Source organism: Mesorhizobium sp. M1C.F.Ca.ET.210.01.1.1 (genome assembly GCF_004791585.1).
Taxonomy (GTDB): domain Bacteria; phylum Pseudomonadota; class Alphaproteobacteria; order Rhizobiales; family Rhizobiaceae; genus Mesorhizobium.
In genome coordinates, this window is record NZ_SRUU01000025.1 from 1 (window position 1) to 97640 (window position 97640).

96 protein-coding genes, 1 tRNA gene and 5 pseudogenes are annotated in these 97640 nt (G+C 65.0%); 59 read left to right on the forward strand and 43 right to left on the reverse strand.

Annotated features, from left to right (window positions below; translation table 11 throughout):
* Positions 1-318 precede the first annotated feature (318 nt).
* Complete coding sequence (locus EN853_RS23885; RefSeq protein ID WP_127859560.1) at positions 319-2316, reverse strand: PhoX family phosphatase; 1998 nt, start codon at positions 2314-2316, stop codon at positions 319-321.
* Between the two features lie 357 nt (positions 2317-2673).
* Here EN853_RS23885 and EN853_RS23890 point away from each other — a divergent pair, with 357 nt between their 5' ends.
* From EN853_RS23890 to EN853_RS23900, 3 genes are all read left to right on the forward strand, one after another.
* Positions 2674-3012, forward strand: a complete 339-nt coding sequence (locus EN853_RS23890; RefSeq protein WP_127859561.1) for a hypothetical protein — start codon at positions 2674-2676, stop codon at positions 3010-3012.
* A 19-nt stretch (positions 3013-3031) separates the two neighbouring features.
* Positions 3032-3733: a phosphatase PAP2 family protein gene (locus tag EN853_RS23895; protein ID WP_127859562.1), complete on the forward strand. Its 702-nt coding sequence runs from the start codon at positions 3032-3034 to the stop codon at positions 3731-3733.
* Between the two features lie 81 nt (positions 3734-3814).
* Entirely contained in the window at positions 3815-4084 is a 270-nt protein-coding gene (locus tag EN853_RS23900; protein WP_127859563.1) for a helix-turn-helix transcriptional regulator, read from the forward strand.
* Between the two features lie 110 nt (positions 4085-4194).
* On the opposite strand, the gene EN853_RS23905 is transcribed toward EN853_RS23900, so the two are convergent.
* Both EN853_RS23905 and EN853_RS23910 read right to left on the reverse strand, forming a co-directional pair.
* Positions 4195-5121, reverse strand: coding sequence for a DMT family transporter (locus tag EN853_RS23905; protein ID WP_127859564.1), 927 nt, complete (start codon positions 5119-5121; stop codon positions 4195-4197).
* Positions 5122-5257: 136 nt separating this feature from the next.
* Positions 5258-6118, reverse strand: coding sequence for an ATP/GTP-binding protein (locus EN853_RS23910; RefSeq protein WP_127859565.1), 861 nt, complete (start codon positions 6116-6118; stop codon positions 5258-5260).
* A gap of 112 nt (positions 6119-6230) precedes the next feature.
* Between EN853_RS23910 and EN853_RS23915 the strand changes: the two genes are divergently transcribed.
* Entirely contained in the window at positions 6231-7016 is a 786-nt protein-coding gene (locus EN853_RS23915) for a helix-turn-helix transcriptional regulator (RefSeq protein WP_127859566.1), read from the forward strand.
* 30 nt (positions 7017-7046) lie between these two features.
* Here the strand turns inward: EN853_RS23915 and EN853_RS23920 are convergent, their stop codons facing one another.
* Genes EN853_RS23920 through EN853_RS23930 form a run of 3 tightly spaced genes read right to left on the reverse strand, consistent with a single transcriptional unit; the run spans position 7047 to position 9297 of the window.
* Positions 7047-7853 (reverse strand): lipo-like protein, encoded by an 807-nt coding sequence (locus tag EN853_RS23920; RefSeq protein ID WP_127859567.1) that lies wholly within the window; start codon positions 7851-7853, stop codon positions 7047-7049.
* A 41-nt stretch (positions 7854-7894) separates the two neighbouring features.
* Positions 7895-8827, reverse strand: a complete 933-nt coding sequence (locus EN853_RS23925; RefSeq protein WP_127859568.1) for a CHAD domain-containing protein — start codon at positions 8825-8827, stop codon at positions 7895-7897.
* Positions 8824-9297, reverse strand: a complete 474-nt coding sequence (locus tag EN853_RS23930) for a CYTH domain-containing protein (protein WP_127859569.1) — start codon at positions 9295-9297, stop codon at positions 8824-8826. The genes EN853_RS23925 and EN853_RS23930 overlap by 4 nt, the downstream gene beginning before the upstream one ends.
* Before the next feature lie 90 nt (positions 9298-9387).
* On the opposite strand from EN853_RS23930, the gene EN853_RS23935 reads away from it, so the two are divergent.
* Genes EN853_RS23935 through EN853_RS23950 form a run of 4 tightly spaced genes read left to right on the forward strand, consistent with a single transcriptional unit; the run spans position 9388 to position 13116 of the window.
* Complete coding sequence (locus EN853_RS23935) at positions 9388-10092, forward strand: DUF1956 domain-containing protein (protein ID WP_127859570.1); 705 nt, start codon at positions 9388-9390, stop codon at positions 10090-10092.
* Positions 10089-11054, forward strand: a complete 966-nt coding sequence (locus tag EN853_RS23940; protein WP_127859571.1) for an HlyD family efflux transporter periplasmic adaptor subunit — start codon at positions 10089-10091, stop codon at positions 11052-11054. The genes EN853_RS23935 and EN853_RS23940 overlap by 4 nt, the downstream gene beginning before the upstream one ends.
* Entirely contained in the window at positions 11051-11971 is a 921-nt protein-coding gene (locus EN853_RS23945) for an ABC transporter ATP-binding protein (protein WP_127859572.1), read from the forward strand. The genes EN853_RS23940 and EN853_RS23945 overlap by 4 nt, the downstream gene beginning before the upstream one ends.
* Positions 11968-13116 carry an ABC transporter permease gene (locus EN853_RS23950; protein ID WP_348631604.1) on the forward strand — a complete coding sequence of 383 codons (1149 nt, stop codon included), beginning with the start codon at positions 11968-11970 and terminating at the stop codon, positions 13114-13116. The genes EN853_RS23945 and EN853_RS23950 overlap by 4 nt, the downstream gene beginning before the upstream one ends.
* A gap of 87 nt (positions 13117-13203) precedes the next feature.
* Here the strand turns inward: EN853_RS23950 and EN853_RS23955 are convergent.
* Positions 13204-14179, reverse strand: a pseudogene (locus EN853_RS23955) (threonine/serine dehydratase).
* Positions 14180-14363: 184 nt separating this feature from the next.
* Positions 14364-14687, reverse strand: coding sequence for a hypothetical protein (locus EN853_RS23960; protein WP_127859573.1), 324 nt, complete (start codon positions 14685-14687; stop codon positions 14364-14366).
* Positions 14688-14856: 169 nt separating this feature from the next.
* Between EN853_RS23960 and mbfA the strand changes: the two genes are divergently transcribed.
* Positions 14857-15840: an iron exporter MbfA gene (mbfA, locus tag EN853_RS23965; protein ID WP_127859574.1), complete on the forward strand. Its 984-nt coding sequence runs from the start codon at positions 14857-14859 to the stop codon at positions 15838-15840.
* Here the strand turns inward: mbfA and EN853_RS23970 are convergent, their stop codons facing one another.
* From EN853_RS23970 to EN853_RS23980, 3 genes are all read right to left on the reverse strand, one after another.
* On the reverse strand, positions 15841-16266 hold the full coding sequence (locus tag EN853_RS23970) for an ankyrin repeat domain-containing protein (protein ID WP_127859575.1): 426 nt from the start codon (positions 16264-16266) through the stop codon (positions 15841-15843).
* A gap of 72 nt (positions 16267-16338) precedes the next feature.
* On the reverse strand, positions 16339-16683 hold the full coding sequence (locus tag EN853_RS23975) for an antibiotic biosynthesis monooxygenase (protein ID WP_127859576.1): 345 nt from the start codon (positions 16681-16683) through the stop codon (positions 16339-16341).
* Entirely contained in the window at positions 16680-17048 is a 369-nt protein-coding gene (locus EN853_RS23980; protein ID WP_127859577.1) for an NIPSNAP family protein, read from the reverse strand. Before EN853_RS23980 ends, EN853_RS23975 begins: the two co-directional genes overlap by 4 nt.
* A gap of 171 nt (positions 17049-17219) precedes the next feature.
* Here EN853_RS23980 and EN853_RS23985 point away from each other — a divergent pair, with 171 nt between their 5' ends.
* Complete coding sequence (locus EN853_RS23985; protein ID WP_127859578.1) at positions 17220-17894, forward strand: winged helix-turn-helix domain-containing protein; 675 nt, start codon at positions 17220-17222, stop codon at positions 17892-17894.
* Between the two features lie 61 nt (positions 17895-17955).
* Here EN853_RS23985 and ligD read toward each other — a convergent pair whose 3' ends face one another.
* Both ligD and EN853_RS23995 read right to left on the reverse strand, forming a co-directional pair.
* Positions 17956-20472: a DNA ligase D gene (gene ligD, locus EN853_RS23990; protein ID WP_127859579.1), complete on the reverse strand. Its 2517-nt coding sequence runs from the start codon at positions 20470-20472 to the stop codon at positions 17956-17958.
* A gap of 12 nt (positions 20473-20484) precedes the next feature.
* Positions 20485-21366 (reverse strand): Ku protein, encoded by an 882-nt coding sequence (locus tag EN853_RS23995; RefSeq protein ID WP_127859580.1) that lies wholly within the window; start codon positions 21364-21366, stop codon positions 20485-20487.
* Between the two features lie 344 nt (positions 21367-21710).
* Here EN853_RS23995 and EN853_RS24000 point away from each other — a divergent pair, with 344 nt between their 5' ends.
* Positions 21711-21857 carry a hypothetical protein gene (locus EN853_RS24000; RefSeq protein WP_127859581.1) on the forward strand — a complete coding sequence of 49 codons (147 nt, stop codon included), beginning with the start codon at positions 21711-21713 and terminating at the stop codon, positions 21855-21857.
* A 180-nt stretch (positions 21858-22037) separates the two neighbouring features.
* Positions 22038-22490, forward strand: a complete 453-nt coding sequence (locus tag EN853_RS24005) for a DCC1-like thiol-disulfide oxidoreductase family protein (protein ID WP_127859582.1) — start codon at positions 22038-22040, stop codon at positions 22488-22490.
* Positions 22491-22505: 15 nt separating this feature from the next.
* Here the strand turns inward: EN853_RS24005 and EN853_RS24010 are convergent, their stop codons facing one another.
* The 3 genes from EN853_RS24010 to EN853_RS24020 form a co-directional block, all read right to left on the reverse strand.
* Positions 22506-22883, reverse strand: a complete 378-nt coding sequence (locus EN853_RS24010) for a DUF1850 domain-containing protein (RefSeq protein WP_127859583.1) — start codon at positions 22881-22883, stop codon at positions 22506-22508.
* Positions 22880-25003 carry a TRAP transporter permease gene (locus tag EN853_RS24015; RefSeq protein WP_127859584.1) on the reverse strand — a complete coding sequence of 708 codons (2124 nt, stop codon included), beginning with the start codon at positions 25001-25003 and terminating at the stop codon, positions 22880-22882. The genes EN853_RS24010 and EN853_RS24015 overlap by 4 nt, the downstream gene beginning before the upstream one ends.
* A 77-nt stretch (positions 25004-25080) precedes the next feature.
* Positions 25081-26040 carry a TAXI family TRAP transporter solute-binding subunit gene (locus EN853_RS24020; RefSeq protein WP_127859585.1) on the reverse strand — a complete coding sequence of 320 codons (960 nt, stop codon included), beginning with the start codon at positions 26038-26040 and terminating at the stop codon, positions 25081-25083.
* 258 nt (positions 26041-26298) lie between these two features.
* On the opposite strand from EN853_RS24020, the gene EN853_RS24025 reads away from it, so the two are divergent.
* Positions 26299-26661: a YciI family protein gene (locus tag EN853_RS24025; RefSeq protein WP_059188961.1), complete on the forward strand. Its 363-nt coding sequence runs from the start codon at positions 26299-26301 to the stop codon at positions 26659-26661.
* A 4-nt stretch (positions 26662-26665) separates the two neighbouring features.
* Positions 26666-27913 carry an RNA polymerase sigma factor gene (locus EN853_RS24030; protein ID WP_127859586.1) on the forward strand — a complete coding sequence of 416 codons (1248 nt, stop codon included), beginning with the start codon at positions 26666-26668 and terminating at the stop codon, positions 27911-27913.
* A gap of 76 nt (positions 27914-27989) precedes the next feature.
* Here the strand turns inward: EN853_RS24030 and EN853_RS24035 are convergent.
* The 6 genes and pseudogenes from EN853_RS24035 to hrcA form a co-directional block, all read right to left on the reverse strand.
* A pseudogene (locus tag EN853_RS24035) lies at positions 27990-28618 on the reverse strand (glutathione S-transferase family protein).
* A 172-nt stretch (positions 28619-28790) separates the two neighbouring features.
* Positions 28791-29771 (reverse strand): cysteine synthase A, encoded by a 981-nt coding sequence (gene cysK / locus EN853_RS24040; protein WP_127859587.1) that lies wholly within the window; start codon positions 29769-29771, stop codon positions 28791-28793.
* Between the two features lie 190 nt (positions 29772-29961).
* Positions 29962-30579: a LysE family translocator gene (locus EN853_RS24045; protein ID WP_127859588.1), complete on the reverse strand. Its 618-nt coding sequence runs from the start codon at positions 30577-30579 to the stop codon at positions 29962-29964.
* A 127-nt stretch (positions 30580-30706) separates the two neighbouring features.
* A pseudogene (locus EN853_RS24050) lies at positions 30707-32057 on the reverse strand (sorbosone dehydrogenase family protein).
* Between the two features lie 109 nt (positions 32058-32166).
* Positions 32167-32364: a hypothetical protein gene (locus tag EN853_RS24055; protein WP_127859589.1), complete on the reverse strand. Its 198-nt coding sequence runs from the start codon at positions 32362-32364 to the stop codon at positions 32167-32169.
* Positions 32365-32399: 35 nt separating this feature from the next.
* Entirely contained in the window at positions 32400-33476 is a 1077-nt protein-coding gene (hrcA, locus tag EN853_RS24060; RefSeq protein ID WP_127859590.1) for a heat-inducible transcriptional repressor HrcA, read from the reverse strand.
* 170 nt (positions 33477-33646) lie between these two features.
* On the opposite strand from hrcA, the gene rph reads away from it, so the two are divergent.
* From rph to EN853_RS24085, 5 genes and pseudogenes are all read left to right on the forward strand, one after another.
* The gene (gene rph / locus EN853_RS24065) at positions 33647-34363 is read left to right on the forward strand and encodes a ribonuclease PH (protein WP_040970279.1); all 717 of its coding nucleotides are present in this window, start codon (positions 33647-33649) and stop codon (positions 34361-34363) included.
* A 91-nt stretch (positions 34364-34454) separates the two neighbouring features.
* Positions 34455-34865 (forward strand): VOC family protein, encoded by a 411-nt coding sequence (locus EN853_RS24070; protein ID WP_127859591.1) that lies wholly within the window; start codon positions 34455-34457, stop codon positions 34863-34865.
* Entirely contained in the window at positions 34865-35542 is a 678-nt protein-coding gene (gene rdgB / locus EN853_RS24075; protein WP_127859592.1) for an RdgB/HAM1 family non-canonical purine NTP pyrophosphatase, read from the forward strand. Before EN853_RS24070 ends, rdgB begins: the two co-directional genes overlap by 1 nt.
* A complete protein-coding gene (hemW, locus tag EN853_RS24080; RefSeq protein ID WP_127859593.1) occupies positions 35539-36717 on the forward strand; it encodes a radical SAM family heme chaperone HemW in 1179 nt (392 codons plus the stop codon). The genes rdgB and hemW overlap by 4 nt, the downstream gene beginning before the upstream one ends.
* Positions 36718-36721: 4 nt before the next feature.
* A pseudogene (locus tag EN853_RS24085) lies at positions 36722-37041 on the forward strand (low molecular weight protein tyrosine phosphatase family protein).
* 213 nt (positions 37042-37254) lie between these two features.
* Here the strand turns inward: EN853_RS24085 and EN853_RS24090 are convergent.
* Positions 37255-37443, reverse strand: a complete 189-nt coding sequence (locus tag EN853_RS24090; RefSeq protein ID WP_127859594.1) for a hypothetical protein — start codon at positions 37441-37443, stop codon at positions 37255-37257.
* A gap of 213 nt (positions 37444-37656) precedes the next feature.
* Between EN853_RS24090 and rsmI the strand changes: the two genes are divergently transcribed.
* Together rsmI and EN853_RS24100 are read left to right on the forward strand one after the other, a co-directional pair.
* Positions 37657-38553 (forward strand): 16S rRNA (cytidine(1402)-2'-O)-methyltransferase, encoded by an 897-nt coding sequence (gene rsmI / locus EN853_RS24095; protein WP_167524576.1) that lies wholly within the window; start codon positions 37657-37659, stop codon positions 38551-38553.
* Positions 38546-38923 carry a YraN family protein gene (locus tag EN853_RS24100; RefSeq protein WP_127859596.1) on the forward strand — a complete coding sequence of 126 codons (378 nt, stop codon included), beginning with the start codon at positions 38546-38548 and terminating at the stop codon, positions 38921-38923. The genes rsmI and EN853_RS24100 overlap by 8 nt, the downstream gene beginning before the upstream one ends.
* A 141-nt stretch (positions 38924-39064) precedes the next feature.
* Here EN853_RS24100 and EN853_RS24105 read toward each other — a convergent pair whose 3' ends face one another.
* Positions 39065-39871 (reverse strand): undecaprenyl-diphosphate phosphatase, encoded by an 807-nt coding sequence (locus EN853_RS24105; RefSeq protein ID WP_127859597.1) that lies wholly within the window; start codon positions 39869-39871, stop codon positions 39065-39067.
* Between the two features lie 160 nt (positions 39872-40031).
* On the opposite strand from EN853_RS24105, the gene EN853_RS24110 reads away from it, so the two are divergent.
* The 11 genes from EN853_RS24110 to EN853_RS24160 all read left to right on the forward strand — a co-directional run bounded on the left by EN853_RS24110 (position 40032) and on the right by EN853_RS24160 (position 50931).
* A complete protein-coding gene (locus EN853_RS24110; protein WP_127859598.1) occupies positions 40032-40724 on the forward strand; it encodes a glutathione S-transferase family protein in 693 nt (230 codons plus the stop codon).
* Positions 40705-41862, forward strand: a complete 1158-nt coding sequence (queG, locus tag EN853_RS24115; protein ID WP_127859599.1) for a tRNA epoxyqueuosine(34) reductase QueG — start codon at positions 40705-40707, stop codon at positions 41860-41862. Before EN853_RS24110 ends, queG begins: the two co-directional genes overlap by 20 nt.
* Positions 41862-42767: an SDR family oxidoreductase gene (locus tag EN853_RS24120; protein WP_127859600.1), complete on the forward strand. Its 906-nt coding sequence runs from the start codon at positions 41862-41864 to the stop codon at positions 42765-42767. The genes queG and EN853_RS24120 overlap by 1 nt, the downstream gene beginning before the upstream one ends.
* Before the next feature lie 88 nt (positions 42768-42855).
* A complete protein-coding gene (mepA, locus tag EN853_RS24125; RefSeq protein WP_127859601.1) occupies positions 42856-43938 on the forward strand; it encodes a penicillin-insensitive murein endopeptidase in 1083 nt (360 codons plus the stop codon).
* Positions 43939-44119: 181 nt separating this feature from the next.
* A complete protein-coding gene (locus EN853_RS24130) occupies positions 44120-45139 on the forward strand; it encodes a glucokinase (protein WP_127859602.1) in 1020 nt (339 codons plus the stop codon).
* A gap of 122 nt (positions 45140-45261) precedes the next feature.
* Positions 45262-47118, forward strand: a complete 1857-nt coding sequence (locus EN853_RS24135) for an ABC transporter ATP-binding protein (protein ID WP_127859603.1) — start codon at positions 45262-45264, stop codon at positions 47116-47118.
* Positions 47115-47936, forward strand: a complete 822-nt coding sequence (gene dapB / locus EN853_RS24140) for a 4-hydroxy-tetrahydrodipicolinate reductase (protein ID WP_127859604.1) — start codon at positions 47115-47117, stop codon at positions 47934-47936. Before EN853_RS24135 ends, dapB begins: the two co-directional genes overlap by 4 nt.
* An 86-nt stretch (positions 47937-48022) precedes the next feature.
* Entirely contained in the window at positions 48023-48643 is a 621-nt protein-coding gene (locus EN853_RS24145; protein ID WP_127859605.1) for a 2,3-bisphosphoglycerate-dependent phosphoglycerate mutase, read from the forward strand.
* Between the two features lie 80 nt (positions 48644-48723).
* Positions 48724-48808, forward strand: a tRNA-Leu gene (locus tag EN853_RS24150).
* A 129-nt stretch (positions 48809-48937) separates the two neighbouring features.
* A complete protein-coding gene (locus EN853_RS24155; RefSeq protein ID WP_127859606.1) occupies positions 48938-50626 on the forward strand; it encodes a cyclic nucleotide-binding domain-containing thioredoxin-disulfide reductase in 1689 nt (562 codons plus the stop codon).
* Positions 50623-50931 (forward strand): UBP-type zinc finger domain-containing protein, encoded by a 309-nt coding sequence (locus EN853_RS24160; RefSeq protein ID WP_167524577.1) that lies wholly within the window; start codon positions 50623-50625, stop codon positions 50929-50931. Before EN853_RS24155 ends, EN853_RS24160 begins: the two co-directional genes overlap by 4 nt.
* Before the next feature lie 160 nt (positions 50932-51091).
* Here EN853_RS24160 and EN853_RS24165 read toward each other — a convergent pair whose 3' ends face one another.
* Positions 51092-51265: a hypothetical protein gene (locus EN853_RS24165; protein ID WP_127859608.1), complete on the reverse strand. Its 174-nt coding sequence runs from the start codon at positions 51263-51265 to the stop codon at positions 51092-51094.
* A gap of 452 nt (positions 51266-51717) precedes the next feature.
* Between EN853_RS24165 and EN853_RS24170 the strand changes: the two genes are divergently transcribed.
* Entirely contained in the window at positions 51718-52560 is an 843-nt protein-coding gene (locus tag EN853_RS24170; protein WP_127859609.1) for a glycosyltransferase family 2 protein, read from the forward strand.
* Between the two features lie 27 nt (positions 52561-52587).
* On the opposite strand, the gene EN853_RS24175 is transcribed toward EN853_RS24170, so the two are convergent.
* The 4 genes from EN853_RS24175 to EN853_RS24190 form a co-directional block, all read right to left on the reverse strand.
* Positions 52588-53409, reverse strand: a complete 822-nt coding sequence (locus tag EN853_RS24175) for an Asp/Glu racemase (RefSeq protein WP_127859610.1) — start codon at positions 53407-53409, stop codon at positions 52588-52590.
* Positions 53410-53461: 52 nt separating this feature from the next.
* Entirely contained in the window at positions 53462-54703 is a 1242-nt protein-coding gene (locus EN853_RS24180) for a D-amino acid dehydrogenase (protein WP_127859611.1), read from the reverse strand.
* Between the two features lie 210 nt (positions 54704-54913).
* On the reverse strand, positions 54914-56083 hold the full coding sequence (locus EN853_RS24185) for a PLP-dependent aspartate aminotransferase family protein (protein WP_127859612.1): 1170 nt from the start codon (positions 56081-56083) through the stop codon (positions 54914-54916).
* Complete coding sequence (locus EN853_RS24190) at positions 56080-57516, reverse strand: pyridoxal-phosphate dependent enzyme (RefSeq protein WP_127859613.1); 1437 nt, start codon at positions 57514-57516, stop codon at positions 56080-56082. Before EN853_RS24190 ends, EN853_RS24185 begins: the two co-directional genes overlap by 4 nt.
* Positions 57517-57847: 331 nt before the next feature.
* On the opposite strand from EN853_RS24190, the gene EN853_RS24195 reads away from it, so the two are divergent.
* Complete coding sequence (locus EN853_RS24195; RefSeq protein WP_127859614.1) at positions 57848-58177, forward strand: hypothetical protein; 330 nt, start codon at positions 57848-57850, stop codon at positions 58175-58177.
* Positions 58174-58821 (forward strand): cysteine hydrolase, encoded by a 648-nt coding sequence (locus tag EN853_RS24200; RefSeq protein WP_127859615.1) that lies wholly within the window; start codon positions 58174-58176, stop codon positions 58819-58821. The genes EN853_RS24195 and EN853_RS24200 overlap by 4 nt, the downstream gene beginning before the upstream one ends.
* A gap of 7 nt (positions 58822-58828) precedes the next feature.
* Here EN853_RS24200 and EN853_RS24205 read toward each other — a convergent pair whose 3' ends face one another.
* Positions 58829-59182 carry a helix-turn-helix domain-containing protein gene (locus EN853_RS24205; protein ID WP_127859616.1) on the reverse strand — a complete coding sequence of 118 codons (354 nt, stop codon included), beginning with the start codon at positions 59180-59182 and terminating at the stop codon, positions 58829-58831.
* Between the two features lie 149 nt (positions 59183-59331).
* Between EN853_RS24205 and EN853_RS24210 the strand changes: the two genes are divergently transcribed.
* Positions 59332-60054, forward strand: coding sequence for a type 1 glutamine amidotransferase domain-containing protein (locus tag EN853_RS24210; protein ID WP_127859617.1), 723 nt, complete (start codon positions 59332-59334; stop codon positions 60052-60054).
* 15 nt (positions 60055-60069) lie between these two features.
* Here EN853_RS24210 and EN853_RS24215 read toward each other — a convergent pair whose 3' ends face one another.
* On the reverse strand, positions 60070-61410 hold the full coding sequence (locus EN853_RS24215) for an FAD/NAD(P)-binding protein (protein ID WP_127859618.1): 1341 nt from the start codon (positions 61408-61410) through the stop codon (positions 60070-60072).
* Positions 61411-62126: 716 nt separating this feature from the next.
* Here EN853_RS24215 and tauA point away from each other — a divergent pair.
* The 5 genes and pseudogenes from tauA to EN853_RS24245 all read left to right on the forward strand — a co-directional run bounded on the left by tauA (position 62127) and on the right by EN853_RS24245 (position 66113).
* Positions 62127-63140, forward strand: coding sequence for a taurine ABC transporter substrate-binding protein (tauA, locus tag EN853_RS24225; RefSeq protein ID WP_127859620.1), 1014 nt, complete (start codon positions 62127-62129; stop codon positions 63138-63140).
* A 157-nt stretch (positions 63141-63297) separates the two neighbouring features.
* Positions 63298-64071 (forward strand): taurine ABC transporter ATP-binding protein, encoded by a 774-nt coding sequence (locus EN853_RS24230; protein WP_127859621.1) that lies wholly within the window; start codon positions 63298-63300, stop codon positions 64069-64071.
* Positions 64068-64928, forward strand: coding sequence for an ABC transporter permease subunit (locus tag EN853_RS24235; protein ID WP_127859622.1), 861 nt, complete (start codon positions 64068-64070; stop codon positions 64926-64928). Before EN853_RS24230 ends, EN853_RS24235 begins: the two co-directional genes overlap by 4 nt.
* Before the next feature lie 21 nt (positions 64929-64949).
* Complete coding sequence (locus EN853_RS24240; RefSeq protein WP_127859623.1) at positions 64950-65135, forward strand: hypothetical protein; 186 nt, start codon at positions 64950-64952, stop codon at positions 65133-65135.
* A 49-nt stretch (positions 65136-65184) separates the two neighbouring features.
* Positions 65185-66113, forward strand: a pseudogene (locus tag EN853_RS24245) (TauD/TfdA family dioxygenase).
* A gap of 57 nt (positions 66114-66170) precedes the next feature.
* On the opposite strand, the gene EN853_RS34130 reads toward EN853_RS24245, so the two are convergent.
* On the reverse strand, positions 66171-66356 hold the full coding sequence (locus EN853_RS34130) for a hypothetical protein (RefSeq protein ID WP_167524578.1): 186 nt from the start codon (positions 66354-66356) through the stop codon (positions 66171-66173).
* Between the two features lie 308 nt (positions 66357-66664).
* Between EN853_RS34130 and EN853_RS24255 the strand changes: the two genes are divergently transcribed.
* From EN853_RS24255 to EN853_RS24265, 3 genes are all read left to right on the forward strand, one after another.
* The gene (locus EN853_RS24255) at positions 66665-67027 is read left to right on the forward strand and encodes a septal ring lytic transglycosylase RlpA family protein (protein ID WP_126086735.1); all 363 of its coding nucleotides are present in this window, start codon (positions 66665-66667) and stop codon (positions 67025-67027) included.
* 235 nt (positions 67028-67262) lie between these two features.
* On the forward strand, positions 67263-68540 hold the full coding sequence (locus EN853_RS24260; RefSeq protein ID WP_127859624.1) for a polyhydroxyalkanoate depolymerase: 1278 nt from the start codon (positions 67263-67265) through the stop codon (positions 68538-68540).
* A gap of 263 nt (positions 68541-68803) precedes the next feature.
* Positions 68804-69421, forward strand: coding sequence for a transglutaminase-like cysteine peptidase (locus EN853_RS24265; RefSeq protein ID WP_127859625.1), 618 nt, complete (start codon positions 68804-68806; stop codon positions 69419-69421).
* Positions 69422-69730: 309 nt separating this feature from the next.
* On the opposite strand, the gene EN853_RS24270 is transcribed toward EN853_RS24265, so the two are convergent.
* The 4 genes from EN853_RS24270 to EN853_RS24285 all read right to left on the reverse strand — a co-directional run bounded on the left by EN853_RS24270 (position 69731) and on the right by EN853_RS24285 (position 72600).
* Positions 69731-70093: a helix-turn-helix transcriptional regulator gene (locus tag EN853_RS24270; RefSeq protein ID WP_127859782.1), complete on the reverse strand. Its 363-nt coding sequence runs from the start codon at positions 70091-70093 to the stop codon at positions 69731-69733.
* A gap of 25 nt (positions 70094-70118) precedes the next feature.
* Positions 70119-70643 carry a Smr/MutS family protein gene (locus tag EN853_RS24275; RefSeq protein WP_127859626.1) on the reverse strand — a complete coding sequence of 175 codons (525 nt, stop codon included), beginning with the start codon at positions 70641-70643 and terminating at the stop codon, positions 70119-70121.
* Positions 70640-71761 carry a murein transglycosylase A gene (locus EN853_RS24280; protein WP_127859627.1) on the reverse strand — a complete coding sequence of 374 codons (1122 nt, stop codon included), beginning with the start codon at positions 71759-71761 and terminating at the stop codon, positions 70640-70642. The genes EN853_RS24275 and EN853_RS24280 overlap by 4 nt, the downstream gene beginning before the upstream one ends.
* A gap of 131 nt (positions 71762-71892) precedes the next feature.
* Positions 71893-72600, reverse strand: a complete 708-nt coding sequence (locus EN853_RS24285; RefSeq protein WP_127859628.1) for a Tim44/TimA family putative adaptor protein — start codon at positions 72598-72600, stop codon at positions 71893-71895.
* Positions 72601-72804: 204 nt separating this feature from the next.
* Between EN853_RS24285 and EN853_RS24290 the strand changes: the two genes are divergently transcribed.
* From EN853_RS24290 to secB, 3 genes are all read left to right on the forward strand, one after another.
* Entirely contained in the window at positions 72805-73299 is a 495-nt protein-coding gene (locus EN853_RS24290; RefSeq protein WP_127859629.1) for an FxsA family protein, read from the forward strand.
* Between the two features lie 219 nt (positions 73300-73518).
* A complete protein-coding gene (locus tag EN853_RS24295) occupies positions 73519-73929 on the forward strand; it encodes a RidA family protein (protein WP_127859630.1) in 411 nt (136 codons plus the stop codon).
* A 157-nt stretch (positions 73930-74086) separates the two neighbouring features.
* Positions 74087-74587: a protein-export chaperone SecB gene (secB, locus tag EN853_RS24300; RefSeq protein ID WP_126086743.1), complete on the forward strand. Its 501-nt coding sequence runs from the start codon at positions 74087-74089 to the stop codon at positions 74585-74587.
* Between the two features lie 229 nt (positions 74588-74816).
* Here the strand turns inward: secB and dnaQ are convergent, their stop codons facing one another.
* The 5 genes from dnaQ to EN853_RS24325 form a co-directional block, all read right to left on the reverse strand.
* On the reverse strand, positions 74817-75521 hold the full coding sequence (gene dnaQ / locus EN853_RS24305; protein WP_127859631.1) for a DNA polymerase III subunit epsilon: 705 nt from the start codon (positions 75519-75521) through the stop codon (positions 74817-74819).
* Between the two features lie 180 nt (positions 75522-75701).
* The gene (gene coaE / locus EN853_RS24310; protein ID WP_127859783.1) at positions 75702-76307 is read right to left on the reverse strand and encodes a dephospho-CoA kinase; all 606 of its coding nucleotides are present in this window, start codon (positions 76305-76307) and stop codon (positions 75702-75704) included.
* 16 nt (positions 76308-76323) lie between these two features.
* Complete coding sequence (locus tag EN853_RS24315; protein ID WP_127859632.1) at positions 76324-77157, reverse strand: shikimate dehydrogenase; 834 nt, start codon at positions 77155-77157, stop codon at positions 76324-76326.
* On the reverse strand, positions 77150-77749 hold the full coding sequence (locus tag EN853_RS24320) for a Maf-like protein (RefSeq protein ID WP_127859633.1): 600 nt from the start codon (positions 77747-77749) through the stop codon (positions 77150-77152). Before EN853_RS24320 ends, EN853_RS24315 begins: the two co-directional genes overlap by 8 nt.
* Positions 77750-77918: 169 nt before the next feature.
* Positions 77919-78740, reverse strand: coding sequence for a pyruvate, water dikinase regulatory protein (locus tag EN853_RS24325; protein WP_127859634.1), 822 nt, complete (start codon positions 78738-78740; stop codon positions 77919-77921).
* Between the two features lie 495 nt (positions 78741-79235).
* Between EN853_RS24325 and hemE the strand changes: the two genes are divergently transcribed.
* The 3 genes from hemE to rho all read left to right on the forward strand — a co-directional run bounded on the left by hemE (position 79236) and on the right by rho (position 82243).
* Positions 79236-80264, forward strand: a complete 1029-nt coding sequence (hemE, locus tag EN853_RS24330) for a uroporphyrinogen decarboxylase (RefSeq protein ID WP_127859635.1) — start codon at positions 79236-79238, stop codon at positions 80262-80264.
* Positions 80261-80797: a protoporphyrinogen oxidase HemJ gene (hemJ, locus tag EN853_RS24335; protein WP_127859636.1), complete on the forward strand. Its 537-nt coding sequence runs from the start codon at positions 80261-80263 to the stop codon at positions 80795-80797. The genes hemE and hemJ overlap by 4 nt, the downstream gene beginning before the upstream one ends.
* Positions 80798-80977: 180 nt before the next feature.
* Complete coding sequence (rho, locus tag EN853_RS24340) at positions 80978-82243, forward strand: transcription termination factor Rho (protein WP_127859637.1); 1266 nt, start codon at positions 80978-80980, stop codon at positions 82241-82243.
* 188 nt (positions 82244-82431) lie between these two features.
* Here the strand turns inward: rho and EN853_RS24345 are convergent, their stop codons facing one another.
* Positions 82432-84450 carry a thioredoxin domain-containing protein gene (locus tag EN853_RS24345; RefSeq protein ID WP_127859638.1) on the reverse strand — a complete coding sequence of 673 codons (2019 nt, stop codon included), beginning with the start codon at positions 84448-84450 and terminating at the stop codon, positions 82432-82434.
* Between the two features lie 76 nt (positions 84451-84526).
* Here EN853_RS24345 and mnmE point away from each other — a divergent pair, with 76 nt between their 5' ends.
* The 5 genes from mnmE to EN853_RS24370 all read left to right on the forward strand — a co-directional run bounded on the left by mnmE (position 84527) and on the right by EN853_RS24370 (position 90302).
* Positions 84527-85834, forward strand: a complete 1308-nt coding sequence (gene mnmE, locus EN853_RS24350; protein ID WP_127859639.1) for a tRNA uridine-5-carboxymethylaminomethyl(34) synthesis GTPase MnmE — start codon at positions 84527-84529, stop codon at positions 85832-85834.
* A 167-nt stretch (positions 85835-86001) separates the two neighbouring features.
* Entirely contained in the window at positions 86002-87876 is a 1875-nt protein-coding gene (mnmG, locus tag EN853_RS24355) for a tRNA uridine-5-carboxymethylaminomethyl(34) synthesis enzyme MnmG (RefSeq protein ID WP_127859640.1), read from the forward strand.
* A gap of 11 nt (positions 87877-87887) precedes the next feature.
* The gene (gene rsmG, locus EN853_RS24360; RefSeq protein ID WP_127859784.1) at positions 87888-88541 is read left to right on the forward strand and encodes a 16S rRNA (guanine(527)-N(7))-methyltransferase RsmG; all 654 of its coding nucleotides are present in this window, start codon (positions 87888-87890) and stop codon (positions 88539-88541) included.
* A 4-nt stretch (positions 88542-88545) separates the two neighbouring features.
* The gene (locus tag EN853_RS24365) at positions 88546-89343 is read left to right on the forward strand and encodes a ParA family protein (RefSeq protein WP_127859641.1); all 798 of its coding nucleotides are present in this window, start codon (positions 88546-88548) and stop codon (positions 89341-89343) included.
* A gap of 68 nt (positions 89344-89411) precedes the next feature.
* The gene (locus tag EN853_RS24370) at positions 89412-90302 is read left to right on the forward strand and encodes a ParB/RepB/Spo0J family partition protein (RefSeq protein ID WP_127859642.1); all 891 of its coding nucleotides are present in this window, start codon (positions 89412-89414) and stop codon (positions 90300-90302) included.
* Between the two features lie 404 nt (positions 90303-90706).
* Here EN853_RS24370 and holA read toward each other — a convergent pair whose 3' ends face one another.
* Positions 90707-91750 (reverse strand): DNA polymerase III subunit delta, encoded by a 1044-nt coding sequence (gene holA / locus EN853_RS24375; RefSeq protein ID WP_127859643.1) that lies wholly within the window; start codon positions 91748-91750, stop codon positions 90707-90709.
* Positions 91751-92176: 426 nt separating this feature from the next.
* Here holA and EN853_RS24380 point away from each other — a divergent pair, with 426 nt between their 5' ends.
* From EN853_RS24380 to lpdA, 4 genes are all read left to right on the forward strand, one after another.
* Complete coding sequence (locus EN853_RS24380; RefSeq protein ID WP_127859644.1) at positions 92177-93409, forward strand: 3-methyl-2-oxobutanoate dehydrogenase (2-methylpropanoyl-transferring) subunit alpha; 1233 nt, start codon at positions 92177-92179, stop codon at positions 93407-93409.
* Between the two features lie 2 nt (positions 93410-93411).
* Positions 93412-94425 (forward strand): alpha-ketoacid dehydrogenase subunit beta, encoded by a 1014-nt coding sequence (locus EN853_RS24385; RefSeq protein ID WP_127859645.1) that lies wholly within the window; start codon positions 93412-93414, stop codon positions 94423-94425.
* Positions 94426-94444: 19 nt separating this feature from the next.
* Entirely contained in the window at positions 94445-95767 is a 1323-nt protein-coding gene (locus tag EN853_RS24390) for a dihydrolipoamide acetyltransferase family protein (protein WP_127859646.1), read from the forward strand.
* A 224-nt stretch (positions 95768-95991) separates the two neighbouring features.
* Positions 95992-97389 carry a dihydrolipoyl dehydrogenase gene (lpdA, locus tag EN853_RS24395; RefSeq protein ID WP_127859647.1) on the forward strand — a complete coding sequence of 466 codons (1398 nt, stop codon included), beginning with the start codon at positions 95992-95994 and terminating at the stop codon, positions 97387-97389.
* The last annotated feature ends 251 nt before the right edge of the window (positions 97390-97640 follow it).

The following is a 97640-nucleotide window of genomic DNA, read 5'->3' on the forward strand; positions in this document are numbered from 1 at the left end:
ACCGACCTTGCGGCCCGCTCCGGCTCCAAGAAACTCGCCATCATCGCCGTCGCAAGGAAGCTCCTGGTCGTCCTCAACGCCATCATTCGAGATAAAACAGCTTTCGCATGAACACAGTTGCCATGCCGTAACCTCGGCCGAACGATGCGATGGTGCAGAATTCTGCTCCGCTGCATCTTTCGTTTGAGGTTACGGCATGGATCCCAGGGTCTCCGCGACGGAGCTGCGCTCCTGCTTCGCCCTGGGATGACGACGAGGGGAGGTTCTTGCCAATTCCCGACGTCTGCGACGGTGCCCTTGCCGCAGAGACCAGGCCCGTCAGACCCCGATTTTGCCGCCGCCCTGCCTGGTGATGGCGACGACCGACGGCCGCACCGGCATATCCGGCTTGAAGTCCGGCCAGCGGGTCGACGGGTCCTCGTAATAGGACGGACGGCCGAAGCCCTCCCAGTCCTCGCCGCCGTCGCCCGGATGCTGGACCGAGACGAAAGCGGTCTGGTCGTCCGGCGCAAACAGCGGGCCGCACATCTCGGCGCCGATCGGCACGCGGAAGAACAGCTTTGACGTCGCCCGGGCGGAGCCTTCTGTGTCGACCGCCCACAGGCCGTCGGTGCGGCCGGTGGCCTTCGGGCCCTGGCCGTCGGTGGCGACCCACAGCCGGCCGGCCGAATCGACGGCGCAATTGTCCGGCATGCCGAACCAGCCATTGGCGGTGGTGGCTGTCGAGAAGGTTGCGCCGACATCGGCGACCGAGGGATCGCCGCATTTCAACAGCACTTCCCACTTGCCCTTGGCAGCGGCGAAGTCGCCGCCATCCTCGACGATCTCGATGATGTGGCCGAAAGCGTTCGCGGCGCGCGGGTTGGCGGCGTCGACCTGGTCAGCCTTGCGCTTGGAATTGTTGGTCAGCATGACATAGACCTTGCCGTTGCCGGCATTGGGCTGGATGTCCTCCGGCCGGTCCATCTTGGTGGCACCGAGCAGGTCGGCGGCGCGGCGCGTCTCGATCAGCACGTCGGCCTGGCCGGCAAAGCCGTTTTCCGCCGTCAGCGGGCCTTGACCAAACACGATTGGCATCCATTCGACCGAGCCGTCCTCGGCGAACTTCGCCACATGCAGCGTGCCGTCGTCGAGCAGGTTCATGTTGGCGGTTCGGTCGTTCGGATTGAACTTGCCGCTGGTGACGAATTTGTAGACATAGTCGAAGCGCTCGTCGTCGCCGAGATAGAAGACGACGCGGCCATCCTTGGCGACGATCGATTCGGCGCCCTCATGCTTGAAGCGGCCCATGGCGGTGCGCTTGCGGGGCACGGAGGTCGGATCGTTGACGTCGACCTCGACGATCCAGCCGAAGCGATTTGGTTCGTTCGGCTCCTTGGCGAGGTTGAAGCGGTCGTCATGCGCGCCCCATTCATAGGCGCCTTCCGGAATGCCGAGGCGCTTGTAGTTGGCTGCTTCCTTGTGGCCTTCCGGCAATTCGCCCGAGAAATAGCCGTGGATGTTCTCCTCGGCCATCACATAGGTGCCCCAGGGGGTGACGCCGCCGGCGCAGTTGTTGACGGTGCCGATGACCTTGGTGCCGGACGGATCGGCATTGGTCTTGACGCGATCGTGGCCGGCGACCGGACCGGAAAGCACCATCTCGGTGTTGGAGGTGATGCGACGGTTGAGCTTGCCGTCGCGCACGACCTGCCATTTGCGGCCGTCCTTACGGATCTCGACGATGGTGCCGCCATGCGCCGCCATCTCGACATCGACCTGCTCCTTGCTGAGCGGCGCCACCTCGGCTGCCTTCTTGCCGTCCTTCTCGACGATCTTGACGATGCCGGGGAACATCAGATGCGGGTTGGTGTATTCGTGGTTGACGACCAGCAGGCCATGTTCGGCCGAGCCGTCGATCGGGATGTAGCCGATATAGTCGTTGTTGTAGCCGAACTGTCTTGCCTGGGCCGCGGCCGATTGTTTGGTCGGGTCGAAGTCCGGCGAATCGGCAAACAGCGGGTCGCCCCAGCGCAACAGCACATCGGCATCGTAGCCCGGCGCGACATGATGCTTGTCGTCGATGCCGGCTTCGAGCTCATCGAATTTGAAAGCAGACCCTTCGGCGGCGCGCGCATCGTCGGCGGCAACGAGCGCCAGCGGGCTGACGGTGGCGGCGATGGCCGAGACGGCCAGCGAACCCTTCAGGAAACCGCGGCGCGAGAAGCGCGCGGCGATGATCTCGCCCATGGTGCGGTTGTCGGTGGGATTGACGGGCGGCCCGTCATTTTCCTCGAGCAGGCTGGTGCGGAAGCGGGTCTCAGGGGATTGGGTCATAAGCTGTCCTCTGGCTCATGAAGTGGCTGGAACGTGTGACCTGTCGATCCCTATAGCCGGCCGATCACATTTTCGTGACACCGGCAGCCTAAACAAGGCTGATTTGCCGACTGATGACTTTTCGTCTCCGGCCGCGCACGCACCAGCGCCGATTACCGGCACAACGACCGGGCGGGCAGGTCCCGAGCGGCCTCGGCGCAAGGCGCCAGCCAAGGTTGCGGGGCGTATTTTGCGACATCCGGCTTCTATCCCGTAGCAGCGCGCCTTGCCCGACGCGATCAGCTTGACGGCTTCGCGCGCTTCGGAAACAAGGGCGGCGACGGGCGCGGCGAAGGCCGCTTCAGGAGGGGCGAAAACGTGAGTTTCTGGGGCTTGGCGCAGCTTGGCGTCTCGACGGTGATCTTCCTGCTGGCGGCGATGGCGGCCAAACAATGGGGGCTGGCGCCGAGCCTGGCCAAGATCCTCTTGACGCTGGCACTCTATTCGGCCGGCAATCTGATCATGCTCAGGCTGATCCGCGAATTCGGCATGTCGGTGTCGTTCAGCCTGTCGGCGGTGATCCAGCTGGTGTCGGTGAATGTCGTCGCCCTGGTCTTCTTCGGCGAGCGCCTGAACGCGCTCCAGGCGACCGGCGTCGTGCTGGCGATCGCCGCGGTCGCGCTGATCACGCTCGGGCCCTATATGCAGCGGCTGTAGGTGGACCGAGGGCACCCGAATGAAATCGAACGCCAACGCGCTGCTCAGCAAGATAGAATTCCCGGTGCTTCTGGCCGGGCTGGTGATCGCCGGCGGGCTATGGGGCCTGGTGGAACTGATGGAGGTGGCGCGCGCCACGACGCCGCACGCCTTCGACACGGAAATCCTGCTCGCCTTCCGGCATGCCGGGCAGCCGGACAGCCCGATCGGTCCACACTGGCTGGAAGGTACGGTGCGCGACATCACCGCGCTCGGCAGCACCAGCGTGCTGGTGCTGATCACCAGCGCGGTCATCATCTACCTGCTGCTGATCCGACGGCCGACAACGGCGCTGTTCATCTTCGTGGCCGTGGCCGGCGGGCAGGCGCTTTCCAGCCTGCTCAAGTTCGAAGTCGACCGGCCGCGGCCCGAGCTCGTCTCGCATCTCGTCAGCGAGACTTCACTCTCCTTCCCCAGCGGCCACGCGATGCTGTCGGCGGTGACCTATCTCACCCTTGGTTCGCTGGCGGCCCGCTTCCTGCCGGACCGCACGACCAAGGTTTTCGCGCTCGCGCTGGCCGTGCTCATCACGGTGCTGGTTGGGACCAGCCGCGTCTATCTCGGCGTGCATTGGCCGTCGGACGTGCTCGCCGGCTGGTGCGCCGGCTTCGCCTGGGCCATGTTGTGCTGGCTTGCGGCGCGCCTGCTGCAGCGGCGCAAGGTGGTGGCGGACAGCGAATGATCCGCACCGATTGATGCTGGAGACATTGCAATATTTATATTGTACATCGATATTGCATATTCAGACATGGACCCCCCGCCAATGATGACTGCCGCACAGATGCGCGCCGCGAGGGCATTGGCCGGCGTCGACCAGCGAACGCTCGCCGCGCGCGCCGGGGTTTCGCTCCCGACCATACAGCGCATGGAAGCGAGCGAAGGCGTCGTCAGGGGCGTTGTCGATTCGCTGATGAAGGTCATCCAGGCGCTCGACGAGATCGGCGTGGAGCTGGTCGGCGAGAACCAGGCCAGCGAGCGCGGCGGCAGGGGTGTGCGCCTCAAGGCCACCGCGGCGCAGAACCCGCAGGGCTAGAGCTTTTCAGCGATTCATAGAATCGCCGAACTGCTCCAAGTATTTGTCTTTGCGCAAGTCCCGAAACCGGTTCCCACTTTCGGGAGACATGCTTCAAGCCGCAACCGACATCAAACTGCCGCTTCGATCGGCTCGGCAAGTTTCGGGTTTGCCCGTGCGGCGATCAGGCAGCCGGCGACGATCAGGCATGCCCCTGCGAGCGTGGTCCAGGCCACTTCCTCGCCGAAGAAGAACCAGCCAAGCGCGATCGCCCAGATGAAGGCCGAATATTCCGTCGGGATCAGATATTGCGCTTCGGCGCGGGCGTAGGCCCAGCTCATCAGGAACTGGCCGGCGAGCGACAGCGCCGCCACTCCGACCAGCGGCAGCCAGAGCTCCCTCGGCAGCGCGACGGCGAGCCACGGCGCGGCCAGACCAAGGATGATTGCAACGCAGAGGTTCTGGAACAGCATGATCTCGATCGGCTTGGCCAACAGCGCCTGTCGCCGGGAGAGGATCAGATTGTAGGCATAGAACACCGTCGATACGAGCACCGCTGCCGTGCCAAGCAGCGCATCTTGCGAGCGGCTTGCCTGGCCGAACTGACCGGCCAATATGATCGCGACGCCCGCGATGCCGGCGAGCGACGCCCAGACAACCTGCCGCCTTATGCGTTCGCCCAGCAACAGCGCGGCGAGCAGAAGGGCGAACAGGGGCGCGACAAAGCTGAGGCCGATCGCTTCGGCGAGCGGCAGCCTGGCGAGCCCCCAGAAGAATGAGAGCAGGACGATGCCGACAATCGCGGCGCGCAACGCATGCAGCCTGAGCACCGGAAGGGATGGCTTCGAGCGCGGCCCTGCCGACCAGGCCGCGCCCGAGACCAGGGTCGCGACCATGCTGCGCCACAGCACCGTGTTGTAGACGCCAACCGCGATGACCAGGGACTTCATCGCCGCGTCCATCCCGGACAGCAGGAAGATCGCCAGCGCGCAGACGAGCACCGGGATCGTCGGGGAAACGGCGCCGGTCAGGCTTGATGTCTTCACCGCATCACTCATGGCAGCCGGATATCCCGCGGCGGATTGCGGAACCAGATGGCAGCGCCGTCGATATGCCGGTCCAATCCCGGATATCGAGAGCAGACCCTGGATGGAGGGCCAACCCTGATTGACGTCGTTCTCGCCGCGGCGGCTCTCAGTCGATCCTCAGCGCCGCGACCGCGCCCTCGTTCATCAGCGGGACAAAGATGGTCGAGTTGCCGTCGGTGCCGATGTCGGCGCTACCAGGCTTGAAGGTGGCGACGACCTCCGGCTTGCCGCCGGCCTTGCAGCGATAGAGCGTGCCGGTCATGTAGGCAGTGGCGTAGATATCGTCGCCGATGGCGACGATGCCGTCCAGGTTGGCGAATTCCTGAGCGCCGGGCAGCGGCGTCACCTTCCTGCCGGCGAGATCGACCGCCAGCAGGCCGCCAGGTTTCGCCGTGCTGAAATCGGGCTTGATGCCCTTGCCCCAGGACGCGACGATCAGCCGGTCGCCGTCGGCGAAGATGCCGTTGGGCGAGGCCAAAAGCGCATCCTTCACGAACAGCTCCGGCTTGTCGCCGTCGATGCGGTAGATCGTGTCGGCCAGCATATCGGTGACATAGACCTTGCCCGAGGCATCGGCGGTCATGTCGTTGAGGAAGACCGCGCCCGGCACGTCGATGGTCGAGACCAGCTTGCCGCTGGCGAGGTCGACGACGCGGATCTTGGTGATATCGGAGGCGTAGAGCTTGCCGCCGGCGATCGCCATGCCCTTGGGCGCGTCCATGCCTCCCACCCAGTTGCGCGAGATGACCTTCCCGTCCATCGACAAGAGCGACAGGTAGCCGTTGCCGTCCGCCTTGCCAGGATTGCCGGCGATGTTGGAGACGACGATGCGCTTGCTGGCGATATCGACAAGCGCCGATTCCGGCTGCTCGAAGCCGCCGGCCCGCCAGATCTCGCCCGCCTGGGCGACTGGTGCCGTTGCGATGCCGGCGATGGCGAGAAAGGTCGAAGCGATGAGGGTTTTCATGATGCTCTCCTGTGATGACGGCGGAGAGCTAGGTTTTTCGATACTTTTCCGGAAGATGGTTCGAGCGTAGTATTGAAAGTCGATACGAATTGGCGCGGATGAGGTGCATTCCATGAACGGTCCGATCTTCGAGGCGTTGAAACGGACGCTGAAGGCCAAGGGGCTGACCTACCGGACGCTGGCCGAGCGAATGGGCGTTTCCGAGCCCACGGTGAAGCGCATCTTCCATGAGCGGAACTGCAAGCTCGACCGGCTGACGGAGATCTGCGCCGCGGCCGAGGTCGAGCTGGAGAACGTGCTCGGCTCGATGAATCGGGGACCGGGGCCGGCCAACCATGTCGCGCCCGAGATTGAGCGCAGGCTCGCAGCCAGACCGGCGCTGCTCTTCGTCTTCATCATGCTGTCGGAGAAATTCACGCCCGAAGGCATAATGCGCTCGCAAGGCCTGAGCGAAGCCTCGATCTTCCTCTATTTGCGCGACCTGGAAGAGCTCGGCCTGGTGGCGCTCGGGCGCGGCCTGTCGGCGAGGCTGTTGGTCGACACACCCATCCAGTGGAATTTCGAGGGACCGCTGAAGCCGCATTTCGAGACGACCAACAAGAATTTCGTCGGCTGGGCGATAGCCCATCTGGAACGGGGAGCGACCTTCGTCAGCTTCTCGCGGCGCATGCGGCCGGAAACGGCGGAAATGGTGCGGCGCGAGGCGGAGGATTTGGCCGAGCGCGCAAAGCTGCTTGCCCATCACGACCAGCACACCACGCCGGAGGATCAGCTCGTCGGCTACAAATGGACGTTTGCCTTCGGCGCGACGCCGTTTCCGGCGATCATGCCGATCGGGCCGCATCCGCGCGATGCCGGGGCGCGGGTCGAGGCCGCGAAGCGACCGCTGCCGGCATGATCTGTCGACAGGCTCTCGCCTGAGGCAGAGCTACCCGACGGCCTTTTCTTCCGAGCCTGGCGCCGTGTCTTCCCACGCGACCGCCCGATAGTCGAAACCATATTCGAGCGTCGGCTTGACGATGCGGAAATAGGGCGACAGGTCGAAGTCGCGTGGCGTGTAGAGCGAGTGGTGGCGGATGTGCAGGATCTCCCGCCGCATATAGCTCGACTGCGCCGAGGCGCGGCCCGGCGCGCGCGTGATCTCAGGCAGGATCGGATAGCGGACCTGGCCATAGGCTTCGGCGATCAGCGTCGAGCAGATCGCCCGCGTCGGATCGCCCGAGCCGAACGCCAGCATGCGGCGGCGCCATCGCACCGGTACCGGCGGCGTCGGCAGGAAAAAGCGCAGCATGTCGAAAATGTTCTTGAGATCGTATCTCAGGCCAAGCTTGCCGATCATGAAGGCAACGACCTTGTCGCGATCCTCCGGCGTCAGTCCGCTCGCCCGGCAGATGCGGGTATTGTAGGTGCGGTAGCGCGACAGCGGCACAGCAACGCAGCCTTCGCCGAGCGTCACCTCGATCAGCCGCGGCCGTTCCGACCCGTCTTCCGGCTTAGGCAAGGCATCGCCGACATAGAAGGCCGCATGCGACCAGGTGGACTGGGTGAGGTACTTGATCGCCGCCGAGATCTTCTGGTTGCCTTCGATGAGCAGGATGTCGCCGGGCTGCAGCGTGCGGCGCAGCGTTTCGGCATCGGATGGCGTATAGGGTTCATAGCCCGAAGATTCATCCTGCAGCCGGCCAGCGAGCCAGCGGCCAAGTCGATCCAGAAGGGTGTCGGCCGGCGCAGTCATGCCAGACGCCGATTAGCACAGACCGGCCATTTAGACCATGATCAGGCCGCCTTCGCTTCCTCGTGCGGAGCCGCGAGATCGTCGCGCGCCTTGCGCGCGAGCTTCCTGGCCGAGCGCTTGGGGCTGTCGCCGAACAATTCGGCGGCCTCGGTGAGGCAGGCCTTGCCGAGGCTCTTTTCCGAACGCTTCAGGAGCTTGCGCAGAAGCTTCGTGTCGCCGGGCGGGCCGAGCGGCTCGCCGTCGGCGGCGAGCAGGGCGCGCATGACGAAGACGTCATGCAGCTCGCCCAGCAGCTCGCCAAGCTTGTCGACCGCCTTGCGGCGTGCCTTGATCGGCGTCGGCCACAGGCGGCCGAGCAGCGACAGGTGCATCGAGTGGGTTTTCGCCGCCTTGCGCAGATCGTGAAAGTCATCGGCCTCGCCGCGCGAGCCGGCCTTGTCCAGCGCCTTTTTGGCCCGCCGCAAGGTGGCGCGGGCGCCGTCGGCCAGGATGTCCGCCGCCTGCTCGGGCTGGTCGGGCAGGGACAGCCCGTCGATACGCTCCAGCCCTTCCCGGCAGGCGGCTTCCGCCGCGTTGATGGCGGCGTCGAGACCGGGACCGGCGTGAAGCTCGTGCTGGCGCAGCACCAGCCGATCGCGGACGGCGTCGAGGCCACCGCCGGCGGTCTGCTCCGGGAAGGCATCGGCCAGACGGTCGACGGTCTCGATGAGAGCGGTCGCCTCGCGCGGGCCCGCCAGCAGCGCCGAGACCTGCTTGTAGCATTCGTTCTCGGTCTGGCAGAACGGTTCGTCACCGGAACGAACCAGCCGCAGCAAGGCCCGCACGTTCTTCAGCCGCTTGCGGCACTTGTGCAGCCCCTGCTCCGGCTTGTCGCGCGCCGTCTCAAGATGGCCGAGCGCCTTGCCGATCTCGTCGGCCAATATGCGCCTAACCTCGCCGGTCAGCGGCAAGCGCGGATCGATGCGAAAGCTCATGCGGCGATCTCCGGAATCCCCCCGAGGGCCAGCGACGCGTTGTAGAACCTCGACTCGCTGGTGACCTCGCGACCGAGCCAGTCGGGCAGCATTTCGTCAGGTACGTCCTCCGGCGTCTCCAGCTCCGCGACCACGAGCCCCGAGAGCACTCCGCCGAATACATCGACTTCATAGAGATAGCCGCGGTGTCTAACATGGTGGCGTGTCTTCTCGATGACACGCCCGATGGCAAAAGCCATCATCTCCTCGGCATCGGCGAGCGGGATCGGGAATTCGAATTCGTCGCGCTCGCGCGCCCTGTCGCCGAACTTGAGTGTCAGTTGCGCCGAAGCACCGTCGCTGATGCGCACACGCACCGTGCGCCCGGGCGCGGCGGCGAGGTAAAACTGGCGAATGCGGATTTCCGCCTCGACCAGATGGCGCCAGGCGTTGCCGGAGACCAGGAACTTGCGCTCGACTTCCTTGCCCATGGCCGCGCACTAAAGCGTGCGGGGACGGACATGGCAAGCCGAGTCGGGATTCAATTTGACTTTAATCAATCGATTGATTAAAGTGGCTTCATGAGCAAGCAGACGAACGCCAAACGGCCGCAACGCGAAGCCTCTCCCGCAGACCAGACACGCGCGGCGCTCGTCCATGCCGCGCTCAAGCTGTTCGGGCGGCAGGGTTTCGACGGCACTTCGACGCGCGAGATCGCAGCCGAGGCCAAGGCCAATATCGGCTCCATCGCCTATCACTTCGGCGGCAAGGAAGGCCTGCGCGCCGCCGCCGCCGACTTCATCGTCGAGACCATCCAGGGGGTCGCCGGCCAGGCGCTCGGCGCACCCCAGGCGACTACCCCCTCAAACCCGGAAGCCGCGCGGGCACAGCTCTTTGCGGCGCTGGAGCGGATGGTCGGCTTTGTCGTGGCAAGCCCACAGGCCGGCGAGATCGTACAATTCGTACTCCGCGAGCTGTCCCACCCGACGGCAGCACTCGACCGCATCTATGCCGGCGTGTTCGAACCGACGCACCGTCGGCTTTGCCAGATCTGGGAGCAGGCCACCGGCGAGCCGGCCGAGAGCGAGGCCACCAGGCTCACCGTGTTCACCATGATCGGCCAGGTCATCTATTTCCGCATCGGACGCGAGGCGGTGCTGCGCAGGATGGGCTGGCGCGAGATCGGCGACAAGGAGGCCGCCAAGGTCGTGGCGGTCGCGACCGACAACCTCAGGGCAATGCTGGCGGCGCGCGATCCGGCCGCCGGCAAGAAGGGCAGATCATGAGTTTTCTTTGTGCGCTGCCGCTCGCGGCCCAGTTGTTCAGCGCTTGCGCGCCGCCCGCGCCGCTCGCCGTCGGCTATGTCGAGGGCGAATATGTGCTGCTCGCGCCGATCGAGGTCGCGCAGGTGACGACGGTCGGCGTCAAGCGCGGCGATCGGGTGACGCCAGGCATGCCGGTCGCCACACTGGAAGACGCCGACGCCGAAATTGCCGTGGTCCAGGCTCAAGCCGCGCTCGCCCAGGCGCAGGCGCAGCTTGCGGACCTGCAGGTGGGCAAGCGGCCGGACGAGATCGCCGTGCTCAAGGCGCAAGTGGACATGGCCAAGGCGCAGGCCGCGGACGCCAAGCGCAAATACGATCGCGCCAGCGACCTCTACAGGCGCGGCACCGGCACGCAGGCCGACTACGACACGGCTTCGGCTTCGCTGGAGACGGCCAACGCGCAGGTCGGCCAGGCCGAGGCCAACCTCGCCGTCGGCGGACTGCCGGGGCGGCCGGAGACGATCAAGGCCGCAGAGAACCAGGTCCAGCAGGCGCAATCGGAGCTGGGGCAGGCGCGATGGCGGCTGTCCAAGCGCGTTCTGGCGGCGCCTTCGGCCGGCCGCGTCAACGATGTCATCCGCAATCCGGGCGACACCGCCGGACCGACCGCGCCGGTGATCTCGGTGCTGCCGGACGGCGCGGTGAAGCTCAGCGTCTACGTACCGGAGACCGCTTTCTCCTCGGTGAAGGTCGGCACACTGCTCAGCGTGCGTTGCGACGGCTGCGGGCCGGATCTCAAGGCGCGCGTCAGCTATGTGTCGCCCGATCCGGAGTTCACCCCGCCGGTGATCTATTCGCTTCAGAACCGGCAGAAGCTGGTCTATCTCGTCGAGGCACGGCCGGAAGGCGATGCCAGCCGGCTGCAGCCAGGCCAGATCGTCGACGTCGACCTCGCGGACATCGGGGCGGACCTCCCAAAATGAGCGTCATCGACGTCCACGGGCTGGTCAAGCGCTTCGGCGACAAGACCGTCGTCGACCATGTGACGATGACGGTGGCCGAAGGCGAGATCGTCGGTTTCCTCGGGCCGAACGGCTCGGGCAAGACGACGACCATCCGCATCATGTGCGGGCTTCTGACGCCGGACGAGGGCGAGGGCACGGTACTCGGTTTCGACATCCGCTCCGACTCGCTCAGGATCAAGCGCGAAGTCGGCTACATGACGCAGAAATTCTCCTACTACGAGGATCTGACGATCGGCGAGAACCTCGAATTCGTGGCGCGGCTCTACCAGCTGAAGCCGGTCGAGGACTATGTGTCGCGGACGCTGCAGGAGCTTGGCCTGGCAACGCGCCGCAACCAGCTCGCCGGCACGCTCTCCGGCGGCTGGAAGCAGCGGCTGGCACTCGCTGCCTGCATCATGCACAAGCCGAAGCTGCTTCTGCTCGACGAGCCAACGGCGGGCGTCGACCCGAAGGCCCGCCGCGAGTTCTGGGACGAGATCCACAGGCTGGCGAGCGGCGGGCTGACGGTGCTGGTCTCCACCCATTACATGGACGAGGCCGAGCGCTGCCACCGCATCAGCTACATCTCCTACGGCAAGCTGCTGGCCACCGGCACGGTGGACGAGGTGGTCAAGAATGCCGGGCTGACCACCTTCGTCGTGCAGGGACCGCGGCTCGACCGCGTGGCCGAAGCGCTGGAGGGCCGACCGGGCGTCGACCAGGTGGCGCCGTTCGGCGCCACGCTGCATGTCGTCGGCTCCGACAGGGCGGCGCTGGAAAAGGCGCTTGGCGATGTCGAGAAGGAGCACAAGGGGGTGACGGTGACGCCAGGCGAGACCAGCCTGGAAGACGTGTTCATCCAATTCATGGCCGGCTCGAAGGACAACATGACATGAAGGATGGCTTGAGAGCGGTCTTTTCCTTCGCGAGGCTCGGCGCGCTCTTGATCAAGGAGTTCATCCAGATGCGGCGCGACCGCATCACCTTCGCCATGATGCTGGGCGTGCCCTTGCTGCAGCTCGTGCTGTTCGGCTTTGCCATCAACAACGATCCCAAGAGCCTGCCGACGGCGCTGGTGGCAATGAGCAACGACCAGTATACACGCGCCATGGTCTCCGCCCTGCGGATGACCGGCTACTACCGCTTCGACCATGTGTCCGAAAGCGCGGCCGAGGCCGAAATGCTGATGGCCAAGGGTGCCGTCTTGTTCGTCGTCACCATCCCGGCCGACTTTGCCCGGCGCGTCGAGCGCGGCGACAGCCCTCAGATCCTGATCGAGGCCGACGCGACGGATCCGTCGGCGGCAAGCGGCGCCATTTCGACGCTGAGCAAGGTGGCGAGCCAGGCGCTGCTGCGCGCCCAGGGCATGCAGGCGACCGCTGCCGAAACCGCCAAGCAGCAGCTGCAGGTGGTGGTGCACCAGCGCTACAATCCCGAAGGCATCTCGCAATACAACATCGTGCCCGGCCTGCTCGGCGTCATCCTGCAGATGACCATGGTGATGATGACGGCGATGGCGCTGACCCGCGAGACCGAGCGCGGGACGATGGAGAATCTGCTCGCCATGCCGTCAAGCCCGACTGAGATCATGCTGGGCAAGGTGCTGCCCTTCCTTGTCGTCGGCGCCGTGCAGGTGACGGTGGTGCTGGCGGCGGCGAAGCTCTTGTTCGGCGTCCCCTTTGTCGGCAGTCTGACGCTGCTGCTTTCATCGGTGCTCGTCTTCGTGCTCTCGCTGGTGCTGCTCGGCTACACGATCTCGACCCTGGCCCGCTCGCAGATGCAGGCTATGCAGCTCACCTTCTTCTTCTTCCTGCCGTCGCTGCTGCTCTCTGGCTTCATGTTCCCTTATCGGGGCATGCCGGGCTGGGCGCAGATCTTGGGCGAGATCTTCCCGCTGACGCATTTCCTGCGCATCACGCGCGCCGTCATGCTGAAGGGCGCCGACTTCAACGCGGTCGCCGCCGAGGTCGGCTGGCTGGCGGTGTTCGTGGTGACCTTCGCCGGCGCCGCCCTGCTGCGCTTCCGGCGGACGCTGGACTGAGCGTTTCTACAGTGCACACCCTTTTCATGTCGGCGGGACAGCGGGGGGCGCGAAGGAACGCGGCGATCCCTGCGTGCGGGCCGTAGCCTATGCCGCCGCCATGATTTCCGCATAAGTGCTGAAATCGACATTGCCGCCGGAAAGCACCACGGCCACGCATTTGCCGGCGAGGTCGATCTCGCCGGAAGCGAGCGCGGCGAGCGCAACGCAGCCGCCCGGCTCGACCACCAGCTTCAGATGGACCATGGCGTCGCGCATCGCCTGCGCTGCCGCCTTGTCGGAGACGGCGATGGCGCCGGCGAGATTCCTGCGGTTGATCTCGAACGTGATGGCGCCGGGTTCGGCGGTGAGAAGCGCGTCGCAGATCGAGGTGTGGCCGGGCTCGTTCGAGACCCTTTCGCCCTTGGCGAGCGAGCGGCGCGTGTCGTCGAAATGTTCCGGCTCGACCGCCCAGACAGCGGTCTGCGGCGAGGCGTCCTTGACGGCGACGGAAATGCCGCTCGACAGACCTCCGCCGCCGCAACACGACGACAGCGTCGAGGCTGACGTTCAGCGCCTCCGCCTGCCGCATCAGCTCCAGCCCGATCGTGCCCTGGCCGGCAATGATGGCCGGATCGTCGAAGGGCGGCACCAGCACCATGCCCTTCTCGATATAGGGGCGGACGACAGTCATGCGATCGTCCTTGTAGCGGTCGAACGGCACCACCTCGGCGCCCATCTTGCGGACATTGCCCACCTTGAGCGCCGGCGCGTCGACGGGCATGGCAATGACCGCCTTGACGCCGAACATGGCGGCCGAAGCGGCGACACCTTGGGCGTGATTGCCGGAAGAGAACGCAACGACGCCGCGGCCGCGCTCTTCTTCGGTTAGCGACGACAATTTGTTGTAGGCGCCGCGGATCTTGAACGAGCCGGTGCGCTGCAGCGTTTCGGGCTTGAACAGGATGCGGCCGCCATAGCGCTTGTTAAGCTCCGGCGATTCGATGAGCGGCGTTTCGACGACCAGGCCGGAAAGCCGCGCGGCGGCGGCGCGGATGTCGGAGATGCCGGGGAGGGTGGTCATGGGCGTGGCCTCGTGAAGAACTGGACCGCCCATGGTGCACGGAAATTGTCCCGGTGCGCCAACGAAAAGATGTGACGGAGACAATGTTGGCGAGTGACGGTCGCGTTGGCGCTTCCCGGCCCTCCGCTATGGCTCCGGGCGTTCGCCGCTCGAAAAGCCCATTCGGGCGCTTTTCGACCGCTCCTCACCCCAGCAGCGTGCGCGTCCTCTTCTTGCCGCCGAGCTTGCGCCAGCTGTTGAAGCGGTGGGTGGCGGCGGCAAACGAAATCTTCATCTGCTGGGCGACCGTATAGCGTGACTTGCCCTCGTCGAACATGCGGTAGCAGCATTCGACGCCTTCCTCGGTCAGCTTGCCGTCCAGAGTCTTGTTGTGCGGATTGGCGGGATCGAATTTTTCCGTCTGCTGCTCGACGAGGCCCTTGAGGCGCTGCAGGTCGGCCTCGATGCTGGCGATGAGATCGAGAACGGGTTTTACGTCGAATGCGTGCGGGGGCTGCTTGTCCGTCATCCCTTGTTCCTTAGTTACTGGCTGGTCACCCATATAGGTGAACATTCGGCAATAATGAAGAGCGGGGAACGCTGGATCGGCGAATTCTGGCTGCCACACGACGTCCGTGATTGACCCTCGGCACGCGAGTGCCTAGTTTAGAATAATTCTAATCTAGGGTGATTTCCTCATGCTTTCCCGTGTTTTCGGCTTCGGCCGCCGCTCCTTCGATTCGCTGTCGGAGCAGGAGATCCTGGCGCTGGCGATCTCTTCCGAAGAGGATGACGGGCGCATCTATCGCGCCTATGCCGATGGACTGGCGCAGGACTTTCCGCAATCGGCCAAGGTGTTCGAGGCGATGGCGGAGGAGGAAGACGGCCATCGCGATTCCCTGATCGAGCTGCATCGCAAGCGTTTCGGCGAGCGCATTCCGCTGATTCGCCGCGAGCATGTGAGGGGCTATTACGAGCGCAAGCCCGACTGGCTGGTGCGGCCGCTCGGCATCGAGCATGTGCGCCGCCAGGCCGAGGAAATGGAGCGGCAGGCCTACCGCTTCTATGTCGAGGCGGCCAAGCGCACGACCGATGCCTCGACCCGCAAACTGCTTGACGAGCTGGCCGCGGCCGAGCTCGGCCATGAGAATTCCGCACACGAACTGGAGCAGGCGCATGTCCCGGGCGCGGTGAAGGAGGAGGAAGCGAGCGCCGAGCAGCGCCAGTTCATCCTCACTTATGTGCAGCCGGGACTGGCCGGGCTGATGGACGGCTCGGTGTCGACACTGGCGCCGATCTTCGCCGCCGCCTTTGCCACGCACGCCACGTTCCAGACCTTCCTCGTCGGCCTCGCCGCTTCGATCGGCGCCGGCATCTCGATGGGCTTCACCGAAGTGGCGTCCGACGACGGCAAGCTGTCGGGCCGCGGCTCGCCGGTGAAGCGGGGCCTCACCGTCGGCGTCATGACGACGCTGGGCGGGCTCGGCCACGCGCTGCCCTACCTCATCCCCTATTTCTGGACGGCAACCATCGTCGCGGCGATCGTGGTGTTCTTCGAGCTGTGGGCGATCGCCTTCATCCAGAACCGCTACATGCAGACGCCGTTCTGGCGCGCCGCCTTCCAGGTGGTGCTGGGCGGCGCGCTGGTGTTCGGCGCGGGGGTGCTGATCGGGAATGCGTAGCTACTGCAGTTTCGCGGATGAAGGGCGGAGACCAAGCAGATCGAGCACACGCTCAATCTTCCGCGGTCTAAGACCCGACGTTTGCTCAATCCAGTCGGCAAGTTTCCAGCCGTGTGGATTGCAATCGGTCTTGGCTCCGTGCCTCAAAAGCCACCGTATAAACGGCTCATGTCCTGCGTGTGCGGCCAGAGACAGAGCCGTCTCGCCAAAGTCATTCGACGCGTGAAGCTCTGCTCCGTGAGAAAAGAGCAACTCGCCAATAGCTGTATCGCCTTCGATGGCTGTAAGCATGAGGAGCGACCAAGAAAACTGGTTGGTCAGATTTGCATCGAGCCCGTTGTCGAGCGCATGCCTCAGGCCGAGAATGTCCGATCTCTTGATAAGCCGGTGAACTTCTTCGAAGCTTAGTGGTTCGGTGCTCGTCATAGTACCCAAGCTATGCACCGTTGGAGACCGCCTAGACAACCGGTAATCTTCACTACGTCGCAGACCTAGAATTCATCCATTCACCGCGCGACTGTCCTGCGGCGCCTCGGCCCTTTCGGTCATCCCGTAGTCGCGCACGACATGGGCGATGCGCAGACGATAGCCGGCAAAGATCCCGCCGCGGCCGGCCTGCTGCGCCTGGCGATGCTCCTCGGTGTTGCGCCAGGCCTTCACCGCTTCCTCGTCGCGCCAGAAGGACAGCGAGAGCACGCGCTTCGGGTCGGTAAGGCTCTGGAAGCGCTCGACCGAGATGAAACCGTCGATGCCCTCGAGCAGCGGCTTTAGCTTCGCGGCGATGCCGAGATAGGCATCGCGTTTGCCTTCAGCCGGCTCGACCTCGAAGATCACAGCGATCATGCCTCTATCCCTTCCCTGATCGTTACGTCGGTTTGAAAAAGCTGTCTTGGGCCATGCGGTCCCGAGACCAGTTTCAGGAAGACGCGATCTTCCTTGAGGATGAATTTTTCGCGCCGCGCGAACTCGTAGTTTGCCTTGCCGGCGGGGTCGGCGGCAAGCCGCGCGCGATAGGTTTCATAGGCGGCGAGGCTTTCGATGTTGTAGGCCGCGTAAGCCGTGGTCGCCGAACCCTCATGCGGCGCGTAATAGCCGATCAGGTCGGCGCCACAGCGCGGGATGGCCTGGCCCCAGGCACGCGCATACTGCTCAAAGGCCGCCTTGCCGAACGGGTCGATCTCGTAGCGGATGAAGCAGGTGATGGTCATATCGGTCTCTCCTCGTCGGTTGGTTTTGCGGCGGCAACAGTTCGACCACGGTCGAAACATCGCTTGCCTCGATCTGCTAGGCATTCTCCTGTCAGGAGCGTCTGCCGCGCTGCTTGAGCTCGCCCGAGAATAGTGCTTCCATCACAGGAATGCTTCGATAAGGATCGAACTATGCGTGAAGGACCCGACATCGCCCGCATCGCCAGCCTGATCGGCGACCCGGCCCGCGCCAACATGCTCAACGCGCTGATGGGCGGCACCGCGCTGACGGCATCGGAGCTGGCGCTGGAGGCCGGCGTATCGCTGCCCACCGCATCCTCGCATCTGTCCAAGCTGATGGATGGCGGGCTGCTGACGCTGGCCAGCCAGGGCCGGCACCGCTATTACGGCCTCGCCAGCCCGCAGGTGGCCGGCATGATCGAGGCGATCATCGGCGTCGCGGAGGCGGTCGGCCCGAAGCGGGTGCGGCCGGGCCCACGCGACGCTGCGATGCGCGTGGCGCGCGTGTGCTACGATCATCTCGCCGGCGAACAGGCGGTCGCCATGCTCGACCGTTTGGTCGACAGGAAGCTGCTGCTGCGCGAGGAGAACGAGATCAGGCTCTCGCCGTCCGGCGCCTCGCATTTTTCCGCGCTCGGGATCGAGACCGACAGCAAGTCAAGACGGCCCGTATGCCGCGCCTGTCTCGACTGGAGCGTGCGGCGCTCGCATCTCGCCGGCACGTTGGGCGCCGCCATCCTCGACAAGATCATCGCCGAGAACTGGGCGCGGCGCGAGAAGGACAGCCGCGCCGTGGTATTCTCGCCGAACGGCAGGCAGGCATTCGAGCGGGTGTTTCTCTGCTGATTTCGTCATCCTTGGGCGCAGCGACGCGAAGCGGAGCGAAGACCCAAGGATGACGAAGCTGCTAGGTGCGCTTCAACACCTTGCCCAGCTTGAAGAAATCCGCCCACGGGTCTGCCTTCTTCAGCTGTGCCAGGGCGGAAGCATCGCCGAGCGGGAAGGCGTTGGGCGCAACACCCTTTTCAAGCTCCGGCCAGGTCACCGGCATCGACACCGTCGCGCCCTTCTTGGCGCGCGACGAATAGGGCGCCACCGTGGTCGAGCCGCGGCCGTTGCGCAGATAGTCGACGAAGATCTTGCCGGTGCGCGCCTTTTTCGACAGCGTCGCCGTATAGCGGTTGGGCGCGGCCTGCTCCAGCGCGCGGGCGAAGTCATGCGCGAAGTCCTTGACCTCGTCCCAGTCCGCCGAGGCTTCCAGCGGCACCAGCACGTGATAGCCCTTGCCGCCCGAGGTCTTGACCAGGTTCGGCAGCGACAGCTCATCCAGCCGCTTGTGGATGTCGAGCGCCGCCTCGCGCACCATCCTCACATCGACGCCTTCGTCAGGATCGAGGTCAAAGATGACCTGGTCCGGCTTTTCCAGCGCGTCGATGGTCGAGCCCCAGATATGGACTTCGACCACGCCATACTGGACGAGCGCGGCAAGGCCGTCGAAATCCTTGATGAACAGGATTTCCTCGCCATCGGTCGGATCCTTCATCCTGGCGATCTTGTCGCTCATGCCGGGCGAGGCATGCTTCTGGAAGAAGCGCTGGCCCTGGATGCCGTCCGGCGCCCGCACGAGGGCCAGCGGCCGGTTGACGACGAACGGCTCCATGCGCGGCCACACCAGCGCATAATGGTCGAGCAGGCCCTGCTTGGAGACCTTTTCGTCGGGCCACAGCAACTTGTCGGGATGCGAGAGCTTTATCGAGGTCATTGCCGTTCCGGCCGAGGTTTTCGGCGCTGAATTGCCGCTGCCCGACCTTGCTTCGGCCTTGCCGTCGGCCCTCTTAACCTTTTCCTGCACGACTTCCTCCGCCGGCTTGTCTTCGCGTAATCCCTGGAACGAGGCGTGGCGGATTATACGGTCGGATGTCCAGCTTCGGAACTCCACTTCGCCGACGAGCTCCGGCTTGACCCAGATGAGGCCCTTACCCTTGGGCACGGCGGCGGAGAAAGGCGAGACCTTCGCCTTCAGGCGGTCGAGCTTCTTCTTCAGATCGGTCAACACCTTGCCGGAAAAGCCGGTGCCGACGCGGCCGGCATAGCGCAGCTTGCCGCCCTCGTGATAGCCGACCAGCAGCGAGCGCAGGCCGCGCCCCGTCTTGTCCGACGGCAGATAGCCGCCGATGACAAATTCCTGGCGCAGCGTGCATTTCGACTTCACCCAGGTGAGGCCGCGCCCGCTGCGGTAAGGCGCATCGGCGCGCTTCGAGACCACGCCTTCGAGGCCCATGCGGCAGACATGCTGCAGCATGACCTTGCCGGGCTCGGAAAAATGGTCGCTGAAGCGCAGCGCCGAATTCGCCGGCTGCTTGCCGAGCAGTTCGGCCAGCGCCTGCTTGCGCTCGACCAGCGGCTCGCGGCGCAAATCCTGGCCGTTGAGGCGCATCAGGTCGAAGACGTAGTAGACGAAACGGTCGGTGCGACGGGCGGATAGATCCGCCTGCAGCAGCGGAAAGGACGACACGCCATTGCCGGCCAGCACGACGATCTCGCCATCGATGATGGCGTCACGGCATTTCAGGCCGGCAAGTGCCGTAGTGACCGGGCCTTCGAATTTCCCGGTCCAGTCGAGGCCGGCCCGCGTCAGCAGCCGCACCTCGCTGCCGGCGATCTGCGCCTGCATGCGGTAGCCGTCGAATTTCACCTCATGCAGCCAGTCGTCGCCGGAAGGCGCGTCCTTTTCCAATGTTGCGAGCTGCGGCTCGATGAACTCCAGGCGCCTGGCATGCCCGGCCTTGGCCTTGCCGGCGGCGGGCTTGTTCGAATGCCAGACTTTTGGCTTCTCGCCCTTGGCCGCCTTGCCCTCGCCGACCTCCTCTATCGTGAGGCCCGACTTCACCGATTTCGGCTCGTCCTCGAGAATGTCCTCGCCGGGGCGGGCGGCGGCATCGTCGGACTTGATCAACAGCCAATTGTCGCGCTTTTCGCCGGAGCGCGGCTTCAGCCGCACCAGGTGCCAGCGGCCGTTGAGCTTGTGGCCTTCGAGCTCGAAGTTGATACGGCCCTTCTTCATCCCTTGCGCCGGATCGCCTTCCGGGATCCATCTGCCTTCATCCCAGACGATGACCGAGCCGCCGCCATATTCGCCCTTCGGAATGGTGCCCTCGAAGGCGGCATAGTCGATCGGGTGATCCTCGACATGGACCGCCAGCCGCTTCTCGTGCGGATCGAGGCTCGGGCCGCGGGTCACCGCCCAGCTCCACAGCACGCCGTCATGCTCAAGCCGGAAATCGTAATGGAGGCGGGTGGCGGCATGCTTCTGGACGACGAAAATGCCGCCCGCCTCGTTCTTCTTATGCCGGGACACCTTGCCGGCCGGCTCGGCGGTTTTGCGGAAGTCGCGCTTGGCTTGATACTGTTCGAGACCAGCCATGACGGCATGCTCCTATGCGGATTTGCGACCTCTATGTTGACTGCGACCGGGGGCGGGTGCCCTGGCCTTCGTTCGCGCCGTCGTTTTCGATGAAGATTTGCCGGCCTTCCTGCCGCCTTCGGCGTTCAGGCTCTTCTTCAGCGCGTCGAACAGGTTGACGACGTTGGACGGTTTCGGCGGCGCCTTGGCCTTGGGCGCCCTCTTGCCGGCCTTCTTGGCGCGGATCAGTTCGAGCAGCGCTTCCTCGTAGCGGTCGTCGAACTTCGAAGGATCGAACTTCGTCTTCTTCTGGTTGATGATGTGCTGCGCGAGGTCGATCATCTCGTCGTCGGTCTTGGTTGCCTCGATGTCGCCGAACACCGTGCGCGGCTGGCGCACCGTGTCGTCGTAGCGCAGCGTGGTCAGCACCATGCCCTTGCCGAGCGGCTCGATCACCACCGGGCGCTCGCGTTGATAGAGCACGAGGCGCGCGAGGCCGGCCATCTTCTTCGCCGCCATCGCGTCGCGGATGACGGCGAACGCCTCTTCCGACACCTCGTCCGCCGGCGAGACGTAATAGGGCGTGTCGAGGTAGATCTGCTCGATCGAGGATTTCTCGACGAAGCCGTCGAGGCTCATCGTATGCGAGGACTCGATCTGCACCGCCTCGATCTCGTCCTCCTCGATATGGACGAAGTCGCCGTCGCTGACTTCATAGCCCTTGATCTCGTCGCCTTCCTCCAGCGGCTTGCCGGTTTCGGCGTCAACATAGATGCGTTTGACGGTGTTGCCGGTCTTGCGGTTGAGGATGCGGAACGAAACCTTCTCAGTATGGGTGACGACGTTGGTCAGCTCGATGCCGCAAGTGACCAGCGACAGTTTCAGATAACCCTTCCAGGCGGGGCGCGGTGCCATGGCGAACTCCATCCGCGAACACGATGTCCAACCGGAACGGGCCGAGGGCGGGGCAGGTTCCTGGGCTTTCCTCCCGCGAGCAAGGAAATTTCCCGATGCGCCTTGAACGTGAAACAGAAGCGCGTCCAAGCGACATCGAGACGAAACATATGTGATGCAAAAGTCACACGACGCGGAAACGCGACAAAAGGCATCGAAAGACCGCGAATCAGCCGCATTCCGGCCACGAAGCAACGAGTTTCGGACCAGAAATTAACATCACGTTCACCGACTATTCACGCCTCGACGCTATCCTCTCGGACAATTCGGAAGGGACATCCGAAAACGGGACAGGGACAGGTAAAATGAACTTCTGGAACCACATCGCCGGCTATGCCGCCGCCATTCGCGAATTCGTCGCGCCGACCTATCGGCCCGAGCGCTACTACATGCGCGGCCCGGGGCCGGCATGCGCCCGCCGCGGCAGCTCGCTCGGCATCGGCACGCACTGACCGACAATGCCCGACAGCCGCCACAACAGCCGGATCTGCAAGCCGGCCGCCGACAACCGCGCCACGACCTATCGTGACGAGCGCCCTGCCGTCGCCGACGGCAGGCGTGCGACAACGCCGCGGCTTTGACACCGCCGCCGGCTGGCTTAGTGTCTGAAGGCACAAGCAGCCGGGGCCGAAATGACCGACCTGCCCGAACCGAAGCGTCCTCTTCTCCCAGGCCGGGCCTCCGACGCTGACCGGCCGCTGATCGTCTTCGACGGCGTCTGCGTGTTCTGCTCAGGCTTCGTCCAGATGATCGTCAAGCTCGACCGCGCCAAGCGCTTCCGCTTCGCCACGGCGCAATCGCCGTTCGGCGAGGCGCTGTTTCGCAAATACGGCCTGCCGACCGACAATTACGAAACCAATCTCGCCGTCATCGACGGCGACGCCTTCACGAAGCTCGACAGTTTCGTCGCCGTCATGGCCGCGCTTGGCTGGCCGTGGCGCGCCGCAAGGCTGCTGCTCGTCCTGCCGCGGCCGCTGCGCGACTGGCTCTATGACCGCGTCGCCAGGAACCGCTATGCGCTGTTCGGCAGGAAGGACAGCTGCGAAATACCGTCCGCCGAACTGCGCCAGCGGCTGATCGGATAAAGCGATTATCGTGCGCTATCGCGGCTGGCGCGCGCCGTCGCAAGGTTCGAGCAGGATCGTTTCTCCTGCCGCCTTGCCCAGCTCGCGACAGCCTTCGGCCGTGCACAGGGTCCAGCCTTCTCCCGTTGCGCCGGACGCCGCCAGCAGCAGGCGCGGCTGGGATCCGATCCGCGGCGCATAGACCCACCAGCCGTCCCGCAGCATCGATCCCTCGGGCGGTTCCATGCCGGCGCCGGAGCCCTTCACCCGCGCCTCGACGAGCTGAAGCCCGGCAGGCAGCACCTTCCAGTCTTCGCGCCAGCGCGTCCGCTCCACCGAATGCGTCCAGGACAGGGTGAAGGCGGCGGCGGCAAGCGTCACCGTCTTGCCGGCGGCGAGGATGCACAGGCTCATATCGGACTGGCCGTGGATGCCAGACGCGCGCGCCAGCAGTGCCAGCCGATCCAGAGAAGCGCCAGCGCCCAGCCGGCCTCGTCGGTGAGCGGCAACGCCGCGACCAGGAGCACGCCGGCGGCGAAGGCGACGAGGCGCTCCCACCAGGCCATGCGGCGGGCCAGGAAGCCGACGGCGGCGGCGCCCCACAGCACGATGCCCATGCAGGCCTTGACGACGATGTAGGCGACCTCCACCGGGTAGCCGAACTGGGCGGCGATGGGACCGGCATCCTGCAGCATCAGCGCCGGCGTGTAGACGGCCATAAATGGCACGACGAAGCCGGCGATGGCGAGCTTGGTGGCCTGGATGCCGATCTTGAGGCCGCTTTCCCTGGCCATGGGCGCGGCGGCAAAGGCGGCAAGCGCCACCGGCGGGGTGAGGTCGGCCATGATGCCGAAATAGAAGACGAACATGTGGCTGACGATGAGCGGCACGCCGAGCGACAGCAGCGCCGGGCCGGCAAGCGAGGAGGTGATGATGTAATTGGGGATGGTCGGAATGCCCATGCCGAGCACCAGGCAGGTAAGCATGGTCAGCACCAGCGACAGGAACAGGTTGTTCTCGCCGATGGAGATGATCCAGCCGATGAAGGTCGAGGCGATGCCGGTGAGCGTCAGCGTGCCGATGACGATGCCGACGATGGCGCAGGCGATGCCGACCGGCAGCGCGTTCTTTGCCCCCTCGGCAAGCGAATCGACACAGATGCGCAGCGTCTCGCGCCCGCCCTTGAAGGTGAAGCAGGCAACGATGAGCACCGCGATGACGAGGCCGAGCACGTTGACGCCGAAGCGCATGAAGGATGCGGCGGCAAGCCCGAGCGCCAGCCAGAAGACGACCCGGAACGCAAATGGCCCGATCGATGCCGCCAGCGGCGTGCCGAGGATCAGCACGACGGTCAGCGCCAGGCCCATGGTGCCGGCGAAGATCGGCGTGTAGCCGGCAAAGAGTAGGTAGACGAGAACGGCGAGCGGCAGTACCAGCGGCCAGTGCTTTCGCACCGCCTCCCAGGGATTGGGGAGCTCCGCCTTGGCCATGCCGTGCAGGCCGGCCTTGCCGGCCTCCAGGTGCACCTGCCAGAAACAGGCGCCGAAATAGAACAGCGCCGGGATGATCGCGGCCTTTACCACCTCGGCATAGGGAATGTTGAGCGTCTCGGCCATGATGAAGGCGACCGCGCCCATCACTGGCGGCATGATCTGGCCGCCCATCGACGAGGTCGCCTCGACGGCGCCGGCAAAGGCGGAACGGAAGCCGAAGCGTTTCATCAGCGGAATGGTGAACTGGCCGCTTGCCACCACATTGGCGACGCCCGAACCGGAGATGGTGCCCATCAGCGCCGAGGAGAGCACGCAGACCTGCGCCGGGCCGCCGCGCCAGGAGCCGACAAGGCCAAGCGCGAAATCGTTGAACAGCGCGATCATGCCGGCGCGTTCGAGAAAGGCGGCGAAGACGACGAAGATGAAGATGTAAGCCGCCGAGACATAGACCGGCGTGCCGTAGATGCCTTCGGTGCCATAGGCGAAGGTGTCGACGAGCTGCGCAAAATCATAGCCGCGATGGATGAAGGGCGGTGGCAGGTGATTGCCGACGAAGCAATAGGCGAGGAAGACGAAGGCGATGACCGCGAGCGGCAGCCCCATCAGTCGCCTGGCGGCTTCGAAGACAAGCGCCACCAGCAGCGCGCCGACGATCAGGTCCGGCGTGGTGAGGAAGCCGGAGCGGCGGATGAGGTCGGCGTAGAAGACCCAGTTGTAGAGGCCGGTGGCGAAACCCAGCGCGCCGAGCGTCCAGAACGCGGCCTTCGCCGCCGCGCCGGTGGCGCGCAGATTAGCGATCAGGCCGAAGCCGAGCAGCAGCAGGAAGCCGACATGCATGGCGCGCACCACCTGGCTGGGCAGGCTGCCATAGGCGGCGATGTAGATCTGGAAGACGGAAAAGGCGACGGCAATCAGGAAGGCCGCCTTGCCGGCAAGCCCTTCGCCGAAGCCCGGCGGCAGGCCTTCGACCTGTTCTTCGACGACCGGGAGATGAAAAGTGGCCGACTTGCCGTCGGTTGTTCCAGGCGTCGCTTCGCTCATCCGACGCACTCCAGAGCGAGCGAATTGTGGTGCAAAGCACTGGGCGAAGACATATCGGTTTGCCGCGCCACCCTTGCCTACTTCAGCAGCCCTTTTTCCTTGTAATATTTCTCCGCGCCGGGATGCAGCGGCACCGGCATGCCGTTGAGCGCCTTGGCCGGATCGATCGCCTTGGCGGCGGCGTGCGCGGCGGCGAGCTGGTCGAGATGCTCGAACATCAGCTTGGTCATCTGATAGGCGGTCTCGTCGGAAACATCGGCCCGGGTGACGAGGAAATTGCCGACCGCGGCGGTCGCGACATCCTCCGCCTGGCCCTCATAGGTCCCCTTGGGAATGACGACCGACAGATAGGGCGAGCCGATCTTGGCGACATCCTCGGCCGGCACGGCGACGACATTGATCGGCACGGAGGTGGCGAGGTCGCGGATCGAGGCGACGCCCAGGCCGGCCGATTGCAGCGTGGCGTCGAGCTGGCGGTTCTTGATCAGCTCGACCGATTCGGCGAAAGGCAGATATTCGACGCGTCCGAGATCCTCGTATTTCAGCCCGGCGGCGGCGAAGATGGCGCGGGCGTTGAGTTCCGTGCCGGAGGCGGGCGCGCCGACCGACAGGCTCTTGCCCTTGAGGTCGGCGAGCGTCTTGATGCCGGACTCCTTGCTGGCGACGATCTGGATGTAGTTGGGATAGATGGCGGCGATGCCACGCAGCTTGTCGAGCTTGCCGGGAAAGCCGGCCTCGGTGTTGCCTTCGGCGGCGAGCTTGACGGAATCGCCGAGCGCGAAGGCGATCTCGCCCTTGCCCTGCTGCAGCAGGTTGAGGTTCTCGACCGATGCCTTGGTCGCCTGCACCTGGGTGCGGGCGCCTTCGATGCCCTTGCCGTAGATCTCGGACAGCGCGACGCCGAGCGGATAATAGACGCCCGACGTGCCGCCGGTCAGCACGTTGATGAATTCCTGCGCCCCGGCCGACATGGCGCCGAGGCCGAGCGACAGCGCCAAAGCGCCGGCGGCACCAAATTTCGTCCTGAAATCGCGCATATGGTTTCCTCCTCCTGAAACAACGGCTCGCGCCTCACCGCCTCTCCGGCGCGAAGTTCGGAGTTTAGACAGGAGGCACGAAATGCCAACCCGCAATTGCATGCATTAGACCAACGGTTGAGTGTGGCGAAAAGCGCCGGCTTGCGCTCGATCGCTTCGGGGGCGAAAGATTTTCAAGGCGCCTGTCGAAATCGGCCGCAGCCGCACGACATAGGTCGGCCCGCGACGACGCGGCCTTCGAGAAAACGGAGAAGACCCATGCGATACATGCTTTTGATCTACAATGACGAAGCCGCGATGGCGAATGCGCCGCGCGACAAGACCGAGCAGACGCTCGCGGCCTATGGCGCCTATACCGAAGCCTTGAAGAAATCCGGCGCGTACCTTGCCGGCGAAAGGCTGCGCCCGACCCAGGCAGCGACATCGATCAGGATGGCCAACGGCAAGACCAACGTGCTCGATGGTCCCTATGCCGATACCAAGGAGCAGCTTGCCGGTTTCTACATGATCGAGGCGACGGACATCGACACGGCCATGGAATGGGGCGCGCGCTGCCCGGCAGCCAGCACCGGCACGGTCGAGGTGCGACCGATCTGGGAAATGACCGACTACCTGTCCTAGCAACATGGACGGTCGCCAGGAGATGGCGCGGGCGGCGGCCGAGGCGGCCGCCCGTCAGAGCTACGGCAAGCTGGTCGCCTATCTCGCGGCCCGCACGCGCGACGTCGCCGGCGCCGAGGACGCGCTGGCCGAAGCGTTCGCCGCGGCGCTGGAGCGCTGGCCGAGAAGCGGCGTGCCCGAAAAACCGGAAGCCTGGCTGCTCGCGGTGGCGCGCCGGCGCGGCGTCGACGCCGTGCGGCGGCGGCTGACCGGCGAGGCGGCGCGCGACCATCTGCAGCTGATTGCCGAAGAGGCGGAGGCGCACATGACGAGTGAGGATTTGCCCGACGAGCGGCTCAGGCTGATGTTTGCCTGCGCCCATCCGGCGATCGAATCGAGCGTGCGCGCGCCGCTGATCCTGCAGACTGTGCTGGGCTTCGACGCGGCGACCATCGCTTCCGCTTTCCTCGTCTCGCCGGCGACGATGAGCCAGCGTCTCGTGCGCGCCAAGAACCGCATCCGCGAGGCCGGCATCCCCTTCCGCGTGCCGGAGCAGGCCGAGCTTGGCGAGCGGCTCGGCGCCGTGCTGGAAGCGATCTACGCCACTTTTGCCGAAGGTTGGTCAGACCCGGCCGGCACCGAGACGCGACGGCGCAACCTTGCCAGCGAAGGCATCTGGCTCGGCCGGCTCGTCGCCTCGCTGATCCCGGACGAGCCGGAAACACTCGGGCTTCTGGCGCTGATGCTTTTCGCCGAAGCGCGGCGCGCGGCGCGGCGCAGCCCCGAGGGAGATTTCGTGCCGCTGGCCGCGCAGGACGCGGCGTACTGGGACGACGCGCTGATCGACGAGGCGGAAGCGCTGCTCAAGCGCGCGGCGGCCAGGAGAATCATCGGCCGCTACCAATTGGAAGCCGCCGTGCAGTCGGCGCATACGGAGCGACGGCGCAGCGGCAGCACCGACTGGGCCGCGATCCGCCAGCTCTACGACGCGCTGATGGCGATCGCCGGCTCGCCGGTGGTGGCGATCAACCGCGCCGTGGCGATCGCCGAGGCCGAGGGGGCTGTCGCGGGCCTTGCCGCGCTCGACGGGATCGGCGCCGACAGGCGGCTTGCCGAGTACCAGCCCTATTGGGCGGCGCGGGCCGAGCTATCGGCCAGGCTCGGCAGGACGGCCGATGCCGCCGAAGCCTATGACCGGGCGATCGGCCTGGAGCGCGATCCGGCCTTGCGCCGCTTCCTGCAGACGGAGCGGGGCAAGCTGGTCCGGAACTAACGCAATTCCAGGAAAAGCGTGCGGCGGTTTTCCGTCCGGAATTACGCAAAAACAAATAGTCAGAGCGAGACGGCCGTTACTCCTGCGGCCACATGTCGTGCGCCGCGTTAAGCCTGCGCATCAATTCGTGCTGGCGCAATTTGCCCCACAGCCGTTCGATGTTCGGCCACGCCATGCGTGCCCTCTCGGTATCGGGATGCCAGGCCGCCAGCATGACGAGGTAGATGTCGGCGAGCGACAGTTCTTCGCCCGCCAGCCAGTTTCGGCCGGCAAGCGCGTTGTCGACAATGGCAAAGCCGCGATCCATCTCGGCGATAGCCGCCTCTTCACCGCCTGCACGCCGTCGGCGCTGGCCGTGTAGCGATGGGCGTAATAGAGCCTGAGGATCGCGGGATAGAGCACCGACGACATGAAGGCCATCCAGCGCAGGAAGTCGGCGCGGCCCGGCGAGCCCGCTTCCGGCGAGAGACCGGCCTGCGGGTGACGCTCGGCGAGCAGGATGCAGATTGCCGCCGATTCGGTCAGCGAGCAGCCATCGGGCAAGGTTAGCGCCGGCACCTGGTTCAAGGGGCTGACGGCGAGAAAAGCCGGGTCGGGCGGGTCCTTCTTCGGCACGTCGATCTGCCGGAACGGCGCGTCGGCCATGGCAAGGGCCGCCTCGACGACGAAGCCGCCGCTGCCGGGGCGCGTGTAGAGCGTATACATCAAAATTCTCCCGCCGGCCGATTGCGGCCGGCGACGATATGAGCCGGAAGCGGGGGTCCGCTCAAGCTTGGCGCCGCCTGCCAGAGACGCTTTTCGAACAGTCCAGCAAGGACTGGCGAGACATTACCGACTTCGTGAGGGCGGCTGAGGCCAACCTCCGAAGTACGCGCGCCTAGGCCCCCAGCCCGTCGAACAGGATCGTCGACAGATAGCGCTCGGCAAAGGACGGGATGACGACGACCAGGTTCTTGCCTTTGTTCTCCGGCCGCGAGCCGACGACGATCGCCGCCTGCAACGCTGCACCCGACGAGATGCCGACCGGCACGCCTTCGAGGCGGGCGACAAGGCGCGCATTGGAGACCGAGTCCTCGTTCGAGACGCGCACGATCTCGTCATAGATCGTGGTGTCGAGGATCTTGGGCGCGAAACCGGCGCCGATGCCCTGGATTTTGTGCGGGCCGGGCTGACCGCCGGAGAGCACCGGCGAAGCCTCCGGCTCGACGGCCACGACATGCAGCGAAGGCTTGCGCTTCTTCAGCACCTGGCCGACGCCGGTGATGGTGCCGCCGGTGCCAATGCCGGCAACGAAGATGTCGACCTCGCCATTGGTGTCGTTCCAGATCTCCTCGGCCGTGGTGCGGCGATGGATCTCTGGATTGGCCGGATTCTCGAACTGCTGCGGGATGATGGCGTTGGGCAGTGTGGCGGCGAGCTCATCGGCCTTGGCGATGGCGCCCTTCATGCCTTTCGGCCCCTCGGTGAGCACCAGTTCGGCGCCGAGCAGCGCCAGCATCTTGCGGCGCTCGACCGACATCGTCTCCGGCATGGTGAGGATCAGCTTGTAGCCCTTGGCGGCGGCGGCGAAGGCCAGCGCGATGCCCGTGTTTCCGGAAGTCGGCTCGATCAGCGTGGTCCTGCCTGGCGCGATCTTGCCGGCGGCCTCCAGCGCCTCGATCATGGCGACGCCGATGCGGTCCTTGACCGAGGCGATCGGATTGAAGAATTCGAGCTTGGCCAGAACGTTGGCGACGATGCCCTTCTCCCTGGCGAACTTGTCCAGCCGCACCAGCGGCGTGTCTCCAATCGTCTCGGTGATCGAGTTGAAGATGCGGCCGCGGCCGGGCACGCGCGCGGAGGTGACGGGCTTGTTCATCGGTTTCGCTCCCAAGGCAAAGACATTAGCCAGACAGAATAGGGCTTTCAGCCGCGCAAGATAGGCTGCCAGCCGAAAATATCCGAGTGGGGCGGTTGCTGAAAACCACCCCCCGCCGGAAATGCATTTTCCGGATTGGCCCGATTTCGGAATGGCTTGGCCGAAACACCGGACCGATTGATACGCGAGCCTATTGGCGCGCCGCTATAGCTGCGGCTGCACCCATCATGAAGCCGGCGGCGGTGCGGTTGAGAATCTTCAGCGCACGCGGCGACTTCAGGAACCAGCGCGCCTTGGCGGCCAGCGCCAGATAGGGCACCAGCACCACGAACAGCACGACGACGGTGAGCGCCACCAGGATGCCGTAGTCGGCCAGCGTGATGGTCTTCAGGTCGACGATGGTCGGCGTGATGGCAAGGTAGAAGATCATCGTCTTCGGATTGCCGAGCGTCACCGTCAGCCCGGCGATGAAGCTCGCCACGAAGCCACCCTTGCCTTTGCGCGCCTCGACCGTTTCGGGCGAAATGCCGCTGGTCCAGAAGCGCCAGGCAAGGAAAGCGAGATAGGCGACACCGGCCCATTTGATGGCCAGGAAGACCATGCCGAAGGTCTGCGCGACGAAGGCCAGGCCGAGCACCACGGCGGTGAGATAGGTGATATCGCCGAGCATCAGGCCGAACGACATCGCCAGCGAGGAACGGAAGCCGGAGCCGAGCGCGCGGGCGACCAGCGCCGTTACGCCGGGGCCCGGAATGGCGGCGGCCACGCCGAGGGCGGCGCTGTAAGCGAGAAATCCGGTGAGGGTCATGGTTCCAAGCCCTGGTTTCAAAGGGTGATCCCGCAAGCCGGGATTGCCCTGAAGCGGCGGCTGACTACCACAAATCCCCTTTCCGGTTAATTCCCTTGCGGCTGGATTCGATTGCACCAGCGAGGCTTCAGGACCGGCCCTCGCCGTATGTGACGCGCCAGATGGTGCCGTTGCCGTCCTCGGTCAGGATCAGCGCGCCGTCCTTCGCCACAGCCACACCAACCGGCCGGCCCCAGACCGCGTCGTCGGCAATGACGAAGCCGGTGGCGAAATCCTCATATTCGCCGGTCGGCTTGCCGTCCTTGAACTTCAGCCGCACCACCTTGTAGCCGGTGCGGATCTTGCGATTCCAGGAACCGTGCAAGGTGACGAAGGCGTCGCCCTTGTAGTCGCCCGGGAAGTTGCGGCCTTCGTAGAAGGCAATGTTGAGCGGCGCCGAATGCGCCTGCATCAGAACGTCAGGCACCGTGACCTTGCCGGCGAGATCGGGCCGTGCGCCCTTGTGGCGCGGATCCTCATTGTCGCCGATATAGTACCAGGGCCAGCCATAGAAGGCGCCGTCCTTGACGGCCGTGGCGTATTCGAAAGGCACGTCGTCGCCGAGCTCGTCGCGTTCGTTGACGACGCACCAGAGCGCGCCCGTCGCCGGCTGCACGGTCATGCCCGAGCAATTGCGCAGGCCGGTGGCGACCATCCTGCGGTTGTTGCCGTCGGGATCGAAGGCGAGCACGTCGGCGCGGCCTTCCTCGGAACCCCAGGCGGCGCCGAGCGGCTTCGACCTTGCCCATTCCTCGACGCCGCCTTTCGGCCTGGCGCCCATGTCCTCAGCGATGTTCGAGCCCGAGCCGACCGACAGATAGAGCGTCTTGCCGTCGGGCGAAAAGGCGATGTCGCGCGTCCAGTGGTGGCTTGAGGGGACGTCGGAGACGATCGTTTCCGGCCTGCCGGACGCTTCGAGATCGCCCTCCTTATAGGGAAAGCGCACGACGCTGTCGCTGTTTGGCGACATAGACCCATTGCGGCTTATCGCCCGGCGGATAGAAGGCGATGCCGTAGGGCCGGGTCAGGCCCTTGGCGAAGACGGACTTCCCAGCGGGTTTCGCGCTTCCTTGCGCGGGCCGATAGGCGAGGACCTGGTTCGCCCTGCTGTCGGCGATGAAGAGATCGCCGTTCGGCGCGACGCGCACGACGCGCGGGCCGTCGAGGCCGGACGCGACGAGCTCGACGGAGAAACCGGGCGGGAGGATCGGCCTCGCATCCTCGGGGCGATCGGTGACGCCGCCGCCGTTCGACGCAGAGTCGGTGACATAGGGCTTCGGCAGATCGTCCGGCTTGATGAGACGCCGGACGCCTGGCCGGTCGGCCTTCCAGTCGCCGAAGGCTTTCTTGCCTGTGAGCAAAGCTTGGTCGGCCTGCTGCGCCAGGGCCGCGGCGGCAACGGACAGGGCGAGGGCCGCAACGCCGGCGATCCGGATCATGCTGTTCTCCCTGGCAGGAAGCGCTGCGTCATGTGCAGAAACAGCTGAGATCGGCCGGCGTTCCACAAAGAACGGCTGACGCACGCAGATTTGACGGAGGCAGGGAAGCTCAGCTTTCCTCGACGTCGAAATCCTCGTCGAGCTGCTTCTCCAGCGCGACCAGATCGGCCGGCAGCGGCAGGCCCATGGCCCGCATTTCCCTCAGCTTCTCGCGCAGCTGCTCCTGGATCTCGTGATCGTCTTCCGGCTGGTTCACCATTTCCTCGAGCAGCAGGCTGATCTGAGCCTTGAGCGATTCCAGCGCCATTTCCACCCTCCTTGCGATGATCCGCCCGCTCCCGCTTAGCTCAGCATGCGCGAGATCAATTGGGCAGTATAGTCGACCATAGGTACGATGCGGGCATAGTTGAGCCGGGTCGGGCCGATGACGCCGAGCGCACCGACGACGCGCGCGTCCTTGTCGCGATAGGGCGCGACGACCAGCGACGAGCCGGACAGCGAGAACAGCTTGTTCTCCGAGCCGATGAAGATGCGCACGCCCGAGCCTTGCTCGGCGAGGTCGAGGAGCTGCAGCAGCCCGTCCTGCGTCTCCAGATCCTCGAACAGATGGCGCAGCAGTTCGAGATCCGCTTGGGCGGTGACGTTCTCCAGAAGGTTGGCGCGGCCGCGCACGATGAGGCGCGCCGGCAGGCCGCTTTCGGAGCCGGCCCAGACCGCGAGGCCCTTCTCGACCAGATCCTGCGACAGCGTGTCGAGGGCGGACTTCGTCTCGTCCTTGATGCGGGCGATCTCGATGCGCGCCTCAGCCAGCGTGCGGCCCCTGATATGCGCGTTGAGGAAGTTGGAAGCCTCGTGCAGCTGCGAGACGGTGATGCCGGCCGGCAGGTCGACGACGCGGTTCTCGACGTCGCCGCCCTGCGATACCAGCACGGCCAGCGCCTTGGTGGGTTCGAGCTGGATGAACTCGATATGCTTGAGCGCCACCTCGTTCTTGGCCGCGAGCACCAGGCCGGCGCCGCGCGACATGCCGGACAGCATCTGGCTGGCCTCGGTCAGCATGTGCTCCAGCGTCGCGCCCGAGCCCGAGGCGCGCACCTGCGCCTCGATGACGCGGCGCTCCTCGTCGGACAGGTCGCCGAGCTCCATGAAGGCGTCGACGAAGAAGCGCAGCCCGGTCTGGGTCGGCAGGCGGCCGGCCGAGATGTGGGGCGCGTAGATCAATCCCAGATGCTCGAGATCGCTCATCACGTTGCGGATGGTAGCCGGCGACAGCGATGAGGGCAGGATGCGCGACAGGCTGCGCGAGCCGACCGGCTCGCCATCGCGCAGATAGGAATCGACAATCCGCCTGAAGATGTCGCGCGAACGCATGTCGAGCGACTGAAGCACGGGTGAAGCGGGATCGACTGCCTTGTTCATTCCAGCCAGGAACCTCCGCTTAGAAGATATAGACTTCCGCCCCAAAGGCGCAACCCGGCCTGCTTTCCCCGCGCCCCTGTTTCCCTTGCGCTCCCCTTTTCCTTTGCGCCATGCGCCGCATGCGTCTACAAGCCGGCCACGATTCCAAAAACCATAGGAAAGAAGGCCGAATGCGCCCCTCCAAACGCCAAGCCGACGAAATGCGCGCCATCTCCTTCGAGCGCGGCGTCTCCAAGCATGCCGAAGGCTCGTGCCTGGTGAAGTTCGGCGACACGCATGTCTTGTGCACGGCCAGCCTGGAGGAAAAGGTGCCGGCCTGGATGCGCAATTCCGGCAAGGGCTGGGTGACGGCCGAATACGGCATGCTGCCGCGCTCGACCGGCGAGCGCATGCGCCGCGAGGCCTCCGCCGGCAAGCAGGGCGGCCGCACGCTGGAGATCCAGCGGCTGATCGGCCGCTCCTTGCGCGCCGTTGTCGACCTGCAGGCGCTGGGCGAACAGCAGATCACCGTCGACTGCGACGTCATCCAGGCCGATGGCGGCACCCGCACGGCCTCGATCACCGGCGGCTGGGTAGCGCTCTACGATTGCCTGCGCTGGATGGAAGCGCGCCAGATGGCCAGCGTTTCCAAGGTGCTGAAGGACCATGTCGCCGCGATCTCCTGCGGCATCCATGACGGCCAGCCGGTCATCGACCTCGACTATCTCGAGGATTCTTCCGCCGGCACCGACGCCAATTTCGTCATGACCGGCAAGGGCGGCATCGTCGAGATCCAGGGCACGGCAGAGGGCGAGCCGTTTTCCGAAGAGCAGTTTTCCGCGCTGATGGCGCTCGCCAAGAAGGGCATCCAGCGCCTGGTGAGCCTGCAGCAGATGGCGGTGGCGTAGGGTTATTGATGAGGTTGGCGATCCTTCGCACCCCCCTCTGGCCTGCCGGGCCCGGCCCTTCGCTGTCGCTTCGGGCAGAGGGGGGTGCCTCGTGACCCCCTCCGCGATTTTGGAATCCGCTCTCTATGTGACTGATCTGGCTAAGGCCGAAGCCTTCTACCGCGACATCATCGGCCTTGATCCGGTGGGCAAGGTCGAGGGCCGGCACGTCTTCTTCCGCTGCGGCAACGGGGTGCTGCTGCTCTTCAATGCCGAGGCGACGAAAGTCCCGCCGGCGCCCGACGCCAGGTTGAAGGTGCCGCCACATGGCACCCTCGGCGAGGGCCATCTCTGCTTCACGGCAACCGCCGATGAGATCGCCGAATGGCGCAAGCATCTGGCGGCAAGAAACATCGCCATCGAAAGCGACTTCGAATGGCCGCAGGGTGGACATTCGATCTATATCCGCGACCCATCGGGCAATTCGATCGAGTTCGCCGAGCCAAGGATCTGGGGCCTGTGATGCATTCGCTCAACGGAAAAAAGATCGTCGTCGCCAGCCACAACGCCGGCAAGCTGCGCGAATTCGCCGACCTGATGGCGCCGTTCGGCTTCGAGGCGAAATCGGCCAAGGAATACGGCCTGCCGGAACCTGACGAGACCGGCACGACCTTCGAGGAGAATGCCTATATCAAGGCCTTCGCCGCAGCCAAGGCCACCGGCCTGCCGGCGCTGTCGGACGATTCCGGGCTCTGCGTCGACGCGCTTGACGGCGCGCCCGGCGTCTATACTGCCAACTGGGCCGAGACACCCGGCGGCAGCAGGGATTTCGGCATGGCCATGCAGCGCACCGAAGTGGCGCTGCAGGAGGTCGGCGCGACAGAGCCGGCGCAACGCACCGGCCGTTTCGTCGCCGTCATCTGCCTCGCCTTCCCTGACGGTGAGGCCGAATATTACCGTGGCGAAGCGGAAGGCACGCTGGTGTGGCCGCCGCGCGGCACGCTCGGTTTCGGCTACGATCCGGTTTTCCTGCCCAACGGCTTCGACAAGACGTTCGGCGAGATGAGCGCCGAGCAAAAGCACGGCTGGAAGCCCGGCCAGGCGACGGCGCTGTCGCATCGTGCTCGCGCCTTCCAGAAATTCGCGCAGGCCCGATTGGATTTGGCCCGATTGGATTTGGCGCGGCTTGGCTCAAAATGATCGGGACCGGCCAGACCATGCCGCTCGACCGTGGCCCCGGCTTCGGCGTCTACGTCCATTGGCCGTTCTGCGCGGCCAAGTGCCCTTACTGCGACTTCAACAGCCATGTCCGCCACCAGCCCGTCGACCAGGAGCGTTTTGCGCGCGCCTTTGAAACGGAGCTGGCGACGATGCGCGCCCGCACCGGGCCGCGCGAGGTGACCAGCATTTTCCTCGGCGGCGGCACGCCGTCGCTGATGAAGCCGGAAATCGTCGCGGCGGTGCTGGAGGCCGTGGCGCAGAACTGGACGGTGCCCGAAGGCATCGAGGTGACGCTGGAGGCCAATCCGTCCTCTGTGGAGGCGGAGCGCTTCCGCGGCTATCGCGCGGCCGGCGTCAACCGCGTGTCGCTGGGCGTGCAGGCGCTGAACGACAAGGACCTGCGCTTCCTCGGCCGGCTGCACAATGTCGAGGAGGCGCTGCAGGCAATCGGCCTGGCGCGCGAGATCTTCCCACGACTCTCCTTCGACCTTATCTATGCGCGGCCGGGCCAGACGCCTGAGGCTTGGGCTTCGGAGCTTGAGCAGGCGATCGGCCATGCCGCCGACCACCTTTCGCTTTACCAGCTGACCATCGAGGAAGGCACGCCGTTCCATGCGCTGCACGCGGCGCGGAAGTTCGTCATCCCGGACAATGACCAGGCCGCCGATCTCTACGCGCTGACGCAGGAGGTGACGGCGGCGCATGGGCTGCCGGCCTACGAGATTTCCAATCACGCGCGGCCGGGCGCGGAAAGCCGGCACAATCTGACCTATTGGCGCTACGGCGAATATGTCGGCGTCGGACCGGGCGCGCATGGCCGCTTCGTCGAGAACGGCCGCCGCACGGTGACGATAGCGGAAAGGATGCCGGAGACCTGGCTCAACCTGGTCGAGGCCAGGGGCCATGGCGTCACCGGCGGCGAGGTGCTGACGCGAACCGAAGAGGCAGACGAGTTCCTGCTGATGGGCTTAAGGCTCGCCGAGGGCATCGACCTTCAGCGCTACGAGACGTTTGCGGGGCGCAGCCTGTCGAGCGACAGGCTGTCGGTGCTGCAGCAAGAAGGGCTGGTGGCGCCTGTCGGCAACGCCCGGCTGCGCGCCACGACCGCCGGCATGATCGTGCTCGATGCCGTGGTGGCGGATTTGGCTAGGTAGGTTCTTGAAGAACGTCCTCTTCGTCTGCAGCCAGAACCGCTTACGGAGCCCGACGGCCGAGCAGGTGTTTTCCAAGCGCCGCGACATCGAGGTCGAATCGGCAGGCACCAATCACGACGCCGACAACCCGCTGACACATGAGCTCGTCACTTGGGCGGACATCATTTTCGTCATGGAGAAGGTACATCGCGCCAAGCTGCAGAAGAAGTTCCGGGCAGCCTGAAGCGGGCCAAGGTCATCTGCCTCGACATTCCGGACGACTACGGATTCATGGATCCCGAGCTGGTGCGTCTGCTGGAAGTCAGGGTCGGGAGATATCTTTGAGGATGCGGTTCTCCCCAGCGCGTTCGTCATCCTCGGGCTTGACCCGAGGATCCAGGCCGTGACCTCGGCCGAAGGGGGCGGCGGAGCAGAATTCTGCGCCGCTCGCGAAGCTTCGATGTAAAGGCATGGATCCCAGGGTCTGCGCCGCGTCGCCTCGCTCCTTGCTCCGCCCTGGGATGACGAGGCGAGAGATCGCGAAGGCCGCAAACTGCTTCAGGCGTCGTGCTTCTGCCGGTGCTTGCCGCGATGCTTCTCGCCATGCGGCTCGCCGTTACGGACCGGCTTTGCGTCGGCCTTATCGCGGCGGTTGCCGTTCTGGGCGGCGATCGGATGTGGGGGAGTACCCTCGCGGGCGGTTTTGCTTTCAAGTCGGCTGATGAAAATGTCGAAGCGATTGGGCATCGTCCGGTCCTGCCTCCTCCAAGGAATCAGGGATTAAATCCGAGGGTGCCGGTTTCGTTGCTCACTGTGGCGAAGGCATGGCGATTTCCTTGCCGCGACTTCACGTTTTGCAACCACGTGTGAGCCGTGCCAAACAGGCGTTGTTTCTTGCGCAATTCCAGACGGAAAACCGCCGCACACTTTTCCTGGAATTGCTTGAACGGAGGGCCATTCTTGACCGGCGACAAACGCAGCTATGTGATCGGACAGACCGAGATTCCGGCGCGGCCGCTGGCGCCGGCGCTCTATCTTGTGGCGACGCCGATCGGCAATCTGGCCGACATCACGCTGCGCGCGCTGGAGACGCTGGCCAGCGCCGACATCGTCGCCTGCGAGGACACGCGCGTCTCGCGCGTGCTGCTCGAGCGCTACGGCATCCGCCGCCGCACCACTGCCTATCACGAGCACAATGCCCAAGAGGCCGGGCCGAAGCTGATCGAGGCACTCGCTGCCGGGCAAAGCGTGGCGCTGATCTCGGATGCCGGCACGCCGCTGGTGTCCGATCCGGGCTACCGGCTGGTCGGCGAGGCGCTGGAGCGCGGCATCCGCGTCGTGCCGGTGCCGGGGCCCTCGGCGGCGCTTGCCGCGCTGACCGCTTCCGGCCTGCCCTCCGATGCCTTCCTGTTCGCCGGTTTCCTGCCAGCCAAGGCTGGACAGCGGCTGACGAAGCTCGAAAGCTTCAAGCAGGTGCCGGCGACGCTGATCTTCTTCGAGTCGCCGCGGCGCCTGGCCGAAACGCTTGCCGCGATGGTCGAGACGCTCGGCGGCGCGCGCCAGGCGGCGATCGGCCGCGAGCTGACCAAGGCCTTCGAGGAGATGCGGACGGGCACGCTCGGCGCGCTCGCCGATCACTATGCGGCGGCAGACACGCCCAAGGGCGAAATCGTCATCTGCGTCGGTCCGGCCGAGGCCACGGCGGACCAGCCTGCCGATATCGACCGGCTGCTGCTGTCGCTGGCCGCCGAAATGCCTGCTTCCAAGGCGGCGGCCGAAGCGGCAAAAATGACCGGTGGCCAGAAGCAGGCGCTCTACCGGCGGCTGCTGGAACTGAAGGACGCCGGCGGTGGGTGAGCGCACCGTTGGTCATAGGCGAAAAGCCTATCGGCGCGGCCATCGCGGCGAATGGCTGGCGGCGCTGGCGTTGATGCTGAAAGGCTACCGCATCCTCGCCCGCCGCCACCGCACCAAGCTCGGTGAGATCGACCTGATCGCTCGGCGCGGCGACCTCGTGCTGTTCGTCGAGGTCAAGGCGCGGCGCACGCTGATGGAGGCGATGGAGGCTATCGCCCATGCGTCGGAACGGCGCATCGAGGGCGCCGCCGACCTGTGGCTGTCGCGCCAGCCGGACTATGGCAAGCTTTCAATACGTTTCGACATGGTGGCGGTGCTGCCCTGGCGCTGGCCGGTGCATGTCGAGAATGCTTTTTATGGAAGGAATTGAGAGGCTTTACCCTCCCCCCGGGAGGGTCGGCGAGCAAGTGACGCGCAGCGTCGCTGGCGAGCCGGGGCGGGGGGTTACGGTGCCGACCCCCACCCCGATCCGCTTTGCGGATCGACCCTCCCCACAAGGGGGAGGGTAAGCTCACCCCCAGATCATCAGCGCTACCAGTCCCAACCCGCCGACCACCAGGCGCCACCAGCCGAACAGCGAATAGCCCTTGCGCGAGACGTAATCGAGCAGGAAGCGCACCACGATCAGGGCGCTGACGAAGGCGGCGACGAAGCCGACGGCGATGACCGGCAGGTCGGCCGAGGTCAGCACGTTGCGGTTCTTGAACAGGTCGAAGGCGAAGGCGCCAACCATGGTCGGCATGGCGAGGAAGAAGGAGAATTCCGCCGCCGCGCGCTTGTCGACGCCGAGAAGCAGCGCGCCGACGATGGTCGAGCCGGAGCGCGAGGTGCCGGGGATCAGCGACAGGCACTGGAACAGGCCGATCTGCAGATAGAGCCTAGTCGGGAAGCGCTCGACGTCGCGGTAGACTGGCTTCAAATTCATGCGGTCGACGGCAAGCAGCACGACGCCGCCGATGATCAGCATGATGCAGATCAGGCGCGGCGATTCGAACAGGAAGGTCTTGATGAAGTCATGCGCCAGCGCGCCGATGACCGCCGCAGGCAGGAAGGCGATGAGGATGCCGATGACGAAATGCCTGGTCAGCCGATCATGCGGCAGCTCGAGCAGCATTTTCCACAAGCGGCGGAAATAGACGCTGAGGATGGCGAGGATCGCGCCGAGCTGGATCAGGATCTCGAAGGCCTTGCCGGTGGAATGGAAGCCGAGGAAATGGCCGGCGAGCAGGATATGGCCGGTCGAGGAGACCGGTATGAACTCGGTCAGGCCCTCCAGCAGCCCAAGCAGCAGCGCTTCGACGATGGTCTGGCTTTCCATGGCAACCTCAGGATTTAGGGGACGACTGGAGACAACGGCTTGCTTGTCACGGCGCGGAAGTCCCCCTATAGGTCGCAACACCGTGACGGCCGCATGACGGGCCGCCAAGACTTACCGGCGCAGGGGGCGATTCGCCAGTGCGCCCTATCATCGCGGAACCATGCTGACGCTTTTCCATCATCCGATGTTCGCCACCTGCCGGTTCGTGCGCCTCGCCTTCGGCGAGTATGGCGAGGAGCTGGCGCTGATCGAAGAAAAGCCCTGGACGCGGCGCAAGGAGTTCCTGGCGCTCAACCCGGCCGGCACGCTGCCGATCCTGCTTGCCGAAGGCGACGTGCCGATCGTCGGCGCCATGGTGATTGCCGAATATCTCGACGAGACGCGCGGGGTGCTCAAGCGCGACAGGCGGCTGTTTGCCGAAGACCCGATGCAGCGCGCCGAAATCCGCCGACTGACCGACTGGTATCTCAGCAAGGCCGAAAGCGAGGTCACCCGCCATCTGGTGCGCGAGCGCGTGCTGAAGCCGGTCATGCCGGAGACGGCCGGCGGCGGCTCGCCCGATTCGGCGGCGATCCGCGCCGCGCGCGCCAACATCCGCCAGCACATGAAATACACCAACTGGCTGGCCGGCACGCGCCATTGGCTGGCCGGCAACAAGGTAACCTATGCCGACCTCGCCGCGGCGGCGACGCTTTCGGTGCTTGACTATCTCGGCGAGATCGACTGGCGCGAACATGCCGCCGCGCGCGAATGGTATACACGCGTCAAATCACGGCCGTCGTTCCGGCCGCTGCTCACCGACCGGGTGCGCGGCCTGTCGCCGGTATCGCACTATGCGGACCTCGACTTCTGACAAAACCCGCCTGCGCGCGCTGATCGACGCGGAGGCGCGCCGCGCCGGCTTCGATGCCGTCGCCGTCACCCGGCCGGACGCGATCCCGCTGGCGCCCGCGCGCCTGGCGGAATTTGTCGCCTCGGGTTTTCATGGCTCGATGGACTGGATCGCCGAGACGATCGAACGCCGCGCCGAGCCTTCGTCGCTGTGGCCACAGGTGCGCTCGATCATCGTTCTGGCGATGAACTACGGTCCTGACCGCGACCCGCGCGATGTCCTCAAAAAACGCGATCGCGGCGCGATCTCGGTCTACGCGCAAAACCGCGACTACCATGACGTGATGAAGGGCCGGCTGAAGGAGATCGCCGGCAAGATCGTCGCGCGGGCGGGGGGCGACGTGAAAGTCTTCGTCGACACGGCCCCGGTGATGGAAAAGCCGCTGGCCGAAGCTGCCGGGCTCGGCTGGCAGGGCAAGCACACCAACCTGGTCAGCCGCGCGCATGGCTCATGGCTGTTCCTCGGCACCATCTTCACGACCGCCGAGCTCGAACCCGACCGGCCGGAGGAAGATCATTGCGGCTCCTGCCGCGCCTGCCTCGACGTCTGCCCGACCGATGCCTTCCCGGCCCCCTACCGGCTCGATGCGCGGCGCTGCATTTCCTACCTCACCATCGAAAACAAGGGGCCGATCCCGCGAGAATTCCGCGAGAAGATCGGCAACCGCATCTATGGCTGCGACGATTGCCTTGCCGCGTGCCCGTGGAACAAATTCGCCAGCGCTGCCTCCGAGGCCAAGCTTGCCGCGCGCGCCGAGTTGCGCGAGCCGCCGCTGTCCGAGCTTTTGCTCCTCGACGACGCGGCGTTCCGGTCCTTCTTCTCCGGCTCGCCGATCAAGCGCATCGGCCGCGATCGTTTTGTCCGCAACGTCCTGATAGCCGCCGGCAATTCGGGCGATGCTTCGCTGACGTCGATCGTGCACGGCCTGCTCGAGGACGGCTCCCCGCTGGTGCGGGGTGCGGCGGTATGGGCACTGTCGCGGCTGATGCCTGCGCGCGATTTTGCGACGCATGCCGCATCGGCCTTGCAGACCGAAGGCGACGCAGCGGTGCGCGACGAATGGTTCTTGGCGCAGCGACATTCCGCAGAGGTTTCCTGATGAGTGAAAGACGCTTCTTCATTTTCGGCGCCGGCTATTCCGGCAAGGCCTTTGCGCAGGCCAACGAGCTCGGCGCGCCGATCTTCGGCACGACGCGCTCGCCGGAAAGGTTCGAAGCGTTGCGGCAGGCGGGCATCGAGCCGTTGCGCTTCGAGGGATCGCTCACGGCCGAGATCGGCGACGCGCTTCGGCAAACGACGCATCTCATCGTCTCGGTCGCCCCAGACGAAGCGGTCGACCCGGTGCTCGACGCCGCCGGCGAGACAATCCGGACAAGGATGCCGGCGCTGGAATGGATCGCCTACCTCTCGACCGTCGGCGTCTATGGCGACCATGGCGGCGCCTGGGTGGATGAGAGCGCCGACTGCAGGCCGGTGTCGAAGCGATCGGTGATGCGGGTGGCCGCCGAGCAGGAATGGCTGAAGCTGGGCCAGCAGACCGGAACGCCGGTGGCGATCCTGCGGCTTTCCGGCATTTACGGCCCGGGCCGCAACGCGCTGGCCAATCTGGAGGACGGCACGGCGCGGCGGCTGGTCAAGGCCGGCCAGGTGTTCAACCGCATCCATTGCGACGACATCGCCGGCGCGCTTTGGCATCTGGCCGGGAAGAATCTCGGCGGCATCTTCAACGTCACCGACGACGAGCCGGCGCCGCCGCAGGATGTCGTCGCCTATGCCGCCGGACTGATGGGCATTGAACCGCCGCCGGAAATTCCCTTCGAGACCGCCCAACTTTCGCCAATGGCGCGTTCCTTCTACGGCGAGAACAAGCGCATCGCCAACAAGGCGATCAAGGCGGCCGGCTACAGCTTTCGTTTCCCGAACTATCGGGTGGCGCTGGAGCGAATGTGGGCCGACGGCAACTGGCGGGACGGGGAGCCGCGCAGCCCGATGAAACGCTCGTGATCGAAGCGAAGCGCGTGGCGTGGTATGATTCGCGCCTGAAGCATGTCGCCGAGATTGCGTCGCGCCACTGGAGAGGGGACCCGACCTGATGACGTTGCTATCGCTGCCCGACAGGAAGCCGTTCCTGACCGCCGCGCTTGCGCTGGTGACTTTGGCCGCGCTTGCCGCGGCCGCGATTTCGGCCGAACCGCGCGCAAAGGACCTGTTCGGCGCCAAGAAGCTGCCGGCGGTGGCGCCGGCGCAGTCCTTCGGCTTCTACTCCAAGGGCTGCTTTACCGGCGGCGTGGCCTTGCCGATGGACGGGCCGGCCTGGGAAGTGATGCGCCCGGCGCGCAACCGCCGCTGGGGGCATCCGGCGATGGTCGCGCTGATCGAGAAGCTCGCGCGGGACGCCCAGGCTGACGGCTGGCCGGGGCTTCTGGTCGGCGACGTCTCGCAGCCGCGCGGCGGCCCGATGATGACCGGCCACGCCTCGCACCAGATCGGCCTCGACGCCGACATCTGGCTGACGCCGATGCCGAGCCGTCCGCTGACGATGGCGCAGCGCGAGAGCATGAGCGCGACGCTGATGGTCGACGAGAAGACACATCTGGTGAAGGACGCGCTGTGGACGCCGGCGCATACACGGTTGTTGAGGCGCGCGGCGAGCTATCCGGAGGTCGAGCGCATCCTGGTCAATCCCGGCATCAAGAAGAAGCTCTGCGACACCGTCACCGGCGACCGTTCCTGGCTGCGCAAGATCCGCCCGTTCTGGGGCCACGACTATCATTTCCACATGCGCATCGGCTGCCAGCCGGGATCGCCCGGCTGCAAGGCACAGGAGGCGACGCCCGACGACGACGGCTGCGGCAAGCCGCTCGCCTGGTGGTTCATCGAGGAGCCCTGGCGCCCGAACAAGAACCCGGACGCACCGAAGGCCCGCGACCTGATGACGATGGCCAATCTGCCAAGGGAATGCCAGGCGGTGCTTGCCGCCGCCGATGCCCCTTCGCTGGCCGCCGTGACCTATCATGGCGGCAGTGCAGTGGCGGTCGCGGTGGCCGAACAGCCTGTGGCTGAGCCGGCCGAGACGATTTCCAGCAGCGGCGCTGCATTGCCGGCCCAGGCCAGCGCCTTCGCTCCCACCCCCTCGATCGGCATTCCGCTGCCACGGCCAAGACCGGGGAACTGACGCCGAAGCAGCTTTCCCTTTGCAGGGTCATGCGCTAGAGCGGGACAGAGGCAAATCCCGCTCTATCTCCTGTTTTAGCTGCATTTGCGCAGCGGCAAGTGATTCCACCTGGCTGCAAAATGCTCTAGGCAACGACGAGGCGGTAAGAGCGCTGCCGGTAACGGGGACGAACGAGAGAAAAATGGCAGGCGAAGACGATACAGCGCTGCGGTTTCCGGTTCTGATCGGCGACATTGGCGGCACCAATGCGCGCTTCTCGATCGTGCTCGATGCCAATTCGGAAGCGACCGAGCCGCAGATCGTCCAGACGGCCAATTTCAAGACCATCGACGAGGCGATCCAGGCGGCGGTGCTCGACCGCTCGTCAATCCAGCCGCATTCGGCCGTGCTGGCGGTGGCCGGGCCTGTCGACGGCGACGAGATCCGGCTCACCAACTGCCCCTGGGTGGTCAAGCCGCACCAGATGTTCGCCAATCTGGGCTTGAGCGAGATCGTCGTGCTCAACGATTTCGAGGCGCAGGCGCTGGCGGTGGTGGCGCTCGGCGAAGAGCACATGGAAAAGATCGGCGGCGGCACGCCCGAGCCGAGCGCGGGGCGGGTGGTGCTCGGCCCCGGAACCGGACTCGGCGTCGCCGGGCTGATCTACGCGCTTCGCCACTGGATACCGGTGCCGGGCGAGGGCGGGCATATGGATATCGGCCCGCGCACGCCGCGCGATTTCGAGGTGTTCCCGCATATCGAAAAGCTCGAAGGCCGCATCTCCGGCGAGCAGATCCTGTGCGGCCGCGGGCTGGTCAACCTCTATCGCGCGGTGGCCAAGGCGGACGCCAAGCCAACGCCATTCACGACGCCGGCCGAAATCACGGCGGCAGCGCTGTCCAAATCCGACGCCGTGGCGGAAGAGGCGCTGTCGCTGTTCGTCACCTGCCTCGGCCGCACGGCGGGCGACCTGGCGCTGGTGTTCATGAGCCGCGGCGGCGTGTTCCTGACCGGCGGCATCGCGCAAAAGATCGTGCCGGCGCTCAAGGCCGGCAATTTCCGCGCCGCCTTCGAGGACAAGGCGCCGCACAGCGCGCTGATGCGTGCGATGCCGGTCTATGTCATCACGCACCCGCTGGCCGCGCTTCTCGGGCTGGCCGCTTATGCCAGGACGCCGTCGCTGTTCGGCGTACAGACGGCGGGACGGCACTGGCGGGCGTAAGCGCGGTCGTTCGGGTCGCGGGATCGTGACCCGTTGTGGTCCGCGACGAAGTTTCGCCATAGGCAAGCCGCGACGAGGACGCTAAGAGGGGTGCCGATCGGAACCACGAAACGACACTCGACTTGAATCAGCTTCAACCTCAAGCGAAACCCCAGCCGGGCGAAACCTGGGCGATCCTGCGCCGCATCATCGCCGAGAACGGCCGCGAGTACCGCTGGTCCTATGTCGTCGCCATCTCCTGCTCGCTGATCGTTTCGGGCACGACGGCCTTCGCCGCCTGGATCATGAGCCCGGTCGTCAACCAGATCTTTTACGAGCGGCGCGGCGACCTGATCTTTGCCATCTGCTTCGGCATCATGGGCTCTTTCGTGCTGCGCGGGCTTGCCACCTATGGCCAGGCGGTGACGCTGGCAAAGATCGGCAACAATCTGGTGGCGCGCTACCAGCGCCGCATCTTCGACCACCTGATGAAGCTCGGTGTCGGCTTCTTCACCGACACGCGTTCCGGTCAGCTCGCGGCGCGGGTCAACGAAAACATCAACGGCATCCGCGATCTGCTGTCGATGACGCTGACCTCGATCGCGCGCGACGGCGTGTCGCTGATCGGCCTGATCGGCGTCATGATCTATCAGGACCCGCTCCTGTCGCTGTCCTCGCTGCTGATCGGGCCGCCGCTGATCTGGGCCGTCGTCTATCTCCAGCGCCGCGTGCGCCGCATCTCGCGCGAATCCGTGCAGATCAACTCGCGGCTGATCGGCGCCATGCAGGAGGCGACGCAAGGCATTGCCATCGTCAAGGCCTTCACCATGGAGGAGGAGCTTGCGCGCCGCATCGGCGGCCTTTCGGAGAGCGCCGAGCAGCGGGGCAACAAGATCGCCCGCGTCTCGGAGCGGCTGACGCCGATCTCCGACTTGCTGGCGGGCCTCGCCGTGACCGGCGTCATCGCCTATTCCGGCTATCGCGCGCTCGTGCTCGGCCAGCCGCCAGGCGCGGTCTTCTCCTTCATCACCGCGCTGATCCTGGCCTATGATCCGGCGCGCCGGCTGGCGCGCATGCAGGTCGGCATGGAGCGGTCGCTGGTCAATGCGCGCATGATCTACGAGCTGCTCGACCTCGAGCCGCAGCAGGGCGACGCGCCCGGCGCAGCCGAGGCGAAAATCACCAGCGGCGAGGTGCGCTTCGAGGATGTCTCGTTCGGCTATTCCGCCGACATGCCGGTGCTGAAAGATCTGAGCTTCACCGCCGCCGCCGGCAAGGTCACGGCCATCGTCGGCGCTTCGGGCGCCGGCAAGTCGACGCTGGTGGCGCTCCTGCAGCGCTTCTACGACGTCGACCAAGGCCGCATCGTGGTCGACGGCCAGGACATTTCCAAGGTGACCAAGCAGTCGCTGCGCGGTTCGATCGCCTATGTCTCGCAGGCGCCGTATCTCTTCGAAGGCACGATCCGCGACAACATCCGCTACGGCCGGCTTTCCGCCACGGATACCGAGATCGAGCTGGCGGCAGCCCAAGCGGCAGCCGACGAGTTCATCCGCCAGCAGCCGGAGGGCTACGACACGCCGGTCGGGGAAAACGGCGTGACACTGTCGGGCGGCCAGCGCCAGCGCGTCTCGATCGCCCGCGCCATCGTGCGCCAGGCGCCGATCCTTCTGCTCGATGAGGCGACGTCGGCGCTCGACAACGAGGCGGAAGCGCGCGTCCAGGAGGCTCTGACCCATGTCATGGAAGGGCGCACCACGATCGTCATCGCGCACCGGCTGTCGACCGTGGTCAATGCCGACCACATCATCGTGCTCGAAGAGGGCCGGCTGGTCGAAGAAGGCAACCATGCCGCGCTGATGGCCGATCCGGACAGCGTCTATGCCCGCTTCCACCGGGTGCAGGGCAAGAAGGGGCTGGGGCTTGTCGATGACGCCAAGCCAATCCAAACTCCGCTGCCGCGCACGCGCGGAAAGAAAGTGATGGGGAGAGAGGCATGAGCGAAGCGGGCGATATGGGCCTGGTGGTGGTGGGTGCCGCCGGCCGGATGGGCCAGACGCTGATCCGTGCCATCCATTCCATGCCGGGCGCGCGCGTTGCCGGCGCGGTCGAGCGGCCGGGCTCGCCCTATCTCGGCAAGGATGCCGGCGAGCTCGCCGGCATCGGCATCATCAACGTGCCGATCGTCGACGACCCGCTGCCTGCCTTCGCCAGGGCCGACGGCGTGCTCGATTTCACGGCGCCCAAGGCGAGTGCCGAATTCGCCGGCTATGCGGCGCAGGCCCGCATCGTGCATGTCATCGGCACCACCGGATGCTCGGCGGAGGACGATGCGAAGATCGCGGCCGCGGCGCGCCACGCTACAATCGTCAAATCCGGCAATATGAGCCTCGGCGTCAACCTTTTGGCAGTGCTGGTGGAGCAGGCCGCGCGCGCGCTCGACGCGCAAGATTTCGACATCGAGATCCTGGAAATGCATCACAAGCACAAGGTCGACGCGCCGTCCGGCACGGCGCTGTTGCTTGGCGAGGCAGCGGCCAAGGGCCGCGAGATCGCTCTCCAGGACAACAGCGTGCGGGTGCGCGACGGCCATACCGGCGTGCGCAAGACAGGCACGATCGGCTTCGCGGCGCTGCGCGGCGGCTCGGTGGTCGGCGAGCACAGCGTGATCCTCGCCGGAACCGGCGAGCGCATCACGCTTGCCCACCAGGCCGAGGACCGGGCGATCTTTGCCCGCGGCGCCGTCAAGGCGGCGCTCTGGGCACGCGGCAAGAAGCCTGGGCTTTATTCCATGCGGGACGTGCTCGGCCTGGGCTGAGGCGGCCTTTCCATATTGTCCTACGCAATTCCGGACGGAAAGCCGCTACACACTTTTCCTGGAATTGCTTCAACGAAGGAGCAAACATGTCGGGAACTCTCGTGCTCGTGCGCCACGGCCAGAGCGAATGGAACCTGAAGAACCTGTTCACCGGCTGGCGCGACGTCGACCTGACTGAGCAGGGCACCGCCGAAGCCATCGCCGCCGGCGAGAAGCTCAAGGCGCGCGGGCTGAAATTCGACATCGCCTTCACCTCGGCGCTGAAGCGGGCGCAGAAGACCTGCCAGATCATTCTCGACGGGGTCGGCCAAGGCGATCTGAAGACCATCCGCGACCAGGCGCTCAACGAGCGCGACTATGGCGACCTCTCCGGCCTCAACAAGGACGACGCGCGCAAGAAGTGGGGCGAGGAGCAGGTGCATATCTGGCGCCGTTCCTACGACATCGCGCCGCCCGGCGGCGAAAGCCTGAAGGACACCGGCGCGCGCGTATGGCCCTATTACCTGCACGACGTGCAGCCGCATGTGCTGCGCGGCGAAACGGTGCTGATGGCCGCGCACGGCAATTCGCTCAGGGCGCTGATCATGGCGCTGGACGGCAAGTCGGGCGAGGAGATCGTCAAGCTCGAGCTCGGCACCGGCGTGCCGGTGATCTACAAGCTCAACGCCGATTCGACCGTGGCGAAGAAGGAAGTGCTGGAGGGGTGAGGCAAGCCGGCTCAGCCAACGCGCCGGTGAAAAAAGCGCGTTGACACGCTTCGTTTGCCCGCTTACATGAGCCCGCACCAGCCCAGATGGCGGAATTGGTAGACGCGCACGGTTCAGGTCCGTGTTCCGCAAGGAGTGGAGGTTCGAGTCCTCTTCTGGGCACCATCTTTCCCGACTGCCAACGGGATTTCTCCAGTTAGAAACGACGCGGGACCCAGGCCAAAACCTCCCCTTGCGGCCAGTCCCCTAACAAACCGCTTCAAACCCGGCGACCATGACGCTACGGTCCGCCCCATGGCCCCTCCCGTCAGCCCGACCATCGCCGCCCGCCGCGACCAGATGTTTCCCGTGCTTGCCGACGCGGACATCGAGCGCATGCGGCGGTTCGGCGAAGCGCGCGCCTATGCCGCCGGCGACCGCATTGTCACGGCCGGCACGGTCTCGCCCGGGCTGATCGTCATCCTGTCGGGCAAGGTCGAAATCACGCAGGCCGGCGCGCTCGGCCAGCCTGAGGCGATCGTCACCCATGGCGCCGGCAATTTCATCGGCGAGCTGGCGCAGCTGTCGAACCGCCCGTCGCTGGTCAATGCCGAGGCGACCGAGCCGGTCGAGGCCATTGTCATCCCGTCGCAGCGGCTGCGCGACCTGATGGTGCAGGAGGCGAACCTTGGCGAGCGCATCATGCGGGCGCTGATCCTGCGCCGCGTCGGCCTCTTGGAAAGCGGCATCAGCGGGCCGGTCATCATCGGCCCTCCCGGCAATGGCGACGTGCTGCGGCTCGAGGGGTTTCTGCGCCGCAGCGGCCTGCCGCACCGGGCGCTCGATTCCGATACCGATCCTTGCGCGAGGACCCTGATCGAGCGTTTTCATGTCGATCCGCACCATCTGCCGATCGTGCTTTGCCCGAACGGCAAGCTGCTGCACAATCCGGTCGAGAGCGACCTCGCCCGCTGCGTCGGGCTGCTGCGGCCGGTCGATGCCGACAAAGTCTACGACGTGGCCATTGTCGGCGCCGGGCCGGCGGGATTGGCGGCCGCGGTCTATGCGGCCTCCGAGGGACTGTCGACGATCGTGCTCGATTGCCGCGCCTTCGGCGGCCAGGCCGGCGCCTCCGCGCGCATCGAGAACTACCTCGGCTTCCCGACCGGCATCACGGGCATGGCGCTGATGGCGCGCGCCTACAACCAGGCGCAGAAGTTCGGCGTCGAGATGGTGATCCCCGACGAAGCCAGGCTGCTCGGCGCCGCCGACGACATGTCCGGCTACAAGCTCGATGTCGGCGACGGCGAGACCGTGCGCACGCGCACGGTGGTGATCGCCAGCGGCGCGCGCTACCGCCGTCTCGGTGTCGCCAACCTCGCGCAGTTCGAGGGCACATCCGTGCATTATTGGGCCTCGCCCATCGAGGCACGGCTTTGCCGGGACCAGGAAGTGGCGCTGGTCGGCGCCGGCAATTCGGCCGGGCAGGCTGCGGTCTATCTGGCCAGCCAGGTGCGCAAGGTGACGCTTTTGGTTCGGCGCGACGGCCTCGATGCCACCATGTCGCGTTACCTGGTCGAGCGCATCGAGGCGCAGCCGAACATCGAAGTGCTGACCGAGACCGAGATCGTGGCGCTCGACGGCCACGACGGCAATCTCGACAATGTGCGCTGGCGCAGCCGGGCAACCGGCGTCGAGACGACGCGGCCCATCCGCCACCTCTTCCTGTTCATCGGCGCCGATCCGAACACCGACTGGCTGGCACGCTGCAATGTGGCGCTCGACGCCAAGGGCTTTGTGCGCACCGGACCGGACGTGGCGCCGGGACACGGCCTGATGGAAACGAGCCGCGGCGGCGTGTTCGCCATCGGCGACGTGCGCTGCGGCTCGACCAAGCGGGTCGCTGCGGCCGTCGGCGAGGGCGCCCAGGTGGTGGCGGCATTGCATGCCTATCTTGCGCGCAACGGCGGCCGCGCCGCCGACAGCAGTTCCAGGAGATCATGATGGACGAATGCGGACATACGGACGGCATCAAGGATGTGACGCCGAGCGCGCTCGGCTGCGAGGAATGCCTCAAGAGCGGATCCTGGTGGGTGCATCTCAGGCTCTGCCGCACCTGCGGCCATGTCGGCTGCTGCGACGACTCGCCCAACCGCCACGCCACCAAGCATTTCCACGCCACAAGCCACCCGGTCATCGAGGGCTACGACCCGCCGGAGGGATGGGGATGGTGCTATGTCGACGAGGTTTTCATCGACCTCGGCGACCGGACCACGCCGCAGAACGGACCGATCCCGCGCTTTGTTTGAGGTCGCCCTGACCTCGCGGCGCGCGCCGCGTTGGGATTCAACCCCTCGCCTCTCGATCCGATGACGCTGACTGTCTCAATGGCGGATCTGCGTAAAGTGATCAGACGGAAGGAATGATTCGCCAGCAAAGCGCAGGAAGCGGCGCAGGCTGATAGCCAGCCTATTTCACCGAGCTGGTCACGGTCCGGTCGATGGCGCCGGGATCGCGGTCGTTGCCGGCAAGCGCGCCGATGATCAGCAGGCTGACGACAACGGGCACAAACAGAATGGCGACGCGCGCCTGCACATAGAAGATGGCGCGCCATTCATTGCGCTTTTCGGGGCTGTCGTTCATCGCGCTCACTCTGTCATGCCTCGCGAGGCCGGACATAGTAGCGAAGCGTTAAGCAACCCCTTCCGATTCATTAACGCCAACGGATTTGCGAACCAGTCAGGCCACCTCCATCGGCCGCTGCCGACTGCCGGCCGTCGCGCCTGTTCAATTGCTAGAGCGGTTCGGCGACTCATAGCATCGCCGACCGCTCTAACTATTTGTTTTTTGCGCAATTCCGGACAGAAATCGTTACACGCTTTCCCTGGAATTGCTCTCGGCAAGCAAACTCCGGCGCTATATTTGACCGTTGACGGAAGTCCATCGTTCACGATAGAAACAGGGGGGTTCTATTGTGGGGTAGGACAAATGCCTGGGGGGATGCGCCGCGCTATATGCGCGCGCGGAAGAGAATGTCGTCGCGACGTCTTTTCATATATTGTTGTTCGGGGAGGGAAGACGACCGGGGCGTTTTCATGACCCCGTCCGAAGCTCCATCCATTTCGGTGATCGTCAACACTTACAACTGGCCGGAAGCGCTGAAACTCAGCCTGCAATCGCTCGCCGGCCAAACCGAGCGCTGCTTCGAAGTTATCGTCGCCGACGATGGTTCGCGCCCGGACACGGCCGACGTGGTCAATGCCTTTGCCGGCTCTGCCCCGATAGCCGTCAGGCATGTCTGGCATGAGGACATCGGCTTTCGCCGCGCCGCGATCCTCAACAAGGCCATAGGCGAGGCCCGCGGCTCCTATCTGATCTTCATCGACGGCGACTGCATCCCGCAGCCCGATTTCGTCGCCCGGCATCGCGCGCTGGCCAGGCTGAACTACCTTGTCACCGGCAGCCGCATTCTGCTTGCCCAGGAATTCAGCAAGCAAGTGCTGGCGGCGGGGACCTGGAACTACCAGGCCTTCCGCCGCAATATCCTGCGCCACCGCGTGAAAGGCGATATTTCCAAGATCACGGCGTTTTTCATGCGGCTGCCATGGCGGAGGATGTCGGATTACCGCTCCTTCGTCTTCCGGCGCATCAAGGGCTGCAATCTCGCCTGCTGGAAAAGCGATGCGCTTTCCATCGGCGGCTTCGACGAGAGCTTCACCGGCTGGGGCTACGAAGACGCCGACTTTGTCTTCCGATTGCAGGACAAGGGTGTTGTGCGTCGCGCAGGGACCTGGGCGACGGAGGTGCTGCATATCTGGCACAAGCCGGCCGATCCGAGCCGCGCCGCGACGAATGAGAAGATCGTGCTCGACAGGATAGCGGCCGCCCGGCTTCGAAACAAAGTCAGCTGGAAGCTGTTGGCCCGCCGTCGGCGGTGAGCCGGGCGGCGATGCCGCCGCATCGTCTCAAACGGCCGGCAAAGCGAACAGCCTTCCGCCGGCGGGCACGACGTCGTCGATGCCGGCAAGCCGCAGGCAGTGCCAGGCCATGGCGTGGTTCGACGAGGTGACGGGAATGCCGATGCGCCGTTCCAGGCCCGCCACCGCCTCGGCGACGCGCAGGCTGGTGCAGGAGATGAAGATCGCGTCCACACCCGGCGCCGCCGCCATGCGCTCGGCCGCGGCCTCGATCGAGGCGAGCGAGATGCGGGCCGCCTCGCGATCGTCACGCCGGTCGAAAGTGGCGACGGCGGCGATGTCGAGGCCGCGTCCGGTGAAATAGCTGACGAGGCCGTTGTTGATCTCGGGCGCGTAGGGCGTCATTAGGCCGATGCCCCTGGCGCCGAGCGCCCTGAAGGCGGCAAGCGCGCCGGTGACCGGCGTGGTGCAGGCGACACCCGGCCGCGCCTTCCTGATCTCGGCGAACACGGCCTCCTCGCCGAGCGTCATGGTGGCCGAGGTGCAGCCGAAGCCGACGACGTCGAGCGAAATGCTGGGCAGGATCAAGTCGACCGTCGGCGCGATGCGCGGGCCGATGGCGCGCAGCGTGTCGGGGGTGATGTCGTTGTCGTTGAAAAGGCGGGCTTCGTAGAAGGCGACGCCCGGAATGCGCACCAGCGCGCGGAATTCATGCTCCAGCGTCTGGTCGGTGGCGAGGATGGCAAGGCCGATGGCCGCGCGCGAGGCAAGGCCGCCGTCGAGCTCCGACGGCAATATGCCAAGGTCGACTGGCTTGGGTTCGACCGGTCCCGAGGATTGAAGGCGGGTAGCGGCTGCGCTGACGGACATGGCATTCCCCTTCTTCTGTCGATTCCCTCCGATCCCGTCCGGGACCGAGCGTTCAGTTCAAAAGACCTTCCATCGAGATGGCCGGCTGGCGGCCGGCGATCAGATCGGCAGTAATGCGGGCCGAGCCATGCGACATCGTCCAGCCGATATGGCCGTGCCCGGTGTTGAGGTAGAGGTTGCCGAGGCGCCGCCGGCCGAACTCGGGCAGGTTGTTCGGCGTCATCGGCCTCAGGCCCGCCCACATTTCGGCGCGGTCATAGTCGGCGCCCTCGGGATAGAGCTCCTGCGTCACGCCTCTCATGAAGGCGAAGTCGGCCGGCTTGTGGCTGGTGTCGTAGCCGGCGAACTCCGCCGTGGCGGTGACGCGCAGGCGATCGCCGAAGCGCGAGATGGCGACCAGATTGTGCTCGTCGACCGAAGCGATGGTCGGCGGATGCGGCCGGTTGCCGACGGGTATGGTCAGCGAATAACCCTTGATCGGATAGATCGGCAGGCTGATGCCGATGGTTTTCGCGATCAGCGCGCTGTAGGAGCCGAGCGCCAGCACATAGGCGTCGCCCTTAAAGGCGCCTTTGTCGGTCAGCACCTGGGTGACCCCGTCACCCGAAGTCTCGATGCCGGTGATGGTGGTGTCGGTGCGGATTTCGCCGCCGCGTTCAACCACCTTGGCCGCCAGCGCGCGGGTGAACTTCGCCGGGTCGCCGGTCTCATCGGTCGGGCAATGGATGCCGCCGGCGATTTTGTCCTTGGCCGAGGCGAGCGATGGATCGAGCGCGACGACGCCGTCGCGGTCGAGCACCCTGATCTCCTGCCCGTCGGATTCCAGGAGCTTCATATGCTCGACGCCCTTGTCGAGCGCCTGCTGGCTGCGGTGGAAATAGACGATGCCGCGATCGTTGCGGTCGTGGTCTATTCTTTCGTCGGCGATGACCTGGTGCAGGACCGATTGCGAATAGGCGGCAAGCCGATGCTTGAGCAGCGTGTTGCGCCTCGCCTTCTCTGCCGTGCATTCCATCAGGAAGAGCCAGGACCAGGTGTAGAGCCTGGGATCGGCCGAAAGCTTGAAGCGCAGCGCCTGGTCCCTCAACACCAGCGATTTCAGCAGGATCATCGGCGCCCTGGGCGAGGACCAGACGAAGGAATGCCCAGGCGCGATCATGCCGGCATTGCCCCAGCTGGTCTCGGCGGCGACTTGGCTCTGGCGCTCGAGGACCACGACCTCGTGCCCGTCCTTCTGCAGCTGATAGGCCGTCGTGACGCCGACAACGCCGCCACCCAACACGATCACGCGCATCACGCCTCCGGAGATCGCAAGCGGGGATAGTTTAGTGGGTGGATTGGTGTCTGCAATGGCACACATACCTAGATGTCGGCGGGACAGCGCCCTCTCTGGCCTGCCGGCCATCTCCCCCACTTGGGGCGAGATCAGATGGCGCGCCGGCTTTTGCCAATCGCCTCCGCTACCGGACGAGCGGAGCGCGCGAAGGATCACCACAAAAGCAATTCAGCCCCCCAGCGCCTGCTCCAGATCGGCAATCAAATCATCTCCGTCCTCGATGCCGGCCGACAGCCGCACCAGGGAATCGGAAATGCCGATGGCTCCGCGCTTCTCCGCCGGGATCGAGCCGTGCGTCATCAGCCCCGGATGCTCGATCAAGCTTTCGACCCCGCCAAGGCTTTCAGCCAGCGTGAAGAGCTGCGTGCGTTCGAGGAAGCGCTTTGTTCCCGCCAGGTCGCGGTCGAGCTCGACCGAGATCATGCCGCCATAGGCATGCATCTGGCGCTTGGCGATCTCGTGCTGCGGATGGCTGGGAAGCCCCGGATAGATGACGCGGCGCACGTCCTTCCTGCCTTCCAGCCATTGCGCGATCTTCAGGCCGTTGGCCGAATGGCGCTCCATCCTCAGCGCCAGGGTTTTTATGCCGCGCAGCGCCAGAAAACTGTCGAACGGGCTGGAGATGGCGCCGATGGCGTTCTGCAGGAATTTCAGCCGGTCGGCCAAATCCTGGTTGTCGCCGACCACGGCCACGCCGCCCACCATGTCGGAATGGCCGTTCAGGTATTTCGTCGTCGAATGCACGACGATGTCGATGCCGAGCTCCAGCGGCCGCTGGATATAGGGGCTGGCGAAGGTGTTGTCGGCGACGGTGATGAGCCCCTTGCGCCTGGCGAGCGCGGCAAGGCCTTCGAGGTCGACGATGCGCAGCAGAGGATTGGTCGGCGTTTCGAGCCAGAGCAGTTTTGTCTCCGGCCGGATCGCGGCTTCGACGGCGGCGAGGTCGGTGAAGTCGGCGAAGCTGACCTGCAAGCCCGCCGAGCGCTTGCGCACCCGCTCCATCAGCCGGAACGAGCCGCCATAAATGTCGTCGGTAGCCACCACATGGGCGCCGGCATCGAACAGCTCCAGCACCGTGGCGATCGCCGCCAGGCCGGAAGCGAAGGCGAAGGCCTTCGTGCCGCTTTCGAGGTCGGCGACGGCGCGCTCGAAGGCAAAGCGCGTCGGGTTCTGGCTGCGGGCGTATTCAAAACCCTTGTGCACGCCGGGCGACTGCTGGCCGTAGGTGGAAGTGGCGTAGATCGGCACCATCACCGCGCCGGTCGTCGGGTCGTGGCTCTGGCCGCCATGGATGGTGCGGGTGGAAAAGGCCAGGCGGTTCTTGCCAGTCGTCGTCATTTTGCGCGGCGCCTCAGATGGTTGATCAGGTCGATACGGGTTATCAGGCCGATGAACTCCTCGCCATCGAAGACGATGGCTACCTCGTTGCGGTCGAAGACGGGAAGCAGCGCATCCAGCGTCTGGCTGGCCTGCAACGTGTGCAAGGTCGAGGTCATGGCCGAGCGCACCGGCGCGTTGAAGCGGTCCCAGCGGCCGTCATAGGGGCCGTCGACCTTGGCCAGGATGTCGCTCTCGTCGACGATGCCGACCAGCTTGCCCTCGTCGAGCACCGGCAGTTGCGAGACGTCGGAGCGGCGCATGCGGCCATAGGCGTTGAGCAGGCTCTCCTCCGGGCCGACCCAGACGGTGTCGCCGGTGCGGTAGGTGCGCATGACGAGGTCGCGCAGGTCGCCATGCTGTTCGCGCTCGGCAAGGCCCTGCTCGGCCAGCCAGAAATCGTCGAAGACTTTCGACAGATATTTGTTGCCGCTGTCGCAGACGAAGGTGACGACGCGCTTGGGCGATGTCTGCTCACGGCAATAGCGGAGCGCGGCGGACAGCAGCGTGCCGGAGGAGGAGCCGGCCAGGATGCCTTCCTTCGACAGGAGATCGCGCACCGCCAGCATGCTCTGCTTGTCGGGGATGGAATAGGCCTTCTTCACCAAGGACAGGTCGGCATTGGGCGGCACGAAATCCTCGCCGATGCCTTCGACGGTCCAGCTGCCGGCCTCTTCCATCTTGCCGGTCTTGATCAACGGCGCCAGCACCGAGCCGACCGGATCGGCCAGCACCATCTCGGTCTTGGGCGAATGTTTGGCGAAGTAGCGGCCGAGGCCGGTAAGCGTGCCGCCGGAGCCGACGCCGACCACCACCGCGTCGACATCGCCGTCAAGCTGGACAAGGATTTCCGGGCCGGTCGTGGTCTCATGCGCCAGCGGATTGGCCGGATTGGCGAACTGGTTGGCATAGTAGGCGCCGGGGATTTCGGCGGCGAGCTTCTCGGCCATGTCCTGGTAGTATTCGGGATGGCCCTTGCCGACATCGGAGCGGGTCATGCGCACCTCGGCGCCCAAAGCGCGCAGATGCTGGATCTTCTCGCGCGACATCTTGTCGGGCACGACGAGGATGATGCGGTAGCCTTTCGGAATGCCGACCTGGGCAAGGCCGAGGCCGGTGTTGCCGGCGGTGGCCTCGACGATGGTACCGCCGCGCTTCAGCGCGCCCGCCTTCTCGGCCGCCGCGATCATCGACAGCGCGATGCGGTCCTTGATCGAGCCACCGGGATTCTGGCTTTCGAGCTTGATGAACAGCCGGCATTTGCCGGTGTCGAATTTGGTGAGCTCGACGATCGGCGTCTGGCCGATCAGGTCGAGCACCGAGCCGTAAGGCGGGCGCAGCCTCGTCAGAGTATTTTCCGCGCCCTCCGGCGCCGCTTTCCTGTGCACACTCATGTCCGCGCTCCATAGGGTCGAAACCAGCGTCTTTTCCAGCCGATCGCCGCTGGAAAGAAGATAGATCGTGCCAATCCGGCGGCGAGTGGAGGAATGGAATTTCACGGCGGGAAGAGGACTACCCCTCAATAGGCGTCGGCGGAACTGCGCCCCCTGGGCCGATCCTCCACAGCGTGACGGAATGCTCGCGGTCGACTCGACGGCCGATTAGGACTTTGCGGCGCGAAGGGGCAATCGACCGCCCGGTTTCAACGAACCATGTCGTTCGTTGCCGGCGCCGATTTCGTCATGCTAGCCGAATGCTGCGCGGGGCCAATGCAAGGGACAGCCGATGAAGATTTTGGCCTATGACAATTTCAAGCCCGGCGTCACGCTCGATGACCTCAGGCCCTATCTGCCGGAAGAAGTCTCGAATGTCTGGCGGCTGTGGAAGGCAGGCATCGTGCGCGAAAACTATGCGCGCGCCGATGTCGGCGGCGTCATCATCGTCTTCGAGCTCGATAGCGTCGAGGAGGCCAGGCGCTACACCGACGATTTCCCGCTGTCCAAGGCCGGGCTGCTGGAATGGCATTTCATCGCCTTCGACGCGCCGCTGCCGCTTGAATTCCTGTTCGACCCGAGCGTGGACATCGCCAAGCCCTGGGATCGGACAGCGGCATGATCCGGTCGCGCGACGGGATCGAAATCCCGACCACATTGAGGGAATGGTGCGACCCGCGCCGCATGGCGCTGGTGGTCTACGACATGCAGGTCGGCATCTGCCGCCAGGTCGAAGGCGCGGCGGCGATCGTCGAACGCACCGGCATCGTGCTGGAAGCGGCGCGATCGGCCAGCATGCGGGTGGCGTTCACGCGGCATCTGTCGCTGCCGAAAACATGGATGGGCGCAACGCAATTGCGCACCGCCATGGCCTGGCAGCGGCGCGACAACCCCGACGCGGTGCAGCCCTGGTTCCTGCGCGACGCCGACGCAACGCGCATCGTGCCCGAGCTCGCGCCGCGCGCGGACGAAGCGATATTCGACAAGCTCACCATGTCGGCCTTCGATTCCACTGCGTTCGGCTTTGCGCTGCGCGATTGCGGCGTGCGCGCCGTGGCGCTTACCGGCATCGCCATGGAGATCGGCATCGAACCGACGGTGCGGCAGGCGACCGACAACGGCTTCGTGGCTGTGGTCATCGAGGATGCCTGCGGCTTCGGCAATCGTGAAGCCCGCGACCGTTCGATGGCGACGCTGCGGTTCCTTGGCGAAGCCATCGTCACCGATGTCGCAGTCTTTCGCGACGCGCTTGCCGATGCCGGCTGACGTCCGATCAGGCCGCGGCGTCGATGTCGGTGCGGAAGCGCACCCCCTCGGCGCGGCCATGCACGTCGCCCCAGTCGTAGAGTGCCTGGAGCGCCGCGGCGAGATCGTGGCCGCGCTGGGTCAGGACGTAGCGCGCGTTGCCGTCGAGGGAGGTCTCGCGCGTTACGAAGCCGATCTCGACCAGGTCGGCCAGGCGCTGCGTCAGCATCTTGTCGGAGAGCGAAGGGATCAGCCGGCGCAGTTCGGAATAACGCAACGGTCCTTGCTTGATCCTTGCCAGGATCACCGTCTTCCACTTGCCGCCCAGAGCGTCGAGCGCGAACTCGACCGGGCAGCCATAGAGTCTACCTCGTTGTGTCATGCGACGATCCTAGGCAGGGCCCGGCCGATCGGAAAGCGGAAATTGCCCCGCCATCTGGCGGGGTTGAAAAGCCCCATCTTGTCGGGCAGCGTTTCACAGAAGGAGAGCGACGATGAGCGCACGCGGTCAATTCGCGACACCCCAAGCGCGTGGCGATCGTCATCGCCAATCCGGCCGTCTCGACCACGACCGGGTGGCCGGTGGGCTTCTGGTGGAGCGAGCTTACCCATCCTTGGTTCGTCTTCACCGAGCGCGGCTATCAGGTCGAGATCTTTTCGCCTGACGGCGGTAAGTGCGAGGCCGATGCGCTGAGCGACCCGCGCGATCCGTCAGGCTATTCGGAGAGCGACCTCATCTCGCTCGGCTTCATTTCGAGCCCGAGGCTCTTGGCCTTGGTCGATGACACGCGGCCGGTGTCGGAGATCGAGGTCGAGCAGTTCGACGCAATCGTGGTGGCCGGAGGCCAGTCACCGATGTTCACCTACGAGCGCGCGACCGATCTGCAGCGGACATTCGTCGCCTTCCACGAAGCCGCCAAGGTGGCGGCCGCGCTCTGCCACGGCACCGCGATCCTGCGCTTTGCCAGGCACGCCGACGGATCGCTGCTTGCCACCGGCAAGACGGTGACAGGCTTTGCCAATGTCGAGGAGGATTTTGCCGACAACGCCACCTGGGAGATGGGCGCGCTTGAGCGCGGCAAGCATCTGATGCCGTGGCGGATCGAGGACGAGCTGAAGGCGATCGGCGCCAACTATGTCCAGGCTGGGCTGTGGCGCGGCTTTGCCGTGCGCGACGGCAGCCTCGTCACCGGCCAGCAGAATTTCTCCGCCGCGGAAACCGCGCGGGTCGTCTGCGAGGCGCTTGGCGGCTGAAAGCCAAGCTGAAAGCTAGCCCAGCAATTGCTTGCTCAGCCTTGCGCACTGGACGCGGATATCCGGAATGGCGTCGATCTCGAAGAAGGTGCCGCGCGTCAGCGGTCCGACGGCGAGGATTTTCGACGACACCGTGCCGTCGGCCGCGATCAGCTCGCATCTGGCGGTGACGTCGAGGCCGAGGCGCAGCGGGTCCGGCCGCGCCAGGCCGCGCTCGACCAGCGAACGCACGACGCCGTTCGACGTCTTCGAGATGTCGCGGGCAATGCCCATGCAGTCATAGATGCGGGCGACTTCGAGTGTTTCGAGCGCCTGCGTGCCGCGCTGCTGGATCTTTACGGCAAAGCCATCGTTCGGCTGGATGTCGACCACTCGGCCGGCGACGAGACGGATGCGGCCCGAACGGACCGCTTCGGTGACACGCTCATAGACCTGAGGCGCCATGCGGTGGCGATGGATGTCCCACCAGGCCTTGGTGTGCTCGACAAAGCGGCGCTTGGCCGAGGACGACCAGTTCTGCCAGATCTTCTGGTTGAAGGGCCGCAGGCCGTCGACCACGTCGCGCCAGTCGCCGCCGGCCTTCTGGTTCTCGCGGATCAGGTTGCGGAACCAGCCGACGAAATAGGAAAGCTCCGTGCCGAGCGGGATGTCGGCGATGTCGAGCTTGATCGGATTGCCCTTGCGGTGCGGCGAAGGCAGCAGGCCGCGCCGCGACACCGCGACGATGGCGCCGCGATGGCCGCGCTGCTCCAGCGAAAGGAATGCGTCGACCATGCTCAGCCCCGTGCCGAGCACCAGTGCCGGGGCCTCAGGGTCGAGCGCGGTGTCGGCGTCCGAACCCATCCGGATGGCGCGGCCCTGGAAGGCGCCCGGCTGCTCGTCATGGCCGGTGGCTAAAGCGGCGAGGTGGCCGACGACGCTTGTGCCGTTGGCCAAGGCCACCTCGACGCCCGACGGCGTCGGCGAGATCGACAGGGTCTGCTCGCGGATCAGGCGCAGCCTTCCCGTTTCGCGCTCTCGTTCCTCGAGCTCGTCGAGCAGCTCTTTCAGATAGCGGGCATAGAGGCTGCGCGGCGCGTAGAACGGTCCCTGGTCCGGCGTGGCGAGGCCGCGCTCCAGCACCCAGCGGGCGAAGTTTTCCGGGTCGTCGGCATGGGCGCTCATGAGGGACGCCCTGACATTGAGCACATGGGCTGAGAGCAGCGTCGAATAGGCCATGCCCTGGCCGAAATGCGGCCGCTTCTCGATCAGCGTCACGCGAAGATCGGGGTTCGGCGATTTCAACAGATGCGCGGCCAGCACGACGCCGCTGGCGCCGCCGCCGACAATGATGATGGAATTGCCGCGTCCAACCATGGGTGAGATTCAGGAGCTGTCGAGGGCCGCGAACGAGCCTAAGCAGCCAGCACCGGCCGCCGTGAAGCAGCCGATGCCGCAGCGGTCAGGCTCACGCCACGAACGACTGGCGGTATGCGGTTCAGGTGGTCGCGCATCGTTCTCTCTCCCTAATGTTGATAAGATTACTATACTAAACCAACCGCACACGGAACCTCGTTTCAATTCCGCTGCTATCTGGGGCATGGATTTACCCGGGAAAGGTAACAGGGGGATTTTCTTTCGGTGGGCGTCTTTTTTCGTGGGCGAGCGACAGACGAATGCAGAGCGCCGGCGGCGAAGCTGCCAATCTCCCCCCTCGTGGGGGAGATGGCCGGCAGGCCAGAGGGGGGCGCGAAGGATTGCGACCGATCTCACCTTGCGATCCCCGTGACCTTGGAGCGCTGTGGCGGTGAACAAGCTTTGAAACGCCGGCGGGACAGCGCCCCCTCTGTCCTGCCGGACATCTCCCCCACAAGGGGGGAGATTGGCTGTCGCGACGGCTTTCGCCAATCTCGAAGGCCTTTACGGGGCTGGCGAACGCCTCCGCGACCGTTCTTTGCGTCCTCGTAACCAACCCCGAGCCGCTTTTTTCCAAGAAAGCCCACACGGTTGGAAGGATTTAACTCTACAAACTCGATAGAATTAACCGACGATAGAAAGGCAATCCGGTTTTCTCAGGGTTTAGGGAGCCTTTCATGTCAACCATTTCACGACGCATTCTGCTTCTGTCGTCCGCCGCACTCGCGGGCGCTGCCTTCCTCGAACCGGCCGCGGCCGAGGATTTGAAAATCACCATCGGCTATCAGACGGTGGTCGAGCCTTCGAAAGTGCCGCAGGCCGATGGCGCCTATGAAAAAGCGACCAAGGCCGCGATCGACTGGCGCAAATTCGATTCCGGCGCCGACGTCATCGCTGCTGTCGCTTCCGGCTCGGTCGATATCGGCTATGTCGGCTCGAGCCCGCTGGCCGCGGCCGCCAGCCGCGAGCTGCCGATCCAGACCATCTTCGTGGTCGGCCTGATCGGCCCGTCGGAAGCGCTGGTCGCCCGCAACGGCGCCGGCATCGAGAAGGTCGCCGACCTTGCCGGCAAGAAGGTGGCCGTGCCGTTCGTGTCGACCACGCATTACAGCCTGCTTGCCGCGCTGAAGCATGAAAACGTCGATCCGAAGTCGGTCGAGATCCTCAACCTCAGGCCGCCGGAGATCGCCGCCGCCTTCGCGCGCGGCGACATCGACGCGGCCTATGTCTGGGACCCAGCTCTCGGTCAGATCAAGACGTCCGGCAAGGTGGTGCTCGATTCCGCGCAGGTGGCGGCCTGGGGCGCGCCGACCTTCGACGCCTGGATCGTGCGCACCGACTTTGCCGACAAGCATCCGGAAGCCGTGCGCGACTTCGTCAAGGTGACCGGCGAGGCCTATGCCCGGTACCTGGCCAAGCCCGAGGCCTGGTCAGTGTCCTCGCCCGAGGCCGGCAAGATCGCCAAGCTGACCGGCGCCAAGCTGGAAGAGGTGCCGGAACTGCTCAAGGGCTACGTGTTCCCGACGCTCGAAGAGCAGGCCTCGGACAAGTTCCTCGGCGGCGCCACGGTGCAGGCCGTCGCCGCGACGTCGGCCTTCCTCAAGGAGCAGAGCAAGATCGACGCCGTGCTGCCCGACTATTCGAAATACGTGACGACCAAATATGCCAGCGAGGCGCTCGCCTCGAACTGAGCTTTTCTCCGCGCAATTCCTGGAAGGAAGACCGCCTTTCCTGGAATTGCTCGGAAGCGCGGCCTCTCTTCCCTGGCTTTGCGCTTGCCTGCCACGGGACCGCTTACGAGGAGCGGCTCTGGGGCAGGCCCCTTGACCCAACGGAGGCTCGAGTCCAATGCCGCATCTGACGCTCGACAAGGTCACCGTTCACTATGCCGGCCAGCCCGCGCCCGCGGTCGAAAGCGTTTCGCTCGACATCGGCAAGAGCGATTTCGTCGTGCTGGTCGGCCGCTCCGGCTGCGGCAAGACCTCGCTGCTCAACGTCGCCGCCGGGCTGGTCGGGCCCGCGCGCGGTCAGGCCACGATCGACGGCCGGCCGATCACCGCGCCCGGTCCGGACCGCGCCGTGGTGTTCCAGAACGATGCGCTGTTTCCCTGGCTGACTGCGCGCGAAAACGTCGCCTTCGCGCTCAGGCTGCGCGGCGTGCCCGCCGACAAACGAGCGCGGCGCGCCGACGAATTGCTCAGGCTGGTCAAGCTCGATAGTGCCGGCGACAAGCGCATCTGGGAGCTTTCCGGCGGCATGCGGCAACGCGTCGGCCTGGCGCGTGCGCTCGCCGCCGAGCCGGAATTCCTGCTCCTCGACGAGCCGCTCGGCGCGCTCGACGCGCTGACGCGCGAGCGCATGCAGACGACGCTGCTCGATCTCTGGGCGGCTGCCCAGGTCGGCGTGCTGATGGTCACGCACGGCGTCGAGGAAGCGCTGATGCTCGCCACCCGCATCGTCGTGCTGGCGCCGGGACCCGGCCATGTGGTGCGGACAATCGAGACGCATTTCGGCCGCCGCTATGCGGCCGGCGAGCCGATCCGCGCGATCAAGGCGGATCCGGCTTTTGCCGCAGCCCGCGCGGACCTGACCGATGCGATCTTCGAGGGAGAGGCGGCATGAGCATCAGCACCTACACCGAGCGCCCCGCCGCCAAGATCTCGGAAATTGACACGCTCTCGGTGCCGTGGTCGCGACCGCGGCCAAAGCGGGCGGGTGTCTCGGCGCGGCTGGTCAGCGCCCTTACCATTCTCGCGCTTTTGGCGGCATGGACGGTGTCGGCCGAACTTCAGCTTGTGTCACCAGTCTTCCTGCCCTCGCCCGCCGCCGTCTGGGCAAAACTTGTGGTGGTCGCGCGCGACGGTTTTGTCGATGCGACGCTTTTTCAGCACCTCACTGCCAGTCTGGGCCGAGTGTTCGCGGCGCTGATCGTGGCGATCGTCGTCGGCGTTCCGGTGGGTCTCGCCATCGGCATCAGCAGGATCGGGCGCGGCGTGTTCGATCCGCTGCTCGAATTCCTGAGGCCGATCCCGCCACTCGCCTATCTGCCGCTGATCGTCATCTGGTTCGGCATCGGCGAACCGTCGAAGATCCTGGTGATCGCGATCGCCATGCTGGCGCCGGTTGCGCTGTCAACCGCCGCCGGGGTGCGCGGCGTTTCGCGCGAGCGCATCGACGCGGCGCGTTCGCTGGGCGCGACGCGCGGGCAAGTCGTGCGTCATGTCGTGCTGCCCAGCACGCTGCCCTCGATCCTCACCGGCCTGCGCATCGCGCTCGGCGCCGGCTGGTCGACGCTGGTGGCGGCCGAGCTGGTGGCGGCGACGCGCGGGCTCGGCTTCATGATCCAGTCGGCGGCGCAATTCCTGGTCACCGATGTGGTGGTGATGGGCATCCTGGTGATCGCCACCATCGCCTTCGCGCTCGAATTCGTCATCCGCAGGATCGAGCGCGCGCTGGTCCCCTGGGCGGGGCGGGAATGACCTGAGCCAAGGAGAGTCACGATGACCCATTCCACCGCGGTGCTTTTCGCCCATCTCGGCACATGGCTGTTGCGCCTGCCGCCGGACGTCAAGCGATCGGAGGACGAACCGAAATCGCCGACGCCGGTGCCGCTTGCCGGCGAACGCGATCGCCTGCCGCCGGGTGACGAGAGCTTCTACTGGGCCTGGCAGTACTGGTCCCAGTGATCGGATCCCGCAGCCCGGCCCTTTCCCGAAGAGCAACCAGGAGTTTCCCATGAGCAATCCAGTCCTTGTCGACCAGATCATTCCCGCAACCGATGTCATTCCGCTGACCGCCCGTGTGGGGGCGGAAATCAGAGGCGTCCGCCTTGGCGGAAACCTGTCGGATGCCGCCATAGCGGCGATCAACGCGCTTCTTTTGAAGCACAAGGTCGTCTTCTTCCGCGGTCAGGAACATCTCGACGATTCGGAGCATGAGCTGTTCGCGCGGCGCCTGGGGGATCTTGTGCCTCATCCTACGCAAGGGCCGGTGGCAGGCACGGCCTCGGTCCTCAATCTGGACTCAAGCCGCGGCGGCGGCCGCGCGGACCAATGGCACACGGACGTCACATTCGTGGACGCCTATCCAAAATTCTCCGTCCTGCGCGGCGTCGTCATACCCGCGGCCGGAGGCGACACCATCTGGTCCAACACGCATGCCGCCTATGAGAGCCTGCCGGCGCCGCTGAAACTATTGGCCGACAATCTCTGGGCCATTCACAGCAATGCCTACGACTACGCCGCCGTGCGGCCCCGCGCCACCGCGGAGGAAAGGAAGCATTTCGAGGAGGTCTTCACCTCGACGGTCTACGAAACCGAGCACCCCGTGGTGCGCGTGCATCCGGAAACCGGGGAGCGTTCGCTGCTTCTGGCAACTTCGTTCAGCGCTTTGTCGGCCTGTCGAAAAGCGACTCCTCGAAGCTCTACGAGTTGTTCCAGACCTATGTGACCACGCCGGAGAATACCGTGCGGTGGCGGTGGCAGGCGGGCGACGTCGCGATCTGGGACAATCGAGCCACCCAGCACTATGCGGTGAACGACTATGGCGACCAGCATCGGATCGTGCGCCGCGCCACGGTCGATGGCGACGTGCCGGTCAGCGTCGACGGACGCCACAGCGTCACCCACGTCAAGACGGCCAAGCCGGCAGCAAAGGCCGCCTGAAGCCATCAGGGCGCCGCTCGTCGAACTGACGCGCGGCGCCGTCCCTTGCCGGCCGGGTCAGATGCGCGAGCGGTTCGCCCAGCCGAGGCCGAGCAGGCCGACCAGCATGGTGACGAGCCCGATATAGAGCCATTCGCTCCGGCCGGTCATGAAGCTGCCCTGGACCAGCCCGAGTCCCTGCAGCGACCATAGCATACCGATGCCGAGCACGATCAGCGCCAGCACATTCCTGATCAGTCGCATGGGCGAGGCTCTCTCTGAAAGTCGATCCTGAACAGCAGTGGGGACGCAGCAAAAGACCTCAAGGAAGCGAAGACGTTTCGCCCCATTCTACTTTCATCTTGATGGCCGATCTTGCCCGGGACATTCCGGGAATCGACCCAATGTTCATCAAGAATACGCCTGCTTAGGGTCGAAAATATCATGACAAACTGTTTCGAGGCGACTCCAAACGTGTGCATTTGCCATGGAACCGCCAGATGGTTGCCGCATTTCCTGCCTCAATCGGCACATACGGCGGGTTGTCTATAAACGGAGCCCACCCCTAAAAGATGAAGAAAACCAACCGGACCGCGCTTGTCGCGGTAACGGTCGCGGCTGGCCTGATGGCTGGCGCCTCGACCGCCTCCTCCGCCGCCGCGCAATGCGGGCGCGCCTCCTGGTACGCGCTGCATTCCAGAACCGCTTCCGGCGAGCGCATGAACCCCGCCGCGCTGACCGCCGCGCACCGCAGCTTGCCGTTCGGCACCAAGCTCAGGGTCACCAACAAGAACAACGGCCGCAGCGTCGTCGTGCGCATCAACGACCGCGGCCCGTTCGTCCGGGGCCGCGTGCTCGACCTTTCCCGCGGCGCCGCCACCCAGCTCGGCTTCATCGGCTCGGGCCACACAGCCGTGTGCATGGCGCGCGTCTGATATGTCCGACATGTCCGGCAAGAAGGCCGGACATATTTTTTACACAGTTCGGCAATGCACATTGAGCCGGCTCGGCCGTTCCAGGCGGATTTCCAACGCTTTGGACGAAAGAAGCATTGGTCACGCGACGTGACGTATTGCATCGCAACAATATCTTGTTAACCTCGCTGCGAGACATTCAAGGCTCGGCGCTGCTCGTCGGCCCTTCGGTCGTCAGGCAGCAGCGGGGTTCCCGATGTTCTACCAGCTCTACGAATTGAACCATGCGGCGCTGCAGCCCGCCCGCCTCTATGCCGACGCGGTGCGGCTCTTCTACTCCAACCCGCTCAATCCGATCTCGCACACGCCGCTCGGCCGCTCGGTCGCAGCAACTGCGGAACTGTTCGAGCGCACGACGCGCCGCTACGGCAAGCCGCAATTCGGCCTGACCAAGACCGTGGTCGACTGGAAGACCGTCGACGTCACCGAAAGAACCGTCTGGTCGAAGCCGTTCTGCAACCTCACCCGCTTCGAGCGCTCGCTTCCCGCAGGGCGCAAGCCCGATCCGAAGCTTCTGATCGTGGCGCCGATGTCCGGCCATTACGCGACGCTGCTGCGCGGCACGGTCGAGGCGATGCTGCCCCATGCCGATGTGCACATCACCGACTGGGTCGACGCCCGCATGGTGCCGCTGTCGCAGGGCAGCTTCGATCTCGACGACTATATCGACTACATCATCGACATGTTCCATGCGCTGGGCCCCGACACCCATGTCATGGCGGTGTGCCAGCCCTCGGTGCCGGTGCTGGCGGCGGTGGCGCTGATGGAAAAACGCGGCGACCCCTTCGTGCCGTCGACCATGACGCTGATGGGCGGCCCGATCGACACCCGCCGCAATCCGACCGCGGTCAATCTTCTGGCCGAGGAAAAAGGCAGCGCCTGGTTCCGCGACAACGTCATCATGCAGGCGCCCTGGCCGGTGCCGGGCTTCGCGCGCGAGGTCTATCCCGGCTTCCTGCAGCTTTCGGGCTTCATGAGCATGAACCTCGACCGCCACATCATCGCCCACAAGGACTTCTTCATGCACCTTGTGAAGAACGATGGCGACAACGCCGAGAAGCACCGCGACTTCTATGACGAATATCTGGCGGTGATGGATCTGACGGCGGAGTTCTATCTGCAGACGGTCGACACGGTGTTCGTGCGGCATGCGTTGCCGAAAGGCGAGATGACCCATCGCGGCGAGGCCGTCGATCCAAGCGCGATCCGCAACGTCGCGCTGCTGACCGTCGAGGGCGAGAACGACGACATTTCCGGCCTCGGCCAGACCCAGGCCGCGCATGACCTTTGCGTGAACATCCCGGCCGACAGGCAGGCCCACTATGTGCAGCCTGCCGTGGGCCATTACGGCGTCTTCAACGGCTCGCGATTCCGCTCCGAGATCGTGCCGCGCATCGTCGACTTCGTCACCAGCTATGGCCGCCAGACCCGGGTGGCGGCCAGGCCGAAGCTGGTTCGCCCCGCCAAGGGCTGAGCAAGCGGCTTCTGCCGCAGGCGCGTGGCGGTTTTGCGTTCGAAAATACATGAAAACAAATAGTTGAGGCGAGCCAGCAACTCTATCGAGAGCTGGTCGGCCTCAGACGGCTTATGGCGTTCGCCAACGCCTCTGTTGCGAAAGTGCCGCTGTCCGGACCGCGCGGGTAACCATGCCGCAAACTCGCCGCTGTCTCTAATTGACACGGACTGTAAATCGCCTTTAACGTTTCGTTAATAAAAGAACAGGGCGGACCGGGGACAATGAACTCCTCACCGATGGCGCGGATGCTGCGCTTGTGTGCAGTCGCAGGGCTGGCGATCTCGGCCCACTGGGCGGCGCCGGCCTGGGCGGCGGGCGCCATGACCACCGGCGGCCTGACCTCGCAGCCGATCGGGCACTATGATTTCTGCAGGGCGCATCCGAGCGAATGCAACATTCGCCCCGACAATCTCGCACCGGCCAAGATGACCGATGGGCTCTGGCGCAGGCTGACCAGCTTGACCGCCAGGATCAACGCCGCCGTCAAGCCGATCAGCGACCTCGATAATTACGGCAAGGACGAGGTCTGGACCTATCCGGACAATGGCTATGGCGACTGCGAGGACTATGTGCTGGAGAAGCGGCGCCAGCTCTACCGCATGGGCATGTCGCTTGCCGATCTCCTGATCACCGTCGTGCGCAAGCCGGACGGCGAAGGCCATTCCGTGCTGACGGTGCGCACCGACAAGGGCGACTACGTCCTCGACAACCTGACCGACAAGGTCAAAGCCTGGGACGAGACCGGCTACCGCTTTCTCAAGCGGCAGGCGATCGACAACACCGGCCGCTGGGTCTCGATCCGCGACGGCCAGCAGGTGCTGGTCGGCTCGGTGCAGTAGACCCATTGCTTCCTCATCCCAGGGCGAAGCAAGGAGCGGAGCGAAACGGCGCAGACCCTGGGATCCATGCCGTGACGATGGTGACAGGCGCAGCGGTGCAGATGGAGGCAGCTTTCCGTGCCATCGCTCTATTCTGCACCGCTGTGGCGCTCGTGGTTCACGGCCTCGGCTGATCCAAGGAGACCTTAAAAGCACGTCGCATTGAAACGGATTTAGCGACGCGCTTTAGGTCTTTGTTTTGATGCATGTCGTTGCCCCAGAACCACTGCACGCTTCTGGGCGGCATGCATTGAGCGTTCGCTAGTGGAACTACCTTCTCAACGCCGCCCGGACCGATGCGGTGATCTTGCGCAGCTCCGCCTCATCCAGCTTCTCGATGCTTTCGGCCAGCAGATTCGCCAGCTCGGTCGCGGCGGGCGACAGGCCGGACGTGTCGATCCTGACCCGGGGATGCGAGGTTTCGGCGAGGCGCGCGAGATCCTCGGCGTCGTCCCAGATGATGTTGAAATAGCCGATTATCTTCTGGATCAGCGTCCAGGTCGGTGCGCCGCGGCGGCCATGTTCCAGCGCCGACAGATAGGCGGCGCTGACGCCGATGGCCTGAGCCATCGCCTTCTGGCTGACGCCGCGTTCGGCACGCAGCGCCCTGAGCCTTTCGCCGAACGGGGTCACCGTCGCTTCCTCATGGCCGGCGTCCTCATGCGCGCGTGCGCCTGAGCCGCACATAGAGCGCGCCCGAGCCGCCATGGTTGCGGGCGGCGTGATCGTGGCTGGAGACCAGGTGGCGGAAGGCCGGCGTCGACAGCCAGTGCGGCACCGAACGCCGCAGGATGCCGTCGCCCCCCGAGGACGAGCCCTTGCCGGTGATGACCAGCACATAGCGGATGCCGCCGGCATGTGCCCGGTGCAGGAAGGTCAGCAGGAGCGAATAGGCCTCGTCCTGCGTCATGCCGTGTAGGTCGACGCGGCCCTCGATCGGCAGCCGGCCTTTCTTCAGTTTCTCGTGCGTCTGATCGTCGAGCGAATGCGAGACATGCTGCGGCTTCGGCTTTGCGGCTGGGGCCGCAACACCGTTGACCGGCGCCGCGACCGGCACCGGCTTGGGCTCGGCAATGTCGGGGATGTCGATGGCGGTCCTGCCTTTCAGCGGCCGCGTCGTGCGCGCCACGAGATTCCACAGGATCCGATCGTCCTCGCTGAGCTTGTCGTCGCGGCGGGTCATCGGCGCCCTCCGTCTACCAGCCCGTGCGGGACCAGTCCGCGCGGGATCAGCGCATGAAAATCGGCGGCGTTGCGCACGACGCCGGCGATCTCGCCGGCATCGTCGCCCGAGCCGGCGAAGAGGTCGCCGCGCGCCGGACCGGTGATGGCCGAGCCGGTGTCCTGCGCGATCATCAGCCGCCGGAACGGATTGCCGTCGAAAGCGGTGAGCGTCGGCGCGACGATATAGAAAGGCGTGCCGAAGGTGTGCAGCAGCCGGTCGACGGCGACGGAGCGGCCGGGCGTCAGCGGCACCTTGGCGGCGGCGATGGGCCCAAGCGCGGCGTCCTCGACCGGCGCTTCGCGGAAGAAGATATAGGAGCGGTTCTGCCAGAGGATCTCATCGATGCGCTCGGGATGCGCCTTGAACCAGGCGCGGATCGACTGCATCGTCACTTTTTCCAGCGGGATTTCGCTGAGCTCACTCAAGGTTTTGCCGGGACCGGTGAAGCGCTGCCCGGATTTGGCGGCATAGGTGACGCGGCAGAGCCGGCCGTCGGCCATCCTCAGCCGCGCCGCGCCCTGCACATGGATGAAGAAAGCGTCGACCTTGTCGGCAAGCCAGGCGATCTCAAGGTTGCGGCCGGAGAGCGCGCCGCGCTCGATCTCTGCGCGATCGAAATATTCGACCGGCCCTGCCGGCATATCGCGCGCGAAGGCGAGGTAGGAATCCATGCCGGCGGGGCGGTTTTTCTCGTCGACGTCGATCAGGTCGGCGGGGCGGGAAAGCAGCGGCACGGTGAACCGCTCCGTCCTGACCGGCGACGCCTCGACCTCCGGCTCGTAGAAGCCGGTGACGAGGCCGGCGCCGCCGTTTTCCGCTCCTACCAACACCGGAACAAAATGACGCTCGAAAAAAGACCGCGCCTCGGATCGATTCGCCGGCGAAACGGAGCGCGCTTCGGCATAGGCTCCGGCAAAGGCGTCGAAATCAATGCCGAGCGATCCGGTGCGATAAGGCTTGGTCAGCACATGGAAGGCGGAGCGTTTGAACGCCGCAAAAGCGGCGAGGTGATCGTCGTCGCCCCAGCCGGGCAGGTCGCCGAAGGATTTTTCACTGAAGGCGGGAGATAGCGACACGGCAGCCGCCACCTAGCGCCGGATGATTTCAGGTCGATTCGACCTGAAATCTGAATCCGGCTCCAAATCAAAGAGATAGAGCATGATGTCGTCCGAAAACCGCTTCACACTTTTCGGCATCATGCTCTAGGTCAGTCTTCTTCTTCCGTGGCGACCAGCTTCCAGTTCGGATCCCGCGAGCGGGTATCGCGGAAGAAAGTCCAGACGTCCTTGACCTCGGCGACCTTCTCGGGATCGCCGTCGATGACGGCGCCGACCTTGTCACGGGTCGCCGAAATCAGCTCGCTGACGATGCGCAGCGTGATATGCGCCTCGGTGCCCTTCATCTCGGCGGCGACGACGTCGACCTTGTCGATGCCGACGAAGGAAGACTGGATCTTTTCCGCTTTCGCCTCGCGCTCGCCGATCGCGGCGACGAAGCTGTCGTAGACTTCGCGCGACAACAGGTTCTTCAGCGTCTTGCGGTCGCCGTCGGCAAAAGCCATGACGATCATCTCGTAGGCCATCTTGGCGCCGTCGATAAAGGTCTTTGGATCGAAGGACGGATCGTTGTCCTTGATCGTGCGCAGGCCCCTGTTGAGATCGCTGTCAGGCTTGGCGAAGGCGTCGATATCGGCATAGGTCTCGGCCGCCGTTTCGCCCGGCATGCGCTTGCGCGGCAGCGACACCACATTCTCGGATTTCTGCGCCGCGTCCTGGTCGCGCGTGCGGCTTGCCGAATAAGGATCGAAGGGCGGGCGCTCGTTTCCGGTGCGACGGCCCAGCACGTTGCGCAGCTGGAAGAAGATCACAACCGCCGCAATCAAGAAGAAAATCGTGCCGAAGTCGAAGAAACCCATATCTTCCGCCAATTCGATCCCTGTCCTGGCCGGACCGCCGGAGCCCCCAACAAGGCGGCGGTCGCATGGCATTCAACACCCAAAGCATATAGAACGGCGGGGGCAATCATTCAAATCAAAGGCAGCCATACCTATCTAAAGGCCCCAGTGCCAGCGGCGATTGCCGATGAGGCCTGCAAAAGAAGAAAGCGATCGGTCTAGACTTTGAGAATGTCTCTGTTCCCGCTGTTCGTGCTCCTGCTGCCGCTTCTGGAGATCGCCGGCTTCGTCATCGTCGGCCGCGAAGTGGGCGCCTTGGCGACGGTCGGGCTCGTGATCCTGTCCACCATTGCCGGCAGCCTGCTGCTTCGGCACCAAGGTTTCGAGGTGATGGCGCGGGTGCGGGCGGAAATGGATGCCGGGCGCGACCCCAGCCGTCAGCTCGCGCATGGCGCGATGATCGTGCTGGCGGCGATCCTGCTCATCATTCCAGGCTTCATCACCGACATCATCGCCATTCTGCTCCTGCTGCCGCCGGTGCGCGATCTCGCCTGGCGCCTGCTCAAGAGCCGCATCGTGATGGCGACGAGCTTCAGCAGCGGTTTTTCGGCGCGCCGGCGCGACAAGGTCATCGACCTCGACGACAGCGACTACTCGCGCGACGACTACGAGCGCGGGCCGGACCACAACTCGCCCTGGCGCCGGCTCAAGGACGACTAGACCAGGATGACGTTTCGTTGAATGCCATCCTGATCCAACTCTTTGTCGGAGCATGACCTTCTCCGAAAACCGGTTCCCACTTTTCGGGATCATGCTCTAGTACCGTTTCACAGCGACTCTTTTGGCGTTCGCGGACAGGCGCGGCCCGTTTTGCCATCGCGCCAGCGACGCTGGTGATCACCAATGTCGATTTCAGTCGAACGAAGCAGGAGGTATTCAATGTCGCTCGAGCTCATCAACCCAAAGGATCTGCCCGTTCCAGAGATGTACTCGCAGGTTGTCGTCGCGACGGGATCCAAGCTGGTGTTCGTCTCAGGTCAGCAGCCCGAAGACATAGACGGCAAGCTGGTTGGGCATGGTGATTTTGCCGCGCAAGCGCGCCTGGCGTTCGGCAATCTCGGCCGGGCGCTCAGTGCGGCAGGAGCGCGGCCCGAGCAGGTTTGCAAGATCACAATCTACATTGTCGACTATAAGCGCGATGAACACGTTCCGATCATCGAAGAAGCGCAGACTTCGCTGTTTGGAGATCACAAGCCAGCAAATGTCATCGTCGGGGTAGCGATAATGTCCCCAGGCTACCTCATAGAGGTCGACGCGATAGCGGTCATTGACGAGGCCATCAGAAGCTAGCGTAGTCACGATGCGGCCCGCGTTGGCTCAAAAGCGCTACGCACTTTTGGGCGACATGCATGAAGCCGCAAAACTTGTCTTGTCCTGCCGAGCATGGTAGCGAACCCCCGATTTCAATCCGGTCAGCAATGCTGCCCAGGCAAAAGGACTAAGGCTCATGGCCAGCAATGATGATGCCGCGGCAGGCGCCGCCAACGGCAACGGCAACCAGGCACAGCCCTCGCTCAACGTGCTTGCCCAGTATGTGAAGGACCTGTCCTTCGAAAGCCCCGGCGCGCCGAACTCGCTGCGCGGCCGCGACAAGGCTCCGGGCATCGCCATCAACGTCAACGTCAACGCCAATCCGCTTTCGGACAAGCAGTTCGACGTCAACCTGACCTTGAACGCCAAGGCCTCCTTCGACCAGGAAGTGCTGTTCAATGTCGAATTGGTCTATGGCGGCGTCTTCGCCATCAGCGGCTTCCCGCAGGAGCACATGCTGCCGATCCTGTTCATCGAATGCCCGCGGCTTCTGTTCCCCTTCGCCCGTCAGATCATCGCGGACGCCACCCGCAACGGCGGTTTCCCGCCGCTGATGCTCGACCCGATCGATTTCGCGCAGATGTTCCAGCAGCGCATCGCCGAGGACCAGGCGGCGGCGAAGGTCCAGGTGAGCTGAGGCGAGCCTGCGCCACACCGTATCAAGAGCCCGGCTTCGCGCCGGGCTTTTTGTTGGAGCTGTTGCCAACTTTCGCGATTGGCCGTGGCTATCTTCCTGATCCATGCCCTTACTTTTACAGCGGCATTCTACGGTTGAGGTCACGGCATGGATCCTCGGGTCAAGCCCGAGGATGACGACGTCACGGGGTTTTGGCCAATCTCCAACGTCGGCGCGAAGAAGCGGCCGCTCAACCAGCCGCCATCTTCAGCCACAGCGCCTTCTCGCCAAGCGTGCCGACCAGGCCGGCATGCGCCGCGCGGTCGGCCTCGGTGAGGCGCGGCGGCAAGGCGATCGGCCTTGCGCCAACGCTGATGTCGATATCGGCGACTTCGCCGGCGCCGTTCATCTGCACTGCGACAGACTCCAGGACCAGCGCCGCCTGCTTGCCGCCGATGAGCTCGATATAGACCTCGGCCAGCAATTCGGAGTCCAGAAGCGCGCCGTGCTTGGTGCGGCGGGTGTTGTCGATGCCGTAACGCCGGCAGAGCGCATCCAGCGAATTCGGCCCCATTGGATGCTTGCGGCGCGCCAGCGCCAACGTGTCGACGACGCGGCCGGCATCGATGGCCGGATGCCCGAGCCGGCTGAATTCGAGGTTGAGGAAGCCGATGTCGAACGTGGCGTTGTGGGCGATCAGCTTGGCGCCGTCGGTGAAGGCCAGCCACTCCTCCACGACTTCCGTGAAGGTCGGCTTGCCGACCAGGTCGGCGGCGCTGATGCCGTGCACGGCCTGCGCCTCGGCATGGATGGCGCGGCCTTGCGGATTGATGAATTTGTGGAAGGTGCGGCCGGTCGGGAAGCGGTTGACCAGCTCGACGCCGCCGAGCTCGATGATGCGGTCGTCGCGCAAATCGAGGCCGGTGGTTTCCGTATCGAAGATGATCTCACGCATTCGAATCAGTCCACTCCAAGCGAGCAGAATCATACACCAGAACAAAATGGCAATGGGGACTGCTGACGGCTTGACGCATGACCTCCGAAAATCGGAACCGATTTTCGGAAAAGGATCATGCGCAAAATCAAAGTGTTACAGCGTCCTTTGCGCGTCCAAGGGACGCGCGGCGCTGTAATGTCAGGATCCGGCTTTGCCGGACTTTTCCCCCGAGAGCTCGGCAATGATCGCGTCGACCGCCGCGCGCGCTGCTTCAAAACCCTCGCCGGTGTCGACGATGAAATCCGCCTGGCGGCGCTTTTCGGCGTCCGGCACCTGCTTAGCGAGGATCGCCTCGAATTTCGCCTCGTTCATGCCGGGCCGCGCCTGCACACGGGCGCGCTGGATGTCGGCCGGCGCGGTGACGACCACGACCTTGTCGACGCGGCCGCGGCCGCCGGTCTCGAACAGCAGCGGGATGTCGAGCACGGCGATCGGCGCGCCGGCGGCGCGGTGGCGGCCGAGAAACGTGTCGGCGTCGGCGCGCACCAGCGGATGGATGATCGCCTCCAGCTTCTTCAGCGCGGCGGGATCGCCCAGCACTTTTTCGGCCAGCCTGGCGCGATCGACCACGCCCGATCGCGTCGTGCCGGGAAAGGCCGCTTCGACCAGAGGCGCTGCCTTGCCGGAATAGAGGCGATGCACGGTCTCGTCGGAATCATGCACCGGCACGCCGGCCTCGGCGAACATCTTCGCCGTGGTCGACTTGCCCATGCCGATCGATCCGGTGAGGCCGAGCACGATCATATCCTTGCCTGTCATCTCAATGGGCTTCGATGTCGGCGACGATGATGCGCCGCAATTGCGGCGTTACCTCCGGCCGCCTGCCGAACCAGCGCTCGAAGCCGGGCACGGCCTGGTGCAGCAGCATGCCCAGCCCATCGACGGTCTTCAGGCCACGCGCCCTGGCGGCCGCCAGAAGCGGTGTCTCCAGAGGCACATAGACGATGTCGGTGACGATGGCATGGCCGGGCAGTCCTGCGGGATCGGCGGCGAGGGTCTCGTTGCCATGCATGCCAAGTGCGGTGGTATTGACGAGCAGGCCGGCATCGGCAAGCAGCTCGCCGCCGGCGCCGGCGCCATGCGCCGAGACGCCGGCGCCAAAGTGGCGGCCGAGCTCCTCGGCTCTTGCGAGCGTCCGGTTGACGATGCGGATGTCCTTGATGCCACGCTCCTTCAGCGCATGGATGACCGCGCGGGAAGCGCCGCCTGCCCCCAGCACCACGGCCGGGCCATTCTTCGCCCAGCCCGGCGCATGCTCGTCGAGGTTGGCGGCGAAGCCGTAGCCGTCCGTATTGCCGCCCCAGAGAACGCCATCCTCGAACCACAGCGTGTTGACGGCGCCGATCTCATCGGCCGCATGGTCGCGGCGGGCCACTCCCGCGAAAGCGGCCTCCTTGTGCGGAATGGTGACATTGCCGCCGCGGTAGCCGTCCTCGCGAAGTGATTTCAGGAACGCGGCGAAATCCTCAGGCCTGACGTCGATCGCTTCATAGCTGCCGTCGATGCCGTATTTCGACAGCCAGTGGCCGTGGATTTTCGGCGAACGCGAATGCGCGATCGGGTGGCCAGTGACGAAGGCCTTTTGCTCAGCCATCGATGGCCCCCAGCGCACGAAGCTCCTTCAGCAGTGCCAGCAGCGGCAGACCGACGATGGTGAAATGGTCGCCCTCGACCTTCTCGAAGAGCTGGATGCCCTCGCCCTCGATCTGGTAGGCGCCGACGCTTCCCAGCGCCTTGGCGCCGACCAGCGCCAGATGCCGGCCGACGAAGGCGGGATCGAGCTTGCGCATGGTGAGGCTGGCGACGCCGACATGGCGCCACAGCACTTTGCCATCGCGGCAGAGCACGGCGGCGCTGTTCAGTTGATGGGTCTTGCCGGACAGCGCGAGCAGATGACGGCGGGCGCCTTCCATGTCGGCCGGCTTGTGGAAGATCTCGTCGCCGAGCGACAGCGTCTGGTCGCAGCCGAGCACCAGCGCGCCCGGCCTGCGCTCGCTGACCTCGGTCGCCTTGGCTTCGGCGAGGATCGAGGCGACATCCTCGGGAGATACGCCGCTGTCCTGCAAGGGCGCCTCGAGCGCGCGCTCGTCGACGTCCGCCGGCACCGCTTCAATGTCGAGCCCGGCATTGACGAGCATCGCCTTGCGGAACGGGCTGCCCGAAGCGAGGATGATTTTCTCGGCCATGGTCTTTTCGCGCCCGGTCTGTTGAACCGACTAGGGTGGTGAGATTCAGATCAGGCCGAGCCGAAAATGATGGCTTCCGAGAACCGGTGCGGAGCGTACTTGAGTACGCGAGCGCCGGAAGCGCAGGAAGCCGTCATTTGCAGGCCGGCATCACCTGAATATCGACGCCCTAGCGCGTCTTGCCCCGCAGGGCAACGATAGCCGCCGCCGTTTCCTCGATCGAGCGCCGGCTGACGTCGATCATCGGCCAGCCATGCCGCGTGCAGAGCTGCCGCGCATAAGCGAGCTCCTCGTTGATCGCGGCGCGGTCGATATAGTCGGTCGGCACAAAAGCGCTGGTGTTGCCGAGGATGCGATTCTGGCGGACGTGCGAGATGCGCTCGGCGGTGGCGACAAGGCCGACGATCAGCGGCGTCTTGGCGGCGATCAGGCTTTCCGGCAGCGGCACGCCGAGCACGATCGGGATGTTGGCGGTCTTGATGCCGCGATTGGCCAGATAGATGCTGGTCGGCGTCTTCGAGGTGCGCGAGATGCCGATCAGCACGATATCGGCATCGTCCATGTTGGCGGGCAGCTGGCCGTCATCATGCTCCATGGTGAAGTTCAGCGCATCGATGCGGCGGAAATATTCGGCGTCCAGCACATGCTGGGCGCCGACGCGGCGGCCGGCCGGCGTGCCGAGATAGGACTGAAAGACGGCGAGCACCGGCTCCAGCACCGAAACGCAAGGCAGGCCCATGGCGGCGCAACGCTCGTCGATGCTGCGCGCCAGCTTCTGGTCGACGACGGTATAGAGAATGATGCCCGGCTCCTCCTCGATGTCCTCGAACACCTTGGCGACCTGCTTTTCGGTGCGGATCAGCGGATAGATATGCTCGATGGCGCGCGCATCCTTGTATTGCGCGGACGCGGCGCGGCCGGCCGCGAGCAGCGTCTCGCCGGTGGCGTCGGAAATCAGATGCAGATGGAAGAAGCTCTGGGGTTTGTTCACAAGCGCGGTTCCAGGCTGTGGGCAGATGTGGACAAGGCTGGATGGAAAAGCCGATCCGGTGAGAGCGACTGTATCAGATGGCAGCTTGTCCACAATTCGCCCCGCTGTAGGCTGTGTCGCGGCGCTGGGGACAAAACCGGGGATCAACTTTTCTTGGCCGGTTTGGTCCACAGCGCCAAGCCTGGCACCAACAGGCCAAGCCTTTGACTTGAAAGCCTGAATCCGGTTTGTCCCCAGATCCCTCCAATTTGCGAATGAAGCTGCGCGACAATATGCTGACTGGCCTTTTGCGACCGCAGGCGGGACAGGTCGCAACCACCACAACCAACAGACTCTTAGAATCAGAAGACTCTTTTAAAATGGATATTTGATTTAAGAGACCGCGCATGACCCCGAACCAGAGGTTCGGAAAGGAACATGCGCCAGATGAAAGTGCTGCAGCGTCCTTTGCGTGTCCTGGGACGGGCGGCGCTGTAGAGAGAGGGCGAGCGCTGAATGCCTGGAAAACGGATCATGCTGGACGTTCTCAAGGGCGAGACGGTTTCACCGCCGCCGCTCTGGATGATGCGTCAGGCCGGCCGCTATCTTCCGGAGTATCGCGAGACGCGGAAGCGGGCCGGGTCATTCCTCGATCTCTGCTACGATCCCGACCTTGCCGTCGAGGTGACGCTGCAGCCGATCGAGCGTTTTGGTTTCGATGCCTCGATCCTGTTCTCCGACATCCTCGTCGTGCCCAACGCGCTGGGCCGCGAGGTCCGCTTCGAAGAAGGCCAGGGACCGATCCTGAAGCCGATCGCGGCGGCCGAGATCCCGGCGCTGAACAGCGAAACGTTTCACGTGAATCTTGAGCCGGTCTACGAGACGGTTCGCCGGCTGCGCGCGAAACTGCCGGAGGAAACGACTCTGATCGGTTTCTGCGGCGCGCCGTGGACGGTGGCGACCTATATGATTGCCGGCCACGGCACGCCGGATCAGGGGCCGGCGCGGCTCTTCGCCTATCGCGAGCCGGAGGCCTTCGCGCGGCTTCTGAAGATACTGGCCGACTGTTCGGCCGCCTATCTCATCCGCCAGATCGAGGCCGGTGCCGACGTGGTGCAGATCTTCGATTCCTGGTCGGGTGTTCTCGACGAGGCGTCCTTCGATGCGTTCTGCGTCGAGCCGGTGGCGGAGATCGTGCGGCAGGTGAAGGCGGTTCACCCCGACGTTCCGGTGATCGGGTTCCCGAAAGGCGCCGGCGAGCGCTATCGCGACTACCGGAGGAAGGCGGGGATCACCGGTCTTGGCCTCGATTGGACGGTGCCGCTGTCGATGGCGAAGGAACTGCAGGGCGAAGGCGCGGTGCAGGGCAATCTCGACCCGCTGCGGCTGGTCGCCGGCGGCAAGGCGCTCGCCGACGGCGTCGATGCCATCCTTCGCACGCTGGGCGATGGCCCGCTGGTCTTCAATCTTGGCCATGGCATCACGCCGGAAACGCCGGTGGCGCATGTCGAGGCCATGGTGAAAATGGTGAGGAGCAGAAGATGACCGACACGAGCGTTGAGAACAGCACCGGCCAGGCGATGAAGCGCATGGTGATCGGGATCGTCGTTCTCGTCGTGTTGACCGCGCTTCTCTATTTCATGGCGCCCGACAGCTTCTATCCGTGGGCAAAGGCAATCCACGTGATTGCGGTCATCTCCTGGATGGCCGGCATGCTCTATCTGCCGCGGCTCTTCGTCTATCACGTCGATGCCGAGAAGGGCTCCGTGCAGTCCGAGACCTTCAAGGTGATGGAACGCCGGCTGCTGAGGGCCATCATCAATCCGGCGATGACCGTGACCTGGGTGTTCGGGCTCTGGCTGGCCTGGAAAGGTTTCGGCTTCCAGGGCGGCTGGCTGCACGCCAAGATCGCGGCGGTGCTGATGCTGTCAGGCCTGCACGGCTATCTGGCCGGCGCGGTGCGGAAATTTGCCGAGGACAAGAACGAAAAGCCGGCCAGGCACTGGCGGATCGTCAACGAAATCCCCACATTGCTGATGATCGTCATCGTCATCCTGGTCATCGTGAAGCCGTTCTGAGGCTTTCGCGGATTCAGCCAGAAGGCCCAGCAAAAGGCGGCTTGCTCTTTCAGGCGACCGACGATAAAAGACGGGTCTTCCTTCCCGTCATGCGCCGCCCCCTTTCTCGCTTTCGGCCGCGCCCGGCATTTGTCGCATCCAGCCGATTTTTCTCCCCAAAGCCTACCCAGAGTCCATCTAATGCAAGAAATGAAACTCGCAGAGTTCAAGAACAAGAAGCCGCCGGAGCTGATCGCTTATGCCGAATCGCTCGAGGTGGAGAACGCCAGCGTCATGCGCAAGCAGGAGCTGATGTTCGCGATCCTGAAGAAGCTCGCCATCCAGGACGTCGAGATCATCGGCGAAGGCGTGGTCGAGGTGCTGCAGGACGGTTTTGGCTTCCTGCGTTCGGCCAACGCCAATTACCTGCCCGGTCCCGATGACATCTATATTTCGCCGTCGCAAATCAGGCGTTTTTCGCTCAAGACCGGCGATACGGTCGAAGGGCCGATCCGCAGCCCGAAGGAAGGCGAGCGCTATTTCGCGCTGCTCAAGGTTAACACCATAAATTTCGACGATCCGGAGAAGATCCGGCACAAGATCCACTTCGACAATCTGACGCCGCTCTATCCGACTTCGCGGCTGAAGATGGAGGTCGACAATCCGACCACCAAGGACATCTCGCCGCGCGTGATCGACCTGGTCGCGCCGATCGGCAAGGGCCAGCGCGCGTTGATCAACGCGCAGCCGCGTACTGGTAAGACGGTGCTTTTGCAGAACATCGCGCATTCGATCACCGCCAACCACCCGGAATGCTATCTGATCGTGCTTCTGATCGACGAGCGTCCGGAGGAAGTCACCGACATGCAGCGCTCGGTTAAGGGCGAAGTGATCTCCTCGACCTTCGACGAGCCGGCGGCGCGCCACGTGCAGGTCGCCGAGATGGTGATCGAGAAGGCCAAGCGCCTGGTCGAGCACGGACGCGACGTCGTCATCCTGCTCGATTCGATCACCCGCCTCGGCCGCGCCTACAACACCGTGGTGCCGTCATCCGGCAAGGTGCTGACCGGCGGTGTCGACGCCAACGCGCTGCAGCGGCCGAAGCGCTTCTTCGGCGCCGCCCGCAACATCGAAGAAGGCGGCTCGCTCACCATCATCGCCACGGCGCTGATCGATACCGGCAGCCGCATGGACGAGGTCATCTTCGAAGAGTTCAAGGGCACCGGCAACTGCGAGATCCAGCTCGATCGCAAGGTGGCCGACAAGCGCATCTATCCGGCGATCGACATCCTCAAGTCCGGTACCCGCAAGGAAGACCTGCTAGTGCCGCGCTCGGATCTGCAGAAGATCTTCGTGCTGCGCCGCATCCTGGCGCCGATGGGAACGACCGACGCGATCGAGTTCCTTATCGATAAGCTCAAGCAGACCAAGACCAACGGCGACTTCTTCGATTCGATGAATACGTGATCGGGTGACGAAGCAAGGAGCGAAGCGACGCGGCGCAGACCCTAGAATCCATGCCGCTACTTTCAAGCTTTGCAGCGGCGCAGAAATTCTGCTCCGCTGTATCCCTTGGCAAACGTCATGGCATGGATCCTCGGGTCAAGCCCGAGGATGACGAAGGATAGAGGCCTCTGTCTGCGCCGGTTCTGATTCTACCCTCGCCGCAACAATTTCTCCAACTCTGTCGCGTCCGTCACCACCGGCAGGCACACCTGCCCGGTGCAGAACCAGGCGCCTGGCTTGTCTGTCGACGGCAGCACGCCCCCCGGCAGAAGCGGTCGATTCGCTTCCATGCCGACAGGCACGACAATGTCGACCCGGCGCGGGTCAGGATTTCGATTCGCCACCGGAACAAGGCTTGGAGACTCTGGTCTCTCTATAATAACGAGCTTCAACGGTTCGAGCGCCAGCGCACAGGCGTTGACGATGCCGGCCTGGCCATAGGCCTGCTGCGCGGCGCGGCCCATGGCATTCTCGGCTGTCGTCAGGGCTCTGTCCCAGAGGTCGGAATCGCCAGTCAGCGAGGAGAACCGCACCAGCGCTTCGACGATCTGGCTGGTGGCTGAAGGGATTGCCTCGTCGACGTCGCCGCGGATGCGGATCAGGACATCGCCGCTGTCGGTTGCCGTAAGATAATAGCCGGTCTTCTCGTCGTCCTGATGCCAGCGGTCGAGCTCGCCGATGAACCGTTTGGCGTGATCCGAATAGGCCGGATCACCCGTCGCTTCGAATAGCGCGACGGCCGCATTGGTCATCGCGGCATAGTCGCTCGACAGCGCCGGAAACAGCTTCTTATCGCCAAGCATGGAATGCGGCAGCCGGCCATCCTTGCCGGCGGCGACGATATGGGTAAAGGCCTTCGCGGCAGCTTCGATCCAGTCGGGCCGTCCGAAGGAACGACCGGCTTCCGCGATGGCGGCGATCATCAGGCCGTTCCAGTCGGTGAGGGCCTTGCCGTCGCGGCCCGGCCTGACGCGCTTTTCCCGGGTGGTCAGCAGCTTTGCTTTCAGCAGGGCGATTTGATCGCGATCGGCAATGCCCTGGCGTTGCTGCGCCTCGCTCTGGCGGATGATCGGCTTGCCTTCCCAGCCATGCGGAGCGGCCAATTCGAAATATTGAAGGAACAGGCTCGAATCATCCCCCAGCGCGGATTCGATCTCCTCGCGGCTCCAGGTGTAGAAAAGCCCCTCCTCGCCGTCGCTGTCGGCGTCGAGGCTGGCGGCGAAGGCGCCGCCTTCGACCCGCATCTCGCGCAGCAGCCAGGTGACGGTCTCTTCGATTCGTATCCGGAACAAGTCATTGCCTGTCTCGGCAAAGGACCAGTTGCACAGGCGGATGAGCTGGGCGTTGTCATAAAGCATCTTCTCGAAATGCGGCACCAGCCATTCGGCGTCGGTCGAATAGCGGCTGAGGCCGCCGCCGACATGATCGTAAATGCCGCCGGCGAGCATCTTTTCCAGGCTGAGCAGCACCGCATCGCGGTGCGCGGCCCGGCCGTCGCGCAGCCAGGACAGCCACAGGCTATGCATGAAGGGCGCGTTGGGGAATTTCGGGGCGCCGCGGAGGCCTCCGAGATCGCGGTCGATCATGCCGTCGATGCGGCCGCCGAGATCGGCAAGCGTGTCATGGTCGAGTGCCGCCTTGCCGTTTGCGCCGGCAAGCCGCTGCTCGACATGAGCGGTCAGTCCATCGGCGCTTTCGGCAAGGCTTTGCTGCTTCTCCCGCCAGGCTTTGTCGACCGCTTCCAGCACCTGGATGAACCCCGGCCGGCCATAGCGCGCGTCGCGCGGAAAATAAGTGCCGCCCCAGAAAGGCTTGCCGTCGGGCGTGAGAAACATGGTCAGCGGCCAGCCGCCCTGCTCGCCCATGGCATGGAGCGCCGCCATATAGATCTGGTCGATGTCCGGCCGCTCCTCGCGATCGACCTTGATATTGACGAAGAGCCGGTTCATGACGGCGGCAACAGCGTCGTTCTCAAAGCTTTCATGCGCCATGACGTGGCACCAATGGCAGGCGGCGTAGCCGATGGAGAGCAGGATCGGCCGTCCGATCTCCTTCGCTTCGGCAAGGGCCGCCGGCGACCACGCCCGCCAGTGCACGGGATTGTCGCTGTGCTGCTGCAGATAGGGGCTTGCCTCTTCGGCAAGCAGGTTTCGCGCGGGCAGGGTCACGGTCGGCAGCTCGGCATGGTTGGTTTACAAGGCAAAGGCTAGGGCGCTTCAGCAGGTCCGGCAAATGGTTTCCCAGATGACCGCGAAGGATTCAATCGTAGCGCTTTCGAGCGGCCGCCTGCCCGCGGGCATCGCCGTGATCCGCATTTCCGGTCCGCAGACTCGATTCGTGGTCGAAACAATCGCCGGCCCCATTAAGGACCGAGTAACCATGTTGCGGAGGATTAAGGCGGCCGACGCTTCGGTTATCGATCATGGGCTTGTCTTGTTCTTTCCTGGGCCCGGCAGTTTTACTGGTGAGGACGTTGCCGAGTTCCAAGTCCATGGCAGCCGCGCGGTGGCCGCAAAGATGCTGGAGACGATCACCGGTTTTGAAGGGGTGAGGCACGCCGAGCCCGGCGAATTCACCCGGCGCGCTTTCCTCAATGGCAGGCTCGACCTTGTCGAGACGGAGGCTCTGGCCGATCTCGTCAATGCCGAGACGGAGGCGCAGCGGCGCTTTGCCGTGCGCAACGCCGAAGGGGCGCAAAGCGAGCTTTATTCGACCTGGCGCCGTCGGCTGATCCATGCACGAGCGATGATCGAGGCGGAGATCGATTTCGCGGACGAAGAAGATGTGCCGGGCTCCGTTTCGGAAGCGGTCTGGTCTGACGTGGCAAGGATGATCGATGAGATCGGGGATCACATCCGCGGGTTCAAGACCGCCGAGATCATTCGCGATGGATTCGAGGTGGTCATTCTTGGGGCGCCGAATGCCGGCAAGTCCAGCCTGTTCAACGCGCTGGCCCGACGCGAGGCGGCGATTGTCACCGACGAACCGGGGACAACCCGCGATCTGCTCGAAGTGATGCTTGATCTCAATGGGATGATGGTGCGCGTGGTCGATACGGCTGGACTGCGCGACACGGCCGGCAAGGTTGAAGCGATCGGCATTGAAAGAGCGCGCGCCAGGGCTCGTGAAGCGAACCTTGTCTTGTTGCTGGAAGACATTGCCAACCCGATGGCGGTGGGCGCGGCGCCTGCCGATGTTCCATTGCTCAAGATCGGCACGAAGGTCGATCTCGGCGCGGCTCCCTTGCATGCGTATGATCTGGTGATTTCTTCGACGACTGGGACCGGCCTTTCGGATTTGCTGGACGAGATCGGGCGGCGCGCCGCGTCTGCAATCGGAGACACCGGAGATGTCCTGCCGTCCAGGTTGAGGCATGTCGAATTGCTGGCCGAAGCTCAGGATTTCCTCTCGGCGGCCGTGATGGGATTGAACCAGGAGCTGCGCGCGGAGGAATTGCGCCTGGCGGCTGACCGGCTAGGCCGGATCGTTGGCGCGGTTGATGTCGAGGATTTGCTCGACGTCATTTTCTCGCAGTTCTGCATCGGCAAGTGATTCACGTGAAACACCGATTCGCGATTCGGGCATGCGGATGACTCACGTGAAACACTGGCAGGAGCTGTCGGACATATGTTTCACGTGAAACGAGTCCGGGCTTCGTCCTTGACAGCGCGGGGCTGCGGGGACATGTGTCGGTCAATCTCTGAAACCGGATTCTTGAAATGACCGATCACTATGATGTGGTGGTGGTAGGCGGTGGTCACGCCGGATGTGAGGCGGCCAGTGCCGCCGCGCGCGCCGGCGCCAGGACCGCGCTGGTAACGCTGCGCTTCGACACGATCGGGGTCATGTCGTGCAACCCGGCTATCGGCGGTCTGGGCAAGGGCCATCTCGTGCGCGAGATCGACGCCATGGACGGGCTGATGGGCCGCATCGCCGACACCGCCGGCATCCAGTTCCGCCTGCTCAATCGCCGCAAGGGCCCGGCCGTGCGCGGCCCGCGCACGCAGGCGGACCGCAAGCTCTATCGCCTCGCGATGCAGGCAGCGATTCGTGAGCAGGCTAGTCTCGATGTGGTCGAGGGCGAGGTTCTGGATCTGGAGATCGAGGACGGGGGGGTTGCGGCCGTGCTGGTTTCGCGCGACCAGCGCCTCGCTTGCGGCGCCGTCGTGCTGACCACCGGCACGTTCCTGCGTGGGTTGATTCATATTGGTGAGAAGAAGATCGTCGCCGGCCGCATGAACGAGCAGGCAAGCCACGGGCTCTCGGCCACGATGGCGCGAGCGGGCTTTAACCTCGGACGTCTGAAAACCGGGACGCCCCCTCGCCTCGACGGTCGCACCATCGATTGGGCCTCGCTGGAAAGCCAGGCGGCGGACCAGGATCCGGTGCCGTTCTCGCTGATGACCGACCGAATCACGAACCCGCAGATCCATTGCGGCATCACCCGCACCTCGACGACGACACATGAGTTGATTCGCCTCAATCTGACGCGCTCGGCGATGTACTCCGGCTCGATCGAAGGTGTGGGACCGCGCTATTGTCCTTCGATCGAAGACAAGATCGTCAAGTTCGGGGATCGCGAAGGCCACCAGATCTTCCTCGAGCCGGAGGGCCTCGACGACCACACCGTCTATCCGAACGGCATCTCGACGTCGCTGCCGGAGGATGTCCAGCTCGATATCCTGAAGACGATCCCCGGACTGGAGAAAGCGACGATGCTGCAGCCGGGTTACGCGATCGAATACGACCATGTCGACCCGCGGGAATTGTCGCCGACGCTGGAGGCGAAGCGCGTCGCGGGGCTGTTCCTGGCCGGACAGATCAACGGCACCACCGGCTATGAAGAGGCCGGCGCGCAGGGCCTGCTTGCCGGCATCAACGCGGCGCGCAAGGCATCAGGGAGCGAGCCGGTCGTGCTTAGCCGTACCGAAGCCTATATCGGCGTGATGGTCGACGACCTCACCAGCCGCGGCATCGCCGAGCCCTATCGCATGTTCACCTCGCGGGCAGAGTTCCGGCTATCACTGCGCGCCGACAATGCCGACGAGCGGCTGACGCCGCTTGCCGGCCGGCTCGCGATTGCGTCGGCAGAACGAATGCAGCGCTTTGGCGAGATCGCGCAGAGGCTCGACCATGCCCGCGCCTTGGCAAAGTCGGTCACCTTCACGCCGAATGAGGCGGCGCGGCATGGTTTGGAAATCAACAAGGACGGCGTGCGGCGGTCGGCCTACGAACTGCTGGCGCATCCGGGCGTCGACATGGCCTGGCTGACAGGTGTCGAACCGCGCTTTGCCGCGCTTGATGCGAAGACGGCGGAGCGGCTTGAGACGGAGGCGAAATACTCCGTCTACCTCGAACGGCAGCAGGCCGATGTCGCGCAGATCAGGCATGAAGAGTCGCGGCTCATTCCGGAGGCCATCGACTTCTCCGACGTGCCAGGCCTCTCCAACGAGCTCAAGCAGAAGATGAAGTCACGCATGCCGCGCTCGATCGCCGATGCTCAGCGCATGGAAGGCATGACGCCGGCTGCGCTCGCCATAATCGTCGCGCATGTCCGCAATTGCGAGCTCGCCGCGCGAAGGGACGTGGCGTGAGCGCCGATGACTTGGGTGCCCATGCCTGGGCGGACCTGCAGAAGGCGGCAGGTCCGGTTTCACGTGAAACATTCGAACGCCTGCAAGCCTTCGAACAGCTCTTTCTGAAATGGAATCGCAGCATCAACCTGGCGGCGCCGTCGACGCTGGACGACGTCTGGCGGCGCCACATCCTGGACAGCGCCCAGCTTGCCCGAATCGCGCCCGCCGCGACGCGCTGGGTCGATCTCGGCTCGGGCGGCGGTTTTCCCGGACTGGTGCTGGGCTTCCTGCTTGCCGAGCGTCCAGGCGCCTCGATCGATCTGGTCGAGAGCAACCGCAAGAAGGCCTCGTTTCTGCAATCCGTCATCGGCCAGTTCAACCTGCCGGCGCGCGTCCTGGCCAAACGCATCGGCGACAGCTATCCCCTTGTTTCTGCGCCGGAAATCGTGACGGCGCGAGCCCTGGCGGCGCTGCCGGGCCTCCTTGACCTGTCGGCGCCCTGGCTGAGCAAAGGCGCGCGCGCGCTCTTTCACAAAGGCCGGGATTACCGGACCGAAGTGGAAGAAAGCGCTCACCGCTGGGGCTTCGATCTGGTAGAACATCCAAGCATGACCGACCCTCACGGCGTCATCCTCGAAATCACCGATCTGCGCCCGGCGACCCGCAATGAATTACTGGCATAAACCCATGAAAACTGGACCGCGTATCATCACCGTCGCCAACCAGAAAGGCGGCGTCGGCAAGACCACCACGGCCATCAACCTGGCCACGGCGCTGGCCGCGATCGGCGAGCGCGTGCTGATCGTCGATCTCGATCCGCAGGGCAATGCCAGCACCGGCCTCGGTATCGACCGAAAGGATCGCACCGTCTCGTCCTATGATGTGCTGACCGGCGAGCTCGAGCTGGAGGCGGCCGCGGTGCCGACCGCGGTGCCGGGCTTGTCGATCGTGCCTTCGACGCTCGACCTGCTCGGCATCGAGATGGAGATCGCCTCGGCGCCCGACCGCGTGCTCAGGCTGCGCAACGCGCTGCGCGCGGCGACCGAGCGTTCGGCGCCGTTGGGCTATGTGCTGATCGACTGTCCGCCCTCGCTCAACCTTTTGACCTTGAATTCAATGGCGGCGGCCGATTCGGTTCTCGTGCCGCTGCAATGCGAGTTCTTCGCGCTGGAAGGTCTCAGCCAATTGCTCGAGACGGTCGAGCAGGTGCGCGGCACGATCAACCCGGATCTCACCATCCAGGGCATCGTGCTCACCATGTTCGACGGCCGCAACAACCTCGCCAACCAGGTGGTGCAGGACGTGCGGGCGCATATGGGCGACAAGGTCTACGAGACCATCATCCCGCGCAACGTTCGCGTCTCCGAAGCGCCGTCCTACGGCAAGCCGGCGATCCTTTATGATCTGAAATGCTCCGGCAGTCAGGCCTATCTGCAGCTCGCCTCGGAGGTGATCCGCCGCGAGCGCAAGCTGCGCGCGGCCTGAGCCGCGCGGGCAGGCCGAATCCCATTAACGAATAGCCGATTCGATTCCGAAACGATCTGGACAGAATAATGAGCGAAGACCAATCAAGAAAAAGACTGGGCCGCGGCCTCGCGGCGCTGATCGGCGAGATCGACCGGCCTGCGGCGCCGGAAAAGCCAAGCGCGGTGGCGGCGGACGGCAAGGTTCCGATCGAGTTCGTCAGCCCGAACCCGAAGAACCCGCGCCGGCATTTCGGCGATGCCGAGCTCACCGATCTTGCCCAGTCGATCCGCGAACATGGCGTCGTGCAGCCGGTGGTGGCGCGGCCCTCCCCTTCGCAGTCCGGCCGCTACGAGATCATCGCCGGCGAGCGGCGCTGGCGGGCGGCGCAGCGCGCCGGGCTGACGGAAATCCCGCTCATCGTTCGCGACGTCAACGACCGCACGGCGCTGGAACTGGCGATCATCGAGAACGTGCAGCGCGCCGACCTCAACCCAGTCGAGGAGGCGCAAGGCTACCAGCAGCTGATCGACGAGCATGGCTACACGCAGGCCGATCTCGGCCAGGTGATCGGCAAGAGCCGCAGCCATGTCGCCAATACGCTGCGTCTTTTGAAGCTGCCTAATGTCATCCGCGACATGCTGGTCGACGGCGATCTGTCGGCCGGCCATGCCCGCACGCTGGTCACCGCCGAGGACCCGGCCGGCCTTGCCAAGCGCATCGTCAAGGAGGGGCTTTCGGTGCGCCAGGCTGAGGCGCTGGCGCAGATGCCCGCCGGACCGACGCCGGCCAAGGCGAAGTCCGCGGCGAGAGCGCCGGAGAAGGATCCCGACACGCTGGCGCTGGAAAAGCTGATGACCGACACGATCGGCATGATCGTGTCGATCGAGCACAAGGGCACGGGCGGCACGCTGCGGGTCAGCTACCGCACGCTGGATCAGCTGGATGAGCTATGCCGGCGCTTGAAGGACGAGCGTTAAGGTGCTGATGCGGCACGGTTTAGCCGGCCAATGAAGTTCTGGCTTAAGGTTAAGTCAGCCTGATATACTGGTGATAAACGAAAGGGCCGGCCGCTACGCCGGCCCTTTCGTTTGCGGCGGCGAATGGCAAAGGTGGTTGCGACGGCCAATCTCACCTCGAGGTTCCTCGCGAGGGAGATGCCCGGCTGAGCAGGTGGACACGAAGGCCAACATTCGGTGGTCGTCATTCTTGGGCGGAGCAAGGAGCGAAGCGACGCGCGCAGACCCTGGAATCCATGCCGTGACGCTAAATCGATGCAGCTATTACAGAATTCTGCACGGCCGCACTCCACGTGGAAGGTGACGGAATGGATCCTCGGGTCAAGCCCGAGGATGACGAGGCGCTCAGGGGGGCAGGCAATCGCCTAACGCTGCCCCAGCCTGGCGCTCTCGATCGCGATGCCCAGCAGCGCCTGCCTTGCCAGCGCCTCGGAAAGGTCCGGCCGCCTGCGCGTCTGCAGCACCGCCGTCTGCAAGCGATTCAGCGCCCGGCCCAGCGCCTCGACACTCCAGCGCTCCAGCGCCTTTTCCACCAGCTTGCGGCGCGAGAAGAAGACGGGCGGGCGGGCGCCGGCGACGACGGAGGCGGCGTTGCGGCCGCCGGCCTCCATCTGGCCGCGCATCACCTGGATCGCCTGCAACTGCCGCATCGCCGAGGACAGCACCAGGAACGGATGGCCGCCCGATTGGCAGTGCCGGGTGAAGGCTGTGTCGAAATCGGCGACCTTGCCGTCGAGCATGGCGTCGACCGCATCGTCGAACGAAGCGCCGGAGACGTCGCCGGACATGGCATTGACGTCGTCGAGGTCGATCTCCCTCTTGCCGTGAGCATAAAGCACCAGCTTCTCGATCTCGCCGCGCGAGGCCAGCCGATCGCCGCCGAGATTGCGCCGCAGCGCCTGGCGGGCGTCCAGCGTCATCGACATGCCGGCCTTGCGCAGTTCGTCGTCGATCACCGAATCCAGATCGCGAGCCTCGTCGGCATAGCAGGGCAAGGCGATGGCGTTGCCTGCGGCCTCGACGATGGCCCGCAGGCCCGTGCCCTTCTTCAGGTCGCCCGCTTCAATCAGAATGACTGCATCCCGCGCCGGCTCGGCCGTCAGCGCCTTGACGTCGTCGGCCAGCGCCTTCTGGCCGCTGGCATTGCGCACCCAGAGCAGCCGCCGGTCGGAAAACATCGGCACGGTGCGCGCCTCGTCGAGCAGGCGGCCCTCATCGCGATCTACCTCCGACCCATCCAGCCTGACCACCGAGAACGGATCGTCGAGCGGCAGGCCGGTCCTTGTCGCGAAGGTCTTGGCCCGCTCGGCGACCAGGCCGCGATCGGGGCCATAAAGCAGCACGATTGCCATGGCCGGATCCGGCCGCGCCAGCCACGAATCGACCTCATATCCCTTCTTCTGTGCCATGGAAGCGTGGTTAGCATGATGGTGATGCGGGGTGAACCGGAGATCGGCGCGCCGATCCACCCCCGGCCGGGTCCCCACTGCTTCGCAGCGTCCCGGCGATCGCTGGCCTTTCATCGTGCCACTGGCACGATGAATTCGCTTCGCGAACCGGCTGCTCACCCCGCAAGGGGAGAGAAGGAAGACCGCGCCAGGCTCTCGCTGCCGCCAATTGTCTTATCTGGCGGGAAACCCTGCGCAAACTTCCGCCAAATTGCGCGGCGCCGGAAAAGATCGACAAGAAATTTCGCCGCCATATCTGCATTTTGCGCTTGCGTGCCGCGTCGGCTTTCAGCAGCCGATGGCCGGGAGGACGGCCGCAATCTCGCCCGATGAAATGGCGGCGCGGATGTGCAAATATTGCACCGGCAACATTGGAGGACGAAGGTCATGGCCGATGCTGGAATGTTGCGCTTTCATGTGCCGGAGCCGGAGGTGCGGCCGGGCGGGACACCGGATTTCTCCAATGTGACGATCCCCAAGGCCGGATCGGCGCCGCGGCCGGAGATCGACGTCGACCCGCGCACCATCCGCGACATGGCCTTCTCGATCATCCGGGTGCTCAACCGCGACGGCGAGGCGGTCGGGCCGTGGGCCGGGCTGCTCTCCGACGCCGAACTGCTCGAAGGCCTGCGGCACATGATGACGCTGCGTACCTTCGACGCGCGCATGCAGATGGCGCAGCGCCAGGGCAAGACCTCGTTCTATATGCAGCATCTGGGCGAGGAGGCGGTGAGCTGCGCCTTCCGCAAGGCGCTGGCCAAGGGCGACATGAACTTCCCGACCTATCGGCAGGCCGGCCTGCTCATCGCAGACGGCTACCCGATGGTCACGATGATGAACCAGATCTATTCCAACGAGGCCGATCCGCTGAAAGGCCGGCAACTGCCGATCATGTATTCGTCGAAGGAGCACGGCTTCTTCTCGATCTCCGGCAATCTGGCGACGCAGTACATCCAGGCGGTCGGCTGGGCGATGGCCTCGGCGATCTCGAAGGATTCGCGCATCGCCGCCGCCTGGATCGGCGACGGCTCGACGGCGGAGTCCGATTTCCATGCGGCGCTGGTCTTCGCCTCGACCTACAAGGCGCCGGTCGTGCTCAACGTTGTCAATAACCAGTGGGCGATCTCGACCTTCCAGGGAATCGCCCGCGGCGGCTCCGGCACCTTCGCCGCGCGCGGCCTTGGCTTCGGCATTCCGTCGCTGCGCGTCGACGGCAACGACTATCTCGCCGTCCATGCCGTCGCCAAATGGGCGATCGAACGGGCCCGGCGGAATCTCGGGCCGACGCTGGTCGAATATGTCACCTATCGCGTCGGCGCCCATTCGAGCTCGGACGATCCGTCCGCCTACCGGCCGAAGGCCGAATCCGATGCCTGGCCGCTCGGCGATCCTGTGGTCAGGCTGAAGAACCATCTCATCCACAAGGGTGTCTGGTCAGACGAACGCCACGCCCAGGCCGAAGCCGAAATCCTCGAGACAGTGATCGCGGCGCAGAAGGAGGCCGAGAGCCACGGCACGCTACATGCCGGCGGCAAGCCGTCGACGCGCGACATGTTCGAGGGTGTCTATGCCGAGATGCCGCCGCATCTGCGGCGCCAGCGCCAGCAGGCGGGGGTCTGACCATGCCCAGACGGACGATGATCGAGGCGATCCGCGACGCCATGGACGTGTCGATGGCGCGCGACGAGCGCGTCATCGTCTATGGCGAGGATGTCGGCTTCTTCGGCGGCGTCTTCCGCTGCACGCAAGGCCTGCAGGCCAAATACGGCAAGAGCCGCTGCTTCGATGCGCCGATCAGCGAATCGGGCATCGTCGGTTCGGCCATCGGCATGGCCGCCTACGGCCTCAAGCCCTGCGTCGAGGTGCAGTTCGCCGACTATGTCTATCCGGCCTATGACCAGATCGTCTCGGAAGCGGCGCGGCTGCGCTACCGCTCGAACGGCGATTTCACCTGCCCGATCGTGGTGCGCATGCCGACCGGCGGCGGCATTTTCGGCGGCCAGACGCACAGCCAGAGCCCGGAGGCGCTATTCACGCATGTGTCTGGGCTGAAGACGGTGGTGCCGTCCAATCCGCATGACGCCAAGGGGCTCTTGATCGCGGCGATCGAGGATCCCGACCCGGTGATCTTCCTCGAGCCGAAGCGGCTCTATAACGGCCCCTTTGACGGCCACCACGACCGGCCGGTGACGCCCTGGTCGAAGCACGAGCTCGGCGAGGTCGCCGACGGCCACTACACGATCCCGCTCGGCAAGGCGGCGATCCGCCGGCCGGGCTCGGCGGTCACCGTGCTTGCCTACGGCACCATGGTCTATGTCGCGCAGGCCGCGGCCGAGGAGACCGGCATCGATGCCGAGATCATCGATCTGAGAACGCTTTTGCCGCTCGACCTCGACACGATCGTTGCTTCGGTGAAGAAGACCGGGCGCTGCGTCGTCGTGCATGAGGCGACGCTCACTTCCGGCTTCGGCGCCGAGCTGGTTTCGCTGGTGCAGGAGAACTGCTTCTACAATCTGGAAGCACCGGTGGCGCGCGTCGCCGGCTGGGACACGCCCTATCCGCATGCGCAGGAGTGGGAGTATTTCCCTGGCCCGGCGCGGGTCGGGCGCGCGCTCGTCGAGACGATTGAAGCTTGAAGAAGGGGGAAGCCTGAGGATGGGCGAATATGTGATCAAGCTTCCCGATGTCGGCGAAGGCGTCGCCGAAGCCGAGCTTGTCGAATGGCACGTCAAGATCGGCGACCTGGTGCGCGAGGATGCCGTGCTTGCCGCCGTGATGACCGACAAGGCGACGGTCGAGATCCCGTCGCCGGTCGACGGCGAGATCCTTTGGCTCGGCGCCGAGATTGGCGACACGGTGGCGATCGGCTCGCCGATCGTGCGGCTAAAGGTAGCCGGCGAAGGCAATGTGAAGGCGGATAGCACCGCCGGGGCCTCACCGAAAGCGGAGGCCAAGCCGCCTGAGGTGAAGGCCGAGCCGGCCCCGAGCGCTCCGAAATCATCGCCGAAGCCGGCGGAGCCCCCTGCGAAGGTGCCGCCTCAGGTCGCCGCGCCGAAGGCACGTCCATCGTCCGTCCCGGGCGCGCCGCGCGCCGAAGGCGAAAAGCCGCTTGCCTCGCCCGCCGTCCGGCTGCGCGCCAGGGAAGCCGGCATCGATCTCCGCCAGGTTGCGGGCAGCGGCCCGGCCGGGCGCATCAGCCATGAGGACATCGAGGCCTTCCTGGCGCGCGGTCCGCAGCTCGCCCGCGCCACCGGCCTTGCGCCGAAGGACGGCGTCGAGGACATCAAGGTCGTCGGCCTGCGGCGCAAGATCGCCGAAAAGATGTCGCTCGCCAAATCGCGCATCCCTCATATCACCTATGTCGAGGAGATCGACGTCACGGCGCTGGAGGATCTGCGCGCCACGCTCAACAAGGAGAAGCGCGGGGCCAAGGGGGCGGAAAGGCCGAAGCTGACGCTGCTGCCTTTCCTGATGCGGGCGATGGTCAAGGCGATCGCCGACCAGCCGAACCTCAACGCGCTGTTCGACGACGAGGCCGGCGTCATCCACCAGCATGAAGGCATCCATATCGGTATCGCCGCCCAGACGCCGTCGGGGCTCGTGGTGCCGGTGGTCAAGCATGCGGAGGCGCGCGATGTCTGGGATTGTGCTGCCGAGGTCAATCGGCTTGCGGACGCTGCCAAGTCCGGCACGGCGAGCCGCGAGGAGCTTTCCGGCTCGACCATCACCATCACCTCGCTCGGCGCCATGGGCGGTGTGGCGACGACGCCGGTCATCAACTACCCGGAGGTGGCGATCGTCGGCGTCAACAAGATGATGGTGCGGCCGGTGTGGGACGGCACGCAGTTCATTCCGCGCAAGATGATGAACCTGTCGTCCAGCTTCGACCATCGCGTCATCGACGGCTGGGATGCCGCGGTGTTCGTGCAGCGCATCAAGGCGCTGCTGGAGACGCCGGCGCTGATCTTCGTGGATTAGACGATGGCGTTGATTGCGAACGTCACGAGGCTGGAATGTGGGCTCCCCCTTCTCCCCTTGTGGGAGAAGGTGTCGCCGAAGGCGACGGATGAAGGGTGCTCCAGGGAACGCCATCGTCTCACTCCGCTGGAACACCCTTCATCCGTCTCGGCGCTACCGCGCCGATCCACCTTCTCCCACAAGGGGAGAAGGGAAGGCGCGCGCCAGCCGAAAGGACTGACCCCATGAAAGAAATCTCCTGCAAGCTGCTCGTCATCGGCGCCGGTCCCGGCGGCTATGTCTGCGCCATCCGCGCCGGCCAGCTCGGCATCGACACGGTGATTGTCGAGGTTGCGAAACCCGGCGGCACTTGCCTCAACGTGGGCTGCATTCCCTCCAAGGCGCTGATCCATGCCGCGGAGGAGTTCGGGAAGATCGCGCATATGGCCGGCGGCAAGGACCTGCTCGGTATCAAGGTAGGTGCGCCGACGCTCGATCTGATCAGGACGGTCGCGTGGAAGGACGGCATCGTTAGCCGGCTCACCAGCGGCGTGGCCGGGCTGCTCAAAAAGGCCAAGGTCAAGACCGTGCACGGCTGGGCAATGTTCCGGGACGGCAAGACCGTCGAGGTCGAGACCGAGACCGGTACGCAGGTTATCCGCGCCGAGACGGTGGTCATCGCGACCGGCTCGGCTCCGGTCGAGCTGCCGTTCCTGCCCTTCGGCGGACCGGTCATCTCGTCGACGGAGGCGCTGGCGCTCGCCCAAGTCCCGAAGAAGCTCGCCGTCGTCGGCGGCGGCTATATCGGCCTGGAGCTCGGCATGGCCTTCGCCAAGATGGGCGCCAAGGTCACTGTGGTCGAAGCGCTGCCGCGCGTGCTGGCGCAATATGATGCCGAGCTGACAAGGTCCGTGCTCAAACGCCTGGGCGAGCTCGGCGTCGAGGTGATGACCGACGCAAAGGCCGGGGGGCTGTCGACCAAGGGTGATGCGCTCCTGGTCGAGACGGCGGACGGCAAGAACGCGAAGGTCGCCGCCGACAGGATCCTGGTGACGGTCGGGCGCAAGCCGCTGACCGAAGGCTGGGGGCTGGAGCAGATCGACCTCGACATGGCCGGAAGATTCATCCGCATCGACGACCAGTGCCGGACCTCGATGCGCGGCATCCATGCCATCGGCGACGTCACCGGCGAGCCGATGCTGGCGCATCGCGCCATGGCGCAGGGCGAGATGGTGGCCGAGATCGTCGCCGGCCACAAGAGAAGCTGGGACAAGCGCGCTATTCCCGCGATCTGCTTCACCGATCCCGAGCTGGTCACAGCCGGCCTGTCACCGGAGGAGGCGAAGGCGCTCGCCGGCGAGATCAAGATCGGGCAGTTTCCGTTCGCCGCCAACGGCCGCGCCATGACCAAGCAGGGCGAGGACGGTTTTGTGCGGGTTGTGGCTCGCGCCGACAATCATCTGGTGCTGGGCATCCAGGCGGTCGGCCAGGGCGTATCGGAACTCTCCGCGGCCTTCGGCCTGGCGCTGGAAATGGGGGCGCGGCTGGAGGACATCGCCGGCACCATCCATGCGCATCCGACGCAGGGCGAGGGTTTCCAGGAAGCGGCGCTGAAGGCGCTGGGGCACGCGCTGCATATATAGGGGAGCGCTTCTCCTTTCCTCTCCCCCGGTCGACGGGCAGGGGAATCGCATATGGCTTTTTGGGAGTTGAAGTTGGCCTGAGAAGGGATTCTTTGGGCAGGCAGTCGAACGAAGGAGAGACTGTCATTTCCAGCCTTGAGAGCTATTTCGGTGCGGTGCCCGATCCGCGCGCTGGCAACGCCACGCATCGGCTTGGCGATTTGATCGTAATGATGATCGCTGCGAGCCTGTGCGGAGCGAGCAACGCGACG

What these genes read in the sequence shown, in the direction of transcription:
- EN853_RS23885 (WP_127859560.1), bottom strand. Translation starts at nt 2,316, where the DNA reads ATGACCCAATCCCCTGAGACCCGCTTCCGCACCAGCCTGCTCGAGGAA.
- EN853_RS23895 (WP_127859562.1), top strand. Translation starts at nt 3,032, where the DNA reads ATGAAATCGAACGCCAACGCGCTGCTCAGCAAGATAGAATTCCCGGTG.
- EN853_RS23900 (WP_127859563.1), top strand. Translation starts at nt 3,815, where the DNA reads ATGATGACTGCCGCACAGATGCGCGCCGCGAGGGCATTGGCCGGCGTC.
- EN853_RS23905 (WP_127859564.1), bottom strand. Translation starts at nt 5,121, where the DNA reads ATGAGTGATGCGGTGAAGACATCAAGCCTGACCGGCGCCGTTTCCCCG.
- EN853_RS23910 (WP_127859565.1), bottom strand. Translation starts at nt 6,118, where the DNA reads ATGAAAACCCTCATCGCTTCGACCTTTCTCGCCATCGCCGGCATCGCA.
- EN853_RS23915 (WP_127859566.1), top strand. Translation starts at nt 6,231, where the DNA reads ATGAACGGTCCGATCTTCGAGGCGTTGAAACGGACGCTGAAGGCCAAG.
- EN853_RS23920 (WP_127859567.1), bottom strand. Translation starts at nt 7,853, where the DNA reads ATGACTGCGCCGGCCGACACCCTTCTGGATCGACTTGGCCGCTGGCTC.
- EN853_RS23925 (WP_127859568.1), bottom strand. Translation starts at nt 8,827, where the DNA reads ATGAGCTTTCGCATCGATCCGCGCTTGCCGCTGACCGGCGAGGTTAGG.
- EN853_RS23930 (WP_127859569.1), bottom strand. Translation starts at nt 9,297, where the DNA reads ATGGGCAAGGAAGTCGAGCGCAAGTTCCTGGTCTCCGGCAACGCCTGG.
- EN853_RS23935 (WP_127859570.1), top strand. Translation starts at nt 9,388, where the DNA reads ATGAGCAAGCAGACGAACGCCAAACGGCCGCAACGCGAAGCCTCTCCC.
- EN853_RS23940 (WP_127859571.1), top strand. Translation starts at nt 10,089, where the DNA reads ATGAGTTTTCTTTGTGCGCTGCCGCTCGCGGCCCAGTTGTTCAGCGCT.
- EN853_RS23945 (WP_127859572.1), top strand. Translation starts at nt 11,051, where the DNA reads ATGAGCGTCATCGACGTCCACGGGCTGGTCAAGCGCTTCGGCGACAAG.
- EN853_RS23950 (WP_348631604.1), top strand. Translation starts at nt 11,968, where the DNA reads ATGAAGGATGGCTTGAGAGCGGTCTTTTCCTTCGCGAGGCTCGGCGCG.
- EN853_RS23960 (WP_127859573.1), bottom strand. Translation starts at nt 14,687, where the DNA reads ATGACGGACAAGCAGCCCCCGCACGCATTCGACGTAAAACCCGTTCTC.
- mbfA (WP_127859574.1), top strand. Translation starts at nt 14,857, where the DNA reads ATGCTTTCCCGTGTTTTCGGCTTCGGCCGCCGCTCCTTCGATTCGCTG.
- EN853_RS23970 (WP_127859575.1), bottom strand. Translation starts at nt 16,266, where the DNA reads ATGACGAGCACCGAACCACTAAGCTTCGAAGAAGTTCACCGGCTTATC.
- EN853_RS23975 (WP_127859576.1), bottom strand. Translation starts at nt 16,683, where the DNA reads ATGATCGCTGTGATCTTCGAGGTCGAGCCGGCTGAAGGCAAACGCGAT.
- EN853_RS23980 (WP_127859577.1), bottom strand. Translation starts at nt 17,048, where the DNA reads ATGACCATCACCTGCTTCATCCGCTACGAGATCGACCCGTTCGGCAAG.
- EN853_RS23985 (WP_127859578.1), top strand. Translation starts at nt 17,220, where the DNA reads ATGCGTGAAGGACCCGACATCGCCCGCATCGCCAGCCTGATCGGCGAC.
- ligD (WP_127859579.1), bottom strand. Translation starts at nt 20,472, where the DNA reads ATGGCTGGTCTCGAACAGTATCAAGCCAAGCGCGACTTCCGCAAAACC.
- EN853_RS23995 (WP_127859580.1), bottom strand. Translation starts at nt 21,366, where the DNA reads ATGGCACCGCGCCCCGCCTGGAAGGGTTATCTGAAACTGTCGCTGGTC.
- EN853_RS24000 (WP_127859581.1), top strand. Translation starts at nt 21,711, where the DNA reads ATGAACTTCTGGAACCACATCGCCGGCTATGCCGCCGCCATTCGCGAA.
- EN853_RS24005 (WP_127859582.1), top strand. Translation starts at nt 22,038, where the DNA reads ATGACCGACCTGCCCGAACCGAAGCGTCCTCTTCTCCCAGGCCGGGCC.
- EN853_RS24010 (WP_127859583.1), bottom strand. Translation starts at nt 22,883, where the DNA reads ATGAGCCTGTGCATCCTCGCCGCCGGCAAGACGGTGACGCTTGCCGCC.
- EN853_RS24015 (WP_127859584.1), bottom strand. Translation starts at nt 25,003, where the DNA reads ATGAGCGAAGCGACGCCTGGAACAACCGACGGCAAGTCGGCCACTTTT.
- EN853_RS24020 (WP_127859585.1), bottom strand. Translation starts at nt 26,040, where the DNA reads ATGCGCGATTTCAGGACGAAATTTGGTGCCGCCGGCGCTTTGGCGCTG.
- EN853_RS24025 (WP_059188961.1), top strand. Translation starts at nt 26,299, where the DNA reads ATGCGATACATGCTTTTGATCTACAATGACGAAGCCGCGATGGCGAAT.
- EN853_RS24030 (WP_127859586.1), top strand. Translation starts at nt 26,666, where the DNA reads ATGGACGGTCGCCAGGAGATGGCGCGGGCGGCGGCCGAGGCGGCCGCC.
- cysK (WP_127859587.1), bottom strand. Translation starts at nt 29,771, where the DNA reads ATGAACAAGCCCGTCACCTCCGCGCGCGTGCCCGGCCGCGGCCGCATC.
- EN853_RS24045 (WP_127859588.1), bottom strand. Translation starts at nt 30,579, where the DNA reads ATGACCCTCACCGGATTTCTCGCTTACAGCGCCGCCCTCGGCGTGGCC.
- EN853_RS24055 (WP_127859589.1), bottom strand. Translation starts at nt 32,364, where the DNA reads ATGGCGCTGGAATCGCTCAAGGCTCAGATCAGCCTGCTGCTCGAGGAA.
- hrcA (WP_127859590.1), bottom strand. Translation starts at nt 33,476, where the DNA reads ATGAACAAGGCAGTCGATCCCGCTTCACCCGTGCTTCAGTCGCTCGAC.
- rph (WP_040970279.1), top strand. Translation starts at nt 33,647, where the DNA reads ATGCGCCCCTCCAAACGCCAAGCCGACGAAATGCGCGCCATCTCCTTC.
- rdgB (WP_127859592.1), top strand. Translation starts at nt 34,865, where the DNA reads ATGCATTCGCTCAACGGAAAAAAGATCGTCGTCGCCAGCCACAACGCC.
- hemW (WP_127859593.1), top strand. Translation starts at nt 35,539, where the DNA reads ATGATCGGGACCGGCCAGACCATGCCGCTCGACCGTGGCCCCGGCTTC.
- EN853_RS24090 (WP_127859594.1), bottom strand. Translation starts at nt 37,443, where the DNA reads ATGCCCAATCGCTTCGACATTTTCATCAGCCGACTTGAAAGCAAAACC.
- EN853_RS24105 (WP_127859597.1), bottom strand. Translation starts at nt 39,871, where the DNA reads ATGGAAAGCCAGACCATCGTCGAAGCGCTGCTGCTTGGGCTGCTGGAG.
- EN853_RS24110 (WP_127859598.1), top strand. Translation starts at nt 40,032, where the DNA reads ATGCTGACGCTTTTCCATCATCCGATGTTCGCCACCTGCCGGTTCGTG.
- queG (WP_127859599.1), top strand. Translation starts at nt 40,705, where the DNA reads ATGCGGACCTCGACTTCTGACAAAACCCGCCTGCGCGCGCTGATCGAC.
- EN853_RS24120 (WP_127859600.1), top strand. Translation starts at nt 41,862, where the DNA reads ATGAGTGAAAGACGCTTCTTCATTTTCGGCGCCGGCTATTCCGGCAAG.
- mepA (WP_127859601.1), top strand. Translation starts at nt 42,856, where the DNA reads ATGACGTTGCTATCGCTGCCCGACAGGAAGCCGTTCCTGACCGCCGCG.
- EN853_RS24130 (WP_127859602.1), top strand. Translation starts at nt 44,120, where the DNA reads ATGGCAGGCGAAGACGATACAGCGCTGCGGTTTCCGGTTCTGATCGGC.
- dapB (WP_127859604.1), top strand. Translation starts at nt 47,115, where the DNA reads ATGAGCGAAGCGGGCGATATGGGCCTGGTGGTGGTGGGTGCCGCCGGC.
- EN853_RS24145 (WP_127859605.1), top strand. Translation starts at nt 48,023, where the DNA reads ATGTCGGGAACTCTCGTGCTCGTGCGCCACGGCCAGAGCGAATGGAAC.
- EN853_RS24155 (WP_127859606.1), top strand. Translation starts at nt 48,938, where the DNA reads ATGGCCCCTCCCGTCAGCCCGACCATCGCCGCCCGCCGCGACCAGATG.
- EN853_RS24160 (WP_167524577.1), top strand. Translation starts at nt 50,623, where the DNA reads ATGATGGACGAATGCGGACATACGGACGGCATCAAGGATGTGACGCCG.
- EN853_RS24165 (WP_127859608.1), bottom strand. Translation starts at nt 51,265, where the DNA reads ATGAACGACAGCCCCGAAAAGCGCAATGAATGGCGCGCCATCTTCTAT.
- EN853_RS24170 (WP_127859609.1), top strand. Translation starts at nt 51,718, where the DNA reads ATGACCCCGTCCGAAGCTCCATCCATTTCGGTGATCGTCAACACTTAC.
- EN853_RS24175 (WP_127859610.1), bottom strand. Translation starts at nt 53,409, where the DNA reads ATGTCCGTCAGCGCAGCCGCTACCCGCCTTCAATCCTCGGGACCGGTC.
- EN853_RS24180 (WP_127859611.1), bottom strand. Translation starts at nt 54,703, where the DNA reads ATGCGCGTGATCGTGTTGGGTGGCGGCGTTGTCGGCGTCACGACGGCC.
- EN853_RS24185 (WP_127859612.1), bottom strand. Translation starts at nt 56,083, where the DNA reads ATGACGACGACTGGCAAGAACCGCCTGGCCTTTTCCACCCGCACCATC.
- EN853_RS24190 (WP_127859613.1), bottom strand. Translation starts at nt 57,516, where the DNA reads ATGAGTGTGCACAGGAAAGCGGCGCCGGAGGGCGCGGAAAATACTCTG.
- EN853_RS24195 (WP_127859614.1), top strand. Translation starts at nt 57,848, where the DNA reads ATGAAGATTTTGGCCTATGACAATTTCAAGCCCGGCGTCACGCTCGAT.
- EN853_RS24200 (WP_127859615.1), top strand. Translation starts at nt 58,174, where the DNA reads ATGATCCGGTCGCGCGACGGGATCGAAATCCCGACCACATTGAGGGAA.
- EN853_RS24205 (WP_127859616.1), bottom strand. Translation starts at nt 59,182, where the DNA reads ATGACACAACGAGGTAGACTCTATGGCTGCCCGGTCGAGTTCGCGCTC.
- EN853_RS24215 (WP_127859618.1), bottom strand. Translation starts at nt 61,410, where the DNA reads ATGGTTGGACGCGGCAATTCCATCATCATTGTCGGCGGCGGCGCCAGC.
- tauA (WP_127859620.1), top strand. Translation starts at nt 62,127, where the DNA reads ATGTCAACCATTTCACGACGCATTCTGCTTCTGTCGTCCGCCGCACTC.
- EN853_RS24230 (WP_127859621.1), top strand. Translation starts at nt 63,298, where the DNA reads ATGCCGCATCTGACGCTCGACAAGGTCACCGTTCACTATGCCGGCCAG.
- EN853_RS24235 (WP_127859622.1), top strand. Translation starts at nt 64,068, where the DNA reads ATGAGCATCAGCACCTACACCGAGCGCCCCGCCGCCAAGATCTCGGAA.
- EN853_RS24240 (WP_127859623.1), top strand. Translation starts at nt 64,950, where the DNA reads ATGACCCATTCCACCGCGGTGCTTTTCGCCCATCTCGGCACATGGCTG.
- EN853_RS34130 (WP_167524578.1), bottom strand. Translation starts at nt 66,356, where the DNA reads ATGCGACTGATCAGGAATGTGCTGGCGCTGATCGTGCTCGGCATCGGT.
- EN853_RS24255 (WP_126086735.1), top strand. Translation starts at nt 66,665, where the DNA reads ATGAAGAAAACCAACCGGACCGCGCTTGTCGCGGTAACGGTCGCGGCT.
- EN853_RS24260 (WP_127859624.1), top strand. Translation starts at nt 67,263, where the DNA reads ATGTTCTACCAGCTCTACGAATTGAACCATGCGGCGCTGCAGCCCGCC.
- EN853_RS24265 (WP_127859625.1), top strand. Translation starts at nt 68,804, where the DNA reads ATGAACTCCTCACCGATGGCGCGGATGCTGCGCTTGTGTGCAGTCGCA.
- EN853_RS24275 (WP_127859626.1), bottom strand. Translation starts at nt 70,643, where the DNA reads ATGACCCGCCGCGACGACAAGCTCAGCGAGGACGATCGGATCCTGTGG.
- EN853_RS24285 (WP_127859628.1), bottom strand. Translation starts at nt 72,600, where the DNA reads ATGGGTTTCTTCGACTTCGGCACGATTTTCTTCTTGATTGCGGCGGTT.
- EN853_RS24295 (WP_127859630.1), top strand. Translation starts at nt 73,519, where the DNA reads ATGTCGCTCGAGCTCATCAACCCAAAGGATCTGCCCGTTCCAGAGATG.
- secB (WP_126086743.1), top strand. Translation starts at nt 74,087, where the DNA reads ATGGCCAGCAATGATGATGCCGCGGCAGGCGCCGCCAACGGCAACGGC.
- dnaQ (WP_127859631.1), bottom strand. Translation starts at nt 75,521, where the DNA reads ATGCGTGAGATCATCTTCGATACGGAAACCACCGGCCTCGATTTGCGC.
- coaE (WP_127859783.1), bottom strand. Translation starts at nt 76,307, where the DNA reads ATGATCGTGCTCGGCCTCACCGGATCGATCGGCATGGGCAAGTCGACC.
- EN853_RS24315 (WP_127859632.1), bottom strand. Translation starts at nt 77,157, where the DNA reads ATGGCTGAGCAAAAGGCCTTCGTCACTGGCCACCCGATCGCGCATTCG.
- EN853_RS24320 (WP_127859633.1), bottom strand. Translation starts at nt 77,749, where the DNA reads ATGGCCGAGAAAATCATCCTCGCTTCGGGCAGCCCGTTCCGCAAGGCG.
- hemE (WP_127859635.1), top strand. Translation starts at nt 79,236, where the DNA reads ATGCCTGGAAAACGGATCATGCTGGACGTTCTCAAGGGCGAGACGGTT.
- hemJ (WP_127859636.1), top strand. Translation starts at nt 80,261, where the DNA reads ATGACCGACACGAGCGTTGAGAACAGCACCGGCCAGGCGATGAAGCGC.
- rho (WP_127859637.1), top strand. Translation starts at nt 80,978, where the DNA reads ATGCAAGAAATGAAACTCGCAGAGTTCAAGAACAAGAAGCCGCCGGAG.
- mnmE (WP_127859639.1), top strand. Translation starts at nt 84,527, where the DNA reads ATGACCGCGAAGGATTCAATCGTAGCGCTTTCGAGCGGCCGCCTGCCC.
- mnmG (WP_127859640.1), top strand. Translation starts at nt 86,002, where the DNA reads ATGACCGATCACTATGATGTGGTGGTGGTAGGCGGTGGTCACGCCGGA.
- EN853_RS24365 (WP_127859641.1), top strand. Translation starts at nt 88,546, where the DNA reads ATGAAAACTGGACCGCGTATCATCACCGTCGCCAACCAGAAAGGCGGC.
- EN853_RS24370 (WP_127859642.1), top strand. Translation starts at nt 89,412, where the DNA reads ATGAGCGAAGACCAATCAAGAAAAAGACTGGGCCGCGGCCTCGCGGCG.
- holA (WP_127859643.1), bottom strand. Translation starts at nt 91,750, where the DNA reads ATGGCACAGAAGAAGGGATATGAGGTCGATTCGTGGCTGGCGCGGCCG.
- EN853_RS24380 (WP_127859644.1), top strand. Translation starts at nt 92,177, where the DNA reads ATGGCCGATGCTGGAATGTTGCGCTTTCATGTGCCGGAGCCGGAGGTG.
- EN853_RS24385 (WP_127859645.1), top strand. Translation starts at nt 93,412, where the DNA reads ATGCCCAGACGGACGATGATCGAGGCGATCCGCGACGCCATGGACGTG.
- EN853_RS24390 (WP_127859646.1), top strand. Translation starts at nt 94,445, where the DNA reads ATGGGCGAATATGTGATCAAGCTTCCCGATGTCGGCGAAGGCGTCGCC.
- lpdA (WP_127859647.1), top strand. Translation starts at nt 95,992, where the DNA reads ATGAAAGAAATCTCCTGCAAGCTGCTCGTCATCGGCGCCGGTCCCGGC.